The 113,878-nt window shown below is 68.7% G+C and carries 94 protein-coding genes, 1 tRNA gene and 9 pseudogenes (2 of these 104 running past the window's edge); 69 read left to right on the top strand and 35 right to left on the bottom strand.

Translation table 11 applies throughout. The annotated features are described in order from the left end of the window. The 3 genes from ABTV91_RS16035 to ABTV91_RS16025 all read left to right on the top strand — a co-directional run. Nucleotides 1–280 carry the final stretch of a serine/threonine-protein kinase gene (locus ABTV91_RS16035; protein WP_433852308.1) on the top strand. 821 nt of this gene lie to the left of the window's left edge, so the window shows 280 of its 1,101 coding nt (coding positions 822–1,101); its start codon lies off the left edge, out of view; it ends in the stop codon at nt 278–280. A 2-nt stretch (nt 281–282) separates the two neighbouring features. Beyond that, complete coding sequence (locus ABTV91_RS16030; RefSeq protein WP_433852307.1) at nt 283–825, top strand: ECF-type sigma factor; 543 nt, start codon at nt 283–285, stop codon at nt 823–825. Nucleotides 826–1,109: 284 nt separating this feature from the next. After that, on the top strand, nt 1,110–2,291 hold the full coding sequence (locus ABTV91_RS16025; protein WP_433852306.1) for a serine hydrolase domain-containing protein: 1,182 nt from the start codon (nt 1,110–1,112) through the stop codon (nt 2,289–2,291). A gap of 39 nt (nt 2,292–2,330) precedes the next feature. Here ABTV91_RS16025 and ABTV91_RS16020 read toward each other — a convergent pair whose 3' ends face one another. From ABTV91_RS16020 to ABTV91_RS16000, 5 genes are all read right to left on the bottom strand, one after another. After that, a complete protein-coding gene (locus ABTV91_RS16020; protein WP_433852305.1) occupies nt 2,331–2,684 on the bottom strand; it encodes a DUF7716 domain-containing protein in 354 nt (117 codons plus the stop codon). A 136-nt stretch (nt 2,685–2,820) separates the two neighbouring features. Then, nucleotides 2,821–3,576 carry a hypothetical protein gene (locus ABTV91_RS16015; protein WP_433852304.1) on the bottom strand — a complete coding sequence of 252 codons (756 nt, stop codon included), beginning with the start codon at nt 3,574–3,576 and terminating at the stop codon, nt 2,821–2,823. Between the two features lie 96 nt (nt 3,577–3,672). Continuing rightward, nucleotides 3,673–4,476, bottom strand: a complete 804-nt coding sequence (locus tag ABTV91_RS16010; RefSeq protein ID WP_433852303.1) for a hypothetical protein — start codon at nt 4,474–4,476, stop codon at nt 3,673–3,675. Nucleotides 4,477–4,653: 177 nt separating this feature from the next. Beyond that, nucleotides 4,654–5,313, bottom strand: a complete 660-nt coding sequence (locus ABTV91_RS16005; RefSeq protein ID WP_433852302.1) for a hypothetical protein — start codon at nt 5,311–5,313, stop codon at nt 4,654–4,656. A 3-nt stretch (nt 5,314–5,316) separates the two neighbouring features. Beyond that, entirely contained in the window at nt 5,317–5,904 is a 588-nt protein-coding gene (locus ABTV91_RS16000) for a hypothetical protein (protein WP_433852301.1), read from the bottom strand. A gap of 318 nt (nt 5,905–6,222) precedes the next feature. Between ABTV91_RS16000 and ABTV91_RS15995 the strand changes: the two genes are divergently transcribed. From ABTV91_RS15995 to ABTV91_RS15950, 10 genes and pseudogenes are all read left to right on the top strand, one after another. Then, entirely contained in the window at nt 6,223–7,044 is an 822-nt protein-coding gene (locus tag ABTV91_RS15995; RefSeq protein WP_433852300.1) for a serine hydrolase domain-containing protein, read from the top strand. After that, nucleotides 6,974–7,318 (top strand): serine hydrolase, encoded by a 345-nt coding sequence (locus ABTV91_RS15990; RefSeq protein WP_433852299.1) that lies wholly within the window; start codon nt 6,974–6,976, stop codon nt 7,316–7,318. The genes ABTV91_RS15995 and ABTV91_RS15990 overlap by 71 nt, the downstream gene beginning before the upstream one ends. 134 nt (nt 7,319–7,452) lie before the next feature. Further along, nucleotides 7,453–8,064, top strand: a complete 612-nt coding sequence (gene gmk, locus ABTV91_RS15985; RefSeq protein ID WP_433852298.1) for a guanylate kinase — start codon at nt 7,453–7,455, stop codon at nt 8,062–8,064. A 188-nt stretch (nt 8,065–8,252) separates the two neighbouring features. Further along, entirely contained in the window at nt 8,253–8,552 is a 300-nt protein-coding gene (gene rpoZ, locus ABTV91_RS15980; protein WP_054667378.1) for a DNA-directed RNA polymerase subunit omega, read from the top strand. Between the two features lie 264 nt (nt 8,553–8,816). Continuing rightward, nucleotides 8,817–10,976: a RelA/SpoT family protein gene (locus ABTV91_RS15975; RefSeq protein ID WP_433852297.1), complete on the top strand. Its 2,160-nt coding sequence runs from the start codon at nt 8,817–8,819 to the stop codon at nt 10,974–10,976. 386 nt (nt 10,977–11,362) lie between these two features. Continuing rightward, nucleotides 11,363–11,746, top strand: coding sequence for a RidA family protein (locus ABTV91_RS15970; protein WP_433852296.1), 384 nt, complete (start codon nt 11,363–11,365; stop codon nt 11,744–11,746). Nucleotides 11,747–11,755: 9 nt separating this feature from the next. Continuing rightward, nucleotides 11,756–13,902 (top strand): annotated as a pseudogene (gene recG, locus ABTV91_RS15965) (ATP-dependent DNA helicase RecG). A 65-nt stretch (nt 13,903–13,967) separates the two neighbouring features. Continuing rightward, nucleotides 13,968–14,909, top strand: coding sequence for a nucleoside hydrolase (locus ABTV91_RS15960; protein ID WP_433852295.1), 942 nt, complete (start codon nt 13,968–13,970; stop codon nt 14,907–14,909). Between the two features lie 83 nt (nt 14,910–14,992). Next, on the top strand, nt 14,993–15,235 hold the full coding sequence (locus tag ABTV91_RS15955; protein WP_250060891.1) for a type B 50S ribosomal protein L31: 243 nt from the start codon (nt 14,993–14,995) through the stop codon (nt 15,233–15,235). Between the two features lie 413 nt (nt 15,236–15,648). After that, a complete protein-coding gene (locus tag ABTV91_RS15950) occupies nt 15,649–16,923 on the top strand; it encodes a citrate synthase (RefSeq protein WP_433852294.1) in 1,275 nt (424 codons plus the stop codon). 458 nt (nt 16,924–17,381) lie between these two features. On the opposite strand, the gene ABTV91_RS15945 is transcribed toward ABTV91_RS15950, so the two are convergent. Further along, nucleotides 17,382–18,008 (bottom strand): hypothetical protein, encoded by a 627-nt coding sequence (locus ABTV91_RS15945; RefSeq protein WP_433852293.1) that lies wholly within the window; start codon nt 18,006–18,008, stop codon nt 17,382–17,384. An 81-nt stretch (nt 18,009–18,089) separates the two neighbouring features. Next, nucleotides 18,090–20,522, bottom strand: coding sequence for a penicillin-binding protein 1A (locus ABTV91_RS15940; RefSeq protein WP_433852292.1), 2,433 nt, complete (start codon nt 20,520–20,522; stop codon nt 18,090–18,092). A 216-nt stretch (nt 20,523–20,738) separates the two neighbouring features. On the opposite strand from ABTV91_RS15940, the gene ABTV91_RS15935 reads away from it, so the two are divergent. From ABTV91_RS15935 to ABTV91_RS15860, 16 genes and pseudogenes are all read left to right on the top strand, one after another. Next, on the top strand, nt 20,739–21,797 hold the full coding sequence (locus tag ABTV91_RS15935; RefSeq protein ID WP_433854208.1) for a pilus assembly protein PilM: 1,059 nt from the start codon (nt 20,739–20,741) through the stop codon (nt 21,795–21,797). After that, nucleotides 21,797–22,495: a PilN domain-containing protein gene (locus tag ABTV91_RS15930; protein WP_433852291.1), complete on the top strand. Its 699-nt coding sequence runs from the start codon at nt 21,797–21,799 to the stop codon at nt 22,493–22,495. The genes ABTV91_RS15935 and ABTV91_RS15930 overlap by 1 nt, the downstream gene beginning before the upstream one ends. Further along, a complete protein-coding gene (locus ABTV91_RS15925) occupies nt 22,492–23,169 on the top strand; it encodes a type 4a pilus biogenesis protein PilO (RefSeq protein ID WP_433852290.1) in 678 nt (225 codons plus the stop codon). The genes ABTV91_RS15930 and ABTV91_RS15925 overlap by 4 nt, the downstream gene beginning before the upstream one ends. Then, nucleotides 23,169–23,705: a pilus assembly protein PilP gene (locus ABTV91_RS15920; RefSeq protein WP_433852289.1), complete on the top strand. Its 537-nt coding sequence runs from the start codon at nt 23,169–23,171 to the stop codon at nt 23,703–23,705. The genes ABTV91_RS15925 and ABTV91_RS15920 overlap by 1 nt, the downstream gene beginning before the upstream one ends. Nucleotides 23,706–23,726: 21 nt before the next feature. After that, complete coding sequence (locus ABTV91_RS15915) at nt 23,727–25,610, top strand: type IV pilus secretin PilQ (RefSeq protein WP_433852288.1); 1,884 nt, start codon at nt 23,727–23,729, stop codon at nt 25,608–25,610. Nucleotides 25,611–25,714: 104 nt separating this feature from the next. Continuing rightward, on the top strand, nt 25,715–26,725 hold the full coding sequence (locus tag ABTV91_RS15910; RefSeq protein WP_433852287.1) for an AAA family ATPase: 1,011 nt from the start codon (nt 25,715–25,717) through the stop codon (nt 26,723–26,725). A 113-nt stretch (nt 26,726–26,838) separates the two neighbouring features. Next, nucleotides 26,839–27,711, top strand: a pseudogene (locus ABTV91_RS15905) (DUF58 domain-containing protein). After that, nucleotides 27,708–28,168: pseudogene (locus tag ABTV91_RS15900) on the top strand (DUF4381 domain-containing protein). The pseudogenes ABTV91_RS15905 and ABTV91_RS15900 overlap by 4 nt, the downstream one beginning before the upstream one ends. Continuing rightward, nucleotides 28,168–29,159, top strand: a pseudogene (locus ABTV91_RS15895) (vWA domain-containing protein). Before ABTV91_RS15900 ends, ABTV91_RS15895 begins: the two co-directional pseudogenes overlap by 1 nt. Then, nucleotides 29,138–30,922, top strand: a pseudogene (locus ABTV91_RS15890) (tetratricopeptide repeat protein). Before ABTV91_RS15895 ends, ABTV91_RS15890 begins: the two co-directional pseudogenes overlap by 22 nt. After that, a complete protein-coding gene (locus tag ABTV91_RS15885) occupies nt 30,919–31,722 on the top strand; it encodes a BatD family protein (RefSeq protein ID WP_433852286.1) in 804 nt (267 codons plus the stop codon). Before ABTV91_RS15890 ends, ABTV91_RS15885 begins: the two are co-directional and overlap by 4 nt. A gap of 63 nt (nt 31,723–31,785) precedes the next feature. Further along, the gene (locus ABTV91_RS15880; RefSeq protein ID WP_433852285.1) at nt 31,786–32,664 is read left to right on the top strand and encodes a hypothetical protein; all 879 of its coding nucleotides are present in this window, start codon (nt 31,786–31,788) and stop codon (nt 32,662–32,664) included. A gap of 575 nt (nt 32,665–33,239) precedes the next feature. Beyond that, nucleotides 33,240–34,562, top strand: coding sequence for a dicarboxylate/amino acid:cation symporter (locus tag ABTV91_RS15875; protein WP_433852284.1), 1,323 nt, complete (start codon nt 33,240–33,242; stop codon nt 34,560–34,562). Nucleotides 34,563–34,732: 170 nt separating this feature from the next. Next, complete coding sequence (tkt, locus tag ABTV91_RS15870) at nt 34,733–36,739, top strand: transketolase (RefSeq protein WP_433852283.1); 2,007 nt, start codon at nt 34,733–34,735, stop codon at nt 36,737–36,739. Between the two features lie 279 nt (nt 36,740–37,018). Next, nucleotides 37,019–37,399 (top strand): VOC family protein, encoded by a 381-nt coding sequence (locus tag ABTV91_RS15865; protein ID WP_433852282.1) that lies wholly within the window; start codon nt 37,019–37,021, stop codon nt 37,397–37,399. 20 nt (nt 37,400–37,419) lie between these two features. Next, nucleotides 37,420–37,788, top strand: a complete 369-nt coding sequence (locus tag ABTV91_RS15860) for a VOC family protein (RefSeq protein WP_433852281.1) — start codon at nt 37,420–37,422, stop codon at nt 37,786–37,788. Between the two features lie 23 nt (nt 37,789–37,811). Here ABTV91_RS15860 and ABTV91_RS15855 read toward each other — a convergent pair. Then, nucleotides 37,812–39,758, bottom strand: a pseudogene (locus ABTV91_RS15855) (acetyl-CoA hydrolase/transferase C-terminal domain-containing protein); the annotation flags it as partial. A gap of 119 nt (nt 39,759–39,877) precedes the next feature. On the opposite strand from ABTV91_RS15855, the gene ABTV91_RS15850 reads away from it, so the two are divergent. Genes ABTV91_RS15850 through ABTV91_RS15840 form a run of 3 tightly spaced genes read left to right on the top strand, consistent with a single transcriptional unit; the run spans nt 39,878 to nt 42,427 of the window. Then, nucleotides 39,878–40,252 (top strand): BlaI/MecI/CopY family transcriptional regulator, encoded by a 375-nt coding sequence (locus ABTV91_RS15850; protein WP_433852280.1) that lies wholly within the window; start codon nt 39,878–39,880, stop codon nt 40,250–40,252. Then, nucleotides 40,239–41,831: a TonB family protein gene (locus tag ABTV91_RS15845; protein ID WP_433852279.1), complete on the top strand. Its 1,593-nt coding sequence runs from the start codon at nt 40,239–40,241 to the stop codon at nt 41,829–41,831. The genes ABTV91_RS15850 and ABTV91_RS15845 overlap by 14 nt, the downstream gene beginning before the upstream one ends. After that, entirely contained in the window at nt 41,831–42,427 is a 597-nt protein-coding gene (locus ABTV91_RS15840) for a hypothetical protein (protein ID WP_433852278.1), read from the top strand. Before ABTV91_RS15845 ends, ABTV91_RS15840 begins: the two co-directional genes overlap by 1 nt. 239 nt (nt 42,428–42,666) lie before the next feature. Here ABTV91_RS15840 and ABTV91_RS15835 read toward each other — a convergent pair whose 3' ends face one another. Together ABTV91_RS15835 and ABTV91_RS15830 are read right to left on the bottom strand one after the other, a co-directional pair. Then, a complete protein-coding gene (locus ABTV91_RS15835; protein WP_433852277.1) occupies nt 42,667–43,503 on the bottom strand; it encodes a S1/P1 nuclease in 837 nt (278 codons plus the stop codon). Between the two features lie 141 nt (nt 43,504–43,644). Next, on the bottom strand, nt 43,645–44,289 hold the full coding sequence (locus ABTV91_RS15830; RefSeq protein ID WP_433852276.1) for an OmpW/AlkL family protein: 645 nt from the start codon (nt 44,287–44,289) through the stop codon (nt 43,645–43,647). A 243-nt stretch (nt 44,290–44,532) separates the two neighbouring features. On the opposite strand from ABTV91_RS15830, the gene gap reads away from it, so the two are divergent. The 6 genes and pseudogenes from gap (at nt 44,533) to ABTV91_RS15800 (ending at nt 50,352) form a co-directional block, all read left to right on the top strand. Next, a complete protein-coding gene (gene gap, locus ABTV91_RS15825) occupies nt 44,533–45,534 on the top strand; it encodes a type I glyceraldehyde-3-phosphate dehydrogenase (RefSeq protein ID WP_433852275.1) in 1,002 nt (333 codons plus the stop codon). A gap of 448 nt (nt 45,535–45,982) precedes the next feature. Further along, nucleotides 45,983–47,835: pseudogene (locus tag ABTV91_RS15820) on the top strand (DUF2339 domain-containing protein). Nucleotides 47,836–48,172: 337 nt separating this feature from the next. Further along, nucleotides 48,173–48,655: a hypothetical protein gene (locus ABTV91_RS15815; RefSeq protein WP_433852274.1), complete on the top strand. Its 483-nt coding sequence runs from the start codon at nt 48,173–48,175 to the stop codon at nt 48,653–48,655. Then, complete coding sequence (locus tag ABTV91_RS15810; protein WP_433852273.1) at nt 48,586–48,948, top strand: DUF2339 domain-containing protein; 363 nt, start codon at nt 48,586–48,588, stop codon at nt 48,946–48,948. Before ABTV91_RS15815 ends, ABTV91_RS15810 begins: the two co-directional genes overlap by 70 nt. Then, a pseudogene (locus ABTV91_RS15805) lies at nt 48,945–49,268 on the top strand (DUF3999 family protein); the annotation flags it as partial. The gene ABTV91_RS15810 and the pseudogene ABTV91_RS15805, both read left to right, overlap by 4 nt. A gap of 31 nt (nt 49,269–49,299) precedes the next feature. Beyond that, nucleotides 49,300–50,352, top strand: coding sequence for a DUF3999 family protein (locus ABTV91_RS15800; protein WP_433852272.1), 1,053 nt, complete (start codon nt 49,300–49,302; stop codon nt 50,350–50,352). Nucleotides 50,353–50,457: 105 nt separating this feature from the next. Here ABTV91_RS15800 and ABTV91_RS15795 read toward each other — a convergent pair whose 3' ends face one another. After that, nucleotides 50,458–51,018, bottom strand: a complete 561-nt coding sequence (locus tag ABTV91_RS15795) for a GNAT family N-acetyltransferase (RefSeq protein WP_433852271.1) — start codon at nt 51,016–51,018, stop codon at nt 50,458–50,460. An 83-nt stretch (nt 51,019–51,101) separates the two neighbouring features. Here ABTV91_RS15795 and ABTV91_RS15790 point away from each other — a divergent pair, with 83 nt between their 5' ends. The 4 genes from ABTV91_RS15790 (at nt 51,102) to ABTV91_RS15775 (ending at nt 55,934) form a co-directional block, all read left to right on the top strand. Beyond that, nucleotides 51,102–52,280, top strand: coding sequence for a phosphoglycerate kinase (locus tag ABTV91_RS15790; protein ID WP_433852270.1), 1,179 nt, complete (start codon nt 51,102–51,104; stop codon nt 52,278–52,280). Continuing rightward, a complete protein-coding gene (locus ABTV91_RS15785; RefSeq protein WP_433852269.1) occupies nt 52,277–52,921 on the top strand; it encodes an HAD hydrolase-like protein in 645 nt (214 codons plus the stop codon). Before ABTV91_RS15790 ends, ABTV91_RS15785 begins: the two co-directional genes overlap by 4 nt. Before the next feature lie 377 nt (nt 52,922–53,298). Continuing rightward, on the top strand, nt 53,299–54,765 hold the full coding sequence (pyk, locus tag ABTV91_RS15780; RefSeq protein ID WP_433852268.1) for a pyruvate kinase: 1,467 nt from the start codon (nt 53,299–53,301) through the stop codon (nt 54,763–54,765). Between the two features lie 164 nt (nt 54,766–54,929). Beyond that, entirely contained in the window at nt 54,930–55,934 is a 1,005-nt protein-coding gene (locus ABTV91_RS15775) for a class I fructose-bisphosphate aldolase (protein ID WP_433852267.1), read from the top strand. A gap of 440 nt (nt 55,935–56,374) precedes the next feature. On the opposite strand, the gene ABTV91_RS15770 is transcribed toward ABTV91_RS15775, so the two are convergent. The 3 genes from ABTV91_RS15770 to cysG form a co-directional block, all read right to left on the bottom strand. Then, nucleotides 56,375–56,956 (bottom strand): O-acetyl-ADP-ribose deacetylase, encoded by a 582-nt coding sequence (locus ABTV91_RS15770; RefSeq protein ID WP_433852266.1) that lies wholly within the window; start codon nt 56,954–56,956, stop codon nt 56,375–56,377. A 256-nt stretch (nt 56,957–57,212) separates the two neighbouring features. Then, on the bottom strand, nt 57,213–58,172 hold the full coding sequence (cysK, locus tag ABTV91_RS15765; protein WP_433852265.1) for a cysteine synthase A: 960 nt from the start codon (nt 58,170–58,172) through the stop codon (nt 57,213–57,215). Between the two features lie 21 nt (nt 58,173–58,193). After that, nucleotides 58,194–59,660 (bottom strand): siroheme synthase CysG, encoded by a 1,467-nt coding sequence (gene cysG, locus ABTV91_RS15760; RefSeq protein WP_433852264.1) that lies wholly within the window; start codon nt 59,658–59,660, stop codon nt 58,194–58,196. 161 nt (nt 59,661–59,821) lie between these two features. On the opposite strand from cysG, the gene ABTV91_RS15755 reads away from it, so the two are divergent. From ABTV91_RS15755 to ABTV91_RS15740, 4 genes are all read left to right on the top strand, one after another. After that, nucleotides 59,822–60,805, top strand: coding sequence for a LysR family transcriptional regulator (locus tag ABTV91_RS15755; protein WP_433852263.1), 984 nt, complete (start codon nt 59,822–59,824; stop codon nt 60,803–60,805). A gap of 203 nt (nt 60,806–61,008) precedes the next feature. Next, nucleotides 61,009–61,416, top strand: a complete 408-nt coding sequence (locus ABTV91_RS15750) for a DUF2946 family protein (RefSeq protein WP_433854207.1) — start codon at nt 61,009–61,011, stop codon at nt 61,414–61,416. Between the two features lie 70 nt (nt 61,417–61,486). Next, nucleotides 61,487–63,544: a TonB-dependent copper receptor gene (locus ABTV91_RS15745; protein ID WP_433852262.1), complete on the top strand. Its 2,058-nt coding sequence runs from the start codon at nt 61,487–61,489 to the stop codon at nt 63,542–63,544. Nucleotides 63,545–63,626: 82 nt separating this feature from the next. Then, the gene (locus tag ABTV91_RS15740; protein WP_433852261.1) at nt 63,627–64,070 is read left to right on the top strand and encodes a BLUF domain-containing protein; all 444 of its coding nucleotides are present in this window, start codon (nt 63,627–63,629) and stop codon (nt 64,068–64,070) included. 280 nt (nt 64,071–64,350) lie between these two features. Here ABTV91_RS15740 and ABTV91_RS15735 read toward each other — a convergent pair whose 3' ends face one another. From ABTV91_RS15735 to ABTV91_RS15725, 3 genes are all read right to left on the bottom strand, one after another. Beyond that, the gene (locus ABTV91_RS15735) at nt 64,351–65,085 is read right to left on the bottom strand and encodes a phosphoadenylyl-sulfate reductase (protein WP_433852260.1); all 735 of its coding nucleotides are present in this window, start codon (nt 65,083–65,085) and stop codon (nt 64,351–64,353) included. Beyond that, the gene (cysI, locus tag ABTV91_RS15730) at nt 65,082–66,788 is read right to left on the bottom strand and encodes an assimilatory sulfite reductase (NADPH) hemoprotein subunit (protein WP_433852259.1); all 1,707 of its coding nucleotides are present in this window, start codon (nt 66,786–66,788) and stop codon (nt 65,082–65,084) included. Before cysI ends, ABTV91_RS15735 begins: the two co-directional genes overlap by 4 nt. A 93-nt stretch (nt 66,789–66,881) precedes the next feature. Continuing rightward, nucleotides 66,882–68,774 (bottom strand): assimilatory sulfite reductase (NADPH) flavoprotein subunit, encoded by a 1,893-nt coding sequence (locus tag ABTV91_RS15725; RefSeq protein WP_433852258.1) that lies wholly within the window; start codon nt 68,772–68,774, stop codon nt 66,882–66,884. 205 nt (nt 68,775–68,979) lie between these two features. On the opposite strand from ABTV91_RS15725, the gene cysD reads away from it, so the two are divergent. The 7 genes and pseudogenes from cysD (at nt 68,980) to ABTV91_RS15690 (ending at nt 79,346) form a co-directional block, all read left to right on the top strand. After that, a complete protein-coding gene (gene cysD / locus ABTV91_RS15720; RefSeq protein WP_433852257.1) occupies nt 68,980–69,891 on the top strand; it encodes a sulfate adenylyltransferase subunit CysD in 912 nt (303 codons plus the stop codon). After that, nucleotides 69,891–71,872, top strand: a pseudogene (gene cysN / locus ABTV91_RS15715) (sulfate adenylyltransferase subunit CysN). Before cysD ends, cysN begins: the two are co-directional and overlap by 1 nt. Nucleotides 71,873–72,042: 170 nt before the next feature. Beyond that, on the top strand, nt 72,043–73,113 hold the full coding sequence (locus ABTV91_RS15710) for an efflux RND transporter periplasmic adaptor subunit (RefSeq protein ID WP_433852256.1): 1,071 nt from the start codon (nt 72,043–72,045) through the stop codon (nt 73,111–73,113). Then, nucleotides 73,110–76,235, top strand: a complete 3,126-nt coding sequence (locus ABTV91_RS15705) for an efflux RND transporter permease subunit (RefSeq protein WP_433852255.1) — start codon at nt 73,110–73,112, stop codon at nt 76,233–76,235. Before ABTV91_RS15710 ends, ABTV91_RS15705 begins: the two co-directional genes overlap by 4 nt. Next, nucleotides 76,228–76,764: a GNAT family N-acetyltransferase gene (locus tag ABTV91_RS15700; RefSeq protein ID WP_433852254.1), complete on the top strand. Its 537-nt coding sequence runs from the start codon at nt 76,228–76,230 to the stop codon at nt 76,762–76,764. The genes ABTV91_RS15705 and ABTV91_RS15700 overlap by 8 nt, the downstream gene beginning before the upstream one ends. A 233-nt stretch (nt 76,765–76,997) precedes the next feature. Then, complete coding sequence (locus ABTV91_RS15695) at nt 76,998–78,500, top strand: alanine/glycine:cation symporter family protein (protein WP_433852253.1); 1,503 nt, start codon at nt 76,998–77,000, stop codon at nt 78,498–78,500. A gap of 15 nt (nt 78,501–78,515) precedes the next feature. Further along, nucleotides 78,516–79,346: a TrmH family RNA methyltransferase gene (locus ABTV91_RS15690; RefSeq protein WP_433852252.1), complete on the top strand. Its 831-nt coding sequence runs from the start codon at nt 78,516–78,518 to the stop codon at nt 79,344–79,346. Between the two features lie 94 nt (nt 79,347–79,440). Here the strand turns inward: ABTV91_RS15690 and ABTV91_RS15685 are convergent, their stop codons facing one another. The 5 genes from ABTV91_RS15685 to ABTV91_RS15665 all read right to left on the bottom strand — a co-directional run bounded on the left by ABTV91_RS15685 (nt 79,441) and on the right by ABTV91_RS15665 (nt 84,890). Further along, nucleotides 79,441–81,081: an NAD+ synthase gene (locus ABTV91_RS15685; RefSeq protein WP_433852251.1), complete on the bottom strand. Its 1,641-nt coding sequence runs from the start codon at nt 81,079–81,081 to the stop codon at nt 79,441–79,443. 381 nt (nt 81,082–81,462) lie between these two features. Beyond that, a complete protein-coding gene (locus ABTV91_RS15680; RefSeq protein WP_433852250.1) occupies nt 81,463–82,878 on the bottom strand; it encodes a M28 family peptidase in 1,416 nt (471 codons plus the stop codon). Between the two features lie 326 nt (nt 82,879–83,204). Continuing rightward, nucleotides 83,205–83,618 carry a large-conductance mechanosensitive channel protein MscL gene (gene mscL, locus ABTV91_RS15675; RefSeq protein ID WP_433852249.1) on the bottom strand — a complete coding sequence of 138 codons (414 nt, stop codon included), beginning with the start codon at nt 83,616–83,618 and terminating at the stop codon, nt 83,205–83,207. A 54-nt stretch (nt 83,619–83,672) separates the two neighbouring features. Then, nucleotides 83,673–84,380 (bottom strand): fumarylacetoacetate hydrolase family protein, encoded by a 708-nt coding sequence (locus tag ABTV91_RS15670; RefSeq protein WP_433852248.1) that lies wholly within the window; start codon nt 84,378–84,380, stop codon nt 83,673–83,675. Nucleotides 84,381–84,608: 228 nt separating this feature from the next. Beyond that, nucleotides 84,609–84,890 carry a hypothetical protein gene (locus ABTV91_RS15665; protein WP_433852247.1) on the bottom strand — a complete coding sequence of 94 codons (282 nt, stop codon included), beginning with the start codon at nt 84,888–84,890 and terminating at the stop codon, nt 84,609–84,611. Between the two features lie 169 nt (nt 84,891–85,059). On the opposite strand from ABTV91_RS15665, the gene ABTV91_RS15660 reads away from it, so the two are divergent. Continuing rightward, a complete protein-coding gene (locus tag ABTV91_RS15660) occupies nt 85,060–85,401 on the top strand; it encodes a Rieske (2Fe-2S) protein (RefSeq protein ID WP_433852246.1) in 342 nt (113 codons plus the stop codon). A gap of 115 nt (nt 85,402–85,516) precedes the next feature. Here the strand turns inward: ABTV91_RS15660 and ABTV91_RS15655 are convergent, their stop codons facing one another. The 4 genes from ABTV91_RS15655 to thiS all read right to left on the bottom strand — a co-directional run bounded on the left by ABTV91_RS15655 (nt 85,517) and on the right by thiS (nt 89,457). Further along, nucleotides 85,517–87,364, bottom strand: a complete 1,848-nt coding sequence (locus ABTV91_RS15655) for an SLC13 family permease (RefSeq protein ID WP_433852245.1) — start codon at nt 87,362–87,364, stop codon at nt 85,517–85,519. Between the two features lie 216 nt (nt 87,365–87,580). Further along, on the bottom strand, nt 87,581–88,333 hold the full coding sequence (trmB, locus tag ABTV91_RS15650) for a tRNA (guanosine(46)-N7)-methyltransferase TrmB (protein ID WP_433852244.1): 753 nt from the start codon (nt 88,331–88,333) through the stop codon (nt 87,581–87,583). Continuing rightward, entirely contained in the window at nt 88,333–89,127 is a 795-nt protein-coding gene (locus ABTV91_RS15645) for a thiazole synthase (protein ID WP_433852243.1), read from the bottom strand. The genes trmB and ABTV91_RS15645 overlap by 1 nt, the downstream gene beginning before the upstream one ends. 129 nt (nt 89,128–89,256) lie before the next feature. Continuing rightward, entirely contained in the window at nt 89,257–89,457 is a 201-nt protein-coding gene (thiS, locus tag ABTV91_RS15640; RefSeq protein ID WP_433852242.1) for a sulfur carrier protein ThiS, read from the bottom strand. Nucleotides 89,458–89,594: 137 nt separating this feature from the next. Here thiS and ABTV91_RS15635 point away from each other — a divergent pair, with 137 nt between their 5' ends. Both ABTV91_RS15635 and ABTV91_RS15630 read left to right on the top strand, forming a co-directional pair. Further along, nucleotides 89,595–91,433, top strand: a complete 1,839-nt coding sequence (locus ABTV91_RS15635; protein WP_433852241.1) for an autotransporter domain-containing protein — start codon at nt 89,595–89,597, stop codon at nt 91,431–91,433. A 165-nt stretch (nt 91,434–91,598) separates the two neighbouring features. Beyond that, nucleotides 91,599–91,672: transfer RNA gene (locus ABTV91_RS15630), tRNA-Gly, on the top strand. Between the two features lie 298 nt (nt 91,673–91,970). On the opposite strand, the gene soxR is transcribed toward ABTV91_RS15630, so the two are convergent. Continuing rightward, on the bottom strand, nt 91,971–92,432 hold the full coding sequence (gene soxR / locus ABTV91_RS15625; protein ID WP_433852240.1) for a redox-sensitive transcriptional activator SoxR: 462 nt from the start codon (nt 92,430–92,432) through the stop codon (nt 91,971–91,973). A gap of 138 nt (nt 92,433–92,570) precedes the next feature. Here soxR and ABTV91_RS15620 point away from each other — a divergent pair, with 138 nt between their 5' ends. After that, nucleotides 92,571–92,990: a DoxX family protein gene (locus ABTV91_RS15620; protein ID WP_433852239.1), complete on the top strand. Its 420-nt coding sequence runs from the start codon at nt 92,571–92,573 to the stop codon at nt 92,988–92,990. Between the two features lie 121 nt (nt 92,991–93,111). On the opposite strand, the gene ABTV91_RS15615 is transcribed toward ABTV91_RS15620, so the two are convergent. From ABTV91_RS15615 to ABTV91_RS15605, 3 genes are all read right to left on the bottom strand, one after another. Continuing rightward, on the bottom strand, nt 93,112–93,720 hold the full coding sequence (locus tag ABTV91_RS15615; RefSeq protein ID WP_433852238.1) for a LysE family translocator: 609 nt from the start codon (nt 93,718–93,720) through the stop codon (nt 93,112–93,114). A gap of 66 nt (nt 93,721–93,786) precedes the next feature. Continuing rightward, on the bottom strand, nt 93,787–94,407 hold the full coding sequence (locus ABTV91_RS15610; protein ID WP_433852237.1) for a glutathione S-transferase family protein: 621 nt from the start codon (nt 94,405–94,407) through the stop codon (nt 93,787–93,789). 59 nt (nt 94,408–94,466) lie between these two features. After that, a complete protein-coding gene (locus ABTV91_RS15605; RefSeq protein WP_433852236.1) occupies nt 94,467–95,066 on the bottom strand; it encodes an ATP-dependent Clp protease proteolytic subunit in 600 nt (199 codons plus the stop codon). Nucleotides 95,067–95,721: 655 nt separating this feature from the next. Between ABTV91_RS15605 and rimK the strand changes: the two genes are divergently transcribed. From rimK to ABTV91_RS15585, 4 genes are all read left to right on the top strand, one after another. Continuing rightward, complete coding sequence (rimK, locus tag ABTV91_RS15600; RefSeq protein WP_433852235.1) at nt 95,722–96,597, top strand: 30S ribosomal protein S6--L-glutamate ligase; 876 nt, start codon at nt 95,722–95,724, stop codon at nt 96,595–96,597. Between the two features lie 193 nt (nt 96,598–96,790). Next, a complete protein-coding gene (locus ABTV91_RS15595; protein ID WP_433852234.1) occupies nt 96,791–97,255 on the top strand; it encodes a hypothetical protein in 465 nt (154 codons plus the stop codon). A 128-nt stretch (nt 97,256–97,383) separates the two neighbouring features. Then, on the top strand, nt 97,384–98,061 hold the full coding sequence (locus ABTV91_RS15590) for a response regulator transcription factor (protein WP_054667261.1): 678 nt from the start codon (nt 97,384–97,386) through the stop codon (nt 98,059–98,061). Then, nucleotides 98,054–99,397, top strand: coding sequence for a sensor histidine kinase (locus tag ABTV91_RS15585; RefSeq protein WP_433854206.1), 1,344 nt, complete (start codon nt 98,054–98,056; stop codon nt 99,395–99,397). The genes ABTV91_RS15590 and ABTV91_RS15585 overlap by 8 nt, the downstream gene beginning before the upstream one ends. Before the next feature lie 53 nt (nt 99,398–99,450). Here ABTV91_RS15585 and coaE read toward each other — a convergent pair whose 3' ends face one another. Genes coaE through ABTV91_RS15570 form a run of 3 tightly spaced genes read right to left on the bottom strand, consistent with a single transcriptional unit; the run spans nt 99,451 to nt 102,248 of the window. After that, nucleotides 99,451–100,071 carry a dephospho-CoA kinase gene (gene coaE / locus ABTV91_RS15580; protein WP_433852233.1) on the bottom strand — a complete coding sequence of 207 codons (621 nt, stop codon included), beginning with the start codon at nt 100,069–100,071 and terminating at the stop codon, nt 99,451–99,453. Between the two features lie 43 nt (nt 100,072–100,114). Next, entirely contained in the window at nt 100,115–100,978 is an 864-nt protein-coding gene (locus tag ABTV91_RS15575) for a prepilin peptidase (protein ID WP_433852232.1), read from the bottom strand. Nucleotides 100,979–100,985: 7 nt separating this feature from the next. Continuing rightward, entirely contained in the window at nt 100,986–102,248 is a 1,263-nt protein-coding gene (locus ABTV91_RS15570; RefSeq protein ID WP_433854205.1) for a type II secretion system F family protein, read from the bottom strand. Between the two features lie 413 nt (nt 102,249–102,661). On the opposite strand from ABTV91_RS15570, the gene ABTV91_RS15565 reads away from it, so the two are divergent. The 5 genes from ABTV91_RS15565 (at nt 102,662) to ABTV91_RS15545 (ending at nt 107,405) form a co-directional block, all read left to right on the top strand. After that, nucleotides 102,662–103,006, top strand: coding sequence for a prepilin-type N-terminal cleavage/methylation domain-containing protein (locus tag ABTV91_RS15565; RefSeq protein WP_433852231.1), 345 nt, complete (start codon nt 102,662–102,664; stop codon nt 103,004–103,006). A 143-nt stretch (nt 103,007–103,149) separates the two neighbouring features. Next, nucleotides 103,150–103,482 (top strand): prepilin-type N-terminal cleavage/methylation domain-containing protein, encoded by a 333-nt coding sequence (locus ABTV91_RS15560; RefSeq protein ID WP_433852230.1) that lies wholly within the window; start codon nt 103,150–103,152, stop codon nt 103,480–103,482. A gap of 85 nt (nt 103,483–103,567) precedes the next feature. Further along, a complete protein-coding gene (locus ABTV91_RS15555) occupies nt 103,568–105,433 on the top strand; it encodes a hypothetical protein (RefSeq protein WP_433852229.1) in 1,866 nt (621 codons plus the stop codon). Next, a complete protein-coding gene (locus ABTV91_RS15550; protein WP_433852228.1) occupies nt 105,430–105,870 on the top strand; it encodes a GtrA family protein in 441 nt (146 codons plus the stop codon). Before ABTV91_RS15555 ends, ABTV91_RS15550 begins: the two co-directional genes overlap by 4 nt. Before the next feature lie 2 nt (nt 105,871–105,872). After that, nucleotides 105,873–107,405, top strand: coding sequence for an NAD(P)/FAD-dependent oxidoreductase (locus ABTV91_RS15545; protein ID WP_433852227.1), 1,533 nt, complete (start codon nt 105,873–105,875; stop codon nt 107,403–107,405). 61 nt (nt 107,406–107,466) lie between these two features. Here ABTV91_RS15545 and ABTV91_RS15540 read toward each other — a convergent pair whose 3' ends face one another. Further along, a complete protein-coding gene (locus ABTV91_RS15540) occupies nt 107,467–109,173 on the bottom strand; it encodes a hypothetical protein (protein ID WP_433852226.1) in 1,707 nt (568 codons plus the stop codon). On the opposite strand from ABTV91_RS15540, the gene ABTV91_RS15535 reads away from it, so the two are divergent. From ABTV91_RS15535 to galE, 3 genes are all read left to right on the top strand, one after another. After that, a complete protein-coding gene (locus ABTV91_RS15535) occupies nt 109,132–110,958 on the top strand; it encodes a hypothetical protein (RefSeq protein ID WP_433852225.1) in 1,827 nt (608 codons plus the stop codon). The genes ABTV91_RS15540 and ABTV91_RS15535 overlap by 42 nt on opposite strands. A gap of 65 nt (nt 110,959–111,023) precedes the next feature. After that, nucleotides 111,024–112,841 carry a hypothetical protein gene (locus tag ABTV91_RS15530; RefSeq protein ID WP_433852224.1) on the top strand — a complete coding sequence of 606 codons (1,818 nt, stop codon included), beginning with the start codon at nt 111,024–111,026 and terminating at the stop codon, nt 112,839–112,841. Nucleotides 112,842–112,865: 24 nt separating this feature from the next. Further along, nucleotides 112,866–113,843, top strand: coding sequence for a UDP-glucose 4-epimerase GalE (galE, locus tag ABTV91_RS15525; protein ID WP_433852223.1), 978 nt, complete (start codon nt 112,866–112,868; stop codon nt 113,841–113,843). Between the two features lie 21 nt (nt 113,844–113,864). Here galE and ABTV91_RS15520 read toward each other — a convergent pair whose 3' ends face one another. Then, a protein-coding gene (locus ABTV91_RS15520) for a hypothetical protein (RefSeq protein WP_433852222.1) crosses the window boundary here: on the bottom strand, nt 113,865–113,878 show its 3' portion. 685 nt of this gene lie beyond the right edge of the window; the window shows 14 of its 699 coding nt (coding positions 686–699); its start codon lies beyond the right edge, outside the window; the stop codon is at nt 113,865–113,867.

The following is a 113,878-nucleotide window of genomic DNA, read 5'->3' as shown; positions in this document are numbered from 1 at the left end:
ACGACCGTTTCGCGGTGATGGCGCTGGCGAATCTTCCGTGCCGAAGGTCCGTGCGCGCGCTGTAGATGCGGCCGTCGCCATGCACGGACTGGCACCTGCCAGGTTCCCTCCGGCCCCGCCTGGCGATGTCGAGGCGATCGTGGCCAAGGCACTGCATCCGGAGCCTGAAGCGCGCTATGCCAGCGCCGCGGAGATGGCTGCCGACCTGCGTGCCTGGCGGATCGCGCAGCCGGTGGCGGCATGGCACGGCGAACGCGGCTGCATGTTGCCAAGGCAATGACAGTGGCCTCGCTCGCGCCCGCGGACGCAGCGCTGTACGCCGAGATATACCAACAGCTCAGGCTGCGCGCGCATGTGCTGCGTCGTGGGCGGTATGGCGACACGCTCGATACCACGGCGCTGGTCCACGAATCGTTCATCAAGCTGGTCGAGGCGAGGGCGTGCGTGCATGATCGTGCGCACCTGTTCCGACTCGCTGCGCTGGCAATGCGGCAGATATTCATCGACCACCTGCGCGAGCGGCAGGCCGACAAGCGTGGTGGCCGCCTGCAACGAGTCGAGCTGACCAGCTTGGCCCTGCCGGAGGACGATCCTGCGCTGGGCCTTGCGGTAGTCGCGCAGGCGCTGGACCAGTTGCGTGCAGTCGACGAACGCATGGCCGATGTGTTCTCGCTGCGGGTGTTCGGCGGACTCGGATTCGAGGAAATTGGCGTCCTGCTCGGTACCTCGCGCCCGACCGCGCAACGCGATTTCCAGTCCGCGCGCGCATGGCTGCTCAGCGTGATGAGTGATCCGGGTGAACCTGCGCCGGTTCCGCTCCCGTGAATCGCCAGCTGGCGCCCGGTTGGTCGCTCGGGTCCGGGACGATCAGGGCGTGCGCCTGATTTCCACCAGTCGATGCGGCATCGGGTTTCGTTCGACTCTCTGCTATGCGGGATTGCGCGCCCCGGTGCGAATCATGGGTACGTTGGTTTCTGGAGTGCACCCGTCACGGCATTGAGGTAACTGCCAGAGCCAAGCCATATGACCTCCACGGATGCCGGGACGATTCACTTCCCGGGCGTAGTGAATCTCACCGCCAACCCAACCCTCACCCGCCAGGGGACTGCTTGAAAGACCTTGTACTTGCCTTCGCGCTGCTGACAATCGCGGTCCCTTCGCCCCTAGGAATCACTGCGTCCGTTCACCCTCTTGCGAAGGCGCCCGGGAGTCAGCGGCACCACGCCGAGGCGCTGCTGATCCGGCTTCGCGCGCAGTACGAACTGCCAGCCCTCGCAGCGGTCGTCGTGCGTGCAGACACCACGCTCGATCTGGCGGTGACTGGTCTCAGGCGGCAAGGGGGCGGGAAAGAGGTCGATCAGGCCGACCGTTTCCATCTGGGTTCCATGGGGAAGGCGATTACCGCCACCGTGATCGCCCGACTGGTCGAGGAGGGAAAGCTTTCGTGGACGACACGGCCCGTCGACGTATTCCCGGAACTTGCAGAGACCATCCATTCTGGCTATCGGGACGTCACCATCGAGCAACTGCTGCGGCACCAGGCAGGCACGCCGCCGTACGATTCGGCCGCAGAAATAAGAGGAGCGGAGACCCGGGCGGGCTCCGGCTCTCCGCGCGACCAGCGTCGCGCGTTCAGTATCTGGCTCCTGCAGCAACGGGTGCACGTCATGCCGGGAACGCGGCCGGAGTACTCGAACGCAGGGTATCCCGTTGCCGCTGCCATGGCCGAAGCTGCCGCCGGAGAGGCGTGGGAGTCGCTGGTCGAGAGCCGGCTGTCCAGGCCCTTGGGGATCAACCTGACGCACGGCCTGCCTGCACGCGGCGACAGCCAGCAACCGTGGGGACATAAACCGAAGTCCGCATTCTTGGGCATGGCGACATACCGGAACGTTGTCGAGCCGCAGGCGCCCGGAGACGGCTGGGCGCTCGGCGTCATCTTCGGGGCGGCTGGCGATTACTCGCTCTCGCTCGCGGATTACGCGAAGTTCCTGCAGCTCCATCTTGCCGGGCTCGCCGGTCGTGACGGGTTGCTCAAGGCCTCTTCCATAAAGCGCCTGCATGCCGGGCCCGGCGAGTATGCGATGGGATGGTTCCTGCGCGGGTTCGGCGGAACGGCAGCGCACTGGCACACCGGCAGCACGGAGACGTTCTTCTCCCGCGTGGTCATGCTGCCTGAGCGGGATGTTGCAGTCGCGGTCTTGACGAACACGGGAAGTGATAACGCAGCCAAGGCCTCCCGCGAGGCGACGATGGAGCTGCTGAAGGTCTATGGTCAGCCCGCCGTGCGGTGACGCGGCAAGGCGGACAGGGACAGCGCTATGGCACGTGCTTCACGGCTCTTCGTGGGCGTCCCAGTCGATGAACGCGTCGTGGTCATGGAAGTAGCGCACGGCGCGCAACAGGTCGGCATCGCTGGGCGATTCGAGCTGGTCGCAGGTGTTGGCGATGGCGTCCTGGATGTCTTCGGCGCTGAGGGTGCAGACCCATCCAGCGGCTTCGAAGCGTGCGCGCAGGGCGGTTTCGTCCTCGGGCGCCAGGTCGATGTCGGCCTCATGGAAGAAACCGGTGGTTTCCATCGTCCAGTTGCCTGGCTCCAGGTACAGCCAGCCCGCATGCGCATCGGGTTGGCGCAGGATGCTGCGCAGGGTCAGCAGCGGCGGGAGGTGATCTTGAGGGCGGCGCATGGCGACAGTATGAGCTGGCTTGTCCGGCCGTGCATGTTCCGCCGCTCGGACTTTGCCCCTACTTGCGCTGGGGCGTTGGCATGGGCCAGCTGAAGTCCGTGCTCGACGAAAGGGGAGTCCCCTTGGTCCTGCGCATTCATCTGGACGGTGTCATTTCGTCCCGCGGTGTTGAAGGCTCATCGGGCCGGAATTCCACCGTGGCGCCCAGCGCCTGCAATCGCACCTGCATGTCGCGCAGTTGCGCAAGGCAGCCCTCGGCAACGGCGATGTCGCCTTGTTCGGCCAGCGCCAGCGCCTCTTGTGGCGACAGGTCCTGCACCCGCTTGAGGTGCTGCACGATCTTCATCTTCTGCGGGCCGATGGCGGTGATGACCAGGGTGCCACGCTGCCAGTCCGCGGGGCTGGCGGGCAGGACTGTCGGCGTGGGCGGTTCCACGTGTCGCTGCTGGCGCGTCTGGAACACCTCGCGCCAGAGCGCGCTCGTCAGGCCGACTTCGGCCTCGATCCAGCGCAACGCCGCCGCATCGTCATCGCCCATGCGCTGCAGTGCTGCCAGCATCTCGCCCAAATGCCGCAGGCTGGGCGCGGCCTGCTCGGCATCCCAGCGGCCCGCACCGTTCGGCGCGTAGTAGACGGGAAAGTTCTGCGCGGCTTCGCCAAGGTCGATGAAGAACGGATCGTCGAAGCCGTTGAGCGCAACCACATGCCAGCCCGGCTGCCATTCCCCCGGCGTGGCCGCGACCAGGCTCTCACCCGTGATGCCGTGTACTCGAAAGCCGCTTTGCCAGCGCTCCCATTCCTCGGTCGTGGGGTAGTGGAAGGGCAGCGCCATGTCACCCACGACGGTGGCGGCTTCGATGAACTGGCGCACGGCATCGGGCAGGGTGGGCATGGGGTTTCCTAGCTGGAATTGCGCAAATACTATGCGCTGGCCACCTCATGGCCTGCACGTCGCCGTTCGCGCTGATGGACGGACGCGGGAGCCGTTCTACCTTGAATTGCCCTGAAGCCGCCGGGCATCGGCCAGTGCGGCGTCCGCCTCGGGCAGCGCGCCCGAGTGGCCGCAGGCATCGACGTAGTACGCGCCGTCGCGCCCCTGGCGGATGAACAGCAGGTAGCGCTGGCCGGGCGCCATGGGGAAGCGGCCGGAGGTGTTCTCCGAGCGCAGCACCAGCGTGGGCGCGGCCATTCCGCGCAGGCGCTCGACCACCTCGATGGTATAGAGCGTGGCGCTGATGCCGGCCGGATCTTCGGGAGCGTCCTGCACGTCGCGCGCCGACTGCAGGCGGGCGATGGCCACGGTGGTCTGCGCGAACTCATCGGCCAGGGAGGGGCGGCTGGACAGGCAGGCGCCGGGCCCGGGTGAGGCCAGCGCCAGGATGTCAGGCACCAGCGCGGCGGGAAAGATGCGGTCGACGGCGGCCGTCCCCTCCGCGCGGATCTGCTGCGCTGCGATGAAGTGCGTGACCTCGACGGTCCCGCCGTCGAGGTCGGCCAGCCGCGCCGCGCCTTCGCGCGGAGGTTGCAGGGGGTCATCGCCCAGGATGCGGACCCAGGCGTAGTACTTGGGCCAAGCGATGCCGGACTGTGTGGGCGCATTGCGCAACAGGCTGAATTCGATGCGTCCGGCAGGACCAAAATGCGCGCGCAGACCGCGTTGCAGCCGTGCTTCGAAGGGCTGCGCGAGGTTGGTGGTCTGCGCGGCGCCAGGAAGGGGAAGGAGCAAGGATGTCAGAGCCATCAGCACCAGCGTAGCGATGCGGAAGGTGCGGAAGGTGCGGAAGCGCTTCATCGTTGTCTGCATCCTCATGGGCTTCCCTTCCAAAACAGTTGCGCTCGCCGTGCGGGTAGTGTGGCCGCTTTGTACCGGAATCCTCGAAGGCCGAGGCCATCGGCCTGTCGGTAACAGGCACGTTCCGTCCCGGCACTGGCGGGGCAGGCACGGCTCGCGCACGCCAGCGCATGAGGGTCATGGACCCAGCTCCCACGCGCGGCGCAGCGTTTCCACCGCTTCCAGGCAGGTGCGCGGTTCGCCGCCGACCTGCTGTTTCCACAGCGCCGCGGCCTGCGCGCGCTGGTGGTCGTGCACCAGCCAGCGGATGCGTTCGCGCGCCTCCACCGGCAGGGCCTGCCATTGCCGCAGCGCCAGTGGCCGCGGTTCGCCGGAGCGCCCGCCTGGATCGCGTGCCAGCAGCTCGGGCGCGAGCGCGTGCAGGCGCTGCGTATCGGACGTGGCCAAGGTGCCGCAGGCCAGGTGCGGCGTGGCGGCGTCGGGCAGGTCCCAGCCCAGGCCCAGCGCGGGATAGTCCAGCAGCTGCGCGATGTTGTGGATGGCCAGGATCTGCGCCGAGCGCACCACGCCGGTCAGGTCGTGCACGTCGACGCCGGCGTCGAGCAGGCGCTGCAGCGCCTCGGCGTCGATGATCGGGAAGCCGTCGGCAGCCAATTCACGCCAGCGCGTCGTCCAGCGCGGCGTTGGCTGCGCCTCGTCGACCACGTCGCTCCACAGGCCATGCAGCAGCAGTTCGTGCACGAAACCGCGCAGGTCTCCGTCGCGCAGCGCCTGCCGCGCGCGCTCGGCGTCGTCGGGAGCCAGGCCGATGGACTGCAGTTGCTCGCGATCGATCACAGGTCACCTCCGGTGGCGGAAAGATGCTGGCACAGGCGGGCGTGCAGCGCCTGGCGGTCGTCCCAGCCGGGATGCCCGCGCACCAGCCAGGCCATGGGCGCGGCCGGCGTCGCGGACCGTGCGCGCGCCGGTGGCGGCGATGGCCGACGCGATGGCGGCGTCGACCTGCGCCGGGGTAGGCGGCAGGTCCAGCACGAAGTCCAGCGTGAGCGGCGTGTCGGTCCAGGCGGTGAGGCCCGCGGCGGAAAAGACCAGCGTGCCGGCCAGCTGCACGGGCATGCCCTGTGCGTCCGGCGTGCCGAAGGCCAGCGCGGTCACGTCCAGCGGCACATGCCGGTGCTGCAGGTAGAGGCTGCCGTCGATGTAGCCTGGCTGCGGATTGACCGGGAAACGGTGGCAGCTGCCGGCCTGGCGTCGCGGGTCGCGCAGGTCCAGCGCGATGCCGTCCAGGCGGATGCAGGTATCCACCTGTCGTTCCTCCAGCAGGAACGGGCGCAGGGCGATGGTGAGCGCCGCCAGCCCTGCCGGCCCGCTGCAGGGCTGGCAATGGGCGCCGGTCGCCGCCAGCAGGTGATGGGGGAATCCGCTCATTCGCTGTCCTTGTCCATGCAGCCGGTTCGTCGCGATGCCCGGCGGCGCCGGGGGGAAGAATGACGGAAAACGGGGCTGGTCGGCGACAGCTTGCCGCGGGGAACGCGGCCTGCTATCCAGTCGGTTCCCTCATTCCCCGGTGCGGCCATGCGCGGGAAGAACGCCGATCCAGCCCAACGACGCAGGTTCCTGGCGGCCGCCACGGGCTGCGCCGCACTCGGCCTGTTGCCGGCGACGGCGCTGCGCGCTGCCGGGATGGGAGGCGACGACCGCCCATGGATTCCCTCCGATGCGTTCCTGGCGGGCTTGCCGGAATGGATGCGCGCTTTCGGCGTGCCCGGCGTCGCCATCGCGGTGGTGGAGCGGGGCGAACTGGCATGGCATCGCGGGTTCGGCGTGGCCGACGTGGCAAGCGGCGCGCCGGTGGACGCGGACAGCGTGTTCGAGTGCGCATCGCTGAGCAAGCCGGTGTTCGCCTACCTGGTCCTGCAGCTGGTCGATGCCGGCGTGCTGCAGCTCGACAGCACGCTGGTGGACTACCACCGCCCGGATTTCCTGGCCGGCGACGATCCCAGGCTGGCGCGGATCAGCGTGCGCGACGTCCTGCGCCACAGCAGCGGCCTGCCGGACTGGCGCGCGCACCCCGACCGCGATCCCCTGCGCACGATCGCCGAGCCGGGGCAGCGCGTGAACTATTCGGGCGAGGCCTTTTTCTGGCTGCAGCGGGTGGTGGAGACCGTCACCGGCCAGAGCCTGGACCAGCTGGCGCAACGGCGCCTGTTCGCGCCGGCCGGCATGCACGGCAGCACCTACACCTGGAACGCCCACGCCGCGCGCCATTCGGTGACGGGTGTGCCCGCGCCCGACGCCCGTCCGGTCGTGCAGACCTTCCGCGCGCAGTGGCCGCTGCTGCAGCCCCTGGCCGAGGCGCAGGGCAAGCCGCTGCCGGCCTGGACCTGGGGACGACGCCGTGCGCGCGCTGCCGCAGGCGCGCGCCGCCGCGCCCGAGGGCATGTTCGTGTGGCCGGGCGACCTGCTCGCCAATGCCGCGGCCAGCCTGCGCGGGCCGGTGCAGGACTATGCGCGCTTCATCGCCCACGTCATGCGCCGCGAACCGCGGCAGGACTGGGAGATCGGTGAGGCGACCCGGCAGGTGATGCTGACGCCGCAGCTGGCGGTGCGGCCCGGCTGGCTGGACAAGGGCCTGGGCTGGAACCTGGAGCGCGTCGATGCGGATACGCGCTGGTTCTTCCACGGCGGCTCCAACGCCGGCCGCTACAAGACCTTCGCGGTGGGCGACCCGCAGCGTCGCCGCGGGCTGGTGGTGATGACCAATGGGGGCGGTGGCACCGGCGTCTACCAGCGCATCGTGCGCGCGGCCACCGGGCGCGACCTGCTGGCCTTCGATCTCTGAAGGCGGCCGCCGGTTGCCTTTCCGGCGGGGCCGCAGACAGTCCCGGCGCGGGCGCCGGCGGCCCCGGCATTTGCAGCGGCGGCCCCGGCTGGTTATCGTGCGCCGCCCGAACCATCGACCCGGAGATCCGCGCGATGCGTGGCACCCTCTTTATCGTCGCGGCTCCCTCCGGCGCCGGCAAAAGCAGCATCGTCAACGCCACCCTGGCGCGCGATGCGCAGATCGCGCTGTCCATCTCCTTCACCTCGCGGGCGATGCGCCCGGGCGAGGAGAACGGCCGCCACTACCACTTCGTCAGCGCCGCCGAGTTCGAGCGCATGATCGCCGCCGGCGATTTCTTCGAGCACGCCAGCGTGCACGGCGACTGGAAGGGCACCGCGCGGCAGTCGGTGGAGCCGCAGCTGGCCGCCGGCAAGGACGTGCTGCTGGAAATCGACTGGCAGGGCGCGCGCCAGGTGCGCCAGAAGGTGCCGGACGCGGTCAGCGTATTCATCCTGCCGCCTTCCAAGCAGGCGCTGGACGACCGCATGCGCAAGCGCGGCCAGGACAGCGAGGCGGTGATGGCGCAGCGGCTGGCCGCCGCGCGCGAGGAAATGCTGCATTACGACGAGTTCGACTACGTCATCGTCAACGAGGTGTTCGACACCGCGGTGGACGAGATGTGCGCCATCTTCACCGCCAGCCGCCTGCGCCGGGCCCAGCAGCAGGTCCGCCACGACGGCCTGATCCGCTCGCTGCTGGACTGAGCCGGGCTGGCCCCGTGCCCGGGTGCCGAGCCCGTACGGGGTCGCTCCGGAAGGCGTTCCGGCGGGCAACTGATTGATTCCAAAGGACCGGTGTGCGCGGCGATTTGAATCCGCTGGCGTCCGGCTGTACAATCCGCGACCTTTCCCTCATCCGATCGAGCGGCCGCTGCTGGTCGCCGGGAGCTCGCATGGCCCGCATTACCGTAGAAGATTGCCTGGAAGTCGTTAACAACCGTTTCGAGCTGGTCATGATGGCGTCCAAGCGCGCCCGCCAGCTGGCCAACGGCGTGCAGGCCACCCTCGACAACAGCGAGACCGAGGACAAGCCGACCGTGCTGGCGCTGCGCGAGATCGCCGCCCGCAAGATCGACAACGCGCTGATCGAGGAAGTCGAGAAGGCCGAGCGCGAGCGCGCCGAGCGCGAGGCGCTGGAATGGGCTGCCGCCGAAGTCGTCGCCGACGAGGACATGTCCAAGAACGACGACTGATCCCCGCCGGTCATCGTTGTGCACCGACAGCCCGCCGCACGCGGGCTGTCTGCTTTTTTGAACATCCGGCACCCGGAAAGCCCTCACCACCGGACGTATCTGGAGGAAAGCCTCCTGGGTCAGGGGGCGCCGCGAAGCGGCGGGGCGTGGAGGGGCGAAAGACGGCGCCCACGGTTTGCAGCGCGAACCGCGGGGCGGCAGCGCGACAGCGATGTCGCATTCCCGCCGTTGCCGTGTTGTTGCCGCTGGCATATCTTCCAGACCATGAACCCAGGCCCCTCCGCCCAGGTCGCTGCGCCAGCGGATGGCGCGGTGCCGGACTACGTACTCCAACTCGAACGCGCAGCCAGCTACCTGCCCGCCGAGCAGCTGCCGATGCTGCGCCGCGCCTGGGAAGTGGGCGCGGCCGCGCATGCCGGGCAGACCCGCAAGTCGGGCGAGCCCTACATCACCCATCCGGTCGCGGTCGCCGGCATCCTGGCCGAGCTCGGCCTGGACGTCGAAGCGCTGGTCGCGGCGATCCTGCACGACACCATCGAGGACACGCCGCTTACCCACGACGCGCTGGCCGGGCAGTTCGGGCAGACCGTGGCCGAACTGGTCGAGGGCGTCACCAAGCTGGACAAGCTGCGCTTCCGCGACCGCCAGGAAGCGGCGGCGGAAAGCTTCCGCAAGATGCTGCTGGCCATGTCGCGCGACCTGCGCGTGATCATGATCAAGCTGGCCGACCGCCTGCACAACATGCGCACGCTGGGCGCGCAGAGCGCCGAGGCGCGGCGCCGCATCGCGATGGAGACGCTGGACATCTACGCGCCCATCGCCCAGCGCCTGGGCATGAGCCTGATCAAGTCCGAACTGCAGAACCTGGGCTTCAAGGCGCTGTACCCGTGGCGCCACGCCATTCTGGAAAAACACATCCGCAGCCAGCCGGTGGTGCGTCGCGAGGCGATGGCGCAGGTGGAGGTGCAGCTGTCGCAGCGGCTGGCGCGCGAGGGCCTGGAGCATCGCCTGGTCAGCCGCATCAAGACGCCCTGGAGCATCTACACCAAGATGCGCGAGGAGAACAAAACCTTCGACCAGGTGATGGACGTGTTCGGCTTCCGCCTGGTGATGCGCTCGGTGCCCAGCTGCTACCACGCGCTGGGCGCGGTGCACGCCGCGTTCAAGCCGCTGGACGGGCGCTTCCGCGACTTCATCGCCATCCCCAAGGCCAACGGCTACCAGTCGCTGCACACGGTGCTGTTCGGGCCCTACGGTTCGCCGATCGAAGTGCAGATCCGCACCGAGGAAATGGACCTGATCGCCGAGCGCGGCGTGGCCGCGCACTGGACCTACAAGTTCGGCGGCGATTCGCCCAACAGCGCGCAGAGCCGCGCCCATGCGTGGATCGTCGAGCTGATCGATTCGCAGCGCTCGGCCGGTTCCTCGCTGGAGTTCCTGGACAACGTCAAGGTCGACCTGTTCCCGGATGAGGTCTACCTGTTCACGCCCAAGGGCAAGATCCTCGCGCTGCCGCGCAATTCCACCGCGCTGGACTTCGCCTACGCGGTGCATACCGACGTCGGCAACCGCGCGGTGGCCTCGCGCGTGGACAAGAAGCTGGTGCCGCTGCGCACCAAGCTGGTCAGCGGGCAGACGGTGGAGGTGATCACCGCGCGCTCGGCCACGCCCAAGCCGCAGTGGCTGGAATTCGTGGTCAGTTCCAAGGCGCGCACCGCCATCCGCCACCAGCTCAAGCAGCTCGAGCACGAAGACGCGGTGCAGCTGGGCCACCGCATGCTCGACCGCGCGCTGGAAGCGATGGACAGCTCGATCGAACGCCTGCCCAAGGGCCGGCTGGACGCCTTCCTCGGCGAGCACCGCTACCCGCGCCTGGAAGCCTTCCTGGCCGACGTGGCGCTCGGCAACTGGATGCCGACCCAGGCCGCGCAGGCGCTGATGGCGCACGGCGAGCCGCGCGCCGGCGGCACCGCGCAGCGCGCCCAGGAGAAGATCCTGATCAACGGCAGCGAGCGCGGCGTGGTCAGCTTCGCCGGCTGCTGCCAGCCGATCCCGGGCGACGAGATCATGGGCTACCACACCGCCGGCAAGGGCATCGTGGTGCACCGCATGGACTGCCCGAACCTGGCCGAGCTGCGCAAGTCGCCCGAGCGCTGGGTGCCGATCGGCTGGGACAGCAGCGTGGTCGGCGATTACGACACCGCGCTGGTGGTGGAAGTGGAGAACGGCACCGGCGTGCTGGCGCAGCTGGCCGCGGCCATCGCCCAGAGCCAGTCCAACATCGAGCGCGTGGACTACCTGGACCGCGACTTCAACGCCGCGGTGCTGTGCTTCAACATCCAGGTGCGCGACCGCAACCACCTGGCCGAAGTGATGCGCCGGCTGCGGCGCCTGAGCGTGGTGCAGGCGGTGCGGCGCCAGTGAGCGCAGCGAACGGGTAGATGCGGGGCTTGCCCCGCATGGAGCTTCACCGAAATGCCCCACCGGGCGCAGCCCTGCGCCACGGACGCCAGCGCCGACCCCCTGTAGAGCGGGGCACCGCCCCGCTGGGGCTCCATCGGCAATGTCCCCACCCGCGCTGCGGAACAACCGTCATCCGCCGCCGCCGCGGTTTCTCCACAGCCGGTGTGCAACGCCATGCCGACAACCTGTGGATAACCATCCGCGCGCGTTGCCGGGTGGGCTTCGGCCAGCGGTGGCGAAAATTTGTCCAGCGCGTCCCGCGATGGCGTCGCCCGCCAGCGCCCGCGGTCCGGCGTGGCGGAAGCGGACGTTACAATGGCCCGTCTTTTCCCAACCGGAGCTCCCCCATGTCCCGCCAGATCATCAACACCGCCAACGCGCCGGCCGCCATCGGCCCGTATTCGCAGGCCGTGCGCGCCGGCAACACCGTGTACTTCTCCGGCCAGATCCCGCTGGACCCGGCTACCGGCGAGATCGTCGCCGGCGACGTCGCCGCGCAGGCGCGCCGCGCCTTCGACAACCTCAAGGCGGTGGCCGAGGAAGCCGGCGGCTCGCTCGACAGGATGGTGCGCCTGGGCCTGTACCTGACCGACCTGGGCGAGTTCGCCAAGGTCAACGCGGTGATGCAGGAGTACTTCCAGGCGCCGTTCCCGGCCCGCTCCACCATCGAAGTGTCGGGCCTGCCCAAGGGTGCGGCGTTCGAGGTCGATGCGGTGATGATCCTGGACTGATCCACCCGCATGGCGCGTACCCGGCCGGCGGCCCCCGTACTGGCGGCCAATGGCGAAACGCCGGTGACGGCGCTGCCGGGCGTCGGCCCGGCGGTGGCCGCCAAGCTGCAGGCGCGTGGCATCGGCAGCCTGCAGGACCTGTGGCTGCACCTGCCGCTGCGTTATGAGGACCGCACCCGGCTCAGCGCCATCTCCGCACTGCAGCCCGGCACCGCCGCGCAGATCGAAGGCCGGGTGGTCGCGGTGGAACGCGGCTTCCGCTACCGGCCGATGCTGCGGGTGGCGGTGGAGGACGATTCGCGTGGCACCCTGGTGCTGCGTTTCTTCCATTTCCGCGCCGCGCAGGTGGCGCAGTTCGCGGTCGGCGCGCGCCTGCGCTGCTATGGCACGCCGCGCCCCGGCCAGCACGGGCTGGAAATCGTGCATCCCAGCTACCGCATGCTCGGCGACGGCGAGGACGCCGGCCTCGGCGACGCGTTGGACCCGGTCTATCCGGTCGTGGAAGGCATCGGTCCGGCGACCCTGCGCAAGCTGATCGGCCAGGCGCTGGAACGACTGCCTGACGAAGCCGCGCTGGAACTGCTGCCGGCGCATTTGCTGGCCGGCCTGGCGCTGCCGTCGCTGCGGCAGGCACTGCTGGCCATGCACCGCCCGCCCGCCGATGCCGACGTGGCCGCGCTCGCCGCCGGCACGCATCCGGCGCAGCGGCGGCTGGCGATGGAAGAACTGCTCGCCCACCACCTGAGCCTGCGCCGCCAGCGCATCGCCCTGCAGCAACATCACGCGCCGGCCTTGAAGGGCGGCGACAAACGCGTGCGGCAACTGCGCCAGTCGCTGCCGTTCCGCCTCACCGGCGCGCAGCAGCGCGTGTTCGCGCAGATCCGCGAAGACCTCGCGCGTCCGCACCCGATGCTGCGGCTGGTGCAGGGCGATGTCGGTTCCGGCAAGACCGTGGTGGCGGCGCTGGCGGCGATGCTGGCGGTGGAGCAGGGCAAACAGGTGGCGCTGGCGGCGCCCACCGAACTGCTGGCCGAGCAGCACCTGGCCAACCTGCGCGGCTGGCTCGAACCGCTGGGCGTGCGCGTGGCCTGGCTGGCCGGCAAGGTCACCGGCAAGGCGCGCGCCAGGGTGCTGGAGGACATCGCCTCGGGGCGGGCGCAGGTGGTCGTCGGCACGCATGCGCTGATGCAGGACAACGTGGTCTTCCACGACCTGGCACTGGCCATCGTCGACGAGCAGCACCGCTTCGGCGTGCACCAGCGGCTGGCGCTGCGCGACAAGGGCGCCGACGGCCGCAGCGTGCCGCACCAGCTGGTGATGACCGCCACGCCGATCCCGCGCACGCTGGCGATGGCGGCGTACTCCGATCTGGACGTGTCGGCGATCGACGAACTGCCGCCCGGCCGCACGCCGGTGCAGACCATCGTCCTCAGCGCCGAACGCCGCCCCGAACTGATCGAGCGCATCCGCCTGGCCTGCGCGCAGGGGCGGCAGGCCTACTGGGTGTGCACGCTGATCGACGAGAGCGAGGACGAGGACGGGAAGCCCGGCGCCAACGCGGGACGTATGGAAGCCGTCGCCGCGCAGGCCACCTTCGAGGCGCTGTCGGCGCAGTTGCCGGGTGTGCGCGTCGGGCTGGTGCACGGGCGCATGAAGGCTGCCGAGAAGCAGGCGGCGATGCGCGCGTTCAAGGCCGGCGAGACCGGCCTGCTGGTCGCCACCACGGTGATCGAGGTCGGCGTCGACGTGCCCAATGCCTCGCTGATGATCATCGAGAACGCCGAGCGCCTGGGCCTGGCGCAGCTGCACCAGCTGCGCGGGCGGGTAGGGCGCGGCGCGGCGGCGTCCAGCTGCGTGCTGATGTACCAGGGCCCGCTGTCGGCGATGGCGCGGCAGCGCCTGGAAACCATGCGCCAGACCAGCGACGGCTTCGTGATCGCCGAAAAGGACCTGGAGCTGCGCGGCCCCGGCGAACTGCTCGGCACCCGCCAGACCGGCCTGGCCGCGTTCCGCGTCGCCGACCTGGCCCGCGACGCGGCGCTGCTGCCGGGCGTGCATGCCCTGGCCGACCGCCTGCTGGCCGAAGCGCGGCCGCCGTCGCCGACCGCGTGGTGGCGCGCTGGGTGGGCGGCGCGGCGCGCTACGCCTCGGCCTGAACGCGGGCTTCCCCTGTCATGGTCCAGGTGCCAGACTCCATGGCCGACCAGAAGACAAGCATGAGATGAGCAAGAAGATTCCGTTGCTGATTGATACCGACCCGGGCGTGGACGATGCGCTGGCGCTGTTGATGGCCTTTGCCGACGAGCGCCACGACGTGGTCGGGTTGACGGTGGCGGCGGGCAACGTCGGCCTGGACTACACCGTGCGCAACGCGCTGAAGCTGTGCGAAGTGGCTGGGCGCGAGGACGTGCCGGTGTTCGCCGGCGCCCCCGACCCGCTGGTGCATCCGGCCGAGGACGCCGCCCACGTGCATGGCCGCGACGGCTTCGGTGATGTCGATCTGCCCGTCGCCGCACGCGCGGTCGAGAGCGAGCACGCCGCGCTGGCGATCCTGCGCCTGTCGCACCAGTACGCCGGCGAGCTGCTGCTGGTCGCGCTGGGGCCGCTGACCAACATCGCGCTGGCGCTCAAGCTCGACCCGACCCTGCCGCAGCGCGTGAAGCGCTTCCTGGTGATGGGCGGGGCGATCACCGGGCACGGCAACATCACCCCGGTGGCCGAGTTCAACATCGCCTTCGACCCGGAGGCGGCGCACATCGTGTTCACCGCGTTCCCGCACGCCGACGTGGCCGACTGGGAAGCCACCGTGGCCCATGGCCTGCTGCACCGGAAGGTGGAGCAGTGGCTGGCCGCCGACACCGGCAAGGCGCGCTTCTACGAGCTGATCTCGCGCCAGACCCGGCTGTGGTCCGAGGACAGCCGCGGCGAGTACTGGTATGCGGCCGACGCGCTGGCGATGGCCTGGGCGCTGCAGCCGGAAGGCGCGACGAAGCTGGAGCAGCGCCCGCTGGCGATCGAAATGGCCGGCGGCCGCACCCGCGGCGCCACCGTGGTGGACTGGAACCGCCAGACCGGCGCGCCGGACAACACCACCCTGCTGATCGGCTACGACCAGGAACGCTTCGAAAGCCAGGTGCGGCGGGCGCTGGGCCTGGTTTCCTGACCGGGTGCATTCCCGGCTTGCTCCGACGGGCGAGCCGGGACTATAATGCCGCTCTTGACCACCAGCCCACACGGTGTGAGCCCATGAAGGCCGACATTCATCCCGATTACCACAGCGTCGTGTTCCACGACGTCACCTCCGATTTCAAGTTCCTGACCCGTTCGACCATGTCCTCCAAGGAAACGGTCAAGTGGGAAGACGGCGAAGAGTACCCGCTGATCAAGGTCGAAATTTCCTCGGCCTCGCACCCGTTCTACACGGGCAAGCACAAGGTCATCGACACCAGCGGCCGCATCGACAAGTTCCAGAAGCGCTACGCGCGCTGATCGGTAGTTGTCGTTTCGACCGGACAGCGGCCGCGCCTTGCGCGGCCGCTGTTTTGTTGCCGCCTTCGTGTGGCGGCGCCGCGTCGTCCGCAGGTCGCGTTGAAAACCTCTTCGGCAGCTTTGGCTGGCCGCCACCTGGCGGGCGGCCTTGAGTCTTTTGCGCGTCGTGCTGGCGACTCTAGAGCGCGCTTCGCGCTGCCGCCATCCGGGCTGAACAACCGCGTACTGCACCGGTGACGCGACCGCGACGCTGTGTCGCGGCCATGCGGGTCCATAGGACTTTCGTCTGCGCTACCGGGAAATGCTGCTGTGCGATAATGGCGCGAACCGCGGTGGAAAACCGCGGAACTTCCTTCACGCACCTGTCCGTCGTTCCTGCAGGACAGGCGCCTTCCACTTGAGGAGCGCACACTGTGTCCGATCTTGATCAGGTCACGCTCAACGCCGGCGACAAGTCGGTCGTTCTGCCTGTAGTCAAACCCGTCCTGGGCAACGACTGTGTCGATATCTCGAAGCTGACCAAGGAAACCGGTCTCTTCACCTACGACTCCGGTTACACCGCCACTGCCAGCTGCAAGTCGGCCATCACCTACATCGATGGCGACAACGGCGTGCTGCTGTACCGCGGTTACCCGATCGAGCAGCTGGCCGAGAAGTCCAGCTTCGTCGAAGTCGCCTACATGCTGGTCAACGGCGAGCGTCCGGACGCCGCGCAGCTGAAGGCCTTCGAGGCCGAGCTGGCCGGGGAAGCCGGCGTGGACGCGTCGATCAACACGCTGATCGGCAGCTTCGCCAGGGACGCGCACCCGATGGCGATCCTGGCTGCCTCGATCGCGCAGCTGTCGGCCAAGTATCACGATTCGCTGGACCTGGCCGACGCCGAGCAGCGCCGCAAGGCCGCCGTGCGCCTGATCGCCAAGGTGCCGACCCTGTCGTCGCTGATCTACCGCCACGGCAAGGGCCTGCCGGCCAACGCGCCGGACACCTCGCTGGACTACGTCAGCCGCTTCCTGAAGCAGACCTTCGAGTCGGCCGACGGCAAGTACGACCTGAACCCGAACGTGGTGAAGGCGCTGGACCTGCTGTTCATCCTGCACGCCGACCACGAGCAGAACGCCTCGACCTCGACCGTGCGCCTGGTCGGCTCGACCGGCGCCAACCCGTACGCCTCGGTCGCCGCCGGCGTCACCGCGCTGTGGGGCCCGGCGCATGGCGGCGCCAACGAAGCCGTGCTGAAGATGCTGGAAGAGATCGGCAGCGCCGACAACGTCGAGTCCGCCGTGCTCAAGGCCAAGGACAAGACCTCGGGCTTCCGCCTGATGGGCTTCGGCCACCGCGTCTACAAGAACTTCGACCCGCGCGCCAAGGTCATCGGCGAGATGACCAAGCAGGTGCTGGGCCAGCTGGGCGTGACCGATCCGCTGCTCGATGTCGCCATCAAGCTGGAGCAGGCCGCGCTGCAGGACGACTACTTCGTCGCCCGCAAGCTGTACCCGAACGTGGATTTCTACAGCGGCATCATCTACAAGGCGCTGCAGATCCCGACCGAGATGTTCACCGTCATGTTCGCCCTCGGCCGCACCGCCGGCTGGGTGTCGCACTGGCTGGAACAGCAGGTCGATCCGGAAATGAAGATCGGCCGTCCGCGCCAGGTCTACACCGGCCACGCCGTGCGCGACTACAAGTAAGCGGCGGGGCGCAGCGATGCGCCGCCAGCGCGACGAAAAGCCCCGCTCCGGCGGGGCTTTTTTTTTGCCGTGTTCGTGACGGCAACTCCCGGGTCTACTGGCGGCGGATGCAAGGAACCGCTCCCTCTCGCGCTTCTCCATGATGCTGCCCTTCGGGCCATCGGCAGGCGATGTCGAGGACCGCTCGTGTGACCTGTCCGCTGCGCACAGGGAACAGGGAATAGGGAACGGCTAACGGCTAACGGCAGGGCCATCCCCGCGATCCGTTTTCCACAGCGACTGTGCGGCACTCCCGGCAAAAGCTGTGGACAAGTGCGTCCCGGCCCCGTGCCACGGGCGTTCCAGAGGCGTGGTGAAAATATGTCCAGCCACCATGGTGGCATGGGCGCGGCGGTGCGCGGTTCCAGAGCGGGCGCCTGAGCGCGCCGCGTTGATGGCCGCCGAACGTGCCGCGAGGACTACGCCGGTTCTTCCGCCACCAGCTGCCGCAGCTGCGCGAGCGTCGCCCTCGGCAGCGGCTTGCCGTCGTCGCTGGAAACGGGCGGATGGCGCAGCGCGTCCTCGGGCAGCACCACCAGCTCGAAGGCGATGCCATCGGCGGCGAATTCCCAACCCGGGTAACGCTGCCGCGCCGGATGCCCTGCCAGCTGCAGCGTCCAGCTGCGCGCTTCGGCGGGGATGCGCTGCTCGTGCAGAAAACGTTGCACGGCGTCGGTATCGTCGCAGTGCAGGTGCAGGACCACGGGGCTGGTGGCATCGGCGGTACCGGCCAGCACCGCGCCGGCCAGGCGGGGTTGGAAGGCCTGCAGGAACTGCATGGCATGCGCGGCGGAGTCGCGGCGCAGGCGCAGCGCCGCCGGTTGCGAGCCGGCGTCGAACAGGCGCTGCTGTTCTCGCAGCACTTCTTCCACCAGCGCCTGGCGCGGCCACAGCGCTTCGTCGTGGACGCCAAGGCGGGCGGCCGCCTTGCGCCTGGCCTGGTCGATGTCGTGCATGCCGCTCTCGCGGATCAGCCGCGCCGCTTCCTGGGCGATCAGCAGGCGCCCGCGGTTGCCGCGCTGTGCGTTCGGTGCCGGACGTGGCATCGGGTCACCCTCCGGTTGTCGGCAGCCCGCCGGAATCCGGGCCGATGCGGGATGGCGGCAGCGCCGCCATCCCGGCGTGCATCAGAAAATGTCGAACGCGGCGTCGTCGGCCTGCGTGTCGTTCTGGTCGAAGTCGAATTCCTGCATCCGGTCCAGGTCCTCGACCTTGATCCACTCGGTGGCGCCGTTGACGCTGGCTTCGACCATGCCCGACGGCGGGTCGTTTTTGGCGATCGGCGCGTCCTTCAGCGCCACGCGCATGTAGTCGATCCAGATCGGCAGCGCGGCGCGGCCACCGTATTCGCGATAGCCCAGCGAGCGGAAATCGTCGCGGCCGACCCAGACGGTGGTGGCCAGCGCGCCGCCGAAGCCGGAGAACCAGGCGTCGCGGTGGTCGTTGGTCGAGCCGGTCTTGCCGCCCACGTCCTCGCGGCCCAGCACCTTGGCCGCGGTGCCGGTGCCGCGCTGGACCACGTCGCGCATCATCGACACCAGCTGGTAGGCGGTGCGTTCGTCGATGGCGCGCGGCGCGGTGCGGGCGTCGGGGTTCGGCGCTTCCGGTTCGGCCTTGGGCCCGATCTCGCCGGCGACGGCATCGGGCCTGGCCGGTGCCGGCGCGGCCTCGGCGCCGAAGTTGAAGCCGTCCACGACCTGGCTGGCCGGCGCCCCGCCGGCGGCGCTGCCGCCGCAGCCGCGGCAGGCCAGCGCCGGGTTCTGCTTGAACACCACGTTGCCGTCGCGGTCCTTGACCTCGTCGATCGTCCAGGTGTCCACGCGCGAGCCGCCGTTGGCGAACACCGCGTAGCCGCGCGCGACCGACAGCGGGGTCAGCGAGGCGGTGCCCAGCGACATCGACAGGTTCGGCGGCAGCTCGGCTTCCTGGAAGCCGAACTCGCTGATGTACTTGCGGGCGAAATCCACGCCGATGCTGTCCAGCAGGCGCACCGACACCAGGTTGCGCGACTGCACCAGCGCTTCGCGCAGGCGCATCGGGCCGCGGAAACCGCCGCCGTCGTTCTTCGGCTCCCAGGTCTTGCCGCGGCGGTCGCGGAACACCACCGGCGCGTCGAGCACGATCGAGGCCGGGTTGAAGCCCTTGTCGAACGCGGCCGCGTACAGGAACGGCTTGAAGCTGGAGCCGGGCTGGCGGCGGGCCTGGGTGGCGCGGTTGAACTTGTTGCCGGCGAAGCTGAAACCGCCGACCAGGGCGCGCAGGGCGCCGTTGCCGGCGTCGAGCGAGACCAGCGCGGCCTGGCCGACCGGCAACTGCTCCAGCAGCCACTCGCCTTCTTTCTCGCCGGCGCGCACGCGGACGACATCGCCGCGCGCGACCAGCTTGGCGGGCGTGCGCGTCGTCCAGCGGCTGGCGGCCGCCGGCAGGACCAGTTCGGTGCGGTCGGCGAGCACCACGCTGGCGCCACCGTCGGCATGGACCGCCGAGACGATGGCCGGCAGCAGGCCGGACTGGGCCGGAATCGCGGCCACATGGCGGGCCAGGGTGGCCACGTCGGCATCGGCGGCGACGTCGATGTGCTGCTCGGCGCCGCGCCAGCCATGGCGGTGGTCGTACAGCAGCAGGCCGTCGCGCACCGCGATGTTGGCCGCTTCCTGCATCTGGCTGTCGATGGTGGTGGTGATGCGGTAGCCCTTGTTGAGCACGTCGCCGCCATGCAGGGCGATCATCTCCTGGCGGACCATCTCGGCCACGTAGGGCGCGTTGACCTCGATCGGCGGCTCGTGCGGCGTGGCGTGCATCGGCACCGCCTTGGCCGCGTCGGCCTCGGCCTGCGTGATGAAGCCCAGCTCGGCCATGCGCTGCAGCACGTAGTTGTCGCGGCGCTGGCGCGCGCGCTCCGGGTTGCTGATCGGGTTGCCGCTGGACGGGAACTTGGGGATGCCGGCCAGCGAGGCCATCTCGTCTAGGTCCAGGTCGGCCAGCTTCTTGCCGTAGTAGTACTCGGCCGCCGCGCCGATGCCGTAGGCGCGGTTGCCGAAGAAGCTCTTGTTCAAATAGAGCTCGAAGATCTCGTCCTTGCTCAGCTCGCTCTCGATCTTGCGCGCCAGCAGGATCTCGGCCAGCTTGCGGGTGTAGCTGTACTCGGAGCTGAGGAAGAACTGGCGGGCCACCTGCTGGGTGATGGTCGAGCCGCCCGGCACGCGCTTGTCGCTGGTGGTGGCCAGCAGCCAGACCGCGCGGGCGATGCCCTTGTAGTCGACGCCGCCGTGTTCGTAGAAACGGGCGTCCTCGGTGGCCAGGAACGCCTGCTTCAGGCGTTCGGGCACGTCCTTCATCTGGATCGGATAGCGCCGGGTCTCGCCGAACACGGCCATCAGCTTGCCGTCGCTGGCGTAGACGTACATCGGTTCCTGCAGCTCCACCTCGCGCAGGGACTGCACGTCGGGCAGCTTGGAGGAGACGATGTAATAGAGGGCGCCCGCGGCGATGGCGCCCGCCAGGGCGAGGGCGACGAACAGTGCCAGCAGCCAGCGCAGCCAGCGACGGAAACGGGGCATCAAGCAGGATCCCGATTGCGGATTTCGTGGCCGCAGAGTATAGAGTACGCGAGGGAGCGGCTGGGGCCGTCCCTGGGGACAAGTGGTTGGGGATGGCTCTGCCGGCGTGACGGATTTCTCGGCCTGCGTGCGGAGCGGTTGCCAATCGCCAGAAATTCATTATTAATGCGCGGGCGCAACAAATGCGTCCAAGTGCCCGTCGGCAGGGGAGAAACCGTGGGGCTTATCCCAAAAAGTCAACCGCCGCTCATCGGTGTTGACATCAGTTCGACTGCGGTGAAGCTGCTTCAGCTTGCCCGCAGCGGCAATCGTTTCCGTGTGGAACATTACGCCGTGGAACCGCTTCCGCCGAACGCGGTGGTGGAAAAGAACATCGTCGAGGTCGAGGCCGTAGGCGAGGCGATCCGCCGCGCCGTGGCGCGCTCGGGGACGCGCGCCAAGGGGGCGGCCGCCGCGGTGGCCGGCTCGGCGGTGATCACCAAGGTGATCCCGATGCCGGCCGACCTGGACGAGAGCGACATGGAAGCCCAGGTCGAGCTGGAGGCGGTGAACTACATCCCGTATCCGATCGAGGAAGTGAGCCTGGACTTCGAGGTGCTCGGGCCGGTGCCCAACAACCCGGAAATGGTCCAGGTGCTGCTGGCGGCCTCGCGGTCGGAGAACGTGGAACTGCGCCAGTCGGCGCTGGAACTGGGCGGGCTGGTGGCCAGGGTCATGGACGTGGAAGCGTTCGCGATCGAGAACGCCTTCGCGCTGGTGGCCAGCGAGCTGCCGGTGGCCAGCGACGGCGTCGTGGCGCTGGTGGACATCGGCGCGACCATGACCACGCTCAACGTCCTGCGCAGCGGCCGCAGCCTGTACAGCCGCGAACAGGTGTTCGGCGGCAAGCAGCTCACCGACGAGGTGATGCGCCGCTACGGGCTGAGCTACGAGGAAGCCGGGCTGGCCAAGCGCCAGGGCGGCCTGCCGGAGAGCTACGAGATCGAGGTGCTGGAGCCGTTCAAGGAGGCGACGGTCCAGCAGATCGGCCGCCTGCTGCAGTTCTTCTACGCCGGCAGCGAGTTCAACCGCGTCGACCACATCGTGCTGGCCGGTGGCTGCGCGTCGCTGCCGGGCCTGCCGACCATGGTCGAGGAGCAGCTCGGCGTGAGCACGTCGGTGGCCAATCCGCTGGCGCAGATGACGCTGGGCCAGAAGGTGCAGGCGCATGCGCTGGCCCAGGACGCCCCGGCGCTGATGATCGCCACCGGGCTGGCCCTGCGGGGGTTCGACTGATGGCACGCATCAATCTATTGCCATGGCGCGCCGAGCGGCGCAAGCAGCGCCAGCGCGAGTTCTACACCATGCTGGGCCTGGCCGCCGTTGCCGGCGTGCTGCTGTCGCTGCTGCTGTACTTCTATTACGACGGGCAGGTCAGCGGCCAGAACGAGCGCAACGCCTACCTCGAGGCCGAGATCGCCAAGGTCAAGCAGCAGAACCAGGAGATCGAGCGGCTGGACCGGCAGAAGGACCGGCTGCTCGCGCGCAAGCAGGTGATCGAGGAACTGCAGGGCAAGCGTTCGCAGATGGTGCACCTGTTCGACTCGCTGGTGCGCACCATTCCCGACGGCGTGGTGCTGACCACGCTCAAGCAGGAAGGCGAGACGCTGACCCTGGAAGGGCGCACCCAGTCCAACGCACGCGTCAGTACCTACATGCGCAACCTGGAAAGCTCCGGCTGGATGACCAATCCCGAGCTGTCGATCATCGAGGCCAAGGCGCAGGAAGCCACCGGCAGCGCGGTGGACATCAAGTCGCTGCCCTATGTCTTCATGCTGAAGGTGAAGCTGCCGGCGCCGGGCGAGAACCCGGTCGCCGAGCCGGCGCCCGCGCAGGCCGAGGCCGCTTCGCCGGCCGCGGCTCCCGCGGCGGCGGCCGATGCGGCGCAGCCGGCGCCTGAGGCGGCTGCCGCGCAGAAGGAGGCTCGCCCATGAGCCAGAAGAAGAGCAGTTTCAACAATCTGGACCTCAACAACATCGGCAACTGGCCGCAGGGTCCGAAACTGGTGTTCTGCGCCCTGCTGGCGGTGCTGATCCTTGGCCTGTCCTACCTGCTGGTGATCCGCGGCAAGTCCGAGGAGCTTGGCGAACTGGAGGCCCGGGAAGTCACCCTGCGCCAGGACTTCGAGAAGGAGCAGAAGCGCGCGGTCAACCTCGAGCCGCTCAAGCAGCAGCTCGCGCAGATGGAGCAGGTGCTGCAGCAGATGCTGCGCCAGCTGCCCAGCAAGACCGAGATGCCGGACCTGATCATCGACGTGTCGCAGACGGCGCTGTCCAGCGGCCTGAACAACGAACTGTTCAAGCCGGGCGACGAGCAGCTGAAGGAGTTCTACGCCGAGAAGCCGATCGCGTTGCGCCTGGTGGGCAGCTACCACCAGTTCGGCGCCTTCGTCAGCGGCGTGGCCTCGCTGCCGCGCGTGGTGATCCTGACCATGCACGACATCAACCTGAAGCCGAAGGACCCCAAGGCCGGCATCACCGCGCGCAGCGGAGCGCTGGAGCTGTCCGGAACGGTCAAGACCTACCGTTACCTGGACGACACCGAGCTCGAGGAACAGGAAAAGAAGGCTGCCGCCGAAGAAGCGGCAAGCAAGAAGGGGGGCAAGTGATGGACCGTTCCCTTCGTATCAGGGCACTTTGTGCTGCCGCGCTGCTGCTGGCGGCAACGGGGTGCTCGCGTGGAATCACCAGCACGCCGGGCGACGCGCCCAACCTGGAAAAATGGATCGCCGACGTGCGTGCGCGTCCGGCCGAGCCGCTGGATCCGTTGCCGGTGATGCAGCAGTTCGAGACGTTCGAATACTCGGCCCAGGGGCTGCGCGATCCGTTCAGCGATGCCTGGGCCAATCCGGAAGGGGGCAGCTCGCTGCGGCCGGATCCGAACCGCCGCAAGGAGCCGCTGGAGGCGTTTCCGCTCGACAGCCTGGACATGGTGGGAACGATCGGCAAGGGCGTCGGCATGGTGGCGCTGGTGATGGGGCCGGACAAGGTGACCTACCGCGTGCGTCCCGGCGTGTACCTGGGCCAGAGCGACGGCCGCGTCACCGGTGTGCGCGAGGACGGCATTGAGCTGATTGAACTGGTGCCCGATGGTGCTGGCGGCTGGCTGGAACGCCCGGCCTCGCTGGCGCTTGACGATCGATGAATGATTATTGGGGATAGCACGATGACTTTTTCCAAAGCCCTGAGCCTGCGTCCCGCCCGGCGCCAAGCGATGGTCCACGCCCGCGCATTGGGAGTTGCGCTGGCGCTGGCCTGCGGCTCTCCGTTCGCGGCCTTTGCCGCGGATACCGTACCGGCTGCTCCGGCCGCGCAGCCGGCGGCGGCCGTCGCGGTCACCAAGGTCGACTTCAAGCGTGGCGACGATGGTGCCGGCCGCCTCATCCTGCAGTTCGACGGTCAGGGTGCCAGCCCCGACCTGCGGACCCAGGGCAGCAACGTCGTGGTCGACATGGGCAACGCGACCCTGCCGGCCGAACTGCAGCGGCCGTTGAACGTCGTCGACTTCGCCACGCCGGTGCAGCGCATCGACGCGCGGCCGTCGGGGCAGGGCTCGCAGCTGGTGCTCAGCACCCAGGGCGCGTTCGAGTCGCTGGCCTACCAGTCCGGCAACGAATACGTGGTGGAAATCTCGCCACGCCAAGAGCAGGCGGCCACCGGCGCGGTGACCGCCAGGACCGTGGCGCAGGCCGCCGCGACCGTGGCCGCGCGCGGCTACAGCGGCCGTCCGGTGACGTTCAACTTCCAGGACGTGCCGGTGCGCACCGTGCTGCAGCTGATCGCCGAGGAATCCAACCTCAACGTGGTCGCCTCCGACACCGTGCAGGGCAACGTGACCCTGCGCCTGGTCAACGTGCCGTGGGACCAGGCGCTTGACATCGTCCTGCGCGCCAAGGGCCTGGACAAGCGCCGCGATGGCGGGGTGATCTGGGTCGCGCCGCAGCCTGAGCTGGCCAAGTTCGAGCAGGAAAAGGAAGACGCGCGCATCGCCATCGAAGAGCGCGAGAACCTGGTCACCGACTACATCCAGATCAACTACCACAGCGCCGAAGCGATCTTCAAAGCCCTGACCGAAGCAAAGGGCATCGGCAACAACGGCGCGACCGGCGGTGGCGGGACGGGCGGGCAGCGCGAGAACGGCTTCCTGTCCCAGCGCGGCATGATCGTGGCCGACGAGCGCACCAACACGCTGATGGTCAGCGACATCCCGAAGAAGATCGCGCAGATGCGCGAACTGATCGCGGTGATCGACCGGCCGGTCGACCAGGTGCTGATCGAAGGCCGCATCGTCATCGCCACCGATACCTTCGCGCGCGACCTGGGGGCGAAGTTCGGCGTCAACGTCAACAACCGGAATCCTGTTACCGGCAGGGGCGACGCGTACGGCGGCTCGCTCGGCACGATCGGCAACACGTCCACCGGTCGTGGGCTCAACGTGAACCTGCCAGCCGGCAACTATACCGAAAGCCCTGCCGGCGCGATCGCCTACACCCTGCTGCGCGGCGGCTTCTCGCTGGACGTGGAGCTGTCGGCCATGCAGGAAGAAGGTCGCGGCGAAGTGGTTTCCAACCCGCGCATCGTCACCGCCAACCAGCGTGAAGGCGTGATCAAGCAGGGCAAGGAAATCGGCTACGTCACCATCTCCGGCGGCGGTGGCGCCGGCGGCGCGCCGACGGCCAACGTGCAGTTCAAGGAAGTGCTGCTGGAGCTGAAGGTCACCCCGACCATCACCAAGGACAACCGCGTCTTCCTCAACATGAACGTGAAGAAGGACGAGGTCGACAGCATGCTGGAGGTGACCGACTACGGCACCGTGCCGGTCATCAACCGCCGCGAGATCAACACCGCGGTGCTGGTGGACGACGGCCAGACCGTGGTGATCGGCGGCGTCTACGAGTTCAACGACCGCAGCAGCGTGGCCAAGGTGCCGTTCCTGGGCGACATCCCGTTCCTGGGCAACCTGTTCAAGAAGCGTGGCCGCAGCAAGGACAAGGCCGAACTGCTGGTGTTCGTGACGCCGAAGATCCTGCGCGTCGCCAAGCCGCACTGAGCCGGGTCCAACCGGACGATCACGGAAAGGCCGCTGCAGGGCGGCCTTTCCCGTTGCGGGCCGCGCGATGAACCATTTCATCGCGGATCGGTCAAACTGCGCCTATGAACCTGCCCCCGCACATGCCCGAACCGCCGGCCACCGACAACGGCCTGCATGCGGCCTTCATCGCCCTGCGCGATGCCCTGGCCACCGAGATCGTCGGCCAGTCGGTACTGGTCGAGCGCCTGCTGGTCGCGCTGCTGGCCGACGGCCATCTGCTGGTGGAGGGCGCGCCTGGCCTGGCCAAGACCACCGCGATCCGCGCGCTGGCCTCGCGCGTCGACGCCAGCTTCGCGCGTATCCAGTTCACGCCCGACCTGCTGCCCGCCGACCTGACCGGCACCGACATCTGGCGTCCGCAGGAAGGGCGCTTCGAGTTCCAGCCGGGCCCCGTGTTCCATCCGATCCTGCTGGCCGACGAGATCAACCGCGCGCCGGCCAAGGTGCAGTCGGCGCTGCTGGAGGCGATGGGCGAACGGCAGGTGACGGTCGGCAGGAAGACCTACCCGTTGCCGGCGGTATTCCTGGTCATGGCCACGCAGAACCCGATCGAGCAGGAAGGCACCTTCCCGCTGCCCGAGGCGCAGCTGGACCGTTTCCTGATGCACGTGCGCATCGGTTATCCGGATGCCAGCGCGGAAACCGAGATCCTGCGGCTGGCGCGCGAGCGTGCGCTGCGCGAAATGGATGCGGTGCCGGCGCGCGTGGAGAAGCTGTCGCTGCAGCAGGTCGAACAGGCGCGGCGCGCGGTGCTGGAACTGCACATGGCGCCGCAGCTGGAACGCTATCTGGTCGAGCTGGTGCTGGCCTCGCGCGATGCGTCGGCCTACGACGCGTCGCTGGCGCGGCGCATCGCCTGGGGCGCGAGCCCGCGCGGGTCCATCGCGCTGGAGCGCTGCGCGCGCGCCAAGGCCTGGTTGTCCGGGCGCGACTACGTGACGCCAGACGACGTGCGTACGGTCGCGCCGGACGTGCTGCGGCACCGGATACTGCCCAGCTACGAAGCGGCCGCCGAAGGCTGGGACGGCGAGCGCCTGGTCGCGGCGCTGCTCGACCGCGTGCCGTTGCCGTGATGAAGCGGGGAAGCGGGAAGGGGGAGAAGGGAAGGGCGGTATCTCCCGGGCCATCCGCCCGCGGCGGGGCGTCGTTCCCCGTTTCCGATTCCCCGCTCCCCGCATCCGAGGGCATCGCCCCGTCGCTGGCCGAACTGATCGCATTGCGGCGCTCGGCATTGCGCGCGCGCGATCCGCGTCGCGCGCAGCGCGGCGTCGCCGCACGCGCGACCTCGGCGCAGCGCGGGCGCGGCATGGAATACGCCGAGTCGCGCGAGTACGTGGCCGGCGACGACGCGCGCCACATCGACTGGAAGCTGAGCGCGCGCACCGGTTTCACCCATACCAAGACCTTCCAGGCCGAACGCGAACGATTGACGCTGGTGGTGGCCGATACCGCGCCCGCGCTGTACTTCGGCACCCGCACGCGGTTCAAGTCGGTGCAGGCCGCGCGGGCCGGTGCGGTCGCGGCCTGGTCGGCGCTGCGCGATGGCGACCGCGTGGCGGCGCTGTGCGGCGGGCGCGAGGACGGGCTGGGTGCCGCCCGCCGGCGGCATGCGCGGCGTGCTGCGCGTGCTCGATGCGCTGGTGCGCTGGCTGGTATCGCGCGCCGTCCGCCGATGGCGCGGGCCTGCAGTCCGCGCTGGAGCGCGCGACGCGCCTGCTGCATCCGGGCGCGCGGGCGCTGGTGCTGGCCGATCCGGCCAGTGCCCTGGCCCGTCGCGCCCGCCACCTGGTCGGCGCTGGCGATGCACGTGGACGTGCGCCTGCTGCTGCTGGTCGATCCGCTGGAAATGCAGCCGCCGCACTGCCTGCTGCCGGTGGCGGCGGCGGGCGGACGCATGGAATTCGACCTGTCGGCCGATGCGGTACGCGATGCGTGGCACGCGGCGTTCGTCGCGCCGGTCCAGACGCTGTGCCAGGCCTTGCCGGGCCGCAGGATCCGGGTGCAGGTACTGGCGACCGACGAGGCCAGCGACGCCTGGCTGGGCGCGGCCGGCGCATGATCGCCACCTCGCTGCCGCTGCGTGACGTGCACCTGCCCACGGCTCCCGGCTGGTGGCCGCCCGCGCCGGGCTGGTGGCTGGTGCTGGCCGCGGTCGCGCTGGTCGTCATCGCGGTCGTTGCGCGGCGCGCACGCCGTGCGCGCCGGCGGCGACGCTGGTCCGCGTTGTTCGATGGCGGGCTGGCGGCCGCGACCGGACCGCGCGGCGGCGCGCCTGGGAGCGGCCTCCGAACTGCTGCGCCGCGCCGCCCGGCGCCGCGCGCCGCAGGCGGCCCTGCTGCAGGGCGAGGACTGGCTGCGATTCCTCGATGGACAGGCGCGCCGCGATTTCAGCGAAGGCGACGGCCGCCTGCTGCTCGATGGCGGTTTTCGCCGCCAGGTCGATGAGGCGCAGGCGCGCGCGCGCCTGCGCGCTGGCGCGCGGGCGTTTCGTGGAGCTGATGGAGCGGCGCCGGTGATGGAGCGGCTGCACGCGCTGTTGAACGGCCTGCCGGAGTTCGCCTGGCCGTGGCTGTGGCTGGCCGTGCCGCTGCCCCTGCTGATGGGATTGTGGCCGTTGCGCTCGGGCAGCGGCCCGGCGCTGCGGGTGCCCTGGGCGCCGGCACGGTTGCAGGTGACCGCCACGCAGCGGCGCGGCCTTTCTCCCCGCACGCTGTTGCTGTGGTTGGCTGGCTGTGCCTGTGCGCCGCGGCCGCGCGTCCGCAGCAGCTCGGCGAGCCGGTCGAACCGCCGCGGCAGGCGCGGCAGATGATGCTGGCCGTGGACCTGTCCGGCAGCATGAGCGAGGACGACATGCAGCTCGGCGGCCGCGTGGTGGACCGTCTCACCGCGGCCAAGGCGGTACTGGCCGACTTCCTCGACCGCCGCGAAGGCGACAGCATCGGCCTGCTGGTGTTCGGGCAGCGCGCCTATGCGCTGACCCCGCTGACCCGCGACCGCGCCAGCGTACGCGCGCAGCTGCGCGACAGCGTGGTCGGGCTGGCCGGACGCGAGACCGCGCTGGGCGACGCCATCGCGCTGGCGGTCAAGCGCCTGCGCGAACAGCCCGAAGGCCAGCGCGTGCTGATCCTGCTCACCGACGGCGTCAACACCGCCGGCGTGCTCGATCCGCTGAAGGCGGCCGAGCTGGCCAGGGCCGAAGGCGTGCGCGTGCATACCATCGCCTTCGGCGGCAGCGGCGGGTTCTCGCTGTTCGGCCTGCAGGTTCCCGGCGAGGACCAGATCGACGAGGACACGCTGGCGCGCATCGCCGGAGACACCGGCGGACGCTTCTTCCGCGCCCGCGACACCGGCGAACTGGTCGGCATCTATGCGGAGCTGGACCGGCTGGAACCGGTACGCAGCGCCGGGCCGGCGCTGCGTCCGCGGCTGGAGCGTTATGCCTGGCCGCTGGCGGTGGCGTTGCTGCTGGGCCTGCTGGCGCTGGCGTGGCCGGGGCGGCGCCGATGATCGCTTTCTGGAACGGCCTGCATTTCATCCGCCCGGATTGGCTGTGGGCGCTGTTGCTGCTGCCGGCGCGCGCTGCTGGGCGGCTGGTACCGGGCCGGCGCGGCGCGACTGGCGCAGCGCGGTGGATGCGCACCTGCTGCCGCACCTGCTGGAGGGCCGCGGCCGGCGCGGCATCGGCGGCTGGCTGGGCTGCTGCTGGCCGGCCTGCTGCTGGCGGTGCTGGCCCTGGCCGGGCCGAGCTGGCGCCAGGTCGAACAACCGCTGTGGGAATCGAAGACGCCGCTGGTCGTGGTGCTGGACATGTCCAGCCGCATCGCCGCGTCGGACCTGCCGCCGAGCCGGTTGCTGCAGGCGCGGGCCAAGCTGGCCACGCTGCTGCGCGAACGCCGCGGCGGCGGGGTGGCGCTGGTGGCCTATGCGGACGAACCCTTCACCGTGGCGCCGCTCACCGACGATGCCGGCAACGTCGCGCTGTTCCTCGACGCGCTGGCGCCGGACATCATGCCGGTGGACGGGCAGCGGGCGGACAAGGCGCTGGAATGGGCCGGCGACCTGCTGCACCAGGCCAGCGCGCGTGACGGCACGATCCTCTGCTCAGCGACCATGCCGACGCCGCGGCAAGCGCCGCGGCCGTGCGCCTGCGCGCGGCCGGTTACCGGGTGTCGGCGCTGGGGCTGGGCACGCCGGTGGGCGCGGCCTACCGCGATCGCGAAGGGCGGATCGGCCAGGCGCGGCTGGACGAAGGCACGCTGCGCGCGCTGGCCGTCGCCGGCGGCGGCCGCTACGCGCGGCTGTCGGCCACCGACGCGGACCTGCGCTCGCTGGACGTGCTGCAGCCGCGGACGGCCGATGGCGATCGTCCCGGCCGCGGCGCAGAGAGAACCTGGCAGGACGAGGGCTACTGGCTGCTGCCGCCGCTGATGCTGGTCGCGCTGCTGGCGTTCCGGCGGCGCCGACAGGCACTGGCCGCCGTCGTGCTGTGCCTGTGCCTGCCGCTGGCCATGCCGGCGCATGCGGCCGAAGGCGGAGGCTGGTGGCAGCGCGCCGACCAGCGCGACCACCAGCGCCTTGCCGAAGGGGTCGAAGCCTACCGCAAGGGCGATTTCGCCGGCGCGCAGCGCCGCTTCGAGGGCATCGACAACGAACAGGGCTGGTACAACCTGGGCAACGCGCTGGCGCGGCAGGGCCGCTACGACGAAGCGATCGACGCCTATGATCGCGCCCTGGCGCGGCGGCCGGACATGGCCGACGCGAAGGCCAACCGCGCCGCGGTCGATGCCGCGCGCAGGCGCAGGCCGCCGCCGGGACAGCAGGGGGGCGGCCAGCAGAGCAAGCCCGACATGCAACAGGGCAAGCCATCGCCCGGCCAGCAGTCGCCGGGCCAGCCGCAGGACGAACCGCAGCAGGATCCGTCGCAGCAGGGGCAGCCCGCGCAGGACCGGCAGCAGAACGCGCAGCCGGAACAGGGCAAGGGCCAGCCGTCGGCGGACGCGCAGCGCCAAGCGCCGCAAGCGGAAGATGCCCAGGGCCAGCAGCAGGCCGACCAGGCCCAGCGCGAACGCATGGCCGAAGCGATGCGCCGGCAGCAGCAGGCCGAAGGCGACGCCGGAAAACGCGCGGCGCAGGCGGCGATGAGCCCGCAGGAACGCGAGCGGCGGCAGGCGGTCGAGGCATGGATGCAGCGCGTGCCCGACGAGCCGGGCGCGTTGTTGAAGGCGAAGTTCCAGCTCGAATACGAGCGGCGCAGGCGGGAAGGACGATGAACAGGCGAAGCGTTTTCCTGATGGCGGGGCTGTTCTGGCTGCTGGCCTGCGCCGGCGCCGTGCACGCGCAGACCCGCGCATGGCTGGACCGCGACCATGTCGCCGAAGGCGAGGTGGTCACCCTCACCATCGAGACCGACCAGACCGGCGCGGCGCCGGACTACGCGCCGCTGCAGGCCGATTTCGCGCTGGGTGGACGCAGCAGCGGCCGGCAGGCGCGCATGGCCAACGGCAGGATCAGCAGCAATGCCGCGCTGTTCGGCGTCGTGCTCACGCCGCGCCGCAGCGGCGTGCTGGTCGTCCCGCCGTTGCAGGGGGGCGCCGCGCGCACCGCGCCCCTGCAGTTGACGGTCGAGTCGAGGCCGCGCCGGTGGCCAGCCGCGCCGGCGATGCGGTGGCCTTCGTGGAAACCGAGGTCGACGACCCGCAGCCCTATGTGCAGCAGAGCGTGGGCGTGGTGGTGCGGCTGTACTTCGCCACCCAGCTGGCGTCCGGCGAACTGGACCTGGCCACGCCCGCGCGCGTCGCGCGCGCTGCAGCGCGTGGGCGAGGACCGTTCCTCGGTGCGCGAGGTCGGCGGCCGCCGTTACAACGTGGTCGAACGGCGCTTCCTGCTGATTCCCGAGCGCAGCGGCCCGCTGCGGCTGGAAGGCGCGCGCTTCAGCGGGGGCGCGGCGTCGGCGGCCTGTTCGACGATTTCCTCGGCCGGGGCAACGGCGCGCTCACTGCGCGCGCGCCGGACCAGACCCTGCAGGTGCGTGCCGTGCCCGACGCCGCGCCGCAGCCCTGGCTGCCGCTGAAGGACCTGCGCCTGCGCTACGCGCTACACCGCCGCGCCGCAGGCCGCCCGGGTCGGCGAGGCGGTGACCATCGAGGTGGAGGCCACCGCCGTGGGCGCGACGCGCGCGCAGTTCCCGGAACTGCCGGTGCCCTCGCTCGGCGACGCCGCCCAGGTATTCGCCGAACCGCCCCGGTACGACGAGACCTTCGACGGCGGCGGGCCGCAGCTGAAGCTGACGCGCCGCTATTCGATCGTGCCGCAGCAGCCGGGCACGCTGGCGGTACCCGGCCTGCGCATGCGCTGGTGGGACGTGCGCTCGGGCCGAGGCCAGGACCGCCGCGCTGCCCGACCTGAGCCTGCCGGTGGCGCCGGGCCGCGCCGGCGCGGTGCCGCCGCCGCAGGTGCCGGATGCCGCCGCCGCCCCCCACGCCGGTGCCGGCGGCCGCCGATGGCGCGCCATCGCGCTGCCGGACGATCGCGGCGTGCCGGGCCGCCTGTGGCGCTGCTGGCCGCGGGGTTCGCGCTGCTGTGGCTGCTGTGGCTGGCGACGCTGGTCTGGGCGCTGACCCGGCCGCGCGCGGCGCGACGCGGCCCGGCAACGGCCGAACACGGGGCGCGTCCGCGCGCCGTCGCCGGGGCCACCCATTCGCTGGCCGACCTCCGCCGGGCGCTGGACGCCGGCGATCTCGACGACGACGTCGAACAGGCGCTGCGCTGCGCGGCATGGCCCGTCCCGCGGTCGCCGACCTGGACGAACTGGCCGCGCGCGCGGCTGGACAGCGCCACGCAGCGCCAGGCGCTGGACACCCTGCGCGCGCGCGCGCTGGGGCGGCGGCAGCGGCACCGAGGCACGGGCCGCGCTGCGGGCCGCGTTCGCCGGCGGGCCCGCATGGCGCACGGACGCGGCGACACCCGCGGCGCCGCTGCCACCGCTCTATCCCGAACGTCCGAAATCCGCTGAGCGGTAATCCCCGGACGCCCCGCGTCGGCCGTAGGTGCCGGGCTCGCCCGGCACGGGCTTCCCCGGGAAGGTTTCATGTGAGGCACGCCCTGCATCTACCGGGGGCGAAGGTTGCGGGAACAGGGGCAGGTGCCGGGCGGTATCTCCGGAGGTCGGCCATCGGCCGCGTAGGTGCCGGGCTCGCCCGGCACGGGCTTTCCCGGGAAGGTTTCATGTGAGGCACGCCCCGCATCTACCGGCGGCGAAGGTTGCGGGAACAGGGGCAGGTGTCGGGCGTATCTCCGGAGGCCGGCCGTCGGCCGCGTAGGTGCCGGGCTTGCCCGGCATGGGCTTCACCGGGAAGGTTTCATGCGGGGCATGCCCGCATCCACGGGTGAAGGTTGCGGGAACGGCCGGCCATCGGCCTCCTAGGTGCCGGGCTCGCCCGGCACGGGCTTTACCAGGAAGGCCCCATGCGGGACAAGCCCCACATCCATGGGAGCGCGCCGGCCCGGACGCATTGGCCCATATGGCAGGGGTGGGCGGTGTGCAGCTTTTGTTAAGCTACGCGACCTTTCGCCCGCGAGTACCGCCGCATGTCCCACGCCCACGCGCCCCGGAAGCCCTCCATGCCCCTGCACATCAAAGTGCTGCTCGGGTTCATGCTGGGCACGATCGTGGGCCTGGTCGCGCACGCCGTCGCGCCGGATGCGGCCTGGGTGACGACCACCATCGACTACGTCACCCAGCCGTTCGGGCAGATCTTCCTCAACCTGCTGTTCATGCTGGTGGTGCCGCTGATGTTCTCGGCGCTGGTGCTGGGCGTGGCCGAACTGGGCGACATCGCCTCGCTGGGCCGCCTGGGCTGGAAGACGCTCAACTACACCGCGGTGGTGACCGCGCTGGCGGTCGGCATCGGCCTGCTCTGCGTCAACCTGCTGCAGCCGGGCACGCACATGGACCCGGCCCTGGTCGAACAGGCCATGAGCAGCGCCAAGACCGGCGAGATCATCAGCAAGGGCAACGAGTTGCGGCTGATGGACCTGCTGGTCAACATCGTGCCGCACAACATCGTCAACGCCATGGGCGACGACAGCAAGAAGCTGGGCATCGTGTTCTTCGCGCTGATGATCGGCATCGGCCTGGTGATGAAGCCGACCGCCGGCACCACCGCGTTCAAGAACGCCGTGCAGGGCCTGTTCGAGGTGTGCATGCACCTGATCGGCATGTTCATCAAGCTGGCGCCGTTCGCGGTGGCCGCCTTCATGTTCAACCTGACTGCGCGGCTGGGCTGGGACGTGATCCAGAGCCTGCTGTGGTTCGTGGTGACCGTGCTGCTGGCGATCGCCATCCATGGCTTCATCGTGCTGCCGCTGTGGGTGCGCCTGCTGGGCGGCATGTCGGCGCGCAGCTTCTTCCGCGGCACCCAGGAAGCCACGCTGACCGCCTTCGCCACCGCGTCCTCGTCGGCCACCCTGCCGGTGACCCTGCGCGTGGCCGAGGAGAACCTGAAGCTGCCGCGCAAGGTCAGCCGCTTCGTGCTGACCGTCGGCGCCTCGGCCAACCACCATGGCACCGCGCTGTTCGAGGGCATCACCGTGCTGTTCCTGGCGCAGGTCTACGGCCTGCACCTGGGCCTGCCGCAGCAGCTGATGGTGCTGCTGCTGTGCATCCTCGGCGGCATCGGCACCGCCGGCATTCCGTCCGGTTCGCTGCCGGTGATCGCGATGATCTGCGGCATCATCGGCATCAAGCCCGAGGGCATCGGCATCATCCTGGGCGTCAATACCTTCCTGGACATGTGCCGCACCTCGCTCAACGTCACCGGCGACCTGGCCACCGCCGTGGTGGTGTCGCACCGCAGCGGCGTGGCCGACGACGAGGTGCCGGAAGTGGCGGACAACGCCGGCCACCACTGAGCCGGCCGGCAATCCGGACCCGCACGAAGGCCGCCTCCGGGCGGCCTTCGCCGTTCCGGAAGCAGGCTGATCCTGCCTCTGCCGCAGGCGGACATGGCCTGACCTGCCCGGTGCTCTGTGGGACAATAGGCCGCCCGCAGCTCCGCGGGAGCCTCCCGACCCGACGAACCATGACGCAGCCCTCCCGCCGCCAGTTGGCGAACGCCATCCGTTTCCTCGCCGCCGATGCGGTGCAAGCCGCCAACTCCGGCCACCCCGGCATGCCGATGGGCATGGCCGACATCGCCGAAGTGCTCTGGAACGACTACCTCCGGCACAACCCGAACAACCCGAAGTGGTTCAACCGCGACCGCTTCGTGCTGTCCAACGGCCACGGCTCGATGCTGCAGTACGCGCTGCTGCACCTGAGCGGCTACGACCTGCCGATCGAGCAGCTCAAGGCCTTCCGCCAGCTGGGCAGCAGGACCGCCGGCCACCCGGAGCGCCATGAAACCCCGGGCGTGGAGACCACCACCGGCCCGCTGGGCCAGGGGTTCGCCAACGCCGTGGGCTTCGCGCTGGCCGAAAAGCTGCTGGCGCAACGCTACAACCGCCCCGAGTTCGAAGTCGTCGACCACCGCACCTGGGTGTTCATGGGCGACGGCTGCCTGATGGAAGGCATCTCGCACGAAGCCGCCTCGCTGGCCGGCACCTGGGGCCTGGGCAAGCTGGTCTGCTTCTGGGACGACAACAACATCTCCATCGACGGCGAGGTGGAAGGCTGGTTCACCGACGACACCCCGGCGCGTTTCGAGTCCTACGGCTGGAACGTGGTGCGCGGCGTCGACGGCCATGACCCGGACAGCATCAAGGCCGGCATCGACGCGGCGCTGTCGCAGTTCGACAGGCCGACCCTGATCTGCTGCAAGACCACCATTGGCTTTGGTTCGCCGAACAAGGCCGGCCAGGAATCCAGCCACGGCGCGCCGCTGGGCAAGGACGAGCTGGAAGCCACCCGCAAGGCGCTGGGCTGGGAATACGGCCCGTTCGAGATTCCCGAGGACATCTACGCCGGCTGGCGCGCGGGCGGCACCGGCACCCTGCGCCAGGCCGAGTGGGAGCAGCTGTTCGACAAGTACGCCGCGCAGTTCCCGGCCGAGGCCGAAGAACTGACCCGCCGTTCGCACGGCGAACTGCCGGCCGATTTCGTCGCCCAGGCCGATGCCTACATCGCCCAGGTGCAGGCCGAAGCGCCGAACATCGCCTCGCGCAAGGCCTCGCAGAACGCCATCCAGGCCTTCGCGCCGCTGCTGCCGGAAATCGTCGGCGGCTCGGCCGACCTGGCCGGCTCCAACCTGACCCTGTGGAAGGGCGCGCACACCGTGGTCGGCGACGACGCGCAGGCCAACTACGTGCACTACGGCGTGCGCGAGTTCGGCATGAGCGCGATCGCCAACGGCCTGGCCCTGCACGGCGGCTTCCTGCCGTTCGACGCCACCTTCCTGGTGTTCAGCGACTACGCCCGCAACGCGCTGCGCATGAGCGCGCTGATCCCGGCGCAGGTCATCCACGTGTTCACCCACGACTCCATCGGCCTGGGCGAAGACGGCCCGACCCACCAGCCGGTCGAGCACATCGCTTCGCTGCGCTACATCCCCAACAACGACGTGTGGCGCCCGTGCGACGCCGCCGAGTCGGCGGTGAGCTGGAAGGCGGCGATCCTGCGCAGGGACAACCCGAGCTGCCTGATCTTCAGCCGCCAGAACCTGGCGCCGCAGCAGCGCAGCGCCGAGCAGGTCAGGCTGATCGAACGCGGCGGCTATGTGCTGGCCGACGCCGCCGGCACGCCGGACGTGATCCTGATCGGCACCGGCTCGGAAGTGGGCCTGGCCATGGCCGCCAAGGCCGAGCTGGACGCGGCTGGCATCAAGACCCGCGTGGTGTCGATGCCGTCCACCAACGTGTTCGACCGCCAGGACGCGGCCTACCGCGAATCCGTGCTGCCCAACGCGGTGCGCGCGCGCGTGGCGGTGGAAGCCGGCGTCACCGGTTTCTGGCGCCAGTACGTGGGCCTGGACGGCGCCGTGGTCGGCTTGGACACCTTCGGTGCCTCGGCCCCGGCCGACAAGCTGTACCAGCACTTCGGCATCACCGCCGAGGCGGTGGTCGCCGCCGCGAAGGCGCAGCTGGCGAAGTGATGCGCCGCATCGCTCCGTGGTGAGAAGAGGCCGGGATTTCCCGGCCTTTTCTTTGGTCCTCTCCGGCGGAAGCGCGTCCCGCACCCCGTAGGAGCGACTTCAGTCGCGAAGAGGCTTTCCCGGCGATGCCCTTTCGCGACTGAAGTCGCTCCTACGTGCGGGTTCTCCGGCGTTGGCGCGCGGGTCCAGGTACGACGAAGCCCATTGGCTCCGGCTCCGCCCGCATGCGAGCATCGGCCGCACGCTCCCCGTCGCGGGCGGCACATCCGGAGAAGCATCATGAAGCGCGTGACCGGTATCGGCGGCATCTTCTTCAAGGCGAAGGACCCGACCGCGCTGGCGGCCTGGTACCGCGATCATCTCGGGCTCGAGGTCGCCGGCTGGAACGGCGCGGTGTTCCGGTGGGGCGGCGAGGGCAGCGCGCCGGGCATGACGATCTGGAGTCCGTTCGCCGCCGACACGACCTACATGGCGCCAGGTACGGCGTCCTTCATGGTCAACTTCCGTGTCGCCGACCTGGATGCGCTGCTGCCGGTGTTGCGTGCCGAGGGCTGCGACGTCGTCGACAGGACCGAGACCTCCGAGCAGGGAAAATTCGGCTGGGTCATCGACCCGGAGGGCAACAAGGTCGAACTATGGGAGCCGCCGGCCGGGCAATAGCGCACACCGTGGAGAATCCGATGAAAGTGAAGCGCATCGTCGCCAACATCCGCACCGACCAGATCGATGCCACCGACGCGTTCTACCACGCGATCCTCGGCCTGGAACCGGTCATGGACCATGGCTGGATCCGCACCTACGCGGCACCATCGCGCATGACCACGCAGGTGAGTTTCGCCACCGAAGGCGGATCGGGAACGCCGGTACCGTACCTTTCGGTGGAAGTGGACGACCTGGACGAAGCGCTGGCCCGCATCCGTGCCGCGGGCATCGCCCTCGAATACGGGCCGGCGCACGAACCCTGGGGCGTGCGCCGGTTCTTCGTGCGCGATCCGTTCGGCAAGCTGGTGAACATCCTGCAGCACGATCCGGCCGCCGCGGACGCCTGAGCGGCGCGCCGCCGTTCAGGCCCCGCGGTGCGCGCCAGCGCCAGGCGCAGCAGGCGGGCGTCGAGCCGCTCGCTGAGACCAACCGGCCGCTCCAGCCCCATGCGCTGCAGGTACATGGCGTCGTTGTCGCCGGCGCGCTGGCGCAGGGCGGCGAGCACGGTGCGCAGCTTGCCGCCGGCACTGCCGGTGCGGGACTTGAGCCAGGTCAGGGCGCGCAGCAGGTCCTGTTCGACCGGGGTGAAATCGCTGCCCAGCGGATAGTCGGGCAGGGTGCCGTCGCGACGGAACGGCGCCAGCGCGGCGGCAAGCACCTCGGCGCGGTTGCGTTGCCAGCGCGTCGGTGCGGCGAAATCGCCGGCAAGTTTCTTCGCCGCCTTCGCCTGTTCCAGCAGCGGCGCCTGGAAGGCGGCGTCGGTGATGCCGGCCATGGCGATCACGCACTCCTCGTCGGTCACGCCGCGCAGGTCGGCGATGCCGTACTCGTCGATGAAAACGTCGCGCAGGTGGCGGGGAATGGTGGTGTGCCCGTAGTTCCAGCGCACGTTGGAGCGCGCCCCGCCTGCGCCGTCCCGCACGGCGCGGAACATCAGCACGCTGCGCGCGTCCGGCAGCGCGTGGGCCATCGCGACGAAGTTGTACTGGCCGCCGACGCCGGACACCACGCGCCCGTCCTCGAGCGCATCGGATACCGCCGCGCCGAGCGCGGTGGCCATCATGCAGGAGTTGAAGAAGCGCGCCTGCCGGCGCTGCAGCCGCTCCAGCGTCTCGTCGCCGCCGTAGAGCTGGTTGATCTCGCTGATGCGGCGCATGCCGATGGCGCGGCATTCGTCCTCGGGCAGGTGCCGCAGCCAGTCGTAGAACTCCGGCGAGCCGAGGTAGAACGCGCCATGCAGGTATTGCCCTTCTTCGGCCAGCCGCGCATGGTCGGCGGTGTAGGCGCTGCCGTTGGCCAGGCGCTGCATCAGCGCGAGATCGTCGTGTACCTTGCGGCGGATCACGCCACTCTGCACCAGCTTGCGGAAGCCTTCGTTGAGCATCTCGCTGCAGCCGTACAGGCCGGTCTCGAACGGCTCCAGTCCGCCGGCTTCGCGCACCAGCGGATGGTCCTCCAGGGTGGGATCGAGCGCGTGCAGCACCTGCCGGTAGCGGGCGTTGTCGGCATGGCGCAGCACCAGCGCGTGGCTGAGCGCGTCGGCCAGCGCGCCGATGCCGATCTGCAGGGTGCCGCCGTCGCGCACCAGCGTGCTGGCGTACAGGCCGATGGCATAATCGGCATCGCTCACCGGTTGCCGCGGCAGGCCGAAGAGTTTCGGGTACGGCCCGGGCGGGTCGACCACCAGGTCGAAGAACTGCGCCTCCACCGCCGCGGTGCCGCCCAGCCACGGCAGTTCCGGGTCGATCTCGGCGATCAGCAGCGGGCGCGGCAGGCCGCGCGCGGCGATGGCGTCGAGCGTGTCCTGGGTGATGTCGTTGTTGCACGACAGCGACAGCCGCGCAGTGCCTTGGCGGCGCGCCACCTTCTGCACGATGGCGTGCGGCGCGCGCTGCGCCACCGCGTCGGCGGCCTGGGTGTAGTTGAGGCTGGTATAGGCGCGCTGCGCCTGCGAGGAGCCGAGCAGGGCGCCGGACTGCATGTAGAACTCCTCCACCTGCACGTGCGCGGGCAGGGCGTCGCGCGCCACCGCCTGCGCGTAGGCCAGGCGCGGGAAGTCCGCGCCGAAATGGCGTTCGACGAACGGCTGCAGGAAACGCGCCTGCAGGTCGTTGCCGCTGGCCTGCGGCGGATCCAGCGAGAGCGCGGTGTAGAGCTGCAGCGGGCGCGCGGGATCCTTCTCGATGCGGGCGTAGAGCGCGTTGAGCAGGCGATGCGGCTTGCCCAGCGCCAGCGGCGCGCCGATGCGCAGCGGACCCTCGACGTGGGCCAGCAGCCACGCCGCGGCGGCATCGGGATCGGTCACGTGGTGGGGCATGGCGGGCGCGTCGTTGCGGGGAGCCGGCATTACAGCATCCGGGTGATGAAGCCGTGGTCGGGACGCTTGACAGCCGATTCGTTTACTAATGTAATCGATAAAAATTACGGGCGTAAACGATGATCCGGATCAGCGAAGCCGAAGCGGTGGTGATGGAGATCCTGTGGGAGGCGCATCCGTTGGCCGCCGAGGACGTGATGGCGCGCCTGGCCGGCCGCAACGACTGGGCCGAAGCCACCGTAAAGACCCTGCTCAACCGCCTGCTCAACAAGGGCGCGATCAGTGCGGCGAAGGAAGGGCGCCGTTACCTGTACGCGCCGCAGGTGCAGCGCGACGCGTGGCTGCTGGAGGAGAGCAGCAGCCTGCTCGAACGCCTGTTCGACGGCCGCGTCGCGCCGCTGGTGGCGCACTTCAGCCAGCACCGGAAGCTGAGCCGCGACGACGTGGCCGAACTGCGCAGATTGCTGGAGGAGCTCGACGATGATCAGCCCTGAGTTCATGCAGGCCTTGCTGGCGACCACGCTGGCCAGCAGCGCGGCGATGGCCGTGGTGCTGCTGCTGCGCGGTGCAGTGCGGCGCCGGCTGGGCGCCAGCGCGGCCTACCTGTTGTGGCTGGCGGTCCCGGTGGCATGGGGTGCGGTGCTGTTGCCGGCGCCGCGCGTCGCGGTACTGCCGATGACGGCCATCAGCGCGGCGATGCCGGTGGCCACCCGTGCGGTTGTTCAAGGCACCTTGATGCTGCCGTGGGTATCGGTGCTGGGCGGAATCTGGCTGGCGGGTGCGCTGCTGACGATGGCATGGCTGCTGCGCCAGCAGCATCGTTTCGTTCGTGGTCTGGGAACGCTGCGGCGCCGCGACGATGGCCTGTGGCAGGCGCGCGGTGCTGCCGGACTGCCGGCAGTCGTCGGCCTGTGGCGGCCACGAATCGTTCTGCCGGCGGATTTCGAGCGGCGCTACACCGCACGGGAGCGGCAGCTTGTGCTGCTGCATGAGCAGGTGCACCTGCGCCGCGGCGATATCGTCGTCAACGCGTTGCTGGCCGCGATGCAGTGCCTGTACTGGTTCAACCCGCTGCTGCCGCTGGCGTCGCGCCGCTGCCGCGAGGACCAGGAATTTTCCTGCGACGAACGTGTCATCGCCCGCAGCGGCGGCGCGCGTCGCAGCTATGGCACCGCCATGCTCAAGACCGGGCTGGCGCTGTCGCCCCTGCCGGTGGGGTGCCACTGGCAGGACCAGCATCCGCTAAAGGAACGTATCGCCATGTTGAAGCGTCCGGTACCCGGGAAGAGGCAGTGGTTCGCGATGGTGCTGCTGGCGGCAGCACTGTCGGCGGGACTGGGCTGCGCGGCATGGGCGGCGCAGCCGGCGCGGATGGAGACAGCCGTCGCCGATGCCGCCTACTACAGCGTGAAGCTGCAGCTGGATGTCGACGGCGAAGCGCGCGGTTTCGAGATGCGCGGGCAGGCGGGCACGCCGTTCGCCTTCTCGATGGAGACGGCCGCCGGCCGCCGGTGGGAAGGCGAGTTCGAGGTGCGGCCGCTGGATGCGGACAAGGTCGCGCTGTCGGGCACGCTGCGCGAAGGCGGCCAGATCGTCGCCACGCCGGCGCTGGTGGTGATGATCGGCCGCGCGGCCAGCATCCAGGTCGGCACGAAGGACGGCGGCTCGTTGTTCCGGATGGAAGCGGTCGTCGCCGATTCCGGCGCGCAGGCGCGTCCGGCGCAGGACGTGCCTGCGCCTGCGTTACAGGCACGCGCCGGCGTGGAACCGGCGGATGCGCCGGCCAGCACGGTCGGCTTCGCCGAGATGTCGCCGCCGCGTTATCCGCCGAGCATGCACACCGGCGAGGTGGTGCTGAAGGTCGAGGTGGCCGCCGATGGCACGGCCGCCGGCATCGTGGTCGACCGCAGTTCGGGGCATGCCGACCTGGATGAGGCGGCGATGGAAGCAGCCCGTGAGTGGAAGTTCGTTCCGGCCTACAAGGATGGCAAGGCCGTCGCCGGCAAGGTGCGCGTGCCGGTGCGTTTCGCGATGGACGAAACGACCACCACGACCGAGGGAGGCGCTTCCTGATGCGGCACCAGCCGGCAACGGTTCCGTTGTGTGCGCTGTGCCTGCTGTTGGCGGCGACCGGTTGCGCGACGCGTCCCGCCGTCACCGAAGATGCTGCGGACAGCAGCTACAACGTCGGCCAGCGCCTGCTGGCACCGGAGCGCGAGGGTGGGCAGGGCGGGGAGATACAGCCGTATGAACTTTCGGCGCGCGAAGGCTTCCGCATGCCCGAACCGGTGCATGCGCCATTGCCGGAGCTGCCGACCCTGCAGGGGCGGCAATCGCTGCCGCCGGTGACGGTGTGCCTGAACGTCGTCGTCGATGCGCAGGGGCAGGTGCAGCGCAGCTTCCCGTTGCTGGCGCACAGTCAATGCGGTGCCGGCAACGACGCGGACAATGGATACCTGCTGCAGGCCGCGGGAGATGCCGTGCGGCAATGGCGCTTCGCGCCCGCGGCGATCTGCCACTTCGGCCCCGGCTCGTTGCCGGCCGCGCCGGACGACTGCACCGGCGCCGCGAAGGTGGAAGAAGTGCCGGTGACGCTGCCCTATGCGTTCACCTTCGAGATCGTGCAGGGGCAGGCGCGCGTGCAGCTCGGCAAGCCGCCGCAGCCGTAGGTGCCGGGCTTGCCCGGCACGGGTTCGCCGGGAAGGCCGCATGCGAGGCGAGCCTCGCACCTACGGAGTGCGAGGTTGCGGAAACGCCTGTAGGTGCCGGGCTTGCCCGGCACGGGCTTCGCCGGGAAGACCGCATGCGAGGCGAGCCGCGCATCTACGGAGTGCGAGGTTGCGGGATCGCCCGTAGGTGCCGGGCTTGCCCGGCACGGACCTTCCGGCAACGCGGCACCATCTGCCGGTCAGTGTTGCTTCGGCGCCGTATCCAGCAGTTCGTTCAACAGCGTAGCCAGCCGTTCGCCGGCCAGGCGCAGCTGCGCTTCGGCCACCGGGCGCCAGGTGTCGGCGTAGGCCTGGCCGACCTTGCGGTTGGCCGGGTAGACGCCCTCGCGCGTGGCGATGCGGCAGCTCTGTTCGGCCCAGCGTGCCGCATCGCGCTGCAGCTGCGGCGCGACGATGCCCGCGGGAGCGGGCAGCGCCTGCAGGCGCTGCAGGAACGGGTCGTCGTCCAGCTGCAGGGCGTAGAACATGCCGCTGTCCCACAGCGAATGCAGGTTGGTGCCGCGTTCGTTGAACTGCAGCTGGTAGGTATTGCCGCCCTTGTCGTGGCCGTAGCCGGCGTGCATGGGCTGGTGCAGGTCGCCGGCCAGGTGCACGACGAACTTGAGCGCCTGCAGGCGCTCGGCGTCGGAGAGGCCGCGGTCGGCCAGGCGCGCGCTCTGCGCCTTCAGCGCTTCGATCACGCAGTCGCCGTCGCGGCAATGCTTTGGCGGGTCGTAGGCGCAGCCGTCCTCGGCCATGTTGACGTAGTGCCAGCCGGCCGAACGCTTGCCCAGGTCGGGATCCTCGGCGCGCAGCTGGTCGGCCCAGGGCGCGATGCTGGCCAGGGTGGCGCCGGGCTCGGTGGCGAGCAGGCGCTGCACTTCCGCTTTCGCGGCGGGGTCCAGGCGTGTTTCGGCGATGCGCGCGACCAGTCGGTGGCCCTGCGCGCCCCAGGCAGAGGCGGGGGCCGGAAGCAGGGCGGTCACGGCCAGGGCGAGGCCGGAAAAGAGGACGGGAACACGGGTGGAGAATTTCATCGCCGCATTCTAGCGGCGGCATCGCCCGCACCATGTGCCGAAAGTGGCGGGCCTGCCATGATCCCGCCACGCTTGGCTCGCGGCGGGCCATGAACAGGCCCTGGGAACATCCTTCCCCCGCGGTACCGGGGGAAGGCCGGATCAGAACGTGCGCACGTAGGCCACGCCGTATACCAGCGGATCGATGTTGGCGGTGCCCAGCTTGTGGCCGTTCACCTTGACCTTGGTGTCGATGTCGGCCCAGCGCAGGTCCACGCGCAGCGCGTCCTTGTCGGTCAGCGCGAAGTCCAGGCCGGCGTGCGCGGCCAGGCCCCACGAGTCTTCCAGCTTGAGCCGGGTGCCCTGCAGCGCGCCCTTGCTGTCGGTGCTGAAGAACTTGGTGTAGTTCACGCCCAGGCCGACGAACGGGGTGACCTTGCTGCTGTTGGCGAAGTGGTACTGCAGCGAGACCACCGGCGGCAGCTGCTTGGTGCGGCCCACGGTGCCCACGCCGTCGATGCTGACGTCGTGCTGGAACGGCAGCGCGGCCAGCACTTCCACGCCCACGTTGTCGGCGACGAAGTATTCGAACGTCACGGTCGGACGCACGCTGTTGTCCACCTTGGCCGGCAGCGCGCCCAGGCCCAGGGCCGAGCCGTCGAGATCGCCGGCGCTGGATTTGGGATCGACGTTGTGCACGCCGACGCCCAGGGTCCAGTCGCCCTTGGACTGCGCCATGGCGGGGGAGGCGGCCAGGACCAGGGCGGCGGCGAGGCCGGACAGCAGCAGGGCGGGGGTCTTGCGCATGGTGCGTTTCCATTGCTTGGTGAGGTTGCGGCCAGTCTCCGCCGCGTGCCCGGTGTCCGCCTTGATCCGGATCAAACGCACGTCTGTGCTCACGGGGCGTTCATGGTTTTGCCTCGTGGCGGCCACCGCTTTGGTCATGCGCGGCGTGCGGGCCCTCAGGCCAGCCCGGCGGGCCCGGCTGCTACAATGCCGGTCCCCTTCCACCCCCGCCGCAGCGGTCTGCGGCCGCAGGAGTTCGTGAACATGGCAATCAAGGTCGGCATCAACGGTTTCGGTCGCATCGGGCGCAACGTGCTGCGCTCGGCGGTGTTGAACTTCGGCAACGACATCGAGATCGTGGCCATCAACGATCTGCTCGAGCCGGACTACCTGGCCTACATGCTCAAGTACGACTCCGTGCACGGCCGTTTCAAGGCCGACGTCGCCATCGAGGGCGGCCACCTGCTGGTCAACGGCAGGAAGATCCGCCTGACCCAGGAGCGCGACCCGGCCAACCTGAAGTGGGACGAAGTGGGCGTTGACGTCGTGATCGAGTCCACCGGCCTGTTCCTGACCAAGGAAGCGGCGCAGAAGCACATCGACGCCGGCGCGAAGAAGGTGATCATGTCGGCCCCGTCCAAGGACGACACGCCGATGTTCGTGTTCGGCGTCAACGACAAGACCTACGCCGGCCAGGCCATCATTTCCAACGCCTCGTGCACCACCAACTGCCTGGCGCCGCTGGCCAAGGTGATCAACGACAAGTGGGGCATCAAGCGCGGCCTGATGACCACCGTGCACGCCGCCACCGCCACCCAGAAGACCGTCGACGGCCCGTCCAACAAGGACTGGCGCGGCGGCCGCGGCATCCTGGAGAACATCATTCCGTCCTCCACCGGCGCGGCCAAGGCCGTGGGCGTGGTGATCCCGGAACTCAACAAGAAGCTCACCGGCATGAGCTTCCGCGTGCCGACCTCGGACGTGTCGGTGGTCGACCTGACCGTCGAGCTGGAAAAGGAAGCCACCTACGCCGAGATCTGCGCCGAAGTGAAGGCGCAGAGCGAAGGCGCGCTGAAGGGCGTGCTGGGCTACACCGAGGACAAGGTGGTGGCCACCGACTTCCGCGGCGAGACCCACACCTCGGTGTTCGACGCCGAAGCCGGCATCGCGCTGGACTCCACCTTCGTCAAGCTGGTCAGCTGGTACGACAACGAGTGGGGCTACTCCAACAAGTGCCTGGAAATGGTGCGCGTGGTCGCGGCCTGACCGGTCCGCATCGTGGTCGCATGAAAGAAGGGCGCCGGAAAGGCGCCCTTCTTTTTTGCGTCTCGCCACCGCAGCCGGACAGGGCGCCCTCGCAGGAGCGCACTCGTAGGAGCGCACTTCAGTGCGCGATGGGGCTTTGCGGGGAAGGCCCCATCGCGCACTGAAGTGCGCTCCTGCGTGCTGAGGAGGCCATGCGGCGGACCATGCCCGGCGATTTTCCTGCCACGTGCCACGGACCGGCCACGCCGCATCTTGCGTTTCGGCGAGGCGTGGATAAGGTGGTGCCGCACCTCCCGGTGACAAGGACGAAGAATGGATGGCGCGGTGATGTTCTTTGGATTGCTGGCTGTCGTGGTGGTGCTGGCGGTGCCGGTGCTGCTGGTCATGGCGCTGGTGTCGGTGTCCTCGCTCAAGCGGCGCGTGGCCGTGCTCGAGGCGTTGCTGGCGCATGGGCAGGCTGGCGACGCGGCGCGGCCCGAAGCCGCCGAACCGGGCAACGCCTGGGAGGAGCCGCTGCCGGAGGCGGGAGAGTTCGCGCCTTCCGGGCCAGAGCCTGACCCCGACCCCGACCCCATGCCTGCCCCGGCGATGGAAGCGCCCGAGCCGCCGCGCGGCGGCGGTCGCGCCGCCACTGCCGCCGCTGCCGGACCCCGTGGCACCGCCGCCGGCGCGTGCCCTCCCGGCAGCCGCGCCGCCGCCGGCATCGCGGGTGCCGGAGGAACCGAATGTCGTCGAGCGCGGCCTCGCGCGCGTCAAGCAGTGGTTCACCACCGGCAACGTGCCGGTCAAGGTCGGCATGCTGGTGCTGCTGGCCGGCGTGGCGGCGCTGCTCAAGTACGGCAGCGACGCCGGCTGGTTCAGTTTCCCGCCCGCGTTCCGCCTGGCCGGCATCAGCCTTGCGGCATTGGCCGGGCTGGTGTTCGCGTGGCGCAAGCGCGAGAGCCACCGCGCCTTCGCCCTGGCCCTGCAGGGGGGCGCGATCGGCGTGCTGCTGCTGGTGGTGTTCGCCGCGTTCAAGAGCCACGGCCTGATCGACGCGCTGCCCGCGTTCGCGATCAGCGTGGTGCTGATCGCCGGGCTGTGCGTGATGGCGGTGCTGCAGGAGTCGCGCACGCTGGCCATCCTCGGCGTGCTGGCCGGGTTCATGGCGCCGGTATGGCTGTCCGACGGCAGCGGCAACCATGTCGGCCTGTTCTCGTACTACGCGCTGCTCAATGCCGGCATCTTCGCCATCGCCTGGGTGCGGCCGTGGCGCATCCTCAACCTGCTCGGCTTCGCCTTCACCTGGGGCATCGGCACGATCTGGGGCGTGCTGGACTACGCGCCGGCCAAGTTCGCCAGCACCGAACCGTTCCTGGTGCTGTTCTTCGTGTTCTACCTGCTGTTGCCGCTGCTGTATGCGCGCAGGGCGGCAACGCCGGGCGGCGCGCGCATCGACGGTTGCCTGCTGTTCGGCACGCCGCTGGTGGCGTTCTCGCTGCAGGCCGGCCTGCTGCAGGGCGAGCGCATGCGCTGGCGCTGTGCGCGCTGGGCGTGGCGGTGCTCTACGCGGGCGCTGGGCGCGCGCGCTGCTCGGCGGCGCGGGGGGCGCTGCTGCTGCTGGCGCAGGGCTACGCCATCCTCGCGGTGGGATTCGCCACGCTGGCGGTGCCGCTGGCGCTGTCGGCCAAGGCCACGGCCTCGGTGTTCGCGCTGGAAGGCGCCGGCCTGGTCTGGCTGGGCCTGATGCAGCGCCGCCGGCTGGCGCGCTGGACCGGCATCGGCCTGCAGCTGGCGGCGGCGTTCGCGCTGGGGTGGGCATGGACGGCGCCCATGCGGTCCGCGATGGCGTGGCGTTCGCCGTCGCCAACGCGGGGGGGGGGGGGGGGGGGGGGGGGGGGGGGGGGGGGGGGGGGGGGGGGGGGGGGGGGGGGGGGGGGGGGGGGGGGGGGGGGGGGGGGGGGGGGGGGGGGGGGGGGGGGGGGGGGGGGGGGGGGGGGGGGGGGGGGGGGGGGGGGGGGGGGGGGGGGGGGGGGGGGGGGGGGGGGGGGGGGGGGGGGGGGGGGGGGGGGGGGGGGGGGGGGGGGGGGGGGGGGGGGGGGGGGGGGGGGGGGGGGGGGGGGGGGGGGGGGGGGGGCTTCGGGGGGGGGGGGGGGCTGGGGGGGGGGGGGGGGGGGGGGGGGGGGGGGGGTACCGGTGGGGGGGGGGGGGGGGGGGGGGGTGGCGGGATCGGGGGGGGGGGGGGGGGGGGGGGGGGCCTGCTGCCTCGCGCTGGATGGGGGGGGCGCGCGGCACGCGACACCGGCGCGGCGGTGGCGGTGATCGGCTACGCCTGGGGCGCTGGCTGGGGGGGATGGGCAACATCGGCGAGATCGCGCGCTTCGTCGAACCGCGCAGCGTCCTGCACGGCATGCTGCTGCTGCTGGGCGGGGCTGGCTGGGGGTGCAGGGCGGCCGGCCGGCGCTGCGCTGTCGCTGACCACGCTGGGCTGCCTGGTGCTGGCGTTCCCGCTGGCGTTCCTGCAGCTCGGCGCCTACGGCCAGCCGTTCGCCGGCCACGGCGCGTGGGCCTGGCCGCTGTTCGCCGCGTTGGGCGTGCGCAGCCTGCTGTGCTTGCGCGCGGCCGGCGATGCCATCGCCGGCGCGGCGCAGCTTGCCTGGTGGCTACTGTGGCCGACCGTGCTGTCGCTGCTGTCCTGGTACCTGGGCAAACGTTTCTGGCTGGCCGGCGGCTGGGTCGGCATGCTGCTGGCGCTGCGTGGCTGCTGCTGGCGGCGCTGTCGATCCGCCGCTGGCACTGGCTGGCGCAGCCGCTGGGCGCGGCGTTCGACCGCTACCGGCCGATCCTGCAGGCGGCGACCTTCGCCGTGCTGGGCCTGTGGTGGCTGGTATCGCTGGCCAGCGACGGCGCCTCGGCGCCGCTGCCGTGGATCGCGCTGCTCAATCCGCTGGACCTGGCGCAGCTGCTGGCCGTGCTGGTGCTGGCGGCGCTGCGGCGGCTGTCGGTCGGTCGGTCGATGCGCGCGCGCGCCGGGCCGGGCTGCGGCTGGGCCTGCTGCCGCTGGCGGCGCTGGTGCTGGTCAGCACCCTCACCCTGCGCGCCGTGCACCACTGGGGCGGCATCGACTGGAACGGCCGGCTGATCGATACCAGCCTGGCGCAGACCAGCCTGACCGTGGTGTGGAGCCTGCTCGGCGTGATTGGCTGGGTCAGCGGCTCGCGGCGCGGGCAATGGGGGCTGTGGCTGACCGGCGCGATCCTGATGGGCGTGGTGCTGGCCAAGCTGCTGCTGATCGACCGCGGCAACCTGGGCGACCTGCTGGGCATCGGCGCCTTCATCGCCTATGGATTGCTGTGCACGCTGGTCGGCTGGCTGGCGCCGGCACCGCCGCGCAAGCGCGGCGACGAGACACGACAGGAGGAAGCTTCCGCATGATCAGGCGTTTGTGGTGGATGGCGCTGCTGCCGCTGACGGCGCACGCCGCCGACGATTTCGCGATGCAATGGCCGCTGCAGCCGGCCCAGGCCGATGCCGGCGCCTACCGCGTCGCATTGGACGCCGGGGTCTACCGCGCCGCGTACTGGCGCGACCTGCGCGACGTGCAGGTGATCGACGCCGATGGCAAGCCCATGGCCAGTGCGGTGCAGGCCGCGGCCACGCCGATCGCCGCACCGGCGCGGCAGGTGCCGCTGGACTGGTTCGCCTTGCCCGCCAGCGCCGCCACCACGACGGGCGATGACCTGAGCGTGGTGGTGGTGGTGGGCGCGGCGCGATGCCGGCGGCAACGTGGTATCGGTGCGCAGTTCGCCGGGCGCCGCCGGCGCGGCCAAGGGCGATCCCTCCTGGCTGGTGGACCTGGGCCGGCAGGCAGGGCAGGTGCAGGCGCTGCGCGTGCAATGGGAAGGCGAACCGACGGCGCTGGACCTGGGCTATCGGCTGGAAGGCAGCGACGACCTGCGCCGCTGGCAGGTGCTCGACCCGGAAGTGCGGCTGGTGCGCCTGCACAACCAGGGGCGGGAGTTGAACAGCGACCGCGTCGCGGTGTCCACGTCGCTGCGCTACCTGCGGCTGGTGCCGCTGCAGCGCGACGGCGCGCCGCCGCTGCGCGCGCTGCAGGGCGAACTGGCCGGCGACGCGGCCGCGGACGACTGGCAGTGGGTCGAACTGGCCGCCTCGGCACCCGACAACAGCGCCCCGGCCCGGTTCCGCTACCGCGCGCAGGGCCGTTTCCCGGTGCAGCGGGTGGACGTGGCGATGCCGGCCAACACCGCGGTGTCGTGGACTGTTTCCAGCCGCGACGACGACCGCAAGGTGGCCGACGCGGAGCAGGCCTGGCAGCTGCGGGCCAGCGGCTGGAACACCTGGACGCTGCTGGAAGGCGGGCGCAGCCAGGTGTCGGCGCCGCTGGAGCTCGGGCAGGAAACCGCCGACCGCGACTGGCAGCTGCAGGCCGAGCCGGCGGTGGCCGGCACGCCGGCGCCGGCCTTGAAGCTGGGCTACCGCCGGCCGGGCAGCGTGGTGTTCCTCGCCCAGGGCCGCGCGCCGTACCTGCTGGTGGCCGGCAATGCGCGCGCCGGCGTGCGCGAGAGCAACCTGGAGCCGATGCTCGCAGCGCTGCGCGCCCGCAACGGCGCGCAGTGGCAGCCGGCAGCCGCCCGCCTCGGCGACGGCGCGGGCGCGCGCCGGCGACAAGGCCTATGCGCCGGCCGCACCGGTGCGCGACTGGAAGAACCTGGTGCTGTGGGCCGTGCTGGTGGCCGGCGCGCTGGCCGTGGCCGGTTTCGCGCTGAGCCTGCTGCGCGGCAACCGCCCCGCGAACGATTGAGGCGGACCCGGTAGGAGTGCACGTGCAGGGGGCGTTTGTAGGAGCGCACTTCAGTGCGCGATGGGGCTTTCCCGGTAATGCTCCATCGCGCACTGAAGTGCGCTCCTACAGGGGCGCTATTACGGCGGGTCGATGAAATCCCGGCGCAGCAGGCCGTACAGCGCGGTGTCGCAGATCTCGCCGTTGACGTGCCAGCGTTCGCGCAGCACGCCCTCGCGGACGAAACCGAGCCTTTCGACCAGCCGGCACGAAGCCTGGTTGCGCGGGTCGATGTCGGCTTCGATCCGGCGCAGCCCCATGCCATCGAACAGGTGGCGCAGGATCAGGCGCAGCGCCTCGCTGGCCAGCCCGCGCCCCTGCCAGTCCGGATGCAGGCTGTAGCCGATCTCGGCGCGGCCCTGCTCCAGATGCATCGCGAACACCGCGCTGGTGCCGATCAGCAGGTCGCTGCGTGCATCGGCGATGGCCCAGACGAGCATGTCCAGCTCGCGGCGCTGGCGCTGGATGTCGGCCACCTTGCTTTCGGCCTGCGCCAGTCCGGTCCAGGCCGGGTAGCTCCAGTAGCGCATCACCCGTGGGTCGCTGTGGATGGCGAACAGCGCCGGCGCATCGTCCCCGCGCACTTCGCGCAGGCGCAGCCGGGGGCTGGACAGCTCGGGTTGCGGCAGGCGGGGCGGCATGCGGTGCACCTCGGGTTTGCCCCGCTTGCGGGGGCGGGCGAGAATCGCGGTTTCCCCCACAGTCTTCCGGAGCCGACCCCGCCATGTCCATCGTCCGCATGACCGACCTCGACCTCGCCGGCAAGCGCGTACTGATCCGCCAGGATCTCAACGTGCCGATCGACGAGAACGGCAGGATCACCTCCGAACAGCGCATCACCGCCTCGCTGCCGACGCTGAAGCTGGCGCTGGCCAAGGGCGCGGCGGTGATGGTCACCTCGCACCTGGGCCGGCCGAAGGAAGGCCAGTGGAGCCAGGCCGATTCGCTGGCGCCGGTGGCCGCGCGCCTGTCCGAGCTGCTGGGCGTGGACGTGCCGCTGGTCAAGGACTGGGTGGACGGCGTCGAGGTCGCGCCGGGCAGCATCGTGCTGCTGGAGAACTGCCGCATGAATGCCGGCGAGGGCAAGGACGACGAGGCCCTGTCGAAGAAGTACGCCGCGCTGTGCGACGTATTCGTGATGGACGCCTTCGGCACCGCGCACCGCGCGCAGGCCTCGACCCACGGCGTGATCCGTTTCGCCCCGGTGGCTGCCGGCGGCCCGCTGCTGATGGCCGAGCTGGACGCGCTGGACAAGGCGCTGGCCAACCCGGCCCGTCCGCTGCTGGCCATCGTCGCCGGCTCCAAGGTCTCGACCAAGCTGGAGCTGCTGTCCAGCCTGGTCGGCAAGGTGGACCAGCTGATCGTCGGCGGCGGCATCGCCAATACCTTCATCGCCGCCGAAGGCCACGACGTGGGCAAGTCGCTGGTCGAGAACGACCTGCTCGACACCGCGCGCAACATCGATGCCGCGGCCAGGGCGCGCGGCGCGCAGATTCCGCTGCCGGTGGACGTGGTGGTCGCCCCGGCGTTCGCCGCCGACGCGCCGGCCACCGTCAAGGCGGTCGATGCGGTCGGCGCCGACGACATGATCCTGGACATCGGCCCGAAGACCGCCGCGCACTACGCCGAGCTGATCGCCAAGGCCGGCACCGTGGTGTGGAACGGCCCGGTCGGCGTGTTCGAGTTCGACGCGTTCGGCAAGGGTACCGAGGCGCTGGCCCGCGCCATCGCCGCGTCCAGCGCGTTCTCCATCGCCGGCGGCGGCGACACGCTGGCCGCCGTGGACAAGTACGGCATCGCCGACGAGGTGAGCTACATCTCCACCGGCGGCGGCGCGTTCCTCGAGTTCCTGGAGGGCAAGACCCTGCCGGCCGTGGCCGCGCTGGAGGCCCGCGGCTCGTGAGCCGCGATGCGCTGTTCTTCGATCTCGACGGCACGCTGATCGATTCGGCCGTCGGCATCACCCGCTGCGTGGCCCATGCGCTGGAGAAGATGGACCAGCCGGTGCCCGGCGACGCCGAGTTGCGCAAGTGGATCGGCCCGGCGCTGCGCACCAGCTTCACCCCGGTGTTCGGCGACGCGCAGCGCGTCGAACGCGCCGTGGCGCTGTATCGCGAGCGTTTCGACCTGCACGGCTGGCTGGAGCATGACGTCTACGCCGGCATCGGCGAGGTGGTGCAGGGCCTGCACGCGGCCGGCCACCGCCTGGCCGTGGTCACCGCCAAGAACGAGCCGCACGCGCGGCGCATCGTCGAGCACCTGCCGTTCGGCGGCTGCTTCGAGGACGTGATCGGCGCCACCGAGGACGGCGTGCGCAGCCACAAGCCGGAACTGATCGCCGAAGCGCTGCGGCGCCTGTCGTTGTCTTCGGCGCAGTGCTGGATGATCGGCGACCGGCGCATGGACATCGAAGGCGCGCGCCACCACGGCATGCGCAACGTCGGCGTGCTGTGGGGCTTCGGCGGCCGCGAGGAACTGACCGCCGCTGGCGCCGGCGCGCTGGCCTCCACCCCGGCGGAACTGGGGCGGCTGCTCTCGCCGTAGGGTCGACGGCCCCCCTCCGGGGCCCTTGCCGGCGTTGCCCGTGTTGTCGTCGGGGCAACGCCGCTCTTTCCGCGCTGGATTACTTCCGTTCCGGTTGCCGCCGGTGCGGCCGGTTGCCTGTGTGCGCCCGCGCCCGTGCAGCGCAGCGATGTCCCGGCTGGCCCGCCGCCTGTCCCGCGATGCCCTGCCTATGCCGGTGCGTGTCCTGCCGGTGCGGCTGCGCAGGACATCTTAAGGAACCCCCTTCGCGCTGTCCGGACAGGCTGTCCGCCCTGTCTGCGGGACAGCGAGGAAAGTGTCTTCTGAAATCGTATGCGACATCGTTGTCATGCACTGGATATGCTAATTTCGGCGGCCTTTCCGGGAGTTTTCGCACCATGATTGAACGCCAGCGCCGCACCAAGATCCTCGCCACCCTCGGACCGGCCACCGATGCGCCGGGCGTGCTCGACGATCTGTTCCGCGCGGGTGTCAACGTGGTGCGGCTGAACTTCTCCCATGGCGATCCGTCCGGCCAGGCCAGGCGCGCCGCCGAAGTGCGCGCCGCGGCCAACCGCGTCGGCGTGGAAGTGGGCATCCTGGCCGACCTGCCGGGCCCGAAGATCCGCATCGAGCGCTTCGCCGAGGGCAAGGTGCAGCTCAAGGCCGGCGACCGCTTCGACCTGATCGCCAAGGCCGATGCGGCCCCGGGCGATGCCACCCAGGTGGGCGTGAGCTACCTCGGCCTGCCGCAGGACGTGGGCCCGGGCGACGTGCTGCTGCTCGACGACGGCCTGATGCAGCTGCAGGTGGTCGAGGTGCAGGGCGAGCGCATCGTCAACACCGTGCTCAACGACGGCGTGCTGTCCGACCGCAAGGGCCTGAACAAGCAGGGCGGCGGCCTGTCGCTGGGCGCGCTGACCGAGCGCGACAAGGAATTGATCGGCATCGTGGCCAAGATCGGCGTGGACTTCATCGCCGTCTCGTTCTGCCGCAACGCGCAGGACATGAACGACGCGCGCGCCATCGCCCGCCAGCACGGCTGCGACGCGGCGCTGGTGTCCAAGATCGAGCGCACCGAGGCGATCGAGAACCTCGAGGAGATCGTCGAGGCCAGCGACGTAGTGATGGTCGCGCGCGGCGACCTGGGCGTGGAGATCGGCGACGCCGAGCTGCCGGGCCTGCAGAAGAAGATCATCAAGGCCGCGCTGGCGCAGAACAAGGTGGTGATCACCGCCACGCAGATGCTGCAGTCCATGGTCGAAAGCCCGATCCCGACCCGCGCCGAAGTGCTGGACGTGGCCAACTCGGTCATCGACGGCACCGACGCGGTGATGCTGTCGGCCGAAACCGCGGCCGGTGCGTACCCGGTCAAGGCGGTCGAGGCGATGGCGCGCATCTGCCTGGGCGCCGAGCGCCAGTTCCAGATCGATACCGATTTCAACGCGTCGCCGCGCAACCTGGAGCGCGCCGACCAGGCCATCGCCATGGCGACGATGTTCCTGTCCCAGCACGTGGGCGTGCGCGCGATCGTGGCGATGACCGAATCCGGCGGCACCGCGCGCTACCTGTCGCGTTTCCGCGCCAAGGCGCCGGTGTTCGCGGTGACCCGCCACGACGGCGCGCGCCGGCAGATGGCGCTGATGCGCGACGTGTTCCCGATCAACTTCGACAGCCGCGGCTTCACCCCGCGCGAAGCGGCGCGCGGCAGCATCCGCCTGCTGGTCGAGGCGGGCCTGCTGCAGGCCGGCGACCGCGTGGTGTTCACCAGCGGCGAGCACATGGAAACCCACGGCGCCACCAACACCCTGCGCCTGCTCGAGGTCGGCAGCGACGGCCGCGCCAGCGGGCTGGGCGAGCTCTGACGAACACGCACGCACGGGCCATCGCGATGGCCCGTGCGTGACCGCAGTGGACAGGATTTGTCCTGCGGCGAGCATTGGAACCGGTTCCAGGCCGCGCTCACGGCCGGCCCACGGGCGGTGCGGGCTATAATCCGGGTTTTCCCGCACCCCGTTACAGGAACTTCATGAGCATCGAACTGCTGGCTGAAACCGCCCAGGCCATGGTCGCCCCGGGCAAGGGCATCATCGCCATCGACGAATCCACCGGCACGATCGCCAAGCGCTTCGCCAGCGTCGGCATCGAGAACACGGAAGAGAACCGCCGTGCCTATCGCGAGCTGCTGCTGACCACGCCCAAGCTCAACGAGCACATCTCCGGCGCGATCCTGTACGACGAAACCATCCGCCAGTCGACCAGGGATGGCGTGCCGTTCGCCAAGTACATGGCCGACCACGGCATGATCCCGGGCATCAAGGTCGACAAGGGCGCGCACCCGCTGGCCGGCTGCCCCGGCGAGCTGGTCACCGAGGGCCTGGACGGCCTGCGCGAGCGCCTGCAGGAGTACTACAAGCTCGGCGCCCGCTTCGCCAAGTGGCGCGCGGTCATCAACATCGGCGAGAGCATCCCGTCGGGCACCTGCATCGAATCCAACGCCCACGCGCTGGCCCGCTACGCCGCGCTGTGCCAGGAATGCGGCCTGGTGCCGATGGTCGAGCCGGAAGTGATCATGGACGGCGACCACGACATCGAAACCTGCTACGAAGTCACCGAAGCCACCCTGCGTTCGCTGTTCGACGCGCTGTACCAACAGAACGTGCTGCTGGAAGGCACCATCCTGAAGGCCTCGATGGTCATCTCCGGCAAGGACTGCGACGAGCAGGCCGATGTCGAGGAAGTGGCCGAAGCGACCGTGATGTGCCTGAAGAGCACCGTGCCGGCGATCCTGCCGGGCGTGGTGTTCCTGTCCGGCGGCCAGAGCGACGAGCAGTCCACCGCGCACCTGAACGCCATGAACCAGCTCGACAAGCTGCCGTGGCCGCTGAGCTTCTCCTATGGCCGCGCCATGCAGCAGGCCGCGCTGAAGCTGTGGGCCAAGGACATGAAGGGCAATTACGACGCCGCACAGAAGACCGTGTACGAGCGCGCCAAGGAAAACGGCCTGGCCGCGCTGGGCAAGTGGGAAGGCTGATCGCCGACCGCCCGCGATGAACGTGGAAACGCCGGCCCTGCGCCGGCGTTTTCATGGCGCACATCCATGTGCGCCACCCTTCGGGCAGCTTCACTGTGAAAAACGGCTGTCCTGCCGTTTTTTCATTTGCGGGCGGGCCGAAGGCGGGGCATGGCCGGTTCGGTGATGCGGGCGATACCGGGGCTTTTGCGGCGACGCTCCAGCGGCGCGCCGCCCACGTATCCGCGGGGCGCTGTAGCGCCAGGCAACGCCCGGCGGGCCTTCGCAGGGAAGGCTCAATGCGGGGCAACCCCCGTTTTTCGACACGTGGTCGCAAGGTTCCGTAACCCCGGGCATTGCCCGCAGCCGCGTTGCCGGAAAGGTTCAGGGGGGCGTTGCCTCGCTCTACAGGAAATGCGCTGCAGCGGCGGGCGATGGCATGGGGACGATGCCGTGGCCGGTCAGCGCGCGAACGACGGCAGCGGATCGTCCATGGACGGGAACGCCGGCCCTGCCTGCCCCGCCGCGGCCAGCGCCTGCTGGTAGGCCTTGAAGGTCGCGGTGTTGTAGGCCACCAGGACGATGCGCACCGGCCGCGCGTGGCTCTTCTGCCAGGTGACGGTTTCGGTGACGGCGATGGCGGCGGCCTGGTGCATCGGGTAGCCATAGACGCCGCAGCTGATGGCCGGGAAGGCGATCGATTCCAGCTGCATCTGTTCGGCCAGCCGCAGCGACTGCCAGTAGCAGTTGGCCAGCAGCGCGGCCTCGTCGCGCTGGCCGCCGTGCCACACCGGGCCGACGGTGTGGAAGACATGGCGCGCCGGCAGCGCATGGCCGCCGGTGGCGCGGACCTCGCCGGTGGGGCAGCGCACGCCCGGGCGCAGTTCCGGCAGGCGCCCGCATTCGGCCAGCAGGCCCGGCCCGGCCGCGCGGTGGATCGCCCCGTCCACGCCGCCGCCGCCGAGCAGGCTCTCGTTGGCCGCGTTGACGATGGCGTCCACGTCGAGGGTGGTGATGTCGCCCTGCCAGATGTCGATGTTCATGCCCGCGATCTTCCCTTGCCGTATATGAGCGAAACGTGACGGATGCACGGCTTGCGCCCGCTCGCGGCAAAGTCTGAAGAGGGGGCGTCTCGGCGGCTGCGACAGGCGCCCGGACAGCACGAAGGCCGCGCGGGGCGGCCTTCGTACCGGGGAAGGAGCAGGGGATGCAGCCAAGAAGCAGGGCGGTAACGGCCGCGCGCCGCGGGGATGACCGGGGCGTCCCCCGGTCGCGGCGCGGGGCGTCCGCGGCCCCGGCTTACGGCAGGCCGGCCAGCCAGTCGTCGTCGCTGCCTTCGTTGATGTCGGCGAACAGCGGGGTGGAGAAGTAGCGCTCGCCGGTGTCGGGCAGCATCGCCAGGATCACCGAGCCGGCCGGGGCCTTGGCGGCCACCTCCAGCGCGGTGGCGGCGGTGGCGCCGGAGGAGATGCCGACGAAGATGCCTTCCTCGGCGGCCAGCCGGCGCGAGGTCTCGATCGCGCGCTCGTCCTGCACTGAATACAGCTCGTCGTAGGCGCTGCGGTTGAGCACTTCGGGCACGAAGTCCGGGGTCCAGCCCTGGATCTTGTGCGGCTTCCACTCGTCGCCCTTGAGCAGCGAGGCGCCGGCCGGTTCGGTGGCGATGATGCGGGTGTCCGGGCGCGCCAGCTTCAGCACTTCGCCGACGCCGGTCAGGGTGCCGCCGGTGCCCCAGCCGCTGACGAAATAGTCCAGGCGCCTGCCGGCGAAGTCGCGCAGGATCTCGGCGGCCGTGGTGTTGCGGTGGTAGGCCGGGTTGGCCGGGTTGGCGAACTGGCTGGCCAGGAACCAGCCGTGTCTGGCGGCCAGTTCCTTCGCCTTCTCCACCATGCCGGTGCCGCGCGCCGCGGCCGGGGTCAGGATCACCTTGGCGCCGTAGGCACGCATGGCCTTGCGGCGTTCGACCGAGAAGGTCTCGGTCATCACCGCGACGAACTTGTAGCCACGCGCGGCGGCGACCATGGCCAGCGCCACGCCGGTGTTGCCGGAGGTGGCCTCGACGATGGTGTCGCCGGGCTTGAGCACGCCGCGCTTCTCGGCGTCTAGCACGATCGCCAGCGCCAGGCGGTCCTTGACCGAGCCGCCGGGATTGAACGATTCGACCTTGACGTAGACGTCCACGCCGGCCGGCGCCAGGCGGTTGAGCTTGACCACCGGGGTGTTGCCGACGGTCTCGAGGATGTTGCTGTAGAGGGCCATGGAGATCTCCTGGGAAGGGAATCAGGCGGCGTCGGCCAGTGTGGGCGGCGGCGTCTTTGCGGAAGGTGAGGAAGCGGGCGGCGCGGCCGGCAGCGGCGCGGCGCCGAACCAGTGCAGTTCGTCGGCCAGCGCGGCCACCTCGCCGAGGATCAGCAGCGCCGGCGACTGCACCGCGTGCCGGGCGGCGGCATCGGCCAGCTGGCGCAGTTGGCCGCTGACCACGTTGGTCGGCGCGCGAGCCGTTTTTTCCACCAGCGCGAACGGCGTGGCGGCGGGCAGGCCGGCATCGAGCAGCAGCGCGCCTGGATCTGCGCCAGCGCGGCCACGCCCATGTAGAACACCAGGGTCTGCCGCGGCGCGGCCAGCGCCGGCCAGTCCAGCGTGTCCAGCGAATCGCGGCAGTGCGCGGTGACCAGGCGCAGCTGCTGGGCGTGGTCGCGGTGGTGAGCGCGGGATGCCGGCATGCGCGGCGCAGGCCAGCGCGGCGGTGATGCCGGGCACCACTTCATAGGCAATGCCGTGCGTGCGCAGGAACTGCAGCTCCTCGCCGCCGCGGCCGAACACGAAGGCGTCGCCGCCCTTGAGCCGCACCACGCGGCGGCCGGCGCGGGCGTGTTCCAGCATCAGCGCGTGGATGTGTTCCTGGCGGGTGCTGTGGCCGCGCGCGGACTTGCCGACCTCGATGCGCTCGGCATCGCGGCGGGCCAGCTGCAGCACCTCGGCGCTGACCAGACGGTCGTACAGGATCACGTCGGCCTGGTTCAGGGCGCGCAGCGCGGCCAGGGTGAGCAGGCCGGGATCGCCGGAGCCGGCGCCGACCAGCACCACCGAACCGGCGGCGGCCGGCGGTTCGTCGGCGAGGGCCTGTTCAAAGGCGGCCTCGGCGTCGGCCTGGCGGTGGCGGCGCAGCAGGTCCAGCACCGGGCCGTCGAGCAGGCGGTCGAAGAAACGGCGGCGCGCGCCGGTGTCCGGGAAACGCGCGCGGATGGCCGGGCGATGGCGGCCGGCCAGTCCGGCCAGCTGGCCCCAGGCGCCGTCGAACAGTTCTTCCAGGCGGCGGCGCACATGGCGCGCCACCATCGGCGCGGCGCCGCCGCTGGAGACGGCGATCTGCAAGGCGCCGCGTTCGACCACGGCCGGCACGTGGAAGCGCGACAGCTGCGCGTCGTCGACCACGTTCACGAACAGCCGCTGCGCCTCGGCGGCGGCGGCGACCGCGCGGTTGACCACGGGTTCATCGGTGGCGGCGATCACCAGCCAAACGTCCTCGGCCAGCCAGCGCGTGTCGAACAGGCCGGGCAGCCAGTCGATGCGGCCGGCTTCGGCCAGCTCCCGCAGCGCGGGCGACAGCTGCGGCGCGCCGACCCTCGGGCGGGCGCCGGCATGCAGCAGCGCCTCGACCTTGCGCCCGGCCACCGCGCCACCGCCGACCACCAGCACGGCACGGCCGTTCAGATCGGCGAACAGCGGGAACAGGGGAGCGTCCAAGGCGGGAAGGGCGGCGGTGGCGGAAGGGATGCTGACCGTAGCCCCGGCCCCGAAGGCCCGGAAATGACTTGCGCCGCCTATCAAATTACTTTCGGTTATAAGTAGATCGGGCAATCTGACCTACAGTCATCCGTCCCGCCGCGCCGTCCCCACGACCTTCGATGACCCTGACCCAACTGCGCTATCTGGTGGCCATTGCCGACGCCGAGCTCAACATCACGCTGGCGGCCACGCGCGTGCATGCCACCCAGCCGGGCCTGTCCAAGCAGCTCAAGCAGCTGGAGGACGAACTGGGCTTCCTGCTGTTCGTGCGCAAGGGGCGCAGCCTGGAGTCGGTGACGCCGGCCGGCGAGGAAGTGATTTCCCGCGCCCGCCTGGTGCTGGCCGAGGCCAACAACATCCGCACCTACGCGGCCAACCAGCGCCGCGAGAGCCACGGCCAGCTGATCCTGACCACCACCCACACCCAGGCGCGCTTCGTGCTGCCGCCGGCGGTGGCGCGGATCAAGCTGGCCTATCCGCAGGTCAGCGTGCACCTGCAGCAGGCGGCCGAGAGCGACGCGCTGGACCTGCTCAGCCAGGGCGACGCCGACATCGCCATCGTCAGCACCGCCGGCGGCGCACCCAGCACCGGCATCGCGGTGCCGCTGTACCGCTGGCGGCGGCTGGTGCTGGTGCCCAAGGGCCACGCGCTGGACCGCGCCGGCAAGGTGCCGGACATGGCCGCGCTGGCCGCGCACCCGCTGATCAGCTACGAATCCTCCACCCGCCCCAGCTCCTCGCTGCGCCGCGCCTTCGCCACCCAGGGACTGGAGCCGGACCTGGCGCTGACCGCGCTCGACGCCGACCTGATCAAGACCTACGTGCGCACCGGCCTGGGCGTGGGCCTGCTGGCGGAAATGGCGGTCAGCGCCGGCGACAGCGACCTGCGCGCCTGGCCGGCGCCGGCGGCGGTCGCCGAGTGCACCGCCTGGGCGGTGCTGCCGCGCGACCGCGTGCTGCGCGACTACGCGCTGGAACTGGTGCACGTGCTCGCCCCGCAGATCGACAAGCGCGACCTGCGCCGCGTGCTCGACGGCAACCAGGAAGCCGCTTGGCCTACGCCGCCGAGCTGGGAAGAACTGACCCAGACCATTACCAGCTGATACGCAGGTACGCACTTCGTAGGAGCGCACTTCAGTGCGCGATGGGGCTTTCCCGGTAGAACCCATCGCGTACTGAAGTGCGCTCCTGCGTTGCGCCCATGCCGGTGTCCTCTTCCTCCCCTGCGGCACTCCGTCGCATCTGAAAGGCGATGGTGGCGTTCTAAAATCGCGGGGTGATCCGATCCCCGCCCCTGCACCGCTGGATGTTGCTGCTCGCGCTGGCAGCCACGCTGCTGATGGCGCTGGCGCCGGTGGTCAGCCGCTGGATGCAGGCCGGGCAGGGCGCGCACGCGACGATGGCGCATGCGATGCCCGCGATGGCGATGCCTGCCGAGATGCCGGCCGGTCACCCTGCGATGGACGCGCACGCCGGGCATGGGACCGCCCACGACACTGTCGGCAAGGCGCCCCCGGCCGATCCGCACGCCGCCCATGGCGAGGCCTGCGACTACTGCACCATGGCGTCGCGCCTGCTGCCGTGGCTGGCGGTGCTGCTGGTGCTGGCGCCGCTGCCGTACCGCATCGCGCCGCAGCCGCCGCGCGCCACCCTCTTCACCGCCGGCCTGCGCTGGCCGGCGCACCCGGCGCGCGGGCCGCCGCTGTTCTCCTGACGACATTCCCCCTTCTTCCCGCCGCCTGTTGCCCTCCGGCAGTGCGCGGCATGTCGTACCGGAGAACCTCATGTATTCCGTTTCCCGTATGCCGGGCGTCCCGGCGTGCCTGGCCGCCTGTGTCTGCCTGGCGCTGTTTCCCCACCTCGCGCACGCCGACGAGGCCGATTCGATCAAGACGCTGGACACCTTGGTCGTCACCAGCGCGGCACCGTCCTCGCCGCTGAACTGGGTCACCGATCCGCGCCTGCCGCGGCAGCCGGTGCCGGCCAGCGATGGCGCCGACTACCTCAAGACCGTCCCCGGCTTTTCCGCCATCCGCAACGGCGGCACCAACGGCGACCCGGTGCTGCGCGGCCTGTCCGGTTCGCGGCTGAACATCCTCAGCAACGACGGCAGCCTGATCGGCGCCTGCCCGTCGCGCATGGACAACCCGCTGTCCTACATCGCGCCGGAAACCTACGACCGGCTCACCGTCATCAAGGGCCCGCAGAGCGTGCGCTGGGGCGCCGGCGCCTCGGCCGGCACGGTGCGCTTCGAGCGCGACATGCCGCGCTTCGACGCGCCGGGCATGGAACTGCAGGCCAGCGCGCTGGGCGGCTCCAACAACCGCAACGACCAGATGCTCGATGCCAGTTTCGGCAGCAGCCCGGGCTACGTGCGGGTGAACGGCAACCGCTCCGAGTCCGGCGACTACCGCGACGGCAACGGCGACGTGGTGCCCTCGCGCTGGCGCAAGTGGAACGCGGACGCCGCCATCGGCTGGACACCCGACGCCGATACCGTGCTCGAACTCAACGCCGGCACCGGCGATGCGCTGGCCCGCTATGCCGGCCGCGGCATGGACGGCGCCGCGTTCCGGCGCAGCAGCTACGGCCTGCGTTTCGAGCGCGGCAACCTGCCCGGCGCCTGGGACAAGCTGCAGGCCAACCTGTACTACAACGAAGCCGACCACGTGATGGACAACTACACGCTGCGCACGCCCAACCCGCACGGCAGCATGCCGATGCCGATGGCGTCGAACGTGGAGCGGCGCACCAGCGGCGGCCGCCTCGCCTCGGAATGGCGCTGGCAGGGCGTGGCCATCGTCGCCGGCGTCGACGCGCAGGACAGCCGCCACCGCAAGCGCAGCGGAATGCGCGGGACGTGGCAGCAGAAAACGTGGACCCGCGACGCCGAGCTGCGCAACCAGGGCGCGTTCGCCGAGCTGACCTTCGGCGAGGACACGCCGCGGCGCTGGGTGAGCGGCCTGCGCGTGGACAGGGCGGAGGCGAAGGACCTGCGCCGCACCACCGGGATGATGGCCATGCCCAACCCCACCGCCGGGCAGACCCGCGAGGAAACGCTGGGCAGCGGTTTCCTGCGCTACGAGCGCGACCACGGCCAGGCCTGGACCTGGTACGCCGGGCTCGGTCACAGCGAGCGCATGCCCGACTACTGGGAGCTGTTCTCGGCCGACGCCGGCCCGGCCGGCAGCGCCAACGCCTTCGCCGGGGTGAAGCCGGAAAAGACCACCCAGCTCGACCTCGGCCTGCAGTTCCACGGGCGCACGCTGGACGCCTGGGTGTCGGCCTACGCCGGGCGCCTGCAGGACTACATCCTGTTCGCCTACCGCAGCGGCGGCATGATGGGTGGCAGCACGCGCGCGGGCAACGTGGACGCGCGCATCGCCGGCGCCGAGGCCGGGCTGGAATGGCGCCCGGTGCAGGGCTGGAAACTGGGCAGCACGCTGGCCCATGCCTGGGGCGAGAACCGCGACGAGCAGCGGCCGTTGCCGCAGATCCCGCCGCTGGAAGGGCGCTTCACCGCGTCCTGGGAGCATGCGCGCTGGTCCACCGGCGCGCTGCTGCGCGTGGTCGGCCGGCAGAACCGGGTGGCGCAGGACGAGGGCAACGTGGTCGCGCGCGACCTCGGCCCGAGCGCCGGCTTTGCCACGCTCTCGCTCAATGCCGCCTACCGCATCAGCGACGGGCTGCGCGCCAGCGCCGGCGTGGACAACCTGTTCGACCGCGCCTATGCCGAGCACCTGAACCTGGCCGGCAGCGCCGATTTCGGCTTTCCGGCCGATCCGGTGCGCATCAACGAACCCGGCCGCACGTTCTGGCTGAAGCTGGACTACCGCTACTGACGCGGCTTCTCCCGCTGCCGGAGCTCCCGGCGGCGGGGCGCCTGTGTCATGCTCGCGCGCCCAGGGAAGGAACAGACAAGCAATGACGCAGCACGCCGTGGCCTACATCAGCACCGCCGTGGCCGGCCTCACGCCGGCCGACCTGGACCACCTGCTGGTCGACGCGCGCGCCCACAACCGCCTGGAAGGCGTCACCGGCGTGCTGCTCCACGATGGCCACCGTTTCTTCCAGTATTTCGAAGGGCCGGAAGCCGGCGTGGCGCGCATCTACGACCGCATCCGCGCCTCGCGCATGCACGTGGCGCTCGAGGAACTGCAGCATGGTCCGGTGGAGCGTTTGTACTTCAGCCAGTGGCACATGGGCTGCAGCCGTGCCGAGGGCAGCGTGCTGCAGGCATTGAGCAGCCGGCAGTGGCGGCAGGAGGCCCGGCATCTGCGCGAGGACGTGGCGCTCGCCGGCCATCCGCCGGGCCTGCGCGAACTGCTCGCGTTCTGGGAGCGGCAGCAGGAAACGGTTGCCCGCTGATCGCGTCGCGTCGCGTCGCATCGCGCAGAACTGAGCCTGCTCCGCTGGCTTTGCCGGGAAAGCCTTTGCCGGGCGAGCCCGGCAACTACGGGGTGCGACGGGTTGTCCACGGTGCACGTAGAGCGGCGTTGCGCCGGGGCTTCACCGCGAAGGCGTCCGCCACGCAAGCCCGGCGCAATGCGAGGCGATGGGGGCTCCACGGCGTGCGTGGAGCGGAACCTGCTCCGCTGGGGCTTGGCCGCGAAGGCGCCCGCCGGGCACGCCCGTCGCTATGGCCGTCCTAGATTTCCTCGTGCAGCCCGCACTCGCGCTTGAGGCCGAAGAAGCGGGTGTCCTCCTCGCGCATGCCCGGTTCCCAGCGGCGGGTGGTGTGGTAATCGCCGATGGAGACGTAGCCCTGTTCCCACAGCGGGTGGTAGGGCAGGTCGTGCTGCTTGAGGTAGCGCCACACGTCGCGGTCGCTCCAGTCGGCGATCGGGTTGACCTTCCAGCGCGCGTCGCGGCGCTGCAGGATCGGCGTGCCGGCGCGGCTGGCCGACTGGCTGCGGCGCAGGCCGGTGAACCAGGTGCCGGCCTGCAGCTCGTCCAGGGCGCGCTTCATCGGCTCGACCTTGCGCAGGTTGTTGTACTGCTCGATGCCGACCAGCCCCTGTTCCCACAGCCGGCCGTGGCGGGCTTCCATCCAGGCGCGGCTGACCAGCGGCCGGTACACCTTCAGGTTCAGGCCCAGGCGTTCGGTCAGTTCGTCGGCGAAGCGGTAGGTCTCGGGGAACAGGTAGCCGGTGTCGATCAGGATCACCGGGATGTCCGGCTGCTCGCGGCTGAGCAGGTGCAGGGTCACCGCCGACTGCGCGCCGAAGCTGGACGACAGCACGTGCGTGCCCGGCGTGTGCTGCAGCGCCCAGCGCACGCGCGCGGCCGCGTCCATCGCCTCGAGCCGTGCGTCGAGTGTGGCGACATCCTCGGTCGGGGCGATGCTTTCGTCGTTGAGGGAAGACAGGGACAGGGCGCTCATGCGTGCAGTTCCACGGCAATCTGGCGGTGGGTCGGGTAGGGCGGCAGCTCGATCAGGCCACTGCGGTGCAGGAAGTCGCCGAAGCGTTCGTCCGCGCCGCGTTCGGCGGCGTAGCGGGCCAGCAGCGGTTCCAGCGCATCGAGGATCTGCGCTTCGGTGATGTTGTCGCGGTACAGCGTGTTCAGGCGCTGGCCGCGGTGGTCGCCGCCGAGGAACAGGTTGTAGCGGCCCGGCGCCTTGCCGACCAGGGCGATCTCGGCCAGGTAGGGACGCGAGCAGCCGTTGGGGCAGCCGGACACGCGCAGCAGGATCGGCGCCTCGCGCAGGCCGTGCCGGGCGAGCAGCGGTTCCAGCGCGGCGAGGAAGCCGGGCAGGTAGCGCTCGGCCTCGGCCATCGCCAGCGCGCAGGTGGGCAGCGCCACGCAGGCCACCGCGCTGCGCGCGATGGCGGTGGGCGCCCTGTTCTCCAGGTCCAGCACGTGCTGCGCGACCAGCGCGTCGATGCGCGCGCGCTGCGCGGCCGGCACGCCGGCCACGATCACGTTCTGGTTGGCGGTCATGCGGAACTCGCCCTGGTGGACCCTGGCGATCTCGCGCATGCCGGTCAGCAGCGGGCGCCCGGGCGTGTCGGCGATGCGCCCGCTGGGCAGGGACAGGGTGAGGTGCCACAGGCCGTTTTCGCCCTCGACCCAGCCGAAGCGGTCGCCGTTGTGCTCGAACAGGAAAGGCCGCGCAGGCTGCAGCCGGAAGCCGGCGCGCTCCTCCATCATCGCCACGATCCGTTCCGAGCCGTGGTCGTCGATGGTGTACTTGAAGCGCGCGTGCTTGCGGTCCTCGCGGTCGCCCAGGTCGCGCTGCACGGTGATGGCCGCCTCGGCGATGGCGAACACCTGCTCGGGCGCGACGAAGCCGATCACGTTGCCCACGCGCGGGTAATGCGCGGCGATGCCGTGGCTGGCGCCCATGCTGCCGCCGATGGCGACGTTGAAGCCGGCGAGCGTGCCGGCTTCGTCGACGATGGCGATCAGGCCCAGGTCGTTGGCGAACACGTCCACGTCGTTGTACGGCGGCACCGCCACGGCGATCTTGAACTTGCGCGGCAGGTAGGCGTCGCCATAGACGGGCTCGTGCTCGACGCCGCTTTCGGCCACCTTCTCCTCGTCCAGCCAGATCTCGTAGTAGGCGCGGGTGGCCGGCCGGAAGCGCAGCGACAACTGCTGCGCCCAGTCGTGCACCTGCGCGTGCAGCGCCGACTGCAGCGGGTTGCTGGCGCCGAGCACGTTGCGGTTGACGTCGCCGCAGGCCGAGACGGTGTCCATCGCGGCGGCGTTGATGGCCTGCATCGTCGCCTTCAGTTCGCGCTTGATCACGCCGTGGAACTGGAAGGTCTGGCGCGTGGTCACGCGCAGCGAGTGGTTTGCGTAGGTGGTGGCGATCTCGTCGAGCTTGAGCCACTGCTGCGGGGTGAACACGCCGCCCGGCGCGCGGATGCGGATCATGAACTGGTGCGCGGGCTCCAGCTTCTGCCGGCGGCGCTCGTCGCGCAGGTCGCGGTCGTCCTGCTGGTAGCTGCCGTGGAACTTGATGGTGCGCTGGTCCTCGAAGTTCAGCGAGCCGGTGGTGGGGTCCTGCAGGCCCTCGCTGAGGGTGCCGCGCAGGCGCCGGCTTTCGAGTTTGATCTTTTCGACGGAGGGGTGGCTCATGGTCAATCCAATGGCGGTTTGCGTAGGAGCGACTTCAGTCGCGATGAAGCTTTCCCGGTAAAGCCCGATCGCGACTGAAGTCGCTCCTACGGGTCAATAGACGTCGCGGGCGTAGCGGCCTTCGCGCTGCAGTCCGGACAGATAGTCGGCCGCGGCCTCGGCGTCGCCGCCGTTGTGCGCGGCGACGACGTCCAGCAGCGCGGCGTGCACGTCCTTGCCCATGCCGATGGCGCCGCACACGTACAGGTGCGCGCCGCCCTGCAGCCAGTCGTACAGGTCGCGGCCCTGTTCGCGCAGGCGGTCCTGTACGTAGATTCGTTGGCGCGAGTCCCTCGCAACAGCCCGCACATCCATGTGCGGGGATTTCAAATGGTCGCGGGAAAAGGCCAGGTCGAGGCGATGCAGTTCCTTCTTCTGCAGGGCTTCCTGCCACTCGACCTGGTAAAGGAAATCGCTGTTGAAGTGGCGGGCGCCGAAGAACAACCAGTTGCGGCCGGCCGCGCCGGTCTCTGCGCGCTCCTGCACGAAGCCGCGGAACGGCGCCACGCCGGTGCCCGGGCCGATCATGATGATGTCGCGGCTGGCGTCGGCGGGGACGCGGAAACGCTCGTTCGGTTCGACGAACACCGGCACCTGCGCGCCTTCCTCCAGCGCGGCGAGGAAGGCGCTGGCGGCGCCCATATGGCCGCGGCCATGCGCGTCGTAGGCCAGTTCGTCCACGGTCAGGTGCACCTCGTCGCCCACGCGCCTGCGGCTGGAAGCGATGGAGTACAGGCGGTGCGCGGCCGGGCGCAGCGCGGCGACCAGCGCGGTGGCGTCCCAGCCGGCGGGCCAGCGGTGCAGCACGTCGACCAGCTGGTGGTCGGCGAACACCGCGGCCAGCTCGCCAGAGCGCGCCGGTTCCAGCAGGCCGGCCAGGTCGGCGTTGCCGCTGCGTTCGGCCACGGTCGCCAGCAGCGGGCGCGAGATGCGGGTCAGTTCGCGGTGCCCGCCCAGCCACTGCGCCAGCGGGCGGGTATGACCGTCGTGGCTGACCGCGGCATCGCCGTCCAGGCCGGTGGCGGCGAGGATGGCGTCGACCAGCGGCGGCGGATTGCGGTGCACGATGCCCAGCGCGTCGCCCGGTTCGTAGTGCAGGCCGCTGCCTTCCAGCGACAGCTCGACATGGTGCACGCGCTTGTCGATGCGCCCGTAGTGGCCGTAGGCCGGGCCCTTGAAATCGCGGCCGCTGACCAGCTGCCGCGCCAGCAGTTCGGCATGGAACGGATGCTGGGCGCTGTGCGCCGCGCTCTGGCCGTGGCGCAGCGGGGTGACGTTGCTGGCCGGCGGCGCGGCGCTTTCGCCCAGCGCCTGGCGCGCATCGGCCAGGGCGCGGGTGCGCCACCACGGCGCTGCGACGGTGTCGATGTCCAGGTCGGCTTCGCCCAGCGGCTGCAGGCGGCGCGCGCCGAGTTCGGCCAGGCGCGCGTCCAGTTTGCGGCCGATGCCGCAGAAATCGGCGTAGCTGGAATCGCCCAGGCCGAGCACGGCGTACCGGAGTTCCGGCAGCTTGGGCGCGCGCTTGCCGGCGATGAACTCGACCAGGCCGATCGCGTCGTCCGGCGGATCGCCTTCGCCCTGGGTGCTGATGACGATGTACAGCAGGCGCTCGCCGGCCAGTTCGCGGGTGGGGTAGGCGTCGGCGCGGAGCAGCCGCACCGCCAGCCCGGCCGCTTCGGCTTCGCCGGCCAGCTGTTCGGCGGCGCGGCGCGCGTTGCCGGTCTGGCTGCCGTAGACGATGGTCAGCCGGCCCGCGGCCTGCGCGGCGGGCTGGCCGCCGGCGATCACCGCCAGCGACGGCGGCGGGTGGCCCTGGGCCAGGCCGGCGGCGAAGCCGGACAGCCACCACAGGCTGTTGCCGTCCAGGCCGTCCACCAGGCGCGTCAGCAGGACCCTGCGGTCTTCGGGCAGGGGGCTGGGAGGCACGGTGGCAGCGGCGGCGGTCATGTCCTGTCCGGTCTGGAGGTGGGTGACCGATGCTAGGGAGGCGCCCGGCGCGGGGGAAAGGATGCGCGGTTATCGGTTCATGCCCTGCGTTTATTTCTGCGCGGGGCGGGCGGGCCGCACACTCGCTGCCCTGCCGGGGACTCCACCGGCCCGCGCTGTTACCCTTCCCCCCGTTCCTACACGTGCAGCTCCTGAATCCCCCGCAATGACCGTTACCGCCCCCCTGTCGCACCTCGACCGGCTGGAAGCCGAGAGCATCCACATCCTGCGCGAGGTCGCCGCCGGCTTCTCCAACCCGGTGCTGCTGTATTCGGTCGGCAAGGACAGCTCGGTGCTGCTGCACCTGCTGCTCAAGGCGTTCGCGCCCGGGGTGCCGCCGATCCCCTTGCTGCACGTGGACACACGCTGGAAGTTCCGCGAGATGATCGCCTTCCGCGACCGCCGCGTCGCCGAGACCGGCGTGGACCTGCGCGTGCACATCAACCCCGACGGCATCGCCCGCGACATCGGCCCGGTGAGCCACGGTGCGTCGGTGCATACCGACGTGATGAAGACCCAGGGCCTGAAGCAGGCGCTGGACAAGTGGAAGTTCGACGCCGCCATCGGCGGCGCGCGCCGCGACGAGGAGAAGTCGCGGGCCAAGGAGCGCGTGTTCTCGTTCCGCAACGATCGCCACCGCTGGGACCCCAAGAACCAGCGCCCGGAGCTGTGGAACCTGTACAACGCGCGCATCCACCAGGGCGAGAGCGTGCGTGTGTTCCCGCTGTCCAACTGGACCGAGCTGGACATCTGGCTCTACATCTACCGCGAGAAGATCCCGGTGGTGCCGCTGTACTTCGCCGCCGAACGGCCGGTGGTGGAGCGCGACGGCAGCCTGATCATGGTCGACGACGAGCGTCTGCCGCTGCATCCGGGCGAAGTGCCGCAGCTGCGCAGGGTGCGGTTCCGCACGCTGGGCTGCTACCCGCTGACCGGCGCCATCGAATCGGAAGCGGACACGCTGGAAAAGATCATCGCCGAGATGCTGGTGTCCACCAGTTCCGAGCGGCAGGGCCGGCTGATCGACCACGACCAGTCCGCCTCGATGGAGAAGAAGAAGCTGGAGGGCTATTTCTGATGGGTATGGAGAAGGCGGGACCCGGGACCCGGGACCCGGGACCCGGAAAAGCGGGCGATATCTCGGCTGTTGCGGTTGCTGTTCCCGGGTCCCCGGTCCCGGGTCCCCGGTCCCGCGATCCGGACATCGCCGCCTACCTGAAATCCCATGAAGACAAACCCCTGCTGCGCTTCATCACCTGCGGCAGCGTCGACGACGGCAAGAGCACGCTGATAGGGCGCCTGCTGTACGAGAGCAAGCGCCTGTTCGACGACCAGTTGGCCGCGCTGGAGGCCGACAGCCGCCGCCACGGCACCCAGGGCGAGCGCATCGACTACGCGCTGCTGCTGGACGGCCTGGCCGCCGAGCGCGAGCAGGGCATCACCATCGACGTGGCCTACCGCTACTTCGACACCGACCGCCGCAAGTACATCGTCGCCGACTGCCCGGGCCACGAGCAGTACACCCGCAACATGGCCACCGGCGCCTCCACCGCCGACCTGGCGGTGGTGCTGGTGGACGCGCGCAAGGGCCTGCTGCCGCAGACCCGCCGCCACAGCTACATCATTTCGCTGCTGGGCATCGGCCAGGTGGTGCTGGCGGTCAACAAGATGGACCTGGTCGATTACGGCCAGGACGTGTTCGAGCGCATCGCCGGCGAGTACCGCGCGCTGGCCGCGCAGCTGGGCATCGCCAACGTGCAGGCCATCCCGCTGTCGGCGCTGGAAGGGCAGAACCTGTCGGCGCGCTCGGCGCTGATGCCGTGGTACGCCGGCCCCAGCCTGCTCGAACACCTGGACACGGTGGCGATCACCGGGCACGACGCCGACAGCGGCCTGCGCCTGCCGGTGCAGTGGGTCAACCGGCCCAACCAGGATTTCCGCGGCTTCGCCGGCACCATCGCCGCCGCCGCGTGTCCGCCGGCGACGCGGTGGTGGTGGTGCTGCCCTCGGCGCGCCGGTCCACGGTGCGGCAGGTGCTGGGCCCGGACGGCCCGCTGGACGCGGCCGCCGCCGGGCAGGCGGTGACCCTGACCCTGGCCGACGAGATCGACGTCAGCCGCGGCGACGTCATCGCCGCCGCCGACGACCCGCCGGAAGTGGCCGACCAGTTCGCCGCGCACGTGCTGTGGATGGACGATGCCGCGCTGCTGCCCGGACGCCCGTACTGGCTGCAGATCGGCAGCCGCACCGTGGCCGCCAGCGTCAGCGAGATCAAGCACCGCATCGACGTGAATACGCAGGACAAGCTGGCGGCCAAGCGGCTGGAGCTGAACGAGGTCGGCTACTGCAACCTGTCGCTGGACGAACCCATCGCCTTCGAGCCCTATGTGCGCAACCGCGCGCTGGGCGGCTTCATCCTGATCGACCGTCAGAGCAACGCCACCGTCGCCGCCGGCACCCTGGACTTCGCCCTGCGCCGCGCCGGCAACGTGCACTGGCAGCACCTGGACGTGGACAAGGCCGCGCGCGCGCGCATCAAGGGGCAGACGCCCAAGGTGCTGTGGTTCACCGGCTTGTCCGGCGCCGGCAAGTCCACCATCGCCAACCAGGTGGAGAAGCGCCTGCACGCGCGCGGCTGCCACACCTTCCTGCTCGACGGCGACAACGTCCGCCACGGCCTGAACCGCGACCTGGGCTTCACCGACGAGGACCGCGTGGAGAACATCCGCCGCGTGGCCGAGGTGGCCCGGCTGATGGTCGATGCCGGCCTGATCGTGCTGGTCAGCTTCATCTCGCCGTTCCGCGCCGAGCGGCAGATGGCGCGCGAACGCTTCGCCGACGGCGAATTCATCGAGATCTTCGTGGACGTGCCGCTGGACGTGGCCGAATCCCGCGACGTGAAGGGCCTGTACCGCAAGGCGCGGGCCGGGCAGATCCCCAACTTCACCGGCATCGACTCGCCGTACGAGGCCCCGGAAGCGCCGGAACTGCACCTGTACGCGGACGGCGAGGCGCTGGACGCGATGGCCGACCAGGTGGTGCGGCTGGCGCTGCGCTGAAAGCGGTAGGAGCGCACTTCAGTGCGCGATGAGGCCTTCCCGGCAAAGCCTCATCGCGCACTGAAGTGCGCTCCTACAGGGATTTTCGCCCCCAGCCCCACCCAATGGCACATCCGGACTGTCATCGGCGCCGGCTAGACTGCCCGATCGTGTATCTGACGGGATTGCGTATGTTGGGGCGTTTTTCCGCCACCTTCGCTGGTGGCGCTGTCTTGATGCTGGCCCTGGCCGCCTGCGGGCGCGGGACGGGCGATGCGCCGCGCGCGCAGGGCGGCGCCGTGCCGGTCACCACCCAGGTGGTCGCGCATTCGGCCTGGAACGACACCCTGCAGGCCATCGGCACCGCCAAGGCGCGCGAGTCGGTGACCGTCACCGCCAAGGTCAGCGAGATCATCGACGCGGTGCATTTCCGCAGCGGCCAGGAAGTGGCCGCCGGCGCGCCGCTGGTGACCCTGCGCATCGACGCGCAGCAGGCCGCGCTGGCGCAGGCCCAGGCTACTTTCGACGAGGCCGACCGCCTGTACCGCCGCCAGAGCGAGCTGGCCACCCAGCAGCTGGTCGCCAGCTCCACCCTCGATACCCAGAAGTCGATCCGCGACGCGGCCGAGGCGCGGGTGCGGCAGATGCGCGCGGACGTGTCCGACCGCCAGGTGCGGGCGCCGTTCGCCGGCGTGCTCGGCATCCGCCAGGTCAGCCCCGGCTCGCTGGTCACGCCGACCACGGTCATCGCCACGCTCGACGACATTTCGCGCATGCATGTCGATTTCCAGGTGCCGGAGGCCGAGCTGGCCTCGCTCAGGCCCGGCGACAAGGTCAGCGGCAGCAGCATCGCCTACCCGGGGCGCAGCTTCGACGGTGAGGTCAGCACGGTCGACGCGCGCGTCGATCCGGGCAGCCGCGCGGTCACCGTGCGCGCCGATTTCCCCAACCCCGACCACGCCCTGCGCCCGGGCATGCTGCTGGACGTGCGCGTGTTCCGCCCCGAGCGGCAGGCGCTGGTGATCCCGGAGATCGCGGTGGTGCAGGTGGGGCGTGATTCCTACGTGTTCCGGGTCAAGGACGACGCCACGGTCGAGCGCGTCGACGTGAAGACCGGCACCCGCCGTTCCGGCGTGGTCGAGATCGTCGACGGGCTGGAGGCCGGGCAGCGCATCGTCGTCGACGGCACCGGCAAGCTGCGCCCGGGCCTGCGCATCGACGATGCCAAGGCCGCCCCGGCCGCCGAGGCCACCGCCGAATGAAGCTGTCGGATCTCTCGATCAAGCGGCCGGTGCTGGCCGTGGTGATGAGCCTGCTGCTGGTGGTGCTGGGCGTGATGTCCTTCAACCGCCTCACGCTGCGCGAACTGCCCGCGATCGACCCGCCCATCGTTTCGGTGTCGGTCGATTACACCGGCGCCTCGGCGGCGGTGATCGAGAGCCGCATCACCCAGGTGCTGGAAGACGCGCTGGCCGGCATCGAGGGCATCGACACCATCAACGCGCGCAGCACCAACGGCCGCGCCTCGGTGAGCATCGAGTTCACCGCCAACCGCGACATCGAGGCCGCCGCCAACGACGTGCGCGACGCGGTCAGCCGCGTCGCCGACCGCATGCCCGAGGAGGCGCGCCCGCCGGAGATCGCCAAGGTCGAGAGCGACGCCGACCCGATCATCTGGTTCAACATGAGCTCCTCGGCGATGGACACGCTGGAGCTCAGCGACTACGCCGAACGCTACGTGGTCGACCGCTTCTCCAGCATCGACGGCGTGGCCCAGGTGCGCATCGGCGGCCGCCAGCGCTACGCCATGCGCATCTGGCTGGACCGCGACCAGCTGGCCGCGCGCGGCCTGACCGTGGGCGAGGTGGAGAGCGCGCTGCGCAACGAGAACGTGGAGCTGCCGGCCGGCCGCATCGAATCGGCCGACCGCGACTTCACCCTGCGCGTGGAGCGCAGCTACGTGGCCCCGGCGGACTTCGCCAGCATCCCGCTGGGCAAGGGCGGCGACGGCTACGTGGTGCGGCTGGGCGACGTGGCCAAGGTCGAGCTGGCCTCGGCCGAGCGTCGCGCCTATTACCGCAGCAACGGCGAGCCCGGCATCGGCCTGGGCATCGTCAAGACCTCCACCGCCAACGCGCTGGACGTGGCCCGCGCCACCCGCGCCGAGGCCGAACGCATCGCCAGGACCCTGCCGGCCGGCACGCAGATCTTCGTCGCCTTCGACAACACCACCTTCATCGAGGCGGCGGTGGAACGCGTCTACGCCACCCTGGTGGAAGCGATGATCCTGGTGCTGGTGGTGATCTGGCTGTTCCTGGGCAGCCTGCGCGCGGCGCTGATCCCGGCGGTGACGGTGCCGGTGTGCCTGGTGGCCGCGTTCATCGCGCTGTTCGCCTTCGGTTTCTCGATCAACCTGTTCACCCTGCTGGCGCTGGTGCTGTGCATCGGCCTGGTGGTGGACGACGCCATCGTGGTGGTGGAGAACGTGCAGCGCCGCATCGACCTGGGCGAACCGCCGCTGGTCGCCGCGCGCCGCGGCACCGCGCAGGTGGCATTCGCGGTGATCGCCACCACCGCGGTGCTGGTGGCGGTGTTCCTGCCGGTCGGCTTCCTCGAGGGCAACACCGGCCGCCTGTTCCGCGAGCTGGCGGTGGCGCTGGCCGCGGCGGTGGCGCTGTCGGCCTTCGTCGCGCTGACCCTGACGCCGATGATGGCCTCCAAGCTGCTCAGGCCGCACAGCGAGCGCCGGCCCAACCGCATCAACCGCTTCATCGACGGCCAGCTCGCGCGCGTGGCGGCGGCCTACGGCCGCGTGCTGGACCGCCACGTGCAGCGCAGCTGGGTGTTCGGGCTGGTGATGCTGGCCGCGCTGGGCGCCAGCTGGGGCCTGTTCCGGCTGCTGCCCTCGGAACTGGCGCCGGCCGAGGACCGCGGTTCGTTCCAGATCATGATCGACGGCCCCGAAGGCGCCGGCTTCGACTACACCGTCGGCCAGGTGCAGCAGGTCGAACGCATCGTCGATCGCTTCGTCGGCCCGGAAGAGCCGATCGTGCGCGCCAACCCGCGCGTGCCCGGCGGCTGGGGCAACAGCGAGGAAATGCACACCGGCCGCATCAGCGTGTTCCTGCAGCCGTGGCGGCAGCGCCAGGAGGCCACCGCCGATGTCGCCAACGCGCTGCAGAAGGAGCTGGACGGCCTGAGCGGCGTGCGCGTGCGCACCCAGGTCGGCGGCGGCCTGGTGCGCAGCTTCGGCCAGCCGTTCCAGGTGGTGCTGGGCGGGCCGGAGTACGCCGAGATCGCGCAGTGGCGCGACCGCCTGCTGGCGCGCATGGCCGATTACCCGGGCCTGGTCGGCGCCGACTCGGACTACAAGGAAACCCGGCCGCAGATGCGGGTCAACATCGACCGCCAGCGCGCCGCCGACCTGGGCGTGAGCGTGACCGACATCGGCCGCGCGCTGGAAACCATGATGGGCTCGCGCCGCGTCACCACCTTCGTCGACAACGGCGAGGAATATGACGTGCTGGTGCAGGCCGGACGCGAAGGGCGCGCCTCGCCGGCCGACCTGGCCGCCATCCAGGTGCGCGCGCGTTCGGGCGAGCTGGTGCCGCTGTCCAACCTGGTCAGCCTCAGCGAGGTGGCCGAAGCCGGCACGCTGAACCGCTTCAACCGGCTGCGCTCGATCACCATCAGCGCCAGCGTCGCGCCCGGCCACACGCTGGGCGAGACCATCGCCTGGGTGCAGCAGGTGGCGCGCGAGGAACTTCCCGAGTACGCGCAGATCGACTGGAAGGGCGAGTCGCGCGAGTACCAGAGCGCCGGCAGCGCGGTGCTGCTGACCTTCGCCATGGCCCTGCTGGTGGTCTACCTGGTGCTGGCCGCGCAGTTTGAGAGCTTCATCCACCCGCTGGTGATCATGCTCACCGTGCCGCTGGGCGTGCTCGGCGCCTTCGTCGGCCTGTACATCAGCGGCGGCACGCTCAACCTGTTCAGCCAGATCGGCATCGTCATGCTGGTCGGCCTGGCGGCCAAGAACGGCATCCTGATCGTGGAGTTCGCCAACCAGCTGCGCGACGAGGGCCGCAACGTGCACCAGGCCATCGTCGAGGCGGCGACGGTGCGCCTGCGCCCGATCCTGATGACCTCCATCGCCACCGTGGTCGGCGCGGTGCCGCTGGTGCTGGCCGGCGGCCCGGGTTCGGCCAGCCGCGGCACCATCGGCATCGTGGTCATCTTCGGCGTCGCCGTGTCAACCTTCCTGTCGCTGTTCGTGGTGCCGGCGTTCTACGCGCTGCTGGCGCCGTACACGCAGTCGCCGGAAACGGTGGCCAACGAACTGGCGAAGCAGGAGTGCGAAACGCCCTCGGTGGGCGGGCATGCGTGAGCCGCCCGCCGCCGGCGCGGTGCGGTTGCGGCGCTGGCGGCCGGGCGACCTGGAGTCGCTGCTGCGGTACGCCGACGATGCGGACGTCTCGCGCGGGCTGAGCACGCGCTTCCCGCATCCCTACACCCGCGCCGACGGCGAGGCGTTCCTGGCCGGGCGGGTGCTGGACCTGTCCGGGCCGGTATACGCGCTGGAGATCGACGGCGAAGCCTGCGGCGGCATCGGCGTGCAGCCGGGCAGCGGCGAGCGCCGCCACGGCGCCACGCTGGGCTACTGGCTGGGGCGGCGCCACTGGGGGCAGGGCATCATGACGGCGGTGGTGGCCGGCTTCGCGCCCTGGGTGATGGACGAACTGGGCCTGTACCGGCTGGCGGCGCAGGTCATGGCCGGCAACCCCGCGTCGGCGCGGGTGCTGCTCAAGACCGGTTTCACCGAGGAAGGCCTGGAACGCCAGGCCGTGCTCAAGGACGGCCTGCTGCACGACCTGCGCTGCTTCGCCCGCCTGCGGGCGTGGCCGGCGGGTGGATGAGGCGCCTGAGCGGACGCCGCCCGCTTGCCCGCGACGCCGCAGGTCGGGGGCGCACCCGCGTCGGCCGGTCGTGCCGGGGGCGCCGCCCCGGCCCACAACCGGCGGCTATACCCCCCTGACGTCCTTGTTGTCCCCGGCCTGGAAGGCGGGGGATACGCCATCTGCCTATCGCTGCGGAATCATGGAAGAATCGGCAGCTTGCCTGCTTTCCCTTCAGCTACCCGGGAGTCCGCGTGGAATCCATCGTCGAATTCGTAAATGGCATCATCTGGAGCAATGCGCTCATCTTCATGTGCCTGGGCGCGGGCCTGTGGTTCACCCTGCGCACGCGCTTCATGCAGATCCGTGGTTTCGCCGAGATGTGCCGGCTCACCGTGCGCGGGCAGAAGTCCGATGCGGGCGTCTCCTCGTTCCAGGCGCTGGCCATGTCGATGGCCGGGCGCATGGGCATCGGCAACATCGCCGGCGTCGCCACCGCCATCGCCTACGGCGGCCCGGGCGCGATCTTCTGGATGTGGGTGATGGGCTTCCTCGGCGCCTCCACCTCCTACGTCGAATCGACGCTGGCGCAGATCTACAAGACCAAGGATGCCGAAGGCCGCTACCGCGGCGGCCCGGCCTATTACATCGAGAAGGCGATGGGCCTGAAGTGGTACGCGGCCGCGTTCGCCGTGGCCACGGTCATCGCCGCCGGCTTCCTGCTGCCGGGCGTGCAGGCCAACGCCATCGCCGACAGCGCGGTCAACGTGCTGTGCACCGGCGCCGACGCCTGCGCCTCGGTGGGCGGCGCGGGCAGCATGAAGCTGTGGATCGGCATCGCGGTGGCGGTGCTGCTGGGCGTGATCATCTTCGGCGGCGTCAAGCGCATCGCCAGCTTCGCCGAAGTGATCGTGCCGTTCATGGCGCTGGGCTTCATCCTGATGGCCATCGTGGTGATGATGCTCAACGCCAGCAAGGTGCCGACGATGTTCGCCGACATCTTCTCCAGCGCCTTCGGCGCGCATGCGGCGTTCGGCGGCATCATCGGCCAGGCCATCGCCTGGGGCGTGAAACGCGGCATCTACGCCAACGAGGCCGGCCAGGGCACCGGCCCGCACGCCGCCGCCGCCGCCGAGGTCTCGCACCCGGCCAAGCAGGGCTACGTGCAGGCCTTCGCCATCTACTTCGACACCATGCTGGTGTGCACCTCCACCGCCTTCCTGGTGCTGTCCACCGGCATGTACAACGTGTTCCGCGAGGTCACCGAGGGCGGCGTGCAGAAGCTGGAGGCGATCGTCACCGGCGTGCCGGGCGTACAGCCCTCCGAAGGCGCGCTGTTCACGCAGGCCGCGGTGGAATCGGTGCTGCCGGGCTGGGGCGCGGGCTTCGTGGCGCTGGCGCTGTTCTTCTTCGCCTTCACCACGATCATGGCCTACTACTACATGGCCGAAACCAACCTGACCTACCTGGCCGGCAGCAACCGCACCCATCCGGCGGCCACGCTGCTGCTGCGCCTGGGCATCATGGGCATGGTGGTGTTCGGCGCCTTCCACAACGCCAAGATGGCGTGGGCGCTGGGCGACATCGGCGTGGGCCTGATGGCCTGGCTCAACGTCATCGCCATCTTCATCCTGCAGAAGCCGGCGATGCTGGCCCTGACCGACTACGAGCGGCAGAAGAAACTGGGCCTGGACCCGGTATTCGACCCCGATGCACTGGGCATCAAGAACGCCGACTTCTGGCGTGGCAACAAGTAAACGAGCGCGACTGCAGTGAACAGCCCCTGGAACAACCGCCGTCCTTCCGCACGCCCGCCGCGTGCCACGCCGCTGGCGCCCGCCGGCGGCCGTGGCGACGGCCAGGGCCCGGTGCGCGGCAACGACGAACTGCGCCTGTATGGCGTCAACGCGGTGCTGGCGATGCACGCGCGGCGCCCGCAGGCGCTGCGCAAGTTGTACCTGGCCGAGGCGCTGATCCCGCGGCTGCAGCCGCTGCTCAAGTGGTGCGTGGCCAACCGCGTCGGCTATCGCGTGGTGGGCGAGGGCGACCTCAACAAGCTCGCCGCCACCACCCACCACGAGGGCGTGGTGGCCGACGTGCTGCGCGCCGAACCGCAGCCGCTGGCCGCCTGGCTGGCCGCGCTCGGCGACGGGCCGGCGCTGGCGCTGTGGCTGGACGGCGTGGGCAACCCGCACAACTTCGGCGCGATCCTGCGTTCGGCCGCGCACTTCGGCGCGGCCGGCATCCTGCTGCCGGCCGAGTCGCCGCTGAGCTTGTCCGGCGCAGCGGCCCGCGTCGCCGAAGGCGGCGCCGAGGCGGTGCCGCTGGTGCGCCTGCCGGCGCTGCCGCAGGCGCTGTCGCAGCTGCGCGACGCCGGCTTTGCGCTGGCCGCGACGCTGGTGGAAGGCGGCCAGGACCTGTTCGCCGCGACGCTGCCGTCGCGCATGGTCTACGTGATGGGCGCCGAAGGCGAGGGCATGGACCGCGGCTTCGCGCAGAACTGCGACCTGCGCCTGTCGATTCCCGGCACCGGCGCGGTGGAAAGCCTGAACGTGGCCGCCGCCACGGCGGTGTTCCTGTCGGGCTGGCGCGCAAAGAGGTAATGCCGGCTGTCGGCCGGCAGCTTCGCATCCATCCGTACCCGCGCCGTTGCCGGCCAGTGGCCGGCACAACCGGAATGACCGGTGTGCGGCTCTTTCAGCCGCGGTAACCGTTGCTGATCGGATACCGCCGCTCGCGGCCGAAGGCGCGGCGCGAGACCTTCGGCCCCGGCGCGGCCTGGTGCCGTTTCCATTCGCTGATGCGCACCAGCCGCAGCACGCGTTCCACCACTTCCGGCGCGTAACCGGCGGCGACGATGTCCTCGTGCGACTGTTCCTGGTCGATGTAGCGGTAGAGGATGCCGTCGAGCACGTCGTAGGCCGGCAGCGAGTCCTGGTCGGTCTGGTTCTCGCGCAGCTCGGCCGAGGGCGCGCGTGCGATCACCGCCGGCGGGATCACCGGCGCGCCGCCGACCGTATTGCGCCATTTGGACAGGCCGTAGACCTCGGTCTTGTACAGGTCCTTCAGCGGCGCATAACCGCCGCACATGTCGCCGTAGATGGTGGCGTAACCGACCGCGTATTCGCTCTTGTTGCCGGTGGTCAGCAGCAGGCCGCCGAACTTGTTGGCCAGCGCCATCAGGATCACGCCGCGGCTGCGCGACTGCAGGTTCTCCTCGGTCACGTCGGCATCCTGGCCCTCGAACATCGCCGACAGCGACTGCATCAGCCCCTGGAAGGCCGGTTCGATCGGCACCGTCTCCAGCTTCACGCCCAGGGCGCGGCACTGTTCGGCGGCCAGGTCGTTGGACAGGCCTGCCGTGTAGCGCGAGGGCATAGCCACCGCGGTGACGTTGTCCGCGCCCAGAGCGTCCACCGCCAGCGCCAGCACCAGCGCCGAATCGATGCCGCCGGACAGGCCCAGCCATACCTTGCCGAAGCCGTTCTTGCGGCAGTAGTCCTGGATGCCGCGGGTCACCGCGCGCCAGGCCAGCGCGTCCATGCTCTCGTCGCCGTCGTCGATCCAGCGCAGCGGCGTGAACGCGCGCGCGTCGGCGTCGTACTCGGCCACCAGCATCTCCTCGGCGAAGGCCAGCGCCGCCGGGTGCACCGTGCCGTCGCCGTCGGCCACCACCGAGGCGCCGTCGAACACCAGCGCGTCCTGCCCGCCGACGAGGTTGACGTAGGCGATGGCGGCGCCGCTGTCGCGGCTGCGTTCGGCCATCAGCGCGTCGCGCTGGGCGTGCTTGCCGCGTTCGTACGGCGAGGCGTTGGCGACCAGCACCAGCTCGGCGCCTTCGGCCACGGTGGCGGCCAGCGGCTCGGCGAACCACAGGTCCTCGCAGACCAGCAGCCCCAGCTTCACCCCGCCGACCTCGAACACGCAGTTGCCGCCGTCCGGGTCGATGTCGAAATAGCGCCGTTCGTCGAACACCGCGTAGTTGGGCAGCTCGCGCTTGCGGTAGGTGGCGGCGACCGCGCCATCGCGCAGCACGCTGGCGGCGTTGTACACCACCGCGCCGGTGCTCTGCGGCCAGCCGACCACGGCGACGATGCCCTGCACCTGCGCGGCGATGCGGGCGACCGCCTGCTCGCAGTCGCGCAGGAAGGACGGGCGCAGCAGCAGGTCTTCCGGCGGGTAGCCGCTGATCGCCAGTTCCGGGAACAGCACCACGTCGGCGCCGTATTCGTCGCGGGCGACCTGCACCAGTTCGACGATGCGCGCGCTGTTGCCGGCCACGTCGCCGACCGGGAAGTCGTACTGCGCCAGGGCGATGCGAAGGGATCGGGACGTCATGAGAGGGCTGCCATGCGGTGCGTTGGCGGCCATTATCCCAGACCCGGGTGAGCAGGAAGGAAAAGCGGCTTTCGTAGGAGCGGCTTCAGCCGCGAGGGGCCTTTACCGGGAAAGCCCGTTCGCGGCTGAAGCCGCTCCTACGGAGGAGTGCGCAGATGGCGGCAGTTGAATGTTGCCGCGGCGGTGATTCCGCGGCGGGATCGTGCGGTGCCCGTACCCCGCGTGCGTAGGAGCGACTTCAGTCGCGATGGGATCTCACCGCGAACGCTCCTTCGCGGCTGAAGCCGCTCCTATGGGGTGCGATCGTGTCGAGCAGCGGAAGCGCCTGGCGGCGCTTCCGCGCAGTGGAGCGTCTTCGTTGCGGTGGCCCTGCGCTGCCGCTTATTCCTTCGGCGGCACCACGTCCTTGGCTTCGCTGCCGAAGCTGCCGTCGGATTCGGCAGCGAGGTAGGCGAACACGGTGTAGGCGGCCACGTTCTGCGCCAGCGCCTTCGGGTCGATCTTGTCCAGCGTGTCGTCGGCGGTGTGGTGCAGGTCGAAATAGTCGGTCCCGTCCTGCGCCAGCCACGCCCAGGCGCCGCCCTTGGCCGCCAGTGGACCCACGTCCGGGCCGGGGCCGCCTTCGTCGGGGCGGTACTCGATGCCCAGCGGTGCCAGCACCTGCGCGATCTGCGCGGTGGCCTCGCGCGAGCCGGCGGGATTGCCCGAGCCGGTGTTGAACGCGTAGATGCGGCCGGCGCCGAAGTCGCTCTCGGCGGCGATGTGCTGCAGCGGGACTTCCTTGGCCTTGACGCGCGCGGCGGCGTAGGCGAATCCGCCGTGCAGGCCCTGTTCTTCGTTGGCGAAGGCGATCACGCGGATGGTGCGTTTGGGCGCCTGCCTGAGCTGGCCGATCAGGTGGCCGGCGGCCATGGTGATGCCCACGCCCGCACCGTCGTCGATGGCGCCGGTGCCCAGGTCCCAGGAATCGAGGTGGCCGCCGATCACCACCACTTCCTTCGGCAGGCTGCGGCCGGTGATCTCGCCGATGACATTCTGCGAGGTGTAGCTGCCGTCCCAGCCGCAGTCCAGCGCCATGCGGATGCGGGTCGGGCCGCGCGCGACCAGCCGCGCGAGCTGGTCGGCGTCGGGCACCGACAGCGCCGCCGACGGCACCGGGGTCAGGCCCTCGTCGAAGCGGGTGATGCCGGTGTGCGGCACGCGGTGCGAGTCGGTGCCGGCCGAACGCATGATGTAGCCCACCGCGCCCTTGCGGATCGCCTCGGACGGGCCGCGGCTGCGGACCGTGCCGCCGATGCCGTAGTCCTCGCCGCTGCGGCTGCGCGTCATCTGGTAGTCGATGAAGGCGATCTTGCCGGCCAGCGAGCCTTCCGGAGCGGCCTTCAGCGCTTCCAGGCTGTCAAAGCGCACCACCTCGCCCTCGGCGGTGCCCGCGGGACTGCCGCCCAGCGCGGTGATCGCCAGCGGCTGCGCGTGCGCGCCCAGCACCTGCGCGTGCTCGCTGCGGCGCTCCCACTTGGGAAAGGTGACCGGCTCGGTCCACACCTTGTCGAAGCCCAGCGCCTTGAACTTGGCCTTGGCCCATTCCACCGCGCGCGCGTCGGCCTCGCTGCCGGCCAGGCGCGGGCCGACCTCGGTGGTCAGCGATTCGACCACCTTCCAGCCGGTGTCGTCGGCCAGCGCCTGTTCGCGCAGTTCCGCGGCCTGGGCCAGCGCCTGCTCGGGAATGCGGGTAGGGGCGGCCTGCGCGCCGGCGCAGGCGAGCACGGCGGCGATGGCGAAGGCGAGACGGCGCATGGCGGGCTCCAGGAACGGGAAAGCCGCGAGCATACGCCAGCGGCTTTCGGTGGGACCGTGCTGGAGGTCACCGGCGTTGCCGTTCTGCCTTCTCCCTCAGGGAGACAGCCCGACAGGATCGCCCGGCTGCGTCGCCAGGTTGCCGGATGCAGGTGGCGCGAAAGCGCACGGACGCGGGTCAGGGCGGAACCGTGTGCTAGCGAAGCGCGAGGCTCTGCCCGACCCTCGTCCCAACCCCTCGTTCCGCCCCCCGGCCCATGCCAGCGGCGTGGGCGCTCAACCGCAGGCGCGCAGTGCGCCATCTCCCCGAAGGGAGAGGGCCCGCATCACTTCTTCAGGTTGTCGCGGATCTCGCGCAGCAACAGCACTTCCTCGCTCGGCTCGGCCGGCGCGGCGGGCGCTTCTTCCTTCTTGCGCGACAGGCGGTTGACCACCTTGACCAGCATGAAGATGGCGAAGGCGACGATGACGAACTGCACCACCGTGTTGATGAAATCGCCGTAGCCGATCACCACGGCCGGGATCTCGGTGCCGTCGGCGGCCACGCGGGCCGGCGCCAGCGTCCAGGCCAGCTTGGAGAAGTCGACGCTGCCGATCATCCAGCCGATCGGCGGCATGATCACCTTGTCCACCAGCGAGGTGACGATCTTGCCGAACGCGCCGCCGATCACGACACCGACCGCCAGGTCGATGACGTTGCCGCGCATCGCGAATTCCTTGAACTCACTGATCATTCCCATGTGTTTCTCCTGTATGCGTGAAGGGAAGGCCAGCACAGGGTACGCCGGCGTCCGTCATCCGGCGATCATGCCGTCGCAGCGGGCGATGCCGCCCAGTCGCGCGCTGAAACGGTCGCCGGGCTGCAGCGCGGCCACGCCGGCCGGCGTGCCCATGAACACCAGGTCGCCGGCGCGCAGCGCGTAGAGCCTGGACAGCTCGTGCAGGATTTCCGGCACGTTCCAGATCATGTTGTCCAGCGTGGAGCGCTGCCGCACCTGCCCGTTGATCTCCAGCGACAGTTCCAGCGGCGCCAGCTCGCCCACCTGCGTGGCGGGCACCAGTTCGCTGACCGGCGCGGAATGGTCGAAGCCCTTGGCGATATCCCACGGGCCGCCCTTGGCCTTGGCGGCGGCCTGCAGGTCGCGGCGGGTCAGGTCCAGGCCCACGCCGTAGGCCAGCACCAGCGACATCGCCTGCTCGACGGCCAGCACGCCGGCCGGCGCGTCCTGGCCGAGCGCGACCACCAGCTCGACTTCGTGATGCAGATCGGAGGTGGCGGACGGATACGGAACGGGCGCGTCGCCGGTGACGATGGCGTCGGCCGGTTTCATGAAGAACATCGGCTGGCCGCGTTCGGCGGCCGAGGCCGGCGCGTTGGCGCCCATCTCGCGCGCGTGGTCGGCGAAGTTGCGGCCCACGCAGTAGATGCGGCGCACCGGGAAGGTGCCGCCGCCGGCCACCGGGATGCGCGGAACGGGCGGGGTGGGAATCAGGTCGGTCATGGGGCGTCCGGAAAACAGGGGCAGGCGCCATGATGCCGGACGCCGCCGCCGGGCCGGTAGTGTCGTGACGCGAAAGCGGAGCAGGGCGCACGGTGGTCCGCAGGACCAACGCGCGGGGGCTGCGCGAAAGCGGTGAGGCCACCGGCGGGTGCTGTCCCTCCGGCCAAATGCAGCGCGCCCGGCCGATGGCCGGGCGCTGCGCGGTAAATCGTTGCCGGGAAACCGGCGTCAGTGGGCGTGCGGCAGCGCCGGCTTGCGCACCACGCGGTACTCGCCGTCCATCACGTTGCCGGCGACCTTGCCCGCGGCACGCGCCTTGCGCGCGGCCAGCAGCTTCCAGGTCAGGCCGACCAGGATCATCGCCGCGCCGACGAACACGCCGGCGACGATCATCACCGCGAGGATCGCCAGGCCCAGCAGGCCCAGCGCGATCCGCAGCAACGGGTTGCGCGGCTTGCGCGGCGCGAACAGGTTGCGGAGGTTGGCGAACTGGAAATAACGGATCTGCATGTCGGTGGTATGACGTTTTGGCTGGCGGCAGTATCGGGGGCGATGCCGGCCGATGAGTGAATTTGTCGTTAAATGCGGCCGCGCATTCATGCAGGACCGCGGCGGGGCGGGCAGTACGGGCGTGCGACAATCGCCTCTCCCGCCTTTATTACGCAGCCCCGCGATGTCCATGTCCGCGTCTTCCGCCGTCGAGCTGGCCCGGCTCGATGCCTTGCCCGACCAAGGTTTCCATTCGGTGGAGGCGGTGATCGAGGGCGACGCCGAACCGGTGATCCTCCATCGCGACGGCGCCCATGTGCGTGCCTGGCTCAACGTCTGCCCGCATGCCGGCCGCAATCTCGACTGGGCGCCGGGGCAGTTCCTCAAGAGCCGCGAGGGCCATCTGGTCTGCGCGGTGCATGGCGCCGCGTTCGAGCTGCAGGGCGGCACCTGCGTGTCCGGTCCGTGCAAGGGCGATGCGCTGCGCACGGTGCCGGTGCGGGTCGAGGACGGCAGGGTGCTGCTTGGCTGAACGATTGCTGCCGGCTCCCATATAGGAGCGCACTTCAGTGCGCGAAGGGCTCTACCGGGAAAGCCCCATCGCGCACTGAAGTGCGCTCCTACAAGTGCGCTCCTGCGGTGGTGCCTCAGAACATGATGTTGACCATCACCACCACGACCACGGTGTAGATCAGCGACAGCGGCCCGCCGACGCGCCACATCTCGCGCGGGGTGTACTTGGCCGGGCCCATCACCATCGAGATCACCGGGTTGGAGGCGGTCATCAGGTTGTTGGACGCCGACAGCGCCACGATCAGCGCGAACGCGGTGGGATTGCCGCCGGCCGCCAGCGCCAGGTTGACCGCGATCGGCACGGTGACGATGGTCGCGCCGACATGGCTGATGACCAGCGAGAAGGCGGTGGTCAGCACCGCCAGCGCCAGCTCCAGCGTCCAGATCGGGATGCCGGCCGGCAGCTTGTCGATGGTGTGGCCGGCGACCCAGGCCGCCGCGCCGCTGGAATCCATCGCCCAGCCCAGCGGGATCAGCCCGGCCATCATGAAGATGGTCTTCCAGTTGATCGCCGCGTAGGCCTCGTCCATGCGCAGCACGCCGGTGAGCAGCATGCCGGCCACGCCGGTGAGCAGGGTCAGCGCCACCGGCAGGTGCGAGGTCAGCGCGATGATGATGGTGAGGGCGAAGATCGCCATGGCGATCTTGAACTTGTGCGGGCGCTGCTCGCCCTTCGGGTAGTCGGTGACCACCACGAAATCGCGGCTCTCGGCGGCGGCGGCCAGGTCCTGCCAGATGCTGTGGAACACCAGCATGTCGCCGGCGCGCAGCGCCACGTTGCGCACGTCCTCGCGGATCACCTGCTTGTCGCGGTTGATCGCCAGCAGGCTGATGCCGCGCTCCTTGCGCAGGCGCAGCTGGCCGGCGGTCTTGCCGATCAGCTTCGAGGTCGGTGGGATCACCGCCTCGGAAATGCCGGCGCGGCTGGGATTGAACAGGTCGCCGAGGTTGCGCAGGCGCGATGACATGCGCAGGAACTGGTTCTGCGCGAAATCGGCCACCTGCTGGCGCGGGCCCATCGCGCCGATCACGCTGCCGACCCAGATGCGCAGGTCCGCCGGCGGCGCCAGGCGGGTGTCGTTGCCGGTTTTCAGCGCCAGCAGCAGCGGCGCGTCGAACAGGTTCTCGACCTCGCTGACGGTCATGCCGACCAGCGGGCTTTCGGCCGTCACCGCCAGCTCGAACACCTCGCCCTCGATGCCGTAGGCCTTGGCGAAGTAGCTCTCGGTGCGCGCCGGGGTCTGGCCGTCGCCGTCGCTGCCGTCCCCGCGCGACAGTTTGCGGTCGCCGAAGAAGCGGAAGTACAGCAGCGAGGCGGCCAGCAGCGCCACGCCGATCGGCAGCGGCGCGAACATGCGCAGCGGTTCGATGGTGGCGGTGCCGGAAGGCAGGTTGTTGTTGGCCGAGATCAGCAGGTCGTTGAGCAGGATCAGCGGCGAGTTGCCGACCATGGTCAGGCCGCCGCCCATCACGATGGCGGCGGTGATCGGCAGCAGCAGCCGCTTGAGGGTGAGCCCGGTGTGCGAGGCCAGCCGCGAGGCGACCGGCAGGTACAGCGCCATCACCGACGGGTTCTGCATGAAGGAGGAATTGAAGCCGGCGGTGGCGCTGGTCAGCAGCAGCAGGCGCTGCTCCAGCCCGTGCGAGCGCCGCAGCAGCCAGCCGGCCAGGCGGTTCAGCGCGCCGGTGCGGTCCAGCCCGGCGCCGAGGATGGTGGTGGCGATGATGCTCATCACCGCGTTGCCGGAGAAGCCGCCGAAGATTTCCTCCGGCGCGATCAGGCCGGTGACGCCCAGCACCACCATCACCACCAGCGCCACCACGTCGGCGCGGATGCGCTCGAACAGGAACATCGCCATCGTGAAGCCGACCAGCCCGAGGACGAGCTTCATGTCGGTCGTCAGCGTGAGGGCGGTATCCATCAGGGCTGGGAGGCGGAAACGGGGAGGCGGGGAGCGCGCGTGGCGGGTTCGGCCGGCGAACCCCCGCTGCCGGTCCCCGGGGCGGGATGGAGGGCGGCACGTGCCATCCGGCGTCGGGTGGAGGCTGCATGCCGGGGATTGCGGGAGGGAGCGGCCTTGCGCACCAGACGCCTGGCGCTGTCTCCGGATGCGCTTGTGCGTGAAGGCAACATTCCCTTAGTCCCCGGCTCCCGTTCCCTGCCTGTCATACAGCAGATCCCAGACGCCGTGGCCGAGTTTCTGGCCGCGGGTCTCGAAGTGGGTCTGCGGGCGCCAGTCCGGGCGCGGCACGCTGCCACGGGGGCCGGCGCGGTTGCTCAGCCCGTCGGTGGCGTCGAGCACGTCCCACATCTGCTCGGCGTAATTCTCCCAGTCGGTCGCGCAGTGCAGCAGTCCGCCCGGGCGCAGCTTGCGCACCAGCAGCGCCGCGAACGCCGGCTGCACCAGGCGGCGCTTGTTGTGGCGCTTCTTGTGCCACGGGTCCGGGAAGTAGATGCGCACTTCGTCCAGCGCGCCGTCGGCGATTTCCTTCTCCAGCACTTCCACCGCGTCGTGGTGGTAGAGCTTGACGTTGCCGGCATTGTCGTCGGCCAATGCATTGAGCAGGCGGCCGACGCCCGGTGCATGCACCTCGATGCCGATGTAATCCTTGGACGTGTCGAACTGGGCCGCGTAACGCAGCGCGGCGCCGTTGCCGAAGCCGATCTCCAGCACCCTGGGCGCACTGCGGCCGAAGGTGGCGTCCAGGTCGCGCGGTTCGCCGGTGAAGTCGATGCCGAAACGCGGCCAGCGCTCGTCGAACGCACGCTGCTGGGCGGGGGTGAAGCGCCCCTGGCGCAGCACGAAGCTGCGTACCTCGCGGCGGCCTTCGGTGACGGTGAAGGGCTTGGGCGGCGCCTTGGCGCCGGCGCTGTCGAAGGGATTGGTCATCAGCCGATCAACCCGTCCACCGGCGAGGACGCGCTCGCGTAACGCTTGCGCGGAATGCGGCCGGCCAGGAAGGCCTCGCGCCCGGCCTCGACCGCCTTGCGCATCGCGCTGGCCATCAGCACCGGGTTGCGCGCGCCGGCGATGGCGGTGTTCATCAGCACGCCGTCGCAGCCCAGCTCCATCGCGATGGCGGCGTCCGACGCGGTGCCGACGCCGGCGTCGACGATGATCGGCACCTTGGCGTTCTCGATGATCTCCATCAGGTTGTACCTGTTCTGGATGCCCAGCCCCGAGCCGATCGGCGCGGCCAACGGCATCACCGCCGCGCAGCCGATCTCCTCCAGGCGCTTGCACAGGATCGGGTCGTCGGAGGTGTAGACCATCACCTCGAAACCGTCCTTGACCAGCTGCTCGGCGGCCTTGAGGGTCTGCACTACGTCCGGGTACAGGGTTTTCTGGTCGCCCAGCACCTCGAGCTTGGTCAGGTTGTGGCCGTCGAGCAGTTCGCGCGCCAGGCGGCAGGTACGCACCGCGTCCTCGGCGGTGTAGCAGCCGGCGGTGTTGGGCAGGATGGCGTAGCGGTCCGGCGGCAGCACGTCGAGCAGGTTGGGCTCGCCCGGGTTCTGGCCGATGTTGGTGCGGCGGATGGCCACGGTGACGATCTGGGCGCCGGCGGCCTCGGTGGCCAGGCGGGTTTCTTCCAGATCCTTGAACTTGCCGGTCCCGGTCAGGAGCCGGGACGCATAGGTCTTGCCGGCGATGACCAGCGGATCGGTGGGGGCGTGTGCATTCATGGGGCGATTATCGCCGATCATGGCAAGCGGCGTTGCGTGGCGTTGCCTCGTGGATGCGGCGCTTGCCCCGCATGAGGCTTTCCCGGTGGGGCCGTGTGGGGCAAGCCCCATACCTACGGCGGCAAGAGATCACCCGCCGCCCAGCGCGTGCACGATCTCGACCACGTCGCCCTCGTTCAACTGCCACTCACCGTGCCGGCCGCGGGGAATGATCTCACCGTTGACCTCCACCGCCACCCGGCGCTCGGCCAGGCCTTCGGCCGCCAGCAGGCCGGCCAGGGTCAGGGGTGTCGGGAACGGGCGCGGTTCGCCATTGAGCTGGATGTTCATGCAGCCATTTTCGCCAGCGCGGGTGGAAAATCCCAGTCCGATGCGGCGGTGCAGCGTGAGCCCGCCGTGGGGCAATGAAAAACTAACACCGTGCGGCGGCGTACGCTGTCGCTTTCCTCGTCCGTCAGGAGTTTCCCATGCGTGTTTCCACCCGCCCGCTGCGTTCGGCCCTTGCCCTGGCGCTGGCATGCGCCGCCGTCCCGGCCCTGGCGCAGTCCCCGTTCTCGAAGACCGTGTTCTTCGGCGACAGCCTGACCGACACCGGCCATTTCCGCCCGGTGCTGATGCAGATCGATCCCAATGCCTCGCTGGTGGGCCGCTTCACCACCAACCCCGGCTGGGTGTGGTCCGATTACCTGGCTGATCACTACGGCACCGACGCCTCGCCCAACGGCAATGGCCAGAACGGCGACAACTACGCCGTCGGCGGCGCGCGCGTCGGCGTGGATACGGTGGGCGGGCTCGGCCCGACGCCGTCGCTCAAGACCCAGCTCGGCACCTACCTGGCCGCCAATGGCGGCAAGGCCGACGCCAATGCGCTGTACACCGTGTGGGGCGGCGCCAACGACCTGTTCGAGGTGCAGCGCACCCCGGCGCTCGCGTCGGCCATCATCGGCGGCGCGGTCGCCGACCAGGTCGGCATGGTGGGCATGCTGAAGGCCGCCGGCGCGCAGTACGTGATGGTCCCCAACCTGCCCGACATCGGCCTGACCCCGGCCGCGCGCGCCGGCGGCGCCCTCGGGATGGCGCAGGGCACGGCCCTGTCCAAGGCCTACAACGATGCGCTGTTCGGCGGGCTCAGGCAGGCCGGCCTCCAGGTCATCCCTGTCGATACGTTCACCATCCTGCGGGAGATCGTCGCCAACCCGGGCGCCTACGGTTTCGCCAACGTCAGCGGCGTGGCCTGCAAGACGCAGCCGGCGCCCAAGGGCGATTCCTCGCTGTTCTGCAACCCGCTCAGCTACACGACCCCCGGCGCGGCCGACACCTATGTCTTCGCCGATGGCGTGCACCCGACCACCGCCGCACATGAAATCCTGGGCCAGTACGCGATCTCGGTGCTCGAAGCCCCGCGCCTGCAGCAGGTGCTGACCCATTCGGCGCAGACCACCGGCCGCGCGCGCGCCGCGCAGGTCGGCGGCCACCTGGCCGGCCGACCGGCCGACGGCATGAGCTGGTGGGGCAACGTGCGCGGCGACATGCAGCGCTACGACCATGGCAACGTGTACGACGGCATCGCCCCGGCCGGCCTGTTCGGCGTGGACTGGGCGCGCGGCGGCATGGTGGTCGGCGGCTTCGCCGGCTATGGCCGCATGGAGGCCGATTTCGGCAACAACAAGGGCGATTTCACCCAGTCCGATACCACGCTGGGCCTGTTCGCCGGCTGGTACGGCGAGCGCGCCTGGGTCAACGGCCAGGTCGGCTACAGCTGGCTGGGCTACGACGTCACCCGCAAGGTGCAGCTGGGGCCGGCCACCCGCGAGCACACCGGTTCGCCCGACGGCAGCAACCTGACCGCCGCGCTCGACGCCGGTTACGAGTTCGGCCAGGAAGGCGGCTTCCGCCACGGCCCGGTGGCCGGCGTGGTCTGGCAGAAGGTCAAGCTCGACGGCTACGTCGAAAGCAACGCCAGCGCCACCGCGCTCGGCTACGGCGACCAGGACGTGGACTCCACCGTCGGCCGCCTCGGCTGGCAGGCGCGTTTCGATGGCGGCAGCATCCACCCCTACGCGCAGGTCACCTGGGACCACGAGTTTGAGGACGGCCAGCAGGCCAGCGCCTGGCTGCAGACCATGGCCGACGTCGGCGCCTACAAGGTTCCGGGCCTGCAGTTCGACCGCAACTACGCCACCGCCGTGCTGGGCGCGCGGATGAACCTGTGGGGGCTGCAGAGCAATATTGGCGTGAGCACCACCACCGCGCAGAAGTCGGCCCGCGACGCGACGCTGTTCGCCACGTTCAGCGGCGGATTCTGAGCGCGGCACGAAGGCGGCGCTGTCATGGCGCCGCCTTTCCTGGGTGTGGATCCGGGGCCTGCCCCGCATGGTGTTGCCGGGAGAGCTCCTGTGCCGGACAAGCCCGGCCCTTGCGAGTGGTCGTTGCACCGGGCACCTGCCACCGCATAGACTGCGCATCGCCGCGCGGGTGTAGCTCAATGGTAGAGCAGAAGCTTCCCAAGCTTACGACGAGGGTTCGATTCCCTTCACCCGCTCCAATCGACTTTCCATCGCATTCTAGGAAAGTCCAAGGGTGCGCCTCAGCGCATCCGTCCGTCAGCCGGTAATTTCCTCCCCACGCCAGCAGCCCGCGCAGAGCGCGTCAAGGAATGCGGTCTGTCGCCGCAGCGGGATTGCCTGGGCCTTGCACGACATCCCTTTGGCGCGGTGCTGGACTCCGCGTTCTTGCCGTTGGAACGCGCTGGTCTTGAAGCCCGCGCGCAGTTGCCGGTGGTCAGCAGCAGTCGCCTTTGCCGGGCTTCGTGAGCCATCGGCCGGTCGGGAAAGGCGTGGTGGTCACGGGCGCTCGAGAATGCGGGGGCCGGGCCCTCCCGCACCCAACGCGTCCTGCGGGTTGCGCAGGGGACACTCGTCCAGCGACAGGCAGCCGCAGCCGATGCAGCTGTCCAGTTCGTCGCGCAGCCGCGTCAACCTGGTGATGCGTTCGTCCAGGCTGGCGCGCCAGCGCGAGGACAGTTCGCGCCACTGCGCGGCAGTGAGCTTGCTCCCGGGGGGATACCGGCCAAGGGCCTCCTTGATTTCCTCCAGTGGAATGCCCGTGCGCTGGGCCACCTTGATCACGGCGATGTAGCGCAGCACGACCGAAGCGAATCGGCGCTGGTTGCCGGCGTTGCGCGTGCTGGCGATCAGCCCCTTCGACTCGTAGAAGTGGATCGTGGAAACCGGCACGCCCGCGCGATGTGCCACTTCGCCCACGGTCAGCAGGCGCGAGAAATCGAATGGTTTCCCTGCATGCATGGCTTGACCTCAACTTTGCTTGAGGTTTTATAGTCCGCCCGCGCTGAACCTGGCAAGCCGCTTTGAGCGGCCGGTTTTCCTGCAACCCATCGGTCGCACGGCTTTGTCGCGCGGCCGCTTCTTCGAGAGCGGACACTCATGCAAAACATCGTTGACAAGATCCTGGACAGCCGCTGGGCGTGGAGGGTTGCCCGCCTCCTGCTGGCGGTGGTGTTCCTTTCCTCCGGGCTGGCCAAACTGCTCGACTTCCAGGGTGGGCTGGCCGAGATGCGCGCCGCCGGGCTGGAACCGGACTGGCTGTTCAACATCGCCACCATCGCGGTGCTGCTGGGCGGCTCGGCACTGCTGCTGCTCGATCGCGCGCTTTGGCTGGGCGCGGGGGCACTGGTGGTCTTCCTGCTGCTGACCATCCTGGTCGTGCACCGCTTCTGGGCGTTGCCGGAACCACAGGCCAAGGCGGCGATGTTCTGGGCGCTGGAGCACATCAGCCTGGTGGGCGGTCTGGTCGCGGCGGCGATCGCCAGCCGCCTGCGTCGCCGTTTGGAGGGGCAGGCATGAACGCACGGTCTGCTTTTCAGGGTGCGGACGACCGTGCGTGCCAGTGGTCAAGGGCCCGAACCGGTCGCAGGCCCGTTCCCGGTTCACAGTGCCAACGGCTGGCCATGACGGGCAGGGGTGTTCAGGTCTGCGTGTGCCCGGACAGCAACGGATACAGGGACAGCACGAGCAGGGCGGCCATCGCGATGTTGAAGGCGCGCAGGTGGCGCCTGTCCGTCAGCCAACGACGCAATGTCGTGCCGAAGGCGGCCCAGACTGCGACGCTGGGCGCATTGACGACGGCGTAGAGCGCCGCGATGGCGATCACCGCCGGCAGGCCCGCTTCGGCGGGTGTGTAGGTGGCAATGGCCCCGATGGCCATGATCCACGCCTTGGGATTGACCCACTGGAAGGCGGCAGCCTTCCAGAATCCGAATGGCCGGCCGGGGGGCGCCTCCTCATGCAGCGGCTGCGCCACGGCGATCTGCCAGGCAAGCCAGAGCAGGTAGATCGCACCGACCACGCGCAATGTGGTGTACAGGAACGGGTACGCGAGGAACAGACGCCCGAGCCCCACGCCCACGCCGAATACCATCGCCGCGAAGCCGACACTGATGCCGATGATGTGTGGCACGCTGCGGGCGAACCCATGATTGAGCCCCGAGGCGAGCACCATGGTGTTGTTGGGTCCTGGCGTGATGGAGGTCACCAGCGCATAGGTCATGAAGGCGAGGAGCAGGTCGGGTTGCATGGGGCGCGGGCAGGGAGCTGAGGGTGACGGGAGAGGAGGGCAGGCACGGCCGGTCGTTGCGCCGGGTCACGGCACGCCGGTGCAATGCGCGATGAATCCTGCGCGTCGTTCGATGCGCCGGTAGTAGTCGTCCACCGCGTCCAGGTGGGGGTGCTCGAATGGCGTCTGGTACCAGCGATGGACGGAAAGTCCCACGGCGATGTCAGCGAGGCTGAATGTTTCGCCTGCGACGTAGGCGCCCGTATCGACCAGGCGGCCTTCCAGTACGCGCATGAACCGATGCCAGGCGTCCAGTGACCGCTGGGTCTGCTGGGCATCACCGTGCTCCGGGGAGTGGCGCACCAGTGCCATGAAGGCATAGCGCCATGCACCATTGAGGTCGGAGGCCTGCCAGTCCAGCCACTGGTCGACGCGGGCGCGCGCCCTGGGTTCGAGGGGATAAAGCGCGGAACCGCCATGGCAGTTGGCGAGGTAGCGCAGGATGGCGTTCGACTCCCACAGCACGAAATCCCCGTCGATCAGCACGGGCATCATCGCGTTCGGGTTGAGCGCCTTGAAAGCATCCGTGTTTACGTCGCTGCAGCCGCTGCCCCATTCCTCGAGCTGGTGCGACAGGCCAAGCTCGGCGCAGGCCCACAGGACTTTGCGGACATTGATGGAAGATCGCTTTCCAAGGATCTTGAGCATGTGCTGTTCCGGTGGGGAGCCCGGGCAACGGCGTTCGTGGTGTTCAGGGGGACTGGGCTTCATGCGGGAGCGAGTTCCGCGCGGCGCTGGATGATGCGGGATACGAGCCCGTAGGACAGGGCTTCCTCGGCCGGCATCCACAGGTCACGCTCTATGTCCTTCAGGACGCGGCCCAGGGGCTGGCCTGTCTCGCGCGCGATCACCTGGGCGATGCGTTCCCGCGCCTTGATGATCTCCACGGCCTGGATCGCGATATCACTTGCGGGTCCACCGGCCCCGCCACTCGGCTGGTGGATCAGGAAGCGGGTCTGCGGCAGGCAGAAGCGCCGCTCCCTGGGCGCTCCAAGGTACAAATGGGTAGCTGCGCTGCCGACCCACCCCGTGCCGATCATGTTGACCGGCGACGAAACGAAGCGCACGACGTCGTGGATCGCATCGCCTGATTCAAGGTGGCCTCCCGGCGAGGAAACGATCAGGGTGATCGGCGCGCTGGATTCCGCATCCAGGGCAAGGAGCTTGCGGACGGTTTCCGCGGCCAGTGTGTCCGTGATGGTGCCGAACACAAGCACCGTCCTTGCACGAAAGGCCTTTTCTTCGAGAAAGGTGCTGGCGCCTCCAGGCTGGACGGCTGCGGGGGACTCTGCATCGCTGGCGAACATCAAAGGGAACTCCGAGGGCAACGGACCAGGGGCACATGCTGTGGGGGCGCGTGGGCGGCAGCAGGATAAAACCTCATGTTAACTTTAGGTCAAGCGGGGCATGGCGCGGCTGTGGCAGGCCAGGCGGGGCGATCCAGGCTGGAGTGAGCGGGCGGCCGGGATGCGATGGCGGTGCGCGGCCGCGACAGATTGCGACGACCCCAGCGCGGGTGGTTGCAGATCTCCTGCGCCGGTGGCACGCACTGGGCGAAATGCCATCCGGCCGTGTGCGGGACTGCTGCATCACCTTCCGAAGAGTGGCGAACTCCATTGCCGGTGAGGTGCCCGGCGCCATTCCGTGGTCGCTTGCTTACCCGCGCGCTGCACCGTTCCGCCGATGCTGGATGGCGTCAACGGTGGACAGGGTGTCGCGCCCCTCCACGCCCTGCGCGAACTCCCCTGAGGCGGCCTCTGGCCGGTTGCCGGCGGGGGGCGCCAGGTACATAATCCGGGCGCGATTCCATGGCGCCATCGGAAGAAGCCCGTTGTCGTTCAACGTCCTGAGTGTGGCGCGGTACTCCCATCACCTGCTTCATTCGCAGATGCCGCTTGGGCATCGTGGCGTCAAGCAAGGGCCAGGACGTGGCGTGCCCTGTCTTTCTGCCCTGGCCCTGCGATGAAGCTCGCCATCCTTTCCCGCAACAGCAAGCTCTACTCGACCCGGCGTCTGGTCGAAGCCGCGCGCGCGCGCGGCCACACGGTGCGCATCCTCGACCCGCTGCGCTGCTACATGCGCATCACCGCGGGCGATTTCAGCATGCATTACAAGGGCCGGCCGCTGACCGGCATCGACGCGGTGATCCCGCGCATCGGCGCCTCCATCACCCGCTACGGCACCGCGGTGCTGCGCCAGTTCGAAATGATGGGCGCACGCACGCCCAATCCATCCGACGCGATCCTGCGCGCGCGCGACAAGCTGCGCGCGCACCAGGTGCTCGCGGCCAAGGGCATCGACATGCCGGTGACGGTGTTCGGCGACAACCCGGACGATACCCACGACCTGCTGTCCATGCTGGGCCCGCCGCCGCATGTGGTGAAACTCAGCGAAGGCACGCAGGGCCGCGGGGTGATCCTCACCGAGAAGCTCAGCGCGTCCAAGGGCACGGTGGAGGCGCTGCGCGGCCTGTACGCGAACTTCCTGGTGCAGGAGTTCATCGCCGAGGCGCAGGGCGCCGACCTGCGCTGCCTGGTCGTGGGCGACCAGGTGGTCGCTACCATGCGCCGCCAGGCCCAGGACGGCGATTTCCGTTCCAACCTGCATGCCGGCGGCAGCGCGGCGCCGGCGGTCTGCAGCAGGGCTGAACAGCAGGTGGCGGTGCGCTCGGCCAAGGCACTGGGGCTGGGCATCGCCGGCGTGGACATGATCCGCTCCCGGCGCGGGCCGCTGGTGCTGGAGGTGAATTCGACCCCCGGTCTGGAGGGCATCGAGAGCGTTTCCGGCGGCGACGTCGCCGGCTGGATGATCGACTACGTCGCCAATCTCAAGCGCTGAGGCCGGATTCCGAATTGCTTGCAAGGTTTTAACGGGCCTTTAATTCCGGGGGCCATAGGCTTGCTCCACTGCGACCAGCCCTCCTCAGCGGGTCCGGTGATCGGGAATCTTCAGGCTCTGGCGTCTCTGCGCCAGGGCCTTGTTTTTATGATTTGTTTGCTAGAGTGGGGGGCAGACAAGGAAGAGGCCGAACATGTTCCGCAAATCGTTCTTTTTGATGGTATGCCTGGCGCCAGCCGTTGCCTTCGCCAGGCAGCCTGAATTGCCATTGCAGGCGGCGCAACCTTTCCAGCCGCAGCAGTTGAAGGTCCGCTCGGATCTGCAGGGCGGAGAGGTGTACAGCGAAATATCGGCTTCGGACCGGGAGCGTGTGATCGCTGCCCTGGACCGCATGTCGCGGGCTGTGGGTGACGGCAACGTCGAGACACTGCCCCCGGAAAGAAGGGTCGAGGTGTTCAATGACCAGGAGCTGGTCAACAGCGTGCTGACGAAAGCCCGCGCGGACAGTCGCTTGATCTGCAAGCGGGAGAAATCAGTGGGGTCGAATATGGCGACGACCCAGTGCTTCACCGTGGCCGAGCGCGAACGGATGAAGAGAGACTCGGACCGTTTCATGGGTTCCATGCAAGGCGGCAAGGATGCGAAGGTCGGCAACTGAGCGCTGATCATCGGTGTGATGGAGAGGTGCCGTGGGGGTTGTGAGAATTTAATGATTGCTGTGCTGTAATTCTCCGCACCAATGGCATTGCGTCATCCGGAAATCCCACGACTGAGGTACCTGCACACGTGCGCATTCTCGTGATCGAAGACAACAGCGACATCGCGGCCAATCTTGGGGACTACCTTGAAGACCGTGGGCATACGGTGGATTTCGCGGCCGATGGCGTGACCGGCCTGCACCTGGCGGTCGTGCACGATTTCGATGCGATCGTGCTCGACCTCAACCTGCCGGGCATGGACGGCATCGAGGTCTGCCGCAAGCTGCGCAACGACGCACGCAAGCAGACCCCGGTGCTGATGCTCACCGCGCGCGACTCGCTGGACAACAAGCTCGCCGGGTTCGATTCGGGCGCCGACGACTACCTGATCAAGCCGTTCGCGCTGCAGGAAGTCGAGGTGCGGCTCAATGCGCTGTCGCGGCGCGGCAAGGGCGGCCATACCCGCGTGCTGGAAACCGGCGACCTGGAATACAACCTGGACACGCTGGAAGTGCGCCGCCAGGGCAAGCTGCTGCAGCTCAACCCGACCGCGCTGAAGATCCTGCAGGCGCTGATGGAAGCCTCGCCGGCGGTGGTCACCCGGCAGGAACTGGAAACCCGGGTCTGGGGCGAGGAGCTGCCCGATTCGGATTCCCTGCGCGTGCACATCCACGGCCTGCGCGCGGTGGTGGACAAGCCATTCAACGCGCCCATGATCCAGACCCGCCATGGCATCGGATACCGGATCGCCGCACCCGATGCCTGAAAGCGCGTCGCCGGCGGTCGTCCGCAGGCACGGGCGGTATCGCCGTCGCCTGCGCAGCCGCATCATCGTCTCGTTCGTGCTGCTGGGCTTCTGCCTGACGGCATTGTTCGCGTTCGCCACCAACTGGGCGCGCATGCGCGTGGAAAACCAGCTGGTCGAAGACGTGATGAACCGCAATCTGGACGCTTCCTGGCAAAGCTATATGCAGAGCGGCGGCCGGGACGTGATTGCACCTGTGCAGCAGATGCGCGCGTTCCTTTATCGTCCCGACAAGCTGGACGGGCTGCGCCGCGACTATCCCGAGTGGGAGCACCTGCAGGACGGTATCCATAATTTCAGTGGTGAGGACGCTGACGGGAAGGCGTTCTCCTACAAGGTGGGCGTACGCAAGACACCCGATGCCTGGTTCTTCGTCGCCTATGACATGAGCCAGTCCGTCAGAGGCGAGCAGCAACTGAAGCGCGCGCTGGTCCTGTCCGTGCTGGTGTTCAGTCTGCTTTCCTGGGTGCTGGGTTGGTGGTCCGCTTCGCGGGTTATGAGGCCGGTCTCCGATCTCGCCGCGCGCCTGCAGGCCTATCGGGGAGGCAGCAGCCATCCCGAGCCGCTTGCGCCGCGTTTTACCGACGACGAGGTCGGGCAATTGGCCGAGACTCTGGACGATTACTCGGCGCGGCTGACCGAAGTGGTGCAGCGCGATCGCGAGTTCAACGCGGACGTGAGCCATGAGCTGCGTACGCCGCTGGCCGTGATCCGTGGCGCGACCGAACTGCTGCTCGCGCGTCCGGGCCTGGACGAGAAGATGCTGCTGCGCCTGCAGCGCATCCAGCGCGCCGAGCAGCAGTGCAGCGACCTGATCGGCTCGCTGCTGCTGTTGTCGCGCAACGAACGCGGGCAGGGCAGCAGCAATGTCGCCAAGGTCGCTGAACAACTGCTCGATGCGCATCGTGCGCAACTCGGCGGCAAGCCCTTGGAGCTCGTGCTCGAAGGCGGGCGCGAGCTGGTCATCGATGCCCCGGAAGCCGCGCTGTCGGTTGCACTGGGCAACCTGATAGGCAACGCGGTGAAGTACACGCAGGAGGGACAGGTGCGGGTGCGGGTGCTGGACGATGCGGTCGAGGTGATCGACACCGGCCCAGGCCTTAGCGAGAAGGATGCGGCCAGCCTGTTCCAGCGGGGTTACCGGGGTACCCATGCCGGCCATTCGCAGGGCGGCGGCATCGGCCTGTCCATCGTCAGCCGGTTGTGCGCGCTCTATGGTTGGCAAGTGAGCATCCGGCCGGGCGCGGAGCGCGGCGTCGTTGGCAGGTTGACGTTCACGCCTGCGGCTTCGCCATAGGCGCGGCGCCTGCCTTCGGTCTGCAGAATGGTCCGGGCGTGGTCCCGGGTGCCTCAGGGCGCGCGCGCCGCGGCTAGCTGCCGGTAGATCCGATCCAGCGCCTCCACCTGGGGCTGCAGGTGCTCTGGCTGTCCATCATTGACTATCACGTCGTCGGCCAGCGCCAGCCGCTGCTCGCGGCTGGCCTGCGCCTGGATCATGCGCGTCGCCAGCGCCGCATCGATGTCGTCGCGCTGGATCAAGCGGGCGTGGCGCACGGCTTCCGGCGCATCGACCACCACGATCCGGTCCAGCCAGGGATAGGCCGTGCGTCCGCCGGCTTCGGCCAGCAGCGGGATCGCGGCGATGGCGTAGGGGCTGGCGGCCGTTTCGCAGATGTCCCGCACCCGCGCGCGGATCGCCGGATGGGTGATGGCCTCCAGCGCCCTGCGTTCCTCGTCGTTGCCGAACACATGGGCGCGAAGCTGTGCCCGGTCGAGCGAGCCGTCGGCCAGCAGCACCGCATCGCCGAAGCGCTCGCGTATCCGTTCCAGCGCGGGGCTGCCCGGCGCCACCACCTCGCGTGCCGCGACGTCCGCGTCGGCCACGGTGATGCCCAGCGCCTCGAAGCGGCGGGTGACCTCGCTCTTGCCCGAGGCGATGCCGCCGGTAAGGCCTACGATGAAGCGGCTCATGGGAAATGCTTCATGCCCTTGGAGCATTCCGGGGCGGTCGTTTTCACGCCAGGCCCGCCCATTGGCGGTAAGCGGCGATCATCGGAGCGCCCCACATGAAGACCAGCCAGCCGGCGATGGCCAGGTACGGGCCGAACGGGATGGGCGTGGCGCGATCGCGGCCGCGCGAGTACAGCCAGATCGAACCGACGATGGCGCCCACCAGCGAGGACAACAGGATGATCGGCAGGATGCCCTTCAGCCCGCACCAGGCGCCGAGCGCCGCCAGCAGCTTGAAATCGCCGTGGCCCATGCCTTCCTTGCCGGTGAGTTGCTTGAACAGCCACCACACCGTCCACAACGACAGGTAACCCACCGCCGCGCCTATCAATGCCGGCTTGGCGGGCATGTAGAGATTGTCCATGCTGCCGATCAGGCCCAGCCACATCAGGGGCAGGGTCAACTGGTCGGGCAGCAGTTGGGTGCGCAGGTCGATGCCGGACAGCGCGATCAGGAAACAGGTCAGCACGATCGCACCGAAGCCCTGCCAGCCGAAGCCGAACTGCCACACGCTCGCAAGTACCAGCACGGCGGTCAGCAGTTCCACCAGGGGGTACTGGATGGAAATTGGCGCCTGGCAATGGCGGCAGCGCCCGCGCTGGACCAGCCAGCTGAACAGCGGAATGTTCTCGTACCAGCTCAGCTTGTGCCTGCAGTGCGGGCAATGCGAGGGCTCGACCACGATGCCGGGCGGTGGCGGCTCGTAGATGTCCGGCTCGTCCAGGATCTCGCGTGCATCCCGCTTCCATTGCCATTCCATGCGCCTGGGCAGGCGCAGGATCACCACGTTCAGGAAGCTGCCGATCAGCAACCCCAGTCCGGCGGCGGCGGGGTAGCCGACGCCGGGATGCTGGTCGAGAAATGCCATGGGTCAATTATCCAACTACGGAAGCGAGCTTGAAGATCGGCAGGTACATGCCAACGACCATGCTGCCGACAACCACGCCGATGAACACCATGATCATCGGCTCGATCAGACTGCTCAAGGCATCGACGGCGTTGTTCACTTCCTGCTCGAAGTATTCGGCCACCTTGAACAGCATGGTGTCCAGCGCGCCGGCCTCTTCGCCGATGGCGGTCATCTGCACCACCATGTGCGGGAACAGGTTCACCTGCTTCATGGCCATGTTCACCGGGTAGCCGACCGCCACGTCGTCGCGCATGCGGAAGACGGCGTCTTCGTAGGTCTTGTTGCCGGTAGCGCCGGCCACGATGCCCAGCGCCTCGACCAGCGGCACGCCGGCCTTGAACGTCACCGCCGTGGTCCGGGCGAAACGGGCGATGGAGCTGTTGTGCATGATCTGGCCGATCACTGGTACCTTCAGGATCAGCCGGTCCATCGCATACTGCATCTTCGGCGTGCGCTTGTAGGCGAAGATGGAGCCGCCGACACCCACGACCGCCACCAGCAGGATCAGCCACCACCAGCTGACCATGAAGCGCGATGCCGCCACGATCATCTGGGTGAACACGGGCAGATCGGTACCGAAGCTCTTGAAAATGTCCTCGAACTGAGGAACGACCCACATCAGCAGGACCGCACTGACCAGGATCGCTACCACGATGACCATCGCCGGGTAGAACAATGCCTTCTTGATCTTGCCTTTCAGCGTTTCCAGGTTTTCCTGGTAATTGGCGATGGTTTCGAGCACGGTTTCCAGCACGCCGGCACCTTCGCCGGCCCGTACCAGGTTGCGGTACAGCTCATCGAACTGCACCGGGTGCTTGCTGATGGCTTCGTACAGCGAGGAGCCGCCTTCCAGGTCGGCGCGGACCTGTCCGACCAGCTTGGCCATGCGCGGATTCTTGTGGCCGCTGCCGATGATCTCCAGCGCGCTCACGATGGGCACGCCGGACTTCATCATCGTCGCCATCTGGCGGCTGAAGAAGGCGATGTCCCGGGGTTTGATGGGCTTGCCGGCGGCGCCGAACAATGGCTTGGGCTTGGGTTTGACCACCGTGGGCGTGATGCCCTGCTTGCGCAGTTCCGCGCGCAGCAGGTTGGCGTTGCGGGCATCCTGTTCGCCCTTCATCTTCACGCCCCGCTTGTCGGTCCCCTCCCAGACAAACGGTTGCATCAGGCTGGTGCCGCGTGCGGCTGGCTCTTTGTTGTTCACTGCGCTTCGGGTAACAGACATCGCTCTTCTCCCCATCCGGCCGCTCCCCGGGCCGGATAACTCCCGCATGGTAACTGGTCCGTGGAGGAGCGACATCCCAGTCTTCGGCAAGCGTGTCGATCATCACGCTCCATGTCTGAGGCTGGGTCGCCTAGGTTCCAGAGAGGTGAGCTAGGTGTTCCCTCGGCAACCGGTTGTGGCAACTGTAGCAGCATGGAGACTGAGGTTGGGGCGCAATGTGACGTGCTGCGTCACCTTGCCGGGTTTGTCGCAGAATCATCAACGAGAGCTTTTCTTCCCAGTGAATGCTGCCATCATGGCGACCGGGGGCCATGGCGGCTGCGGGCATCCTGGCACGTATCCTGCTGTGCAACTCCATACCGGGCGGGCGACGGCCCTCCGCGTTTTACCACCAACCTCTAGGGGATGTACCAATGAAGAAGCTGCAGAAGGGCTTTACCCTGATCGAACTGATGATCGTGGTTGCGATCATCGCCATCCTGGCGGCAATCGCGCTGCCGGCCTACAACAACTATCGCGTGCGTGCTGCCGAAGGCGCCTGCGCCGCCGAAGCCAAGGCATACATGAATTCGGCCGTGGCGGCCATCCAGGGTGAAATGGATTCGATCCCGTCGTTCCCGGCCAAGGCTTGCTCATCGGCAAGCGCGACGCTGACCAGTGCCACGATCAGCGGTAGCACGACGTTTACGCCGAAGGCTCCGGGCACCAAGTCCACGGTGTGCGACAACGCCAGCGCAAGCTGCAACAAGCCGACCTGATGCTTCTCGTGAGCTAAAGTGTCATGGAAGCCCCTCCAACAATCGAGGGGCTTTCTTTTTTGTCCAGGGTTGGATCCGGATGGCCTGATTTTTGCTGGTGCTCCAGTCGACCATATTCATCCAATCAAGCAGGGGAAGGTGTCATGTCCAACGGGGAAAGGGGCTTCACTTTGATCGAGCTGATGATTGTGGTCGCGATCATCGCCATTCTGGCTGCTATTGCTTTGCCGGCATACAACAGTTATCGCATCAAGGCTGCCGAAGGTGCATGTCAGGCAGAGATGAAAAATTACGCGAATTTCGCACTTGCCACCATTCAGAACGGAGAGAGTCCAAACTCTGCACCAAAGAGAGCGTGCAGTTTGGCAGACGATGCGAGCTCCATCGGCGTGAACATTACCGGCACGCCGAAAGCTCCGGGCATCAAGCTCACCACCTGCGACATGAACACTGGTAACTGCACCGTAGGTTCCTGAGTTTCCGTCCTGATTGAATATCCAGAAAGATGGGGTGTGTGCGTCAGAACCGTCGGCCGGCGTGCTCCCTGCTCCAGGAGGGCGTGTGCTGAAGTTGGCCAGAGCGCGGCTCGTGGAGCTTGCAGCGGCGGGGTTGTTGGTGGTGTGTCTTGCTCTGCTGAAGGGGCGATATCTTGGTATCGGGCATGACAGCCTCCTGTACCTGGGGCAGGTGCTGGAGTATCTGTATCCAGAGTCCCTCCAGCACGACTTGTTTTTCATCTATGGCAGTCAGGCGTCCTTCACGGCTTTTCCTTGGTTGGTTGCCAGGCTGGCTGAACATGTCGGATACGGGGCCGTCTTTATCTGGCTTTCTGCCATCGGCCTCGGTGCCTTCTGGTTTGCAAGCTGGGGGCTGGTGGCCAGGCTCTTGCCAAGAGATTCTGGTTTTTACGGTTTGCTGGCGTTGCTTCTGCTTCCTTCCAGCTATGGTGCCTGGGAAGTATTCCACTACGCCGAGCCGTTCCTGACTGGTAGAACGTTTGCCGAGCCGCTTTCGCTGTTTGCGTTGATGCTGGTGGTTTCGGGGCGTTGCTGGGTAGCAGCCATCGTTGGGCTTGTCGCGGTGGCCATGCATCCATTGCAGGCGTTGCCGGCAGGCGTTGTCGCATGGTTATGGCTGGTAGCAGGAGACCGGCGTTGGTTGCATGCGCTGTGGGCGTTGGCGGGAACGGTCGCATTGGGGGCGCTAGCGCCGCAATGGCATTTCCTGTTCGAAGTCATGGATGCCCAGTGGCGCGCACAGGTGATGCTGCGCAGCGCGCATGTGTTCCTGGGAAACGCCAGTGTCGGCGACTGGTATTACCTGCTGACGGATATGTTCGTCGTAGCGGTGGCCTTCTGGTATGCGCAGGGACTTCTCCGGCGTTATCTGGGATCAGTGCTGGTCGCGAGCTTAGCCCTGGTTTTGCTCAGCTTTCTGCTGGTCGATGCCCTGCACTTGGCATGGCCGGCGCGCCTGCAGTTTTGGCGGGTGCATTGGCTGCTGCATTGGTCTGCGATGATGGTGCTGCCGTGGTTGGGGTTGGTTCTATGGAGTACCTCCAGCTGGCGGCGTATCGGGTTGTTTGCCTGCGTCATAGCGCTGGGTTTCCTGCCGGGAGCGGCTCATCCGCTCATGCCTGGGATCGCGCTGTTGTACCTGGCTTGGCCACGCTTGGAACATCATCTCGGCCCAGGCATTCAAAACATGCTGGTCTTGTCGGTGATGGGAATGGCGTTCGCCCACGTACTTGGTCAGGCGATTTTGCTGTTGCCTCCATGGCAAGGGGTGATGAGTGGATTCTGGCTTAGCCGGTTGGCTGAGAACCTGATGCCGATATGGCTGGTTCCTGCGGTTGTCGTCGGTATTTGGCTATGGAAAAAGGGCCGGGGAAAGGAGCTGTTGGGGGGGGTGTTGATCATTGGCGGGGGATGCGCGTTCCTGCAATGGGATGGACGGCCGCCGATCCAGCGCGATTTCACCGACACGCAACCGCAAGAGCCTCCGTTTGGTGTCGAGGTTGCTCCCGATGCCCAGTTGCTTTGGCTGGGAGAAGTGCTGCCAGTGTGGAGTGTGATGAGGCGACCGAGCTATATCAGTTCGCCACAGATGGCGGGAATCGTGTTCAGCCGGCGAACCTCTATGGAGGCATTCAGGCGCAAGGAGCAGATGCATGTGCGTGATGGCGGTGGACGGGATTGTCGCCTGGTAGTTCTGCCGGATGAGCCATACATCCGCTGCAAGCCCGATGAAGCAGCCATCCGCAATGCCTGCGAGCAGGCAAGTGGGGCCTTGGCCTTCGTCGTACTGCCGTACCGCCTGCGTAGTGCTCCAGTTGGGACGTGGGTGCCATCGCGGAGGAATGCTGGGGCGTATCATCTCTACGCCTGCAACAGCCTGCTTGTGCAGGGTACGGGGAGTGGGGAGTGAAGAAGTTCTGGGGGCGTATCGCGGACCATGACTTGGTCCGTTATCTGATCGCATCGGTGGTGGCGTTGGCGGTGGACATGGCTGTGCTGTCATGTGGCCTCAGGCTGTTCCATCTGGCGCTGGGATGGGCTGCCACGTCAGGTTTTGTTGCTGGTGCCGTTACCGCATACCTGCTGAGCATCCGGTGGGTGTTCCGGCAACGCGCGCTGGAGCGCGCGCCGTTGGTTGAATTCCTCAGTTTCGTGGGCATCGGTGTGGCGGGACTTGGGGTCACCCAGATGGTCCTGTGGCTGGGAGCAACAAAACTGGGATTGCTGCCGGAGATGGTGAAGCTGGCTGCCGCAGGCGCGACCTTTGCCTTCAATTATCTGGCCCGTAGATCGCTGCTGTTCATGGTCCGCTCGCGTATCATCGCCGGCGGGGAGAATCTGGTGTAAGCATGCATTCAATCATCATCGTAGGCGGTGGTCCCGCTGGTCTTACTGCTGCGCTCGAATTGCAGGACGCGGGCATTGAGGACATCACCATCATCGAAGCCGATGCGCAGGTAGGTGGAATCTCGCGTACCGTAGCGCATCATGGCAACCGCATCGACATCGGCGGTCATCGCTTTTTTTCCAAATCCGACTGGGTGATGGGCTGGTGGAGGAGCCTGATGCCGGTTGCTTCGCCTGCCGAGCTTGGCGTCGCGCGCGAGCTGCGCTACCAAGGAAACAGTGCCACGATTCCTGTGGCTACCGCTAGTGAAGCGGATGACGACGTGCTGCTGCTTCGTACCCGGCTGTCACGGATCTATTTCAGCAAGCAGTTTTTCGATTATCCGCTCAAACTCAATCTCGAAACATTGCTCAAGCTCGGGCCGTGGAAAACTTTCACTTTTGGCATGAGTTATGTATGGGCTCGTGTCAATCCGCGTCGCCCCGAGGCATCGCTTGAGGACTTCCTAGTCAACCGTTTCGGCCGCAGGCTGTACCGCCAGTTCTTCAAGGAGTACACGGAGAAGGTCTGGGGAGTCCCATGCGGCGAGATCAGTGCGGCCTGGGGTGCGCAGCGCATCAAGAGCCTTTCCATACTCAAAGCTGTACTTCATGCGCTGCGTCGGATGGTGGGGGCTGGTGGAGATGCTGAGCAGACCTCCCTGATAGAGAGCTTCTTGTATCCCAAGTATGGTCCAGGACAGATGTGGGAGACGGCGGCGCAACGCTTCATGGCGCGAGGCGGCAGGTTGTTGATGCAAAGTCGCGTAGACCAAGTTGATATCGTGGATGGGCAAGTACGTGGCGTGGCGTATCGCGACGTGAACGATGTCAGTCATGTACTGCCCTGTAGCCATCTGCTTTCTACGATGCCCATCAAGGAGTTGGTGCAGGCTTCAGCCGGAGCATGGACGCAGGAGGTGCGCGATATCGCCGGCAATCTTTCCTATCGCGATTTCATCACTGTGGGGCTTCTGTATCCCCGTGATGCTATGCCGCGCCGACTGGATGACAACTGGATATATATCCAGGAGCCGGGAGTGAATGTTGGTCGGGTGCAGATATTCAACAACTGGAGTCCATACATGGTGGCTGACGAATCCACCCTGTGGCTGGGGCTTGAGTTTTTCTGTAGAGAGAACGATACGCTGTGGAGCATGGATGATGATGCACTGAAGGCGATGGCCCAGCAGGAGATGGTCAAGATCGGTCTGGTTAATGCAGATGCGGCTATGGATGCCGTGGTGCTGCGTGTTCCCAAGGCATACCCCGGCTATTTCGGTGAGGCCTACAGGCATTTTGATCGGTTGCAAGCTGCGCTTGATGCGGTGCCGAACCTGTACCTGATTGGGCGCAACGGCATGCATCGCTACAACAACCAGGATCATTCGATGCTGACTGCGCGCGAGGCTGCCAGGCAGATCGCGTGCGGTGAAATCGACAAGGCGAAGATATGGGCCATCAATGTGGATGACGAGTACCACGAAGAAAAGTAAGCGCTGCCTTTCCTCATGTGGCGAAAATAAAAGAGGAGCTTGGGCTCCTCTTTTTGAAGTATTAGCGAGGAATATTCCATTCCCTGTTCCAGCAGGGGCGGGGTTCTTCGCTGAGGATGGCTGCGGACTTCACTGTTTGCATCCAGGCAGGCAGTGCGTCCACTTGAGCGAAATAGCCGTATTTCCCCGACTCTGAGAATGCTGTCTGGTTCCAGGTCGCCAGCAGGTTGCATTGCGACAGGGGGGGAGGAAGAAACCGGATGGAGCGGTAAATTTCATGAAGTGGGGTGATGCTGCCGATTCCTGCCAGGAGGATTATCGCCCACTTGGTCTTCATCGGAGGGCCTAGCCTGTCATCGCCGAATGCCGATCGGGCCAGGGCCTGTGCAGTGGCATAGGTAAGAATTGCGAGGCTGGGAATAGATGCCCGCATCATGAAGTCGGAATGTATGCCGATCCTTATCAGTGGAGACAGCAGCAGCGTGCCCGCAACGGTTGCCGTCAGTATTCTTCCGTTCGGTTCATCTTTATGGATCAGCCACAGTAGTGCAATGAATGGCAGGACCTCCAGTGACTGGAAAAGCATATAGAGCGCGAAGGGGGGCATGGACATCGATATGCCCACGCTTTCCGGCGCAGTAAGCAGGTAGGCAAGAGCAACTGCCGATATGGACGAGCCGATGAGGCCGGCAATGATGTCCTTGCAGAGGGCATGTCGAGAAGCGATGTGTCTGTAAAGGACAAGGCCGGCGAACGGGAGTAGTCCGAGCAGGGTCAGTGGTGACCAGAGGGCGGTCAGTGGTACAAACAGAATGAAGGCCTGTGACGATGCCTTGTTCTTGTGCCAGAGAAGGAAAAGGATGGCTCCAAGCCAGCCCGGTAGAGCATGATTGGGGACCCAGAATGCCAAGGTGATGTTGGACGAATACTGCAGTGGTGCGGCCCACCATTCCAGATGGGAGTAGGGAGTCTTCAGTATCTCGGGGGAAGTGATGAGGGTTCCAAGCGCATCGAGACCACTGAACGCCACGAAGATCACGGCAGCAATAGTGAGTTCGCGCCGCCGGAAGATTGTGGATGCAAGTGCGAGCGTGATGGAGAGGATCGACGTGTTCTGAATGAGAAGAGCTGCTTCCACCCAATTGAAAGGCAGGATATTCCCCATCGAGGCGGGGATCAGATACATCCCAATGGGGGCGCGAAGAATCCAGTTGATGCCGTGTTCCTGGTAATGGAATGGCCACGGCATGGTGGCCAGGTCCTGTAGTAGCGTTGCCCGAACCTGCCAGTCGATGTTCCTGTAGAGCAGCCCATCGCTGCCCTGTCCTCCGAGCAGCATGACCAGCAGGCTGATGACCACGCAGCCAGCCAGAGTCGTTGCTGGAATAGTCTGGGTTTGTGGCGCGGTTGGCACCTTGCGGAAGATGAGGAGAGCGATCAGGGCTGTTGCCACAAGGAGCGATAAAAGGGTGGCTGTTCCCGAAGGACTCAGGAAATGGAGCAACAAGAGATTTGATGCAGCGAAGATCGATACCGCCGTGTTCGTGAGTGCTGTGACGCTTATCTGCTTTTCGAGCATCGGCTTGGGCATGTGAGGGCAGGAGTGTCGGCGTGTAGTATGGCTGAAAGCATTTTCGTGGGGTGGGTCGTGGCAGGTGCGGGGGCGCAAGAGATGCGGTCGGGGGACTTTCAGGTGGGAAAGGTGGTTGCTGGCATGCAGGCAGTCGTGATCCTGCTCCTGCTTCATCGCTATCCGGGCATCGTCCATGACTCGATCCTCTACATGGGGCAGGCGATGGCGCACCGCTGGCCGGACCTTCTAGGCAATGACCTGTTCTTCATGTACGGCGGGCAAAGTCATTATTCCGCGTTCCCCTGGTTGTTGGGAGTGCTGCTGCAATACTTCAGCCTGCCGGCATTGTTCATGTGGGGAAGCCTGGTTGGCGTCCTGCTGTTCGCTGCAACCAGTTGGTACTGCCTGTCCAGGGTGCTTCCATCATCACAGCGCTATTGGGCATGGCTGGGTGTCCTGTGCCTTCCAGCAATGTATGGCGTGGTCAGTATCTTCAGCTACGGCGAGGCCTTCCTGACTTCGCGTCCATTTGCGGAAGGATTGTGTCTTCTTGCCATTGGTTGTCTGATGGCGAAGAGGTGGGTTCTTGCAGGCGTATGCATCGCTCTGGCCGGTGCCATGCATCCGTTGCAGGCTATGGCGGCGATGCTTGTCATCTGGGTGTGGGCGATAGGCTGGGATCGACGTTGGCTGCATGCGCTTTGGCTGGCGATTCCGATCGTGGCTCTGACGGTGGCAGGAGTGCGTCCGTTCAATGGCCTTGTCCAGCAGGCAGACTCCCTGTGGCTGGACAGCATGCGGACGAGCCGCCAGCTCTTCGTTACGTCATGGGGAATCAACGACATAAAGTTCCTCGTGTTCGATGCTTTCATCTTGTTGCTTGCTTGGCATCGAGTGCAGGGCGATTTCGGGAGGTGGTGCATTGCAAGCTTGATCGCCTTGGCACTGGGCATCGGCTCGAGCATGCTTCTGGTGGATGCCATGCATCTGGTTCTGCCCGCAGGGATGCAGCTATGGCGGGTGCATTGGTTGGCACACTGGTTCGGAGTCGCAGCTATTGCGGTCTTGCTGTGCCAGCATCTGCAGAGTGGCGAAAGATCACGTGCCGCACTGCTCTTTCTGGTGGCGCAACTGGCCTGGGGCGAAACGGACTGGGGATGGGCGGCAATGGCTGCGATCTATCTGGCGTGGCCCCGGGTGGTCGCGGGGTCGCGAAAGCGGATTGAGCCCCTGCTTGGAGGATTGTTTGTGCTGGCGGTAGTGCTGTTGTTCGTGAATCACGCCGCCAATGAGTGGAAATGGTTCAGGCTTGCGGGGTTCCGACTGGACTATTACGCCATTGATCGTCGCCTGCTCGCGTTTCCCGCCTTGGCCTTTGGCTTGCCATTGTTGGGCGCGTATCTATGGCAGCGCGCAGCAGCAGCTGGCCGCACCTTCCTTCTGGTGGGCATCCTGCTGCCGCTTTTGGTGCTTGGAGTAACGGTTTGGGATGCGCGCCCATCCTTGCTGCGTATCTTCGAGGATGCTGCAGGGCATGAGGAAATTTTCGGCGTTCCTCTGCCCGAAAACGCGCAGATATATTGGGGAGGGGACTCGCCGGTAGGCAGCTGGCTGGTGCTCCATAGGCTCAGTTACTTCAGTACCAGCCAACTCGCCGGACAGGTGTTCAGTCGCGAAACCGCCGTCGATGGGAGACAGCGAGCCGAGCGGATGATGGCATTGGACCAGGCAGTGTCGCATTGCCTGGATCGCCGGACTGCTGAAAAGGAGCGCAATTCATGCCATGCCAGCGACGAGGTGTTGAGACAGGCCTGTACGGTGAAAGCTGTGCCCGGACCGGATTATCTCGTGCTTCCAATTCGACAACCACAGCAGGCAGCTGGCAGTTGGGTGATAACGAATCCCCACACAGGTCAGCCTGCCCTTGTCTATTGGCTCTATAGCTGTGCCACCCTGATGGAAGAGTTGAAAAATCCCTGATTATGAAGACGACAGAGAGGCCTAGCCGTCTTACCGTGATTGCAGGAGCACTGCTTGGATTGCTCGTGATACTGCATCTGCGGCGTTATGCGGGAATCAATCATGATGCAGTGCTGTATCTGGGGCAGGGACTGCTGCAGCGCTGGCCTGAAATATTCATGCATGATCCTTTTTTTTCACATGGAAGCCAGGAAAAATACAGCCTGTTTCCCAGGTTGATCGGGTTCCTGTTTGGTTTTGCAGATCCTCCTGTCGTGTTCCTCTGGGGTGTTCTTCTTTTTCTGCTTCTTTTTGCGGCTGCCTGCTGGTATTGCTTGAACGCCGTTTTGCCCAGTGGGCAGCGTTATTGGGCATGGCTCGGAATCTTGTGCCTGCCCTCTTTGTATGGCGGCATGTCCGGCATGTTCGGATATAGCGAGCAGTTCTTCACGCCACGCTTGGTGGCGGAAGCTTTGTCATTGACCGGCATAGGGCTTCTTGCCCGCGATAGATTGCCGCTGGCCATTGGTTGCATGGCGCTGGCGGTATTGTTTCATCCCTTGCAGGGTATCGCAGCGGCAATCATCGTATGGTCCTGGATGGTGCTGCGTGACCGACGCTGGCTGCATGCGCTTTGGTTTGTGGTTCCCTTGCTGGTGTTGGCATGGGGGCAGGTGCAGCCATTTGATGGCTTGTTCCGAAAGATCGATGCGGAATGGTTGGGAAGCTTGCAGGCGTATACGCGACAGTTGTTCGTCTCCCTCTGGAGGCCTGTGGACTTCAACTTGCTTGGGTTCGATGTGCTGCTGCTGATCTACGCATGGCGAACGTTGCATGACAGCTTTGCAAGATGGTGCGTCGCCAGCCTGCTAGGTCTTGCGTTGGGGCTTGTGGCAAGCGTGTTGTTGGTGGATGTGATTCACCTGGTGCTACCCGCAGGTCTGCAACTGTGGCGCGTCCACTGGCTGGCACATTGGTTCGCCATGGCTTCCATAGGAGCGCTGGTATACCGAGACGCCATGGCACGCGAATGGTCGCGGATGGCACTGCTTGCCTTGATCATCTTGGCGGCGTGGAGCGGCATGTGGTGGATATGGCTGCCGGGTATGGGGGTGTATATGGCCTGGCAATGGGCGATACGGCCAAGGAGCACGAAGTTCGTGATGTTGCTGGGCGTTTTGTCCGCACTGGGATGTTTTTTCTTTTTTTCCAATTTCTTCGCGATGGAGTGGCTTCGCTTCCGTATGGCCCACTATCGTTTCGATCTGTACGCAATTGATCGACGGTTATTGGCATTCCCGATTGCAGGGTTGGTTCTGCTGCTTCCCTGGGCCTATGCATGGGAACGGTTCTCGCGCGTTGTGCAGCTTGGTTTCCTGATCCTGCTCCTATGCCCTTTGCTGATCATCGGCGGCATTCGTTGGGATTCGCGGTCGGTGATCAACCTTGCCTACGAGAATGCTGCTTTCGCTAGCGGCGTGTTTGGCGTTGATCTTGCGCCTGACGCGCAGGTCTATTGGGATGCCGATTCACTGACGGGGCCGTGGTTGGTGCTGCAACGGGCAAGTTACTTCAGTCCAGGGCAGCTCGCTGGCGGGGTTTTTCACCGGGATACCATCGTTGAGGGAAACGAACGGGCAAATCGCATGCGCCCACTGATCCAGGAGAGCATGTGGTGCAGTGACCGTTCATTGCCGGTGGAGGAACGCGAGAACTGTCATATCAGCGAGGACGCAATGAATACGGCATGTGCGTTTGGGCCGGGTAGACGGCCTGATTACCTCGTACTCCAGTACAAGCAGCCCCAGGCTGAAGCGGGCCGATGGGAGATCATTGATCCTGTGACTGGCGAATCAGCGGTTACGTTCCATCTCTACCGTTGTGCCGATATCGTGAAGGAATGACGGAATGAAGTGCGGAATGAATCCATGTTGAGGGTGATGGTCTGCGGCGGCGCCGGCTACATCGGCAGCCACATGGCGCGCCTGCTGGCCGCGCGGGGCCACGAGGTGGTGGTGCTGGACGACCTGTCCACCGGGCACGCGCAGGCGGTGCAGTGGGGGCGGCTGGTCGAGGCGGACGTGCTGCATCCGCCATCGCTGGAAGCGGCGTTCGCGGGGCAGGGCTTCGATGCCGTGTTCCATTTCTGCGCGCGCTCGGTGGTGGCCGAGTCGATGGTCCAGCCGTACGACTATTACGCGAGCAATGTCGTGGGCACGCTCAATCTGCTCGAAGCGATGCGCCGGCACGGGGTACGGCGGCTGGTGTTTTCCTCGAGCGCGTCGGTGTTCGGCCAGCCGGCCGCGGACATGGTCGACGAGGACCATTCCACGCTGCCGATCAATCCGTACGGGGCGAGCAAGCTGATGGTGGAGCGCATCCTGGCCGATGCGGCGGCGGCCTATGGGCTGGATTCGGTGGCGCTGCGTTATTTCAACGCGGCCGGCGCGGCGGCCGATGCGCGCATCGGCGAGTCGCACGCCTGCGAGACCCACCTGATTCCCAACGTGCTGCGCTCGGTGCTGGGCGGCGGGCCCGCGCTGAAGGTTTTCGGCGGCGACTATCCCACGCCCGACGGAACCTGCATCCGCGACTACGTGCACGTGGAGGATCTGGCGCAGGCGCACCTGCTGGCGCTGGATTACCTGGACTCCCATCCGGGCGCCCACGCGTTCAATCTCGGCAACGGGCGCGGCTTTTCCGTGCGCGAGGTCATCGCCGCCGCGTCGGCCGTCACCGGTCGCGCTGTGCCCTGGGAGATGGCGCCGCGCCGTGCCGGCGATCCGGCGGTGCTGGTCGCCTCCAGCCGGCGGGCGAAGGCGGAACTGGGCTGGTCGCCGGCCTGGACCGACCTGGAGGCCATCATCGGAAGCGCATGGCGCTGGCATCGCGCGCAACCCTGGTGAGCGGGCGCGTCCGGGCATCCGTCAGTAGGTGACCA

The sequence above is a fragment of the Stenotrophomonas nitritireducens genome (assembly GCF_050984405.1).
In the GTDB taxonomy this organism is placed as follows: domain Bacteria; phylum Pseudomonadota; class Gammaproteobacteria; order Xanthomonadales; family Xanthomonadaceae; genus Stenotrophomonas; species Stenotrophomonas nitritireducens_B.
The sequence above is the reverse complement of the archived record's forward strand: the minus strand, read 5'-3'. Positions and strand labels throughout refer to the sequence as shown.

What these genes read in the sequence shown, in the direction of transcription:
- ABTV91_RS15620 (WP_433852239.1), top strand. Translation starts at nt 92,571, where the DNA reads ATGCAAAACATCGTTGACAAGATCCTGGACAGCCGCTGGGCGTGGAGG.
- ABTV91_RS15940 (WP_433852292.1), bottom strand. Translation starts at nt 20,522, where the DNA reads ATGCCCCGTTTCCGTCGCTGGCTGCGCTGGCTGCTGGCACTGTTCGTC.
- ABTV91_RS15710 (WP_433852256.1), top strand. Translation starts at nt 72,043, where the DNA reads ATGTTGGGGCGTTTTTCCGCCACCTTCGCTGGTGGCGCTGTCTTGATG.
- ABTV91_RS15575 (WP_433852232.1), bottom strand. Translation starts at nt 100,978, where the DNA reads ATGGCATTTCTCGACCAGCATCCCGGCGTCGGCTACCCCGCCGCCGCC.
- ABTV91_RS16015 (WP_433852304.1), bottom strand. Translation starts at nt 3,576, where the DNA reads ATGCCCACCCTGCCCGATGCCGTGCGCCAGTTCATCGAAGCCGCCACC.
- ABTV91_RS15770 (WP_433852266.1), bottom strand. Translation starts at nt 56,956, where the DNA reads ATGAACATCGACATCTGGCAGGGCGACATCACCACCCTCGACGTGGAC.
- ABTV91_RS15830 (WP_433852276.1), bottom strand. Translation starts at nt 44,289, where the DNA reads ATGCGCAAGACCCCCGCCCTGCTGCTGTCCGGCCTCGCCGCCGCCCTG.
- ABTV91_RS15655 (WP_433852245.1), bottom strand. Translation starts at nt 87,364, where the DNA reads ATGGATACCGCCCTCACGCTGACGACCGACATGAAGCTCGTCCTCGGG.
- ABTV91_RS15910 (WP_433852287.1), top strand. Translation starts at nt 25,715, where the DNA reads ATGAACCTGCCCCCGCACATGCCCGAACCGCCGGCCACCGACAACGGC.
- ABTV91_RS15835 (WP_433852277.1), bottom strand. Translation starts at nt 43,503, where the DNA reads ATGAAATTCTCCACCCGTGTTCCCGTCCTCTTTTCCGGCCTCGCCCTG.
- ABTV91_RS15845 (WP_433852279.1), top strand. Translation starts at nt 40,239, where the DNA reads ATGATCAGCCCTGAGTTCATGCAGGCCTTGCTGGCGACCACGCTGGCC.
- ABTV91_RS15850 (WP_433852280.1), top strand. Translation starts at nt 39,878, where the DNA reads ATGATCCGGATCAGCGAAGCCGAAGCGGTGGTGATGGAGATCCTGTGG.
- gap (WP_433852275.1), top strand. Translation starts at nt 44,533, where the DNA reads ATGGCAATCAAGGTCGGCATCAACGGTTTCGGTCGCATCGGGCGCAAC.
- ABTV91_RS15970 (WP_433852296.1), top strand. Translation starts at nt 11,363, where the DNA reads ATGTCCCGCCAGATCATCAACACCGCCAACGCGCCGGCCGCCATCGGC.
- gmk (WP_433852298.1), top strand. Translation starts at nt 7,453, where the DNA reads ATGCGTGGCACCCTCTTTATCGTCGCGGCTCCCTCCGGCGCCGGCAAA.
- cysK (WP_433852265.1), bottom strand. Translation starts at nt 58,172, where the DNA reads ATGGCCCTCTACAGCAACATCCTCGAGACCGTCGGCAACACCCCGGTG.
- ABTV91_RS15865 (WP_433852282.1), top strand. Translation starts at nt 37,019, where the DNA reads ATGAAGCGCGTGACCGGTATCGGCGGCATCTTCTTCAAGGCGAAGGAC.
- ABTV91_RS15685 (WP_433852251.1), bottom strand. Translation starts at nt 81,081, where the DNA reads ATGACGTCCCGATCCCTTCGCATCGCCCTGGCGCAGTACGACTTCCCG.
- cysI (WP_433852259.1), bottom strand. Translation starts at nt 66,788, where the DNA reads ATGAGCCACCCCTCCGTCGAAAAGATCAAACTCGAAAGCCGGCGCCTG.
- trmB (WP_433852244.1), bottom strand. Translation starts at nt 88,333, where the DNA reads ATGACCAATCCCTTCGACAGCGCCGGCGCCAAGGCGCCGCCCAAGCCC.
- ABTV91_RS16010 (WP_433852303.1), bottom strand. Translation starts at nt 4,476, where the DNA reads ATGAAGCGCTTCCGCACCTTCCGCACCTTCCGCATCGCTACGCTGGTG.
- ABTV91_RS15795 (WP_433852271.1), bottom strand. Translation starts at nt 51,018, where the DNA reads ATGCCGCCCCGCCTGCCGCAACCCGAGCTGTCCAGCCCCCGGCTGCGC.
- ABTV91_RS15540 (WP_433852226.1), bottom strand. Translation starts at nt 109,173, where the DNA reads ATGGACGATGCCCGGATAGCGATGAAGCAGGAGCAGGATCACGACTGC.
- ABTV91_RS15605 (WP_433852236.1), bottom strand. Translation starts at nt 95,066, where the DNA reads ATGTTCGCCAGCGATGCAGAGTCCCCCGCAGCCGTCCAGCCTGGAGGC.
- soxR (WP_433852240.1), bottom strand. Translation starts at nt 92,432, where the DNA reads ATGCATGCAGGGAAACCATTCGATTTCTCGCGCCTGCTGACCGTGGGC.
- ABTV91_RS15705 (WP_433852255.1), top strand. Translation starts at nt 73,110, where the DNA reads ATGAAGCTGTCGGATCTCTCGATCAAGCGGCCGGTGCTGGCCGTGGTG.
- ABTV91_RS15635 (WP_433852241.1), top strand. Translation starts at nt 89,595, where the DNA reads ATGCGTGTTTCCACCCGCCCGCTGCGTTCGGCCCTTGCCCTGGCGCTG.
- pyk (WP_433852268.1), top strand. Translation starts at nt 53,299, where the DNA reads ATGATTGAACGCCAGCGCCGCACCAAGATCCTCGCCACCCTCGGACCG.
- ABTV91_RS15725 (WP_433852258.1), bottom strand. Translation starts at nt 68,774, where the DNA reads ATGACCGCCGCCGCTGCCACCGTGCCTCCCAGCCCCCTGCCCGAAGAC.
- ABTV91_RS15565 (WP_433852231.1), top strand. Translation starts at nt 102,662, where the DNA reads ATGAAGAAGCTGCAGAAGGGCTTTACCCTGATCGAACTGATGATCGTG.
- ABTV91_RS15670 (WP_433852248.1), bottom strand. Translation starts at nt 84,380, where the DNA reads ATGACCGACCTGATTCCCACCCCGCCCGTTCCGCGCATCCCGGTGGCC.
- ABTV91_RS15775 (WP_433852267.1), top strand. Translation starts at nt 54,930, where the DNA reads ATGAGCATCGAACTGCTGGCTGAAACCGCCCAGGCCATGGTCGCCCCG.
- ABTV91_RS16020 (WP_433852305.1), bottom strand. Translation starts at nt 2,684, where the DNA reads ATGCGCCGCCCTCAAGATCACCTCCCGCCGCTGCTGACCCTGCGCAGC.
- ABTV91_RS15995 (WP_433852300.1), top strand. Translation starts at nt 6,223, where the DNA reads ATGCGCGCTTTCGGCGTGCCCGGCGTCGCCATCGCGGTGGTGGAGCGG.
- rimK (WP_433852235.1), top strand. Translation starts at nt 95,722, where the DNA reads ATGAAGCTCGCCATCCTTTCCCGCAACAGCAAGCTCTACTCGACCCGG.
- ABTV91_RS15545 (WP_433852227.1), top strand. Translation starts at nt 105,873, where the DNA reads ATGCATTCAATCATCATCGTAGGCGGTGGTCCCGCTGGTCTTACTGCT.
- ABTV91_RS15920 (WP_433852289.1), top strand. Translation starts at nt 23,169, where the DNA reads ATGGACCGTTCCCTTCGTATCAGGGCACTTTGTGCTGCCGCGCTGCTG.
- rpoZ (WP_054667378.1), top strand. Translation starts at nt 8,253, where the DNA reads ATGGCCCGCATTACCGTAGAAGATTGCCTGGAAGTCGTTAACAACCGT.
- ABTV91_RS15750 (WP_433854207.1), top strand. Translation starts at nt 61,009, where the DNA reads ATGTTGCTGCTCGCGCTGGCAGCCACGCTGCTGATGGCGCTGGCGCCG.
- ABTV91_RS15790 (WP_433852270.1), top strand. Translation starts at nt 51,102, where the DNA reads ATGTCCATCGTCCGCATGACCGACCTCGACCTCGCCGGCAAGCGCGTA.
- ABTV91_RS15885 (WP_433852286.1), top strand. Translation starts at nt 30,919, where the DNA reads ATGAACAGGCGAAGCGTTTTCCTGATGGCGGGGCTGTTCTGGCTGCTG.
- ABTV91_RS15840 (WP_433852278.1), top strand. Translation starts at nt 41,831, where the DNA reads ATGCGGCACCAGCCGGCAACGGTTCCGTTGTGTGCGCTGTGCCTGCTG.
- ABTV91_RS15860 (WP_433852281.1), top strand. Translation starts at nt 37,420, where the DNA reads ATGAAAGTGAAGCGCATCGTCGCCAACATCCGCACCGACCAGATCGAT.
- coaE (WP_433852233.1), bottom strand. Translation starts at nt 100,071, where the DNA reads ATGAGCCGCTTCATCGTAGGCCTTACCGGCGGCATCGCCTCGGGCAAG.
- ABTV91_RS15960 (WP_433852295.1), top strand. Translation starts at nt 13,968, where the DNA reads ATGAGCAAGAAGATTCCGTTGCTGATTGATACCGACCCGGGCGTGGAC.
- ABTV91_RS15735 (WP_433852260.1), bottom strand. Translation starts at nt 65,085, where the DNA reads ATGAGCGCCCTGTCCCTGTCTTCCCTCAACGACGAAAGCATCGCCCCG.
- ABTV91_RS15570 (WP_433854205.1), bottom strand. Translation starts at nt 102,248, where the DNA reads ATGTCTGTTACCCGAAGCGCAGTGAACAACAAAGAGCCAGCCGCACGC.
- mscL (WP_433852249.1), bottom strand. Translation starts at nt 83,618, where the DNA reads ATGGGAATGATCAGTGAGTTCAAGGAATTCGCGATGCGCGGCAACGTC.
- ABTV91_RS15740 (WP_433852261.1), top strand. Translation starts at nt 63,627, where the DNA reads ATGACGCAGCACGCCGTGGCCTACATCAGCACCGCCGTGGCCGGCCTC.
- ABTV91_RS15560 (WP_433852230.1), top strand. Translation starts at nt 103,150, where the DNA reads ATGTCCAACGGGGAAAGGGGCTTCACTTTGATCGAGCTGATGATTGTG.
- galE (WP_433852223.1), top strand. Translation starts at nt 112,866, where the DNA reads ATGTTGAGGGTGATGGTCTGCGGCGGCGCCGGCTACATCGGCAGCCAC.
- ABTV91_RS15955 (WP_250060891.1), top strand. Translation starts at nt 14,993, where the DNA reads ATGAAGGCCGACATTCATCCCGATTACCACAGCGTCGTGTTCCACGAC.
- ABTV91_RS15645 (WP_433852243.1), bottom strand. Translation starts at nt 89,127, where the DNA reads ATGAATGCACACGCCCCCACCGATCCGCTGGTCATCGCCGGCAAGACC.
- ABTV91_RS15585 (WP_433854206.1), top strand. Translation starts at nt 98,054, where the DNA reads ATGCCTGAAAGCGCGTCGCCGGCGGTCGTCCGCAGGCACGGGCGGTAT.
- ABTV91_RS15925 (WP_433852290.1), top strand. Translation starts at nt 22,492, where the DNA reads ATGAGCCAGAAGAAGAGCAGTTTCAACAATCTGGACCTCAACAACATC.
- ABTV91_RS15915 (WP_433852288.1), top strand. Translation starts at nt 23,727, where the DNA reads ATGACTTTTTCCAAAGCCCTGAGCCTGCGTCCCGCCCGGCGCCAAGCG.
- ABTV91_RS15745 (WP_433852262.1), top strand. Translation starts at nt 61,487, where the DNA reads ATGTATTCCGTTTCCCGTATGCCGGGCGTCCCGGCGTGCCTGGCCGCC.
- ABTV91_RS15975 (WP_433852297.1), top strand. Translation starts at nt 8,817, where the DNA reads ATGAACCCAGGCCCCTCCGCCCAGGTCGCTGCGCCAGCGGATGGCGCG.
- ABTV91_RS15665 (WP_433852247.1), bottom strand. Translation starts at nt 84,890, where the DNA reads ATGCAGATCCGTTATTTCCAGTTCGCCAACCTCCGCAACCTGTTCGCG.
- ABTV91_RS15680 (WP_433852250.1), bottom strand. Translation starts at nt 82,878, where the DNA reads ATGCGCCGTCTCGCCTTCGCCATCGCCGCCGTGCTCGCCTGCGCCGGC.
- tkt (WP_433852283.1), top strand. Translation starts at nt 34,733, where the DNA reads ATGACGCAGCCCTCCCGCCGCCAGTTGGCGAACGCCATCCGTTTCCTC.
- ABTV91_RS15875 (WP_433852284.1), top strand. Translation starts at nt 33,240, where the DNA reads ATGTCCCACGCCCACGCGCCCCGGAAGCCCTCCATGCCCCTGCACATC.
- ABTV91_RS15615 (WP_433852238.1), bottom strand. Translation starts at nt 93,720, where the DNA reads ATGCAACCCGACCTGCTCCTCGCCTTCATGACCTATGCGCTGGTGACC.
- ABTV91_RS15610 (WP_433852237.1), bottom strand. Translation starts at nt 94,407, where the DNA reads ATGCTCAAGATCCTTGGAAAGCGATCTTCCATCAATGTCCGCAAAGTC.
- cysD (WP_433852257.1), top strand. Translation starts at nt 68,980, where the DNA reads ATGACCGTTACCGCCCCCCTGTCGCACCTCGACCGGCTGGAAGCCGAG.
- ABTV91_RS16000 (WP_433852301.1), bottom strand. Translation starts at nt 5,904, where the DNA reads ATGAGCGGATTCCCCCATCACCTGCTGGCGGCGACCGGCGCCCATTGC.
- ABTV91_RS15660 (WP_433852246.1), top strand. Translation starts at nt 85,060, where the DNA reads ATGTCCGCGTCTTCCGCCGTCGAGCTGGCCCGGCTCGATGCCTTGCCC.
- ABTV91_RS15945 (WP_433852293.1), bottom strand. Translation starts at nt 18,008, where the DNA reads ATGCCACGTCCGGCACCGAACGCACAGCGCGGCAACCGCGGGCGCCTG.
- ABTV91_RS15755 (WP_433852263.1), top strand. Translation starts at nt 59,822, where the DNA reads ATGACCCTGACCCAACTGCGCTATCTGGTGGCCATTGCCGACGCCGAG.
- ABTV91_RS15930 (WP_433852291.1), top strand. Translation starts at nt 21,797, where the DNA reads ATGGCACGCATCAATCTATTGCCATGGCGCGCCGAGCGGCGCAAGCAG.
- thiS (WP_433852242.1), bottom strand. Translation starts at nt 89,457, where the DNA reads ATGAACATCCAGCTCAATGGCGAACCGCGCCCGTTCCCGACACCCCTG.
- ABTV91_RS15595 (WP_433852234.1), top strand. Translation starts at nt 96,791, where the DNA reads ATGTTCCGCAAATCGTTCTTTTTGATGGTATGCCTGGCGCCAGCCGTT.
- ABTV91_RS15700 (WP_433852254.1), top strand. Translation starts at nt 76,228, where the DNA reads ATGCGTGAGCCGCCCGCCGCCGGCGCGGTGCGGTTGCGGCGCTGGCGG.